Annotated in this window: 86 protein-coding genes (2 of these 86 cut by a window edge); 45 read left to right on the top strand and 41 right to left on the bottom strand. The window is 46.1% G+C overall.

The genetic code is table 11. The features are described 5' to 3' along the window. Positions 1-424: the 3' portion of a bifunctional phosphopantothenoylcysteine decarboxylase/phosphopantothenate--cysteine ligase CoaBC gene (gene coaBC, locus PPO43_RS09760; protein ID WP_272617294.1), read on the top strand. Its footprint begins 818 nt before the window's first position; 424 of the gene's 1,242 nt are visible here — the last part of the coding sequence; its start codon lies beyond the left edge, outside the window; it ends in the stop codon at positions 422-424. 6 nt (positions 425-430) lie between these two features. Continuing rightward, positions 431-1,336: a type IX secretion system protein PorD gene (gene porD, locus PPO43_RS09755; RefSeq protein WP_272617292.1), complete on the top strand. Its 906-nt coding sequence runs from the start codon at positions 431-433 to the stop codon at positions 1,334-1,336. Between the two features lie 55 nt (positions 1,337-1,391). Here porD and PPO43_RS09750 read toward each other — a convergent pair whose 3' ends face one another. The 3 genes from PPO43_RS09750 to PPO43_RS09740 form a co-directional block, all read right to left on the bottom strand. Further along, complete coding sequence (locus PPO43_RS09750; protein WP_272617291.1) at positions 1,392-1,781, bottom strand: hypothetical protein; 390 nt, start codon at positions 1,779-1,781, stop codon at positions 1,392-1,394. 113 nt (positions 1,782-1,894) lie between these two features. Continuing rightward, positions 1,895-2,881: a pyruvate dehydrogenase complex E1 component subunit beta gene (locus tag PPO43_RS09745; RefSeq protein WP_272617290.1), complete on the bottom strand. Its 987-nt coding sequence runs from the start codon at positions 2,879-2,881 to the stop codon at positions 1,895-1,897. Between the two features lie 354 nt (positions 2,882-3,235). After that, positions 3,236-3,601 carry a DUF3127 domain-containing protein gene (locus PPO43_RS09740; protein WP_272617288.1) on the bottom strand — a complete coding sequence of 122 codons (366 nt, stop codon included), beginning with the start codon at positions 3,599-3,601 and terminating at the stop codon, positions 3,236-3,238. 110 nt (positions 3,602-3,711) lie between these two features. Between PPO43_RS09740 and PPO43_RS09735 the strand changes: the two genes are divergently transcribed. Further along, entirely contained in the window at positions 3,712-5,652 is a 1,941-nt protein-coding gene (locus PPO43_RS09735) for a hypothetical protein (RefSeq protein ID WP_272617286.1), read from the top strand. A 1,240-nt stretch (positions 5,653-6,892) separates the two neighbouring features. On the opposite strand, the gene PPO43_RS09730 is transcribed toward PPO43_RS09735, so the two are convergent. Further along, on the bottom strand, positions 6,893-10,498 hold the full coding sequence (locus tag PPO43_RS09730) for a VPS10 domain-containing protein (RefSeq protein ID WP_272617284.1): 3,606 nt from the start codon (positions 10,496-10,498) through the stop codon (positions 6,893-6,895). A gap of 179 nt (positions 10,499-10,677) precedes the next feature. Here PPO43_RS09730 and PPO43_RS09725 point away from each other — a divergent pair, with 179 nt between their 5' ends. Beyond that, positions 10,678-11,133: an Hsp20/alpha crystallin family protein gene (locus PPO43_RS09725; protein ID WP_272617282.1), complete on the top strand. Its 456-nt coding sequence runs from the start codon at positions 10,678-10,680 to the stop codon at positions 11,131-11,133. A gap of 209 nt (positions 11,134-11,342) precedes the next feature. Here the strand turns inward: PPO43_RS09725 and PPO43_RS09720 are convergent, their stop codons facing one another. Continuing rightward, positions 11,343-13,397 (bottom strand): T9SS type A sorting domain-containing protein, encoded by a 2,055-nt coding sequence (locus tag PPO43_RS09720; protein ID WP_272617280.1) that lies wholly within the window; start codon positions 13,395-13,397, stop codon positions 11,343-11,345. Between the two features lie 305 nt (positions 13,398-13,702). On the opposite strand from PPO43_RS09720, the gene PPO43_RS09715 reads away from it, so the two are divergent. Then, positions 13,703-15,349 (top strand): M1 family metallopeptidase, encoded by a 1,647-nt coding sequence (locus PPO43_RS09715; protein WP_272617278.1) that lies wholly within the window; start codon positions 13,703-13,705, stop codon positions 15,347-15,349. Positions 15,350-15,582: 233 nt separating this feature from the next. Here the strand turns inward: PPO43_RS09715 and pnp are convergent, their stop codons facing one another. Together pnp and rpsO are read right to left on the bottom strand one after the other, a co-directional pair. After that, positions 15,583-17,826 (bottom strand): polyribonucleotide nucleotidyltransferase, encoded by a 2,244-nt coding sequence (gene pnp / locus PPO43_RS09710; RefSeq protein WP_272617276.1) that lies wholly within the window; start codon positions 17,824-17,826, stop codon positions 15,583-15,585. A 324-nt stretch (positions 17,827-18,150) separates the two neighbouring features. Then, a complete protein-coding gene (gene rpsO, locus PPO43_RS09705) occupies positions 18,151-18,444 on the bottom strand; it encodes a 30S ribosomal protein S15 (protein WP_272617274.1) in 294 nt (97 codons plus the stop codon). Positions 18,445-18,654: 210 nt separating this feature from the next. On the opposite strand from rpsO, the gene PPO43_RS09700 reads away from it, so the two are divergent. Both PPO43_RS09700 and PPO43_RS09695 read left to right on the top strand, forming a co-directional pair. Further along, the gene (locus PPO43_RS09700; RefSeq protein ID WP_272617272.1) at positions 18,655-20,124 is read left to right on the top strand and encodes a hypothetical protein; all 1,470 of its coding nucleotides are present in this window, start codon (positions 18,655-18,657) and stop codon (positions 20,122-20,124) included. A 56-nt stretch (positions 20,125-20,180) separates the two neighbouring features. Then, entirely contained in the window at positions 20,181-21,140 is a 960-nt protein-coding gene (locus PPO43_RS09695; RefSeq protein WP_272617271.1) for a flagellar motor protein MotB, read from the top strand. A gap of 189 nt (positions 21,141-21,329) precedes the next feature. Here PPO43_RS09695 and PPO43_RS09690 read toward each other — a convergent pair whose 3' ends face one another. Then, positions 21,330-22,121, bottom strand: a complete 792-nt coding sequence (locus tag PPO43_RS09690; protein ID WP_272617269.1) for an SMI1/KNR4 family protein — start codon at positions 22,119-22,121, stop codon at positions 21,330-21,332. A 93-nt stretch (positions 22,122-22,214) separates the two neighbouring features. Between PPO43_RS09690 and upp the strand changes: the two genes are divergently transcribed. Together upp and pyk are read left to right on the top strand one after the other, a co-directional pair. Continuing rightward, positions 22,215-22,874 carry a uracil phosphoribosyltransferase gene (gene upp, locus PPO43_RS09685; protein ID WP_272617267.1) on the top strand — a complete coding sequence of 220 codons (660 nt, stop codon included), beginning with the start codon at positions 22,215-22,217 and terminating at the stop codon, positions 22,872-22,874. A gap of 192 nt (positions 22,875-23,066) precedes the next feature. Continuing rightward, entirely contained in the window at positions 23,067-24,500 is a 1,434-nt protein-coding gene (gene pyk / locus PPO43_RS09680; RefSeq protein WP_272617265.1) for a pyruvate kinase, read from the top strand. Positions 24,501-24,583: 83 nt separating this feature from the next. Here the strand turns inward: pyk and PPO43_RS09675 are convergent, their stop codons facing one another. From PPO43_RS09675 to trhO, 3 genes are all read right to left on the bottom strand, one after another. Further along, positions 24,584-25,033: an FKBP-type peptidyl-prolyl cis-trans isomerase gene (locus PPO43_RS09675; protein WP_272617263.1), complete on the bottom strand. Its 450-nt coding sequence runs from the start codon at positions 25,031-25,033 to the stop codon at positions 24,584-24,586. Between the two features lie 31 nt (positions 25,034-25,064). Continuing rightward, positions 25,065-25,565 carry a hypothetical protein gene (locus PPO43_RS09670; protein WP_272617261.1) on the bottom strand — a complete coding sequence of 167 codons (501 nt, stop codon included), beginning with the start codon at positions 25,563-25,565 and terminating at the stop codon, positions 25,065-25,067. Between the two features lie 88 nt (positions 25,566-25,653). Beyond that, positions 25,654-26,565 carry an oxygen-dependent tRNA uridine(34) hydroxylase TrhO gene (gene trhO, locus PPO43_RS09665; protein WP_272617259.1) on the bottom strand — a complete coding sequence of 304 codons (912 nt, stop codon included), beginning with the start codon at positions 26,563-26,565 and terminating at the stop codon, positions 25,654-25,656. Positions 26,566-27,036: 471 nt separating this feature from the next. Here trhO and PPO43_RS09660 point away from each other — a divergent pair, with 471 nt between their 5' ends. From PPO43_RS09660 to PPO43_RS09585, 16 genes are all read left to right on the top strand, one after another. Next, the gene (locus PPO43_RS09660; RefSeq protein ID WP_272617257.1) at positions 27,037-27,354 is read left to right on the top strand and encodes a WYL domain-containing protein; all 318 of its coding nucleotides are present in this window, start codon (positions 27,037-27,039) and stop codon (positions 27,352-27,354) included. 299 nt (positions 27,355-27,653) lie between these two features. After that, complete coding sequence (locus PPO43_RS09655) at positions 27,654-29,768, top strand: 3-hydroxyacyl-CoA dehydrogenase NAD-binding domain-containing protein (protein WP_272617255.1); 2,115 nt, start codon at positions 27,654-27,656, stop codon at positions 29,766-29,768. Between the two features lie 18 nt (positions 29,769-29,786). Then, complete coding sequence (locus tag PPO43_RS09650) at positions 29,787-31,886, top strand: ABC transporter permease subunit (protein ID WP_272617253.1); 2,100 nt, start codon at positions 29,787-29,789, stop codon at positions 31,884-31,886. Positions 31,887-32,459: 573 nt separating this feature from the next. Continuing rightward, positions 32,460-33,002 carry a TlpA family protein disulfide reductase gene (locus PPO43_RS09645; protein WP_272617251.1) on the top strand — a complete coding sequence of 181 codons (543 nt, stop codon included), beginning with the start codon at positions 32,460-32,462 and terminating at the stop codon, positions 33,000-33,002. Positions 33,003-33,065: 63 nt separating this feature from the next. Continuing rightward, positions 33,066-34,139 (top strand): DUF3078 domain-containing protein, encoded by a 1,074-nt coding sequence (locus PPO43_RS09640; RefSeq protein ID WP_272617249.1) that lies wholly within the window; start codon positions 33,066-33,068, stop codon positions 34,137-34,139. A 191-nt stretch (positions 34,140-34,330) separates the two neighbouring features. Then, the gene (locus PPO43_RS09635; RefSeq protein WP_272617248.1) at positions 34,331-35,311 is read left to right on the top strand and encodes a GSCFA domain-containing protein; all 981 of its coding nucleotides are present in this window, start codon (positions 34,331-34,333) and stop codon (positions 35,309-35,311) included. Between the two features lie 12 nt (positions 35,312-35,323). Next, positions 35,324-36,712, top strand: a complete 1,389-nt coding sequence (locus PPO43_RS09630; protein ID WP_272617246.1) for an AI-2E family transporter — start codon at positions 35,324-35,326, stop codon at positions 36,710-36,712. A gap of 412 nt (positions 36,713-37,124) precedes the next feature. After that, positions 37,125-37,730, top strand: a complete 606-nt coding sequence (locus PPO43_RS09625; RefSeq protein WP_272617244.1) for a rhomboid family intramembrane serine protease — start codon at positions 37,125-37,127, stop codon at positions 37,728-37,730. Between the two features lie 153 nt (positions 37,731-37,883). Further along, positions 37,884-38,123 (top strand): acyl carrier protein, encoded by a 240-nt coding sequence (locus tag PPO43_RS09620; protein ID WP_272617242.1) that lies wholly within the window; start codon positions 37,884-37,886, stop codon positions 38,121-38,123. A gap of 148 nt (positions 38,124-38,271) precedes the next feature. Continuing rightward, the gene (fabF, locus tag PPO43_RS09615) at positions 38,272-39,522 is read left to right on the top strand and encodes a beta-ketoacyl-ACP synthase II (RefSeq protein WP_272617240.1); all 1,251 of its coding nucleotides are present in this window, start codon (positions 38,272-38,274) and stop codon (positions 39,520-39,522) included. Positions 39,523-39,612: 90 nt separating this feature from the next. Continuing rightward, positions 39,613-40,374 (top strand): ribonuclease III, encoded by a 762-nt coding sequence (gene rnc / locus PPO43_RS09610; protein ID WP_272617238.1) that lies wholly within the window; start codon positions 39,613-39,615, stop codon positions 40,372-40,374. Between the two features lie 262 nt (positions 40,375-40,636). Then, positions 40,637-41,317 (top strand): acireductone synthase, encoded by a 681-nt coding sequence (mtnC, locus tag PPO43_RS09605; RefSeq protein ID WP_272617236.1) that lies wholly within the window; start codon positions 40,637-40,639, stop codon positions 41,315-41,317. 3 nt (positions 41,318-41,320) lie between these two features. After that, positions 41,321-42,424 carry an S-methyl-5-thioribose-1-phosphate isomerase gene (gene mtnA / locus PPO43_RS09600; protein ID WP_272617234.1) on the top strand — a complete coding sequence of 368 codons (1,104 nt, stop codon included), beginning with the start codon at positions 41,321-41,323 and terminating at the stop codon, positions 42,422-42,424. Positions 42,425-42,492: 68 nt separating this feature from the next. Beyond that, positions 42,493-42,852, top strand: coding sequence for a hypothetical protein (locus PPO43_RS09595; protein WP_272617232.1), 360 nt, complete (start codon positions 42,493-42,495; stop codon positions 42,850-42,852). A gap of 83 nt (positions 42,853-42,935) precedes the next feature. Continuing rightward, entirely contained in the window at positions 42,936-43,820 is an 885-nt protein-coding gene (locus PPO43_RS09590) for a helix-turn-helix domain-containing protein (protein WP_442985452.1), read from the top strand. 253 nt (positions 43,821-44,073) lie between these two features. Beyond that, entirely contained in the window at positions 44,074-45,267 is a 1,194-nt protein-coding gene (locus PPO43_RS09585) for an NAD(P)-dependent alcohol dehydrogenase (RefSeq protein ID WP_272617228.1), read from the top strand. Positions 45,268-45,328: 61 nt separating this feature from the next. Here PPO43_RS09585 and PPO43_RS09580 read toward each other — a convergent pair whose 3' ends face one another. Next, on the bottom strand, positions 45,329-45,958 hold the full coding sequence (locus PPO43_RS09580; RefSeq protein ID WP_272617226.1) for a TetR/AcrR family transcriptional regulator: 630 nt from the start codon (positions 45,956-45,958) through the stop codon (positions 45,329-45,331). Positions 45,959-46,275: 317 nt separating this feature from the next. Between PPO43_RS09580 and PPO43_RS09575 the strand changes: the two genes are divergently transcribed. After that, positions 46,276-47,418, top strand: coding sequence for an FAD-dependent monooxygenase (locus tag PPO43_RS09575; RefSeq protein WP_272617224.1), 1,143 nt, complete (start codon positions 46,276-46,278; stop codon positions 47,416-47,418). A 3-nt stretch (positions 47,419-47,421) separates the two neighbouring features. Then, positions 47,422-47,823 (top strand): DUF3995 domain-containing protein, encoded by a 402-nt coding sequence (locus PPO43_RS09570; RefSeq protein WP_272617222.1) that lies wholly within the window; start codon positions 47,422-47,424, stop codon positions 47,821-47,823. A gap of 229 nt (positions 47,824-48,052) precedes the next feature. Here the strand turns inward: PPO43_RS09570 and PPO43_RS09565 are convergent, their stop codons facing one another. Then, complete coding sequence (locus PPO43_RS09565; protein WP_272617220.1) at positions 48,053-52,009, bottom strand: choice-of-anchor Q domain-containing protein; 3,957 nt, start codon at positions 52,007-52,009, stop codon at positions 48,053-48,055. An 879-nt stretch (positions 52,010-52,888) separates the two neighbouring features. Here PPO43_RS09565 and PPO43_RS09560 point away from each other — a divergent pair. Then, the gene (locus tag PPO43_RS09560) at positions 52,889-53,785 is read left to right on the top strand and encodes a hypothetical protein (protein ID WP_272617218.1); all 897 of its coding nucleotides are present in this window, start codon (positions 52,889-52,891) and stop codon (positions 53,783-53,785) included. 448 nt (positions 53,786-54,233) lie between these two features. Here the strand turns inward: PPO43_RS09560 and PPO43_RS09555 are convergent, their stop codons facing one another. Further along, positions 54,234-57,398: a T9SS C-terminal target domain-containing protein gene (locus PPO43_RS09555; RefSeq protein ID WP_272617216.1), complete on the bottom strand. Its 3,165-nt coding sequence runs from the start codon at positions 57,396-57,398 to the stop codon at positions 54,234-54,236. A gap of 450 nt (positions 57,399-57,848) precedes the next feature. Between PPO43_RS09555 and PPO43_RS09550 the strand changes: the two genes are divergently transcribed. Then, positions 57,849-58,727 (top strand): T9SS type A sorting domain-containing protein, encoded by an 879-nt coding sequence (locus tag PPO43_RS09550; protein WP_272617214.1) that lies wholly within the window; start codon positions 57,849-57,851, stop codon positions 58,725-58,727. A 195-nt stretch (positions 58,728-58,922) separates the two neighbouring features. Here the strand turns inward: PPO43_RS09550 and PPO43_RS09545 are convergent, their stop codons facing one another. From PPO43_RS09545 to PPO43_RS09520, 6 genes are all read right to left on the bottom strand, one after another. Beyond that, positions 58,923-60,224: a sigma-54 interaction domain-containing protein gene (locus PPO43_RS09545; RefSeq protein WP_272617212.1), complete on the bottom strand. Its 1,302-nt coding sequence runs from the start codon at positions 60,222-60,224 to the stop codon at positions 58,923-58,925. A gap of 15 nt (positions 60,225-60,239) precedes the next feature. Further along, the gene (locus PPO43_RS09540) at positions 60,240-61,874 is read right to left on the bottom strand and encodes a hypothetical protein (RefSeq protein WP_272617210.1); all 1,635 of its coding nucleotides are present in this window, start codon (positions 61,872-61,874) and stop codon (positions 60,240-60,242) included. 106 nt (positions 61,875-61,980) lie between these two features. Further along, positions 61,981-63,432, bottom strand: a complete 1,452-nt coding sequence (gene miaB / locus PPO43_RS09535; protein WP_272617208.1) for a tRNA (N6-isopentenyl adenosine(37)-C2)-methylthiotransferase MiaB — start codon at positions 63,430-63,432, stop codon at positions 61,981-61,983. 459 nt (positions 63,433-63,891) lie between these two features. Next, complete coding sequence (locus PPO43_RS09530) at positions 63,892-65,220, bottom strand: hypothetical protein (protein ID WP_272617206.1); 1,329 nt, start codon at positions 65,218-65,220, stop codon at positions 63,892-63,894. 123 nt (positions 65,221-65,343) lie between these two features. Continuing rightward, a complete protein-coding gene (locus tag PPO43_RS09525; protein WP_272617204.1) occupies positions 65,344-66,003 on the bottom strand; it encodes a protein-L-isoaspartate O-methyltransferase family protein in 660 nt (219 codons plus the stop codon). 201 nt (positions 66,004-66,204) lie between these two features. After that, a complete protein-coding gene (locus PPO43_RS09520; protein WP_272617202.1) occupies positions 66,205-66,606 on the bottom strand; it encodes a hypothetical protein in 402 nt (133 codons plus the stop codon). 594 nt (positions 66,607-67,200) lie between these two features. Between PPO43_RS09520 and PPO43_RS09515 the strand changes: the two genes are divergently transcribed. Beyond that, positions 67,201-68,616, top strand: coding sequence for a DUF2779 domain-containing protein (locus PPO43_RS09515; protein WP_272617200.1), 1,416 nt, complete (start codon positions 67,201-67,203; stop codon positions 68,614-68,616). Between the two features lie 498 nt (positions 68,617-69,114). Here PPO43_RS09515 and PPO43_RS09510 read toward each other — a convergent pair whose 3' ends face one another. Both PPO43_RS09510 and PPO43_RS09505 read right to left on the bottom strand, forming a co-directional pair. Then, a complete protein-coding gene (locus PPO43_RS09510; RefSeq protein ID WP_272617198.1) occupies positions 69,115-70,233 on the bottom strand; it encodes a glycosyltransferase in 1,119 nt (372 codons plus the stop codon). A gap of 1 nt (position 70,234) precedes the next feature. After that, positions 70,235-71,866, bottom strand: coding sequence for a M48 family metalloprotease (locus PPO43_RS09505; protein ID WP_272617196.1), 1,632 nt, complete (start codon positions 71,864-71,866; stop codon positions 70,235-70,237). A 590-nt stretch (positions 71,867-72,456) separates the two neighbouring features. Here PPO43_RS09505 and PPO43_RS09500 point away from each other — a divergent pair. From PPO43_RS09500 to PPO43_RS09480, 5 genes are all read left to right on the top strand, one after another. Continuing rightward, the gene (locus tag PPO43_RS09500; RefSeq protein ID WP_272617194.1) at positions 72,457-73,356 is read left to right on the top strand and encodes a hypothetical protein; all 900 of its coding nucleotides are present in this window, start codon (positions 72,457-72,459) and stop codon (positions 73,354-73,356) included. Beyond that, positions 73,340-74,032, top strand: coding sequence for a hypothetical protein (locus tag PPO43_RS09495; RefSeq protein ID WP_272617192.1), 693 nt, complete (start codon positions 73,340-73,342; stop codon positions 74,030-74,032). The genes PPO43_RS09500 and PPO43_RS09495 overlap by 17 nt, the downstream gene beginning before the upstream one ends. 24 nt (positions 74,033-74,056) lie before the next feature. After that, positions 74,057-75,973: a hypothetical protein gene (locus PPO43_RS09490; RefSeq protein WP_272617190.1), complete on the top strand. Its 1,917-nt coding sequence runs from the start codon at positions 74,057-74,059 to the stop codon at positions 75,971-75,973. Between the two features lie 91 nt (positions 75,974-76,064). Beyond that, complete coding sequence (locus tag PPO43_RS09485) at positions 76,065-76,784, top strand: hypothetical protein (RefSeq protein ID WP_272617188.1); 720 nt, start codon at positions 76,065-76,067, stop codon at positions 76,782-76,784. 36 nt (positions 76,785-76,820) lie between these two features. After that, the gene (locus PPO43_RS09480; protein ID WP_272617185.1) at positions 76,821-77,567 is read left to right on the top strand and encodes a hypothetical protein; all 747 of its coding nucleotides are present in this window, start codon (positions 76,821-76,823) and stop codon (positions 77,565-77,567) included. 415 nt (positions 77,568-77,982) lie between these two features. Here the strand turns inward: PPO43_RS09480 and PPO43_RS09475 are convergent, their stop codons facing one another. Genes PPO43_RS09475 through PPO43_RS09465 form a run of 3 tightly spaced genes read right to left on the bottom strand, consistent with a single transcriptional unit; the run spans position 77,983 to position 82,225 of the window. After that, on the bottom strand, positions 77,983-79,152 hold the full coding sequence (locus PPO43_RS09475) for a thiolase family protein (RefSeq protein ID WP_272617183.1): 1,170 nt from the start codon (positions 79,150-79,152) through the stop codon (positions 77,983-77,985). 49 nt (positions 79,153-79,201) lie between these two features. After that, positions 79,202-81,610: a 3-hydroxyacyl-CoA dehydrogenase/enoyl-CoA hydratase family protein gene (locus PPO43_RS09470; protein WP_272617181.1), complete on the bottom strand. Its 2,409-nt coding sequence runs from the start codon at positions 81,608-81,610 to the stop codon at positions 79,202-79,204. Between the two features lie 30 nt (positions 81,611-81,640). After that, positions 81,641-82,225 (bottom strand): TetR/AcrR family transcriptional regulator, encoded by a 585-nt coding sequence (locus PPO43_RS09465; RefSeq protein ID WP_272617179.1) that lies wholly within the window; start codon positions 82,223-82,225, stop codon positions 81,641-81,643. A gap of 768 nt (positions 82,226-82,993) precedes the next feature. Between PPO43_RS09465 and PPO43_RS09460 the strand changes: the two genes are divergently transcribed. Continuing rightward, positions 82,994-83,383, top strand: coding sequence for a hypothetical protein (locus PPO43_RS09460; RefSeq protein ID WP_272617177.1), 390 nt, complete (start codon positions 82,994-82,996; stop codon positions 83,381-83,383). A gap of 63 nt (positions 83,384-83,446) precedes the next feature. Here PPO43_RS09460 and serC read toward each other — a convergent pair whose 3' ends face one another. Both serC and PPO43_RS09450 read right to left on the bottom strand, forming a co-directional pair. Beyond that, positions 83,447-84,514, bottom strand: coding sequence for a 3-phosphoserine/phosphohydroxythreonine transaminase (gene serC / locus PPO43_RS09455; protein ID WP_272617175.1), 1,068 nt, complete (start codon positions 84,512-84,514; stop codon positions 83,447-83,449). A gap of 28 nt (positions 84,515-84,542) precedes the next feature. Further along, positions 84,543-84,884 (bottom strand): nucleotide pyrophosphohydrolase, encoded by a 342-nt coding sequence (locus PPO43_RS09450; RefSeq protein ID WP_272617173.1) that lies wholly within the window; start codon positions 84,882-84,884, stop codon positions 84,543-84,545. Positions 84,885-84,937: 53 nt separating this feature from the next. On the opposite strand from PPO43_RS09450, the gene PPO43_RS09445 reads away from it, so the two are divergent. Both PPO43_RS09445 and PPO43_RS09440 read left to right on the top strand, forming a co-directional pair. Continuing rightward, the gene (locus tag PPO43_RS09445; RefSeq protein ID WP_272617171.1) at positions 84,938-85,498 is read left to right on the top strand and encodes a DUF1415 domain-containing protein; all 561 of its coding nucleotides are present in this window, start codon (positions 84,938-84,940) and stop codon (positions 85,496-85,498) included. Positions 85,499-85,661: 163 nt separating this feature from the next. Further along, positions 85,662-85,982 carry a hypothetical protein gene (locus PPO43_RS09440; RefSeq protein WP_272617169.1) on the top strand — a complete coding sequence of 107 codons (321 nt, stop codon included), beginning with the start codon at positions 85,662-85,664 and terminating at the stop codon, positions 85,980-85,982. A gap of 209 nt (positions 85,983-86,191) precedes the next feature. Here the strand turns inward: PPO43_RS09440 and PPO43_RS09435 are convergent, their stop codons facing one another. From PPO43_RS09435 to PPO43_RS09415, 5 genes are all read right to left on the bottom strand, one after another. Then, positions 86,192-86,731 (bottom strand): hypothetical protein, encoded by a 540-nt coding sequence (locus PPO43_RS09435; protein ID WP_272617167.1) that lies wholly within the window; start codon positions 86,729-86,731, stop codon positions 86,192-86,194. A 51-nt stretch (positions 86,732-86,782) separates the two neighbouring features. After that, positions 86,783-87,448, bottom strand: a complete 666-nt coding sequence (locus tag PPO43_RS09430; protein ID WP_272617165.1) for a hypothetical protein — start codon at positions 87,446-87,448, stop codon at positions 86,783-86,785. Further along, positions 87,423-88,001, bottom strand: a complete 579-nt coding sequence (locus tag PPO43_RS09425; RefSeq protein WP_272617163.1) for an RNA polymerase sigma factor — start codon at positions 87,999-88,001, stop codon at positions 87,423-87,425. Before PPO43_RS09425 ends, PPO43_RS09430 begins: the two co-directional genes overlap by 26 nt. A gap of 136 nt (positions 88,002-88,137) precedes the next feature. Then, the gene (amaB, locus tag PPO43_RS09420; RefSeq protein ID WP_272617161.1) at positions 88,138-89,691 is read right to left on the bottom strand and encodes an L-piperidine-6-carboxylate dehydrogenase; all 1,554 of its coding nucleotides are present in this window, start codon (positions 89,689-89,691) and stop codon (positions 88,138-88,140) included. Between the two features lie 1,165 nt (positions 89,692-90,856). Continuing rightward, complete coding sequence (locus PPO43_RS09415; RefSeq protein ID WP_272617159.1) at positions 90,857-92,077, bottom strand: MFS transporter; 1,221 nt, start codon at positions 92,075-92,077, stop codon at positions 90,857-90,859. A gap of 263 nt (positions 92,078-92,340) precedes the next feature. Here PPO43_RS09415 and rfbA point away from each other — a divergent pair, with 263 nt between their 5' ends. Continuing rightward, complete coding sequence (gene rfbA / locus PPO43_RS09410; protein WP_272621332.1) at positions 92,341-93,210, top strand: glucose-1-phosphate thymidylyltransferase RfbA; 870 nt, start codon at positions 92,341-92,343, stop codon at positions 93,208-93,210. A 137-nt stretch (positions 93,211-93,347) separates the two neighbouring features. Continuing rightward, the gene (locus PPO43_RS09405) at positions 93,348-94,670 is read left to right on the top strand and encodes a citrate (Si)-synthase (protein ID WP_272617157.1); all 1,323 of its coding nucleotides are present in this window, start codon (positions 93,348-93,350) and stop codon (positions 94,668-94,670) included. A gap of 306 nt (positions 94,671-94,976) precedes the next feature. On the opposite strand, the gene PPO43_RS09400 is transcribed toward PPO43_RS09405, so the two are convergent. Beyond that, the gene (locus PPO43_RS09400) at positions 94,977-95,426 is read right to left on the bottom strand and encodes a T9SS type A sorting domain-containing protein (RefSeq protein WP_015692802.1); all 450 of its coding nucleotides are present in this window, start codon (positions 95,424-95,426) and stop codon (positions 94,977-94,979) included. 212 nt (positions 95,427-95,638) lie between these two features. Continuing rightward, on the bottom strand, positions 95,639-97,225 hold the full coding sequence (locus PPO43_RS09395) for a membrane dipeptidase (protein ID WP_272617154.1): 1,587 nt from the start codon (positions 97,223-97,225) through the stop codon (positions 95,639-95,641). A gap of 497 nt (positions 97,226-97,722) precedes the next feature. Here PPO43_RS09395 and PPO43_RS09390 point away from each other — a divergent pair, with 497 nt between their 5' ends. Beyond that, the gene (locus PPO43_RS09390; protein WP_272617152.1) at positions 97,723-98,349 is read left to right on the top strand and encodes a hypothetical protein; all 627 of its coding nucleotides are present in this window, start codon (positions 97,723-97,725) and stop codon (positions 98,347-98,349) included. Here the strand turns inward: PPO43_RS09390 and PPO43_RS09385 are convergent. Continuing rightward, positions 98,346-99,632 (bottom strand): 1-acyl-sn-glycerol-3-phosphate acyltransferase, encoded by a 1,287-nt coding sequence (locus tag PPO43_RS09385; RefSeq protein ID WP_272617150.1) that lies wholly within the window; start codon positions 99,630-99,632, stop codon positions 98,346-98,348. The genes PPO43_RS09390 and PPO43_RS09385 overlap by 4 nt on opposite strands. 89 nt (positions 99,633-99,721) lie before the next feature. On the opposite strand from PPO43_RS09385, the gene PPO43_RS09380 reads away from it, so the two are divergent. From PPO43_RS09380 to PPO43_RS09365, 4 genes are all read left to right on the top strand, one after another. Further along, complete coding sequence (locus tag PPO43_RS09380; protein ID WP_272617149.1) at positions 99,722-100,747, top strand: zinc-dependent peptidase; 1,026 nt, start codon at positions 99,722-99,724, stop codon at positions 100,745-100,747. Positions 100,748-101,292: 545 nt separating this feature from the next. Beyond that, the gene (rbfA, locus tag PPO43_RS09375) at positions 101,293-101,700 is read left to right on the top strand and encodes a 30S ribosome-binding factor RbfA (protein ID WP_272617147.1); all 408 of its coding nucleotides are present in this window, start codon (positions 101,293-101,295) and stop codon (positions 101,698-101,700) included. 15 nt (positions 101,701-101,715) lie between these two features. After that, on the top strand, positions 101,716-102,966 hold the full coding sequence (locus PPO43_RS09370; RefSeq protein WP_272617145.1) for an ABC transporter permease: 1,251 nt from the start codon (positions 101,716-101,718) through the stop codon (positions 102,964-102,966). Between the two features lies 1 nt (position 102,967). After that, positions 102,968-103,354: an SET domain-containing protein gene (locus tag PPO43_RS09365; RefSeq protein ID WP_272617143.1), complete on the top strand. Its 387-nt coding sequence runs from the start codon at positions 102,968-102,970 to the stop codon at positions 103,352-103,354. Positions 103,355-103,543: 189 nt separating this feature from the next. Here the strand turns inward: PPO43_RS09365 and PPO43_RS09360 are convergent, their stop codons facing one another. From PPO43_RS09360 to PPO43_RS09335, 6 genes are all read right to left on the bottom strand, one after another. Further along, complete coding sequence (locus PPO43_RS09360; RefSeq protein ID WP_272617141.1) at positions 103,544-104,491, bottom strand: hypothetical protein; 948 nt, start codon at positions 104,489-104,491, stop codon at positions 103,544-103,546. 201 nt (positions 104,492-104,692) lie between these two features. Beyond that, positions 104,693-105,307 (bottom strand): hypothetical protein, encoded by a 615-nt coding sequence (locus PPO43_RS09355; RefSeq protein ID WP_272617139.1) that lies wholly within the window; start codon positions 105,305-105,307, stop codon positions 104,693-104,695. Beyond that, positions 105,307-106,059, bottom strand: a complete 753-nt coding sequence (locus PPO43_RS09350) for a redoxin (protein ID WP_272617137.1) — start codon at positions 106,057-106,059, stop codon at positions 105,307-105,309. Before PPO43_RS09350 ends, PPO43_RS09355 begins: the two co-directional genes overlap by 1 nt. Before the next feature lie 314 nt (positions 106,060-106,373). Then, on the bottom strand, positions 106,374-108,383 hold the full coding sequence (locus tag PPO43_RS09345) for a hypothetical protein (RefSeq protein WP_272617135.1): 2,010 nt from the start codon (positions 108,381-108,383) through the stop codon (positions 106,374-106,376). A 223-nt stretch (positions 108,384-108,606) separates the two neighbouring features. Further along, the gene (locus PPO43_RS09340; protein ID WP_272617133.1) at positions 108,607-113,079 is read right to left on the bottom strand and encodes a CHAT domain-containing protein; all 4,473 of its coding nucleotides are present in this window, start codon (positions 113,077-113,079) and stop codon (positions 108,607-108,609) included. A 246-nt stretch (positions 113,080-113,325) separates the two neighbouring features. Continuing rightward, on the bottom strand, positions 113,326-115,343 hold the 3' portion of the coding sequence (locus PPO43_RS09335) for a carboxypeptidase regulatory-like domain-containing protein (RefSeq protein ID WP_272617131.1). The gene runs 859 nt beyond the window's last position; 2,018 of the gene's 2,877 nt are visible here — the last part of the coding sequence; the start codon falls outside the window, past its right edge; its stop codon occupies positions 113,326-113,328.

Below are 115,343 nucleotides of genomic sequence, written 5' to 3'. Positions count from 1 at the left end.
GGCTGCGGCAGTGGCCGATTATACTCCAGAACATGTAGCTTGTGAAAAGATCAAGAAAAAAGATGGAGATCCCATGCGCATTGATCTTTGTCGAACCAAAGACATTGCCCAAGAATTGGGAAAAATCAAAACCGATCAGCAATGTATGGTAGGTTTTGCTTTAGAAACACAGAACTTTAGAAAAAATGCCAGCAAAAAGCTGGAGAAAAAGAACTTTGACTTTATCGTCCTCAATAGCCTCCGTGATCAAGGTGCTGGTTTTGGCCATGACACCAACAAGGTCACTTTTATTGATCGACAGCTAGAGATTGAAGAGCATGAGCTAAAATCTAAGCTGGAAGTCGCGGAGGATATTGCGGCAAAAATCTGCAAGTTGCTCCAAAAAAAAGCCGAAAATGCTAAGGAGCTAACTGCCCAATTTTAGTCTAATATGATGCGAAAATTATTGCTTTCTTTGGCCTTAGTTTTTGGGCTAACACAGGCCTGGAGCCAAGAGATCCGTAGCTCGGTAACCATTAACACCCCCAAGCTGCAAACAGCCGACCCCAAGGTGTTTAAAAGTTTGAAAACGGCCCTAGAGGAGTTTGTCAATAACCGAAAATGGACGGATCAGGAATACGAGCCCGAAGAGCGAATTGAGATGAACATCATCTTGACAGTAGATGAGGAAATTTCGCAAACTAGTTTTAAGGCGCAGTTGACGGTACAGGCTAGCCGGCCGATTTATAAGAGTGGTTATAATTCGGTCCTTTTTCAGTACCTAGATAAAGACTTCTACTTCAATTATGGAGAATTTGAAGTACTTGACTTTGCTGAGGGGAGCTTCACCTCTAATCTGACCTCTACAATTGCCTTTTATGCTTATATTACTTTGGGGCTAGATCATGACTCTTTTGAGGAATTGGGCGGAGAGAAGTACCTCAACAAGGCCCAAGATATTCTAAATGCCGTGCCGAGAGGAACCGCTAAAGGATGGACTGTTAATGACGGAAATCAAAGTCGTTATTGGCTGATTGAAAACCTACTCAATGTACGGGTTAAGCCTATGCGCCGTGCCATGTATAAATATTATCTTCTGGGCCTAGACCGCCTGAGCCAAGAAGATAGCCGAGCGGATGGGATTAAAGCCATGGAAGAGGCCTTAGTCAGCATCAAAGCGGTAAATGCCGCTTATCCCAGTATGTTGCTGATGCAAATTTTCACTAATAGCAAAAGGGAGGAAATTCTCAATGTGTTTGAGGTGGCTGATTTTAGGACCAAGCGAAAAATCTACGACTGTATGGTCAAATTAGATGGTACGCATGCCTCCGATTATCAAGTGCTGACCCAACCCTAGGGCCCAAATGCAAAAAGGGCTGCCGAAGATTCGGCAGCCCTTTTTTTTGCTTGCATTAGTTCAACTTTTTAAACTGATACTCTTTACCATTATTATAGATAAAAATGCTGCGCTCATTTTCGAAGCGAAGCTTTAGTTTATCATCAAAGGGGAGGCTATCGGCTTTGAGTTGGATAGAGCGGCCATCTTGGGCCACTTCCCAATAGCCCTTATTTTCGAGCTGATCGATTTTGCTCTCGTAGCGGCCATCTGCATTAAACTTGAGATAGGCCGCATTGAGGGCTTCAAAATCATAATTCCCGCCATATCCCGCTTTGAGAATAGCACTCACATTGCTCAATTCCCATTTGCCTTCTAGTTTTTCTGCATAATTGATGCTATTGCCACTACAGGCCACAAAAAGCGAAAGGGCCAACAACAATAGACTTGATTTGAGGTAGTTCATAGCTAGTGTATTTTCTAGAAAGTTAGGGAAGCTTTTGATGAAAGCGAAAACTTCGGCTAAAAAAAAGGCTCCCTAGGGAGCCTTTATAGTTCATCTACAAATTGTAGTCTTGTTTAGAGCTTGTACAGAACGGCTTTTACCGCTTTCACTACGCGCTCGGGATTGGGCATGTACTCATCTACATAAACAGAAGAATAGCCCAAAGAAGTATCTGCAGAGTTGACCCGCATAACGGGAGCATCTAGATAGTCAAAAGCATGGCGCTGGATGACATAAGCAATTTCTGAAGATACAGAAGCATAAGGCCAAGACTCATCGACCACAACGAGGCGGTTGGTCTTTTTCACAGAGGCTACAATAGTATCAATATCCAAAGGACGAATAGTTCTCAAATCGATTACCTCCGCAGAGATGCCCTCTTTGGCCAATTCATCGGCAGCGGCTTGAGCCACCAGCATCATTTTGTTATAAGAAACGATGGTTACATCGGTTCCTTCTCGCTTGACAGCCGCCTTACCGATAGGAAGAATATACTCCTCCTCGGGAACTTCGCCCATATTCGAGTAGGCCAATTCCGACTCCATAAAACAAACTGGATCTTCATCGCGAATAGCGGCTTTTAGAAGGCCTTTGGCATCATAGGGATCTACGGTAGAGATCACTTTGAGGCCGGGAACCTGGCCCATCCAGCTCTCAAAGGTTTGAGAGTGCTGCTGCGCCAATTGTCCAGCAGCACCAGAAGGGCCACGGAAAACGATGGGGCATTTAATCTGCCCGCCAGACATATGCAAAATCTTTGCTGCATGGTTGACGATTTGGTCAAAAGCCAAAACCGCAAAGTTCCAAGTCATAAATTCTACGATTGGACGCAAACCCGCCATAGCGGCCCCAGTACCAATAGCCGCAAAGCCTAACTCTGCAATAGGCGTATCAATTACTCGTTTTGCGCCAAATTCGTCGAGCATGCCCTGGCTGACCTTATATGCTCCATTATATTGAGCGACTTCCTCGCCCATCAAGAATACATTTTCATCTCGGCGCATCTCTTCTACCATTGCTTCACGCAAGGCATCGCGCAAACGAATCTGTCTTGTTGCCATAGTTGCTGTTTCTGTTTATAGCCTAACTCCGTTGGGCTGCGTTAAAAACTGGGCTCAAAATACAATGCTCTGCTTGATTATACAATTTTTTTATCGCTACTATTCATCTTTTTGTAGTTTTTGGCCCTTCTGCATCTAGCAGGCGGCGAAGCCGCCGCAGGCTGAGGGATGGACAGCAGTGGCGCGAAGCGCCAGACCTAGCCAGCTTGCTGGCGCAGGGCCGAGCGATCAGCGAGCTGCGACAACCAGCCCCAAAGGGGCGCCAGTTCGACGAAGTAAACAGCCCGACCCGCCTGAAAGGCGGGGCAGCCCCAAAAAAAAGACCCAGCCAATCTAGCTAGGTCTCTTTCTATATTAAAAGGGCAAATCATCTTCGTAATCATCGCCTACTGTGTCCTCTTCGGGAGGAGGAGGAAGATCGCCAACGGGGGCGTTATTGGCAGCAGGAGCGCCCAAACGCTCTAGGCGCCAAGCGTTGAGGTTGGTAAAATAACGACCATTCCACTCGCGACCACGGATGTTAAAATGTACACGCACCTCATCGCCAACTTTATAGTCGTCAATCAAGCTGCATTTCTCCTGTGTAAGTTCTGCTTGAATGAGCTGTGAGTAGTTTTCGTCTGTTTCTACAACAAAGGCACGCTTCTTAAAGCGGTCTGTGACTTGTTGAGTATCTTCAATTTTAATGATCTTTCCTTCATAGATCAGATTGGCATCCATAGTATTTCGATTCAATTGTTACGCTAAAAAGTAAGTGCTCAAATAACGGCATTTTCCGTAATTTTGACAAGCCGCTTGCCCAAAGATACGCCCATAAAAACGATTAATCTATGCGTTATTTATTTTTGTCCTCTTTTTTTCTACTTTTTTTATCGCTACAGGCCCAAAAAGTAGATCAGTTTCCGACTGATGACCCTAAAGTTTTAAGTCTAAGCGCCGAAGCCCAGCCTTTGCAGTCTGTTCGCCTGGGGCAAAGTTCCGTTTATTGCAGTGAAGTAGATTGGGAAGCCCTGATTCATGCGGGGGCGTCGATGTTGGAGCTTGAGCGGCTCGGATTATCCAATGTTCAGCTTTTGAGTTCGGCTGCTTTGTCGATTCGACTGCTTTCTGACTTTGAATCTTCGGTCTGTTATCATCGCCCAAAGACCTATGCCAACTACCTTAAACAGTGGCTAAGTCCTGCCGAACAAGATTATTTGGATGCGGAACTCCTGCGCATGCTGCAATGGGATAAAAAAACGCTTTTATGGCATTGGGAGGCCTATCTACAGCGCTTTCCCAGCATCCAAAACTTTAATGCTTATGGCGATAGCCTGCTTGTTTGGGCCAAGGAAACCCCTGAACTAGATGCCCTAGATTATGAGGCTAGCATTCGAGCGCATTGGGGGATGGCCCTTTTTGATGAAGATTATTTGGAGGAGGCCGTACATCATTTTGAAGGCTGTTTTGAGATCAGAATGCAGCGCAATGATCCCCTTTATTATGTAGAGTGGCGACTGGCCCAAACCTATGAGGACCTAGAAGAATATCAACAGCTTTCTCAGTTTTATAAACGCATTTTAGCCGTAGGTAGAAGCGATTTGAACCGCCTGCGGCCCGTGCAACTTTGGCGCGCCATGGAAACGCTCATCCAACTCGAGGAGCCGGAGCCCGCTATCGCTTTTTATGAGGATATTTACCTGCCCAATGCCGATTTACCCCAACTTTGGGAGGATGCCAGCCGCTCGCCCTACCGCTGGGCCATGATGGAGTCGCATTCTTGGGCCGAGGCCAAGCCCTATGCCGAAAGCTGGTACAAAAACCTCAAAAAGTATTGCCCCAAACCCCGCTGGAGAGAGGCCAGCAGCTATCTGCTCCGCACTTGCCGCCTCTACCAACAAGAGGCCGATGCCCGCGACTTTATGCAGACTTGCTTTGAAGAGCTGGTTTTTACGCATCTAGAAAGCTGGGGCCAAGATGAGTTTTACTTCCAATGGGAGCACTATCTGCCCTATGCCTACCAACTAAAATATGCCCCTAGCCAGACGGATTCTCTGCTGATTTTGGAGCATTGGACCGAGCAAGCCCTACGCACAAAAGATACCGCCACCATCAAAAGTATGGGCCTCAGCCTTTCGGCCAAATACCGCAATATGGGCCAATGGGAAAAAGCCGATCAGTATTTTGAGGACTATTTTTGCCGCTACCTCCGCCCCTATCTCCAAAATCCCCCCAATGAAGCCCTCTACCCAGAGTATATTCTCTGGTACAACAAAGCCCCTTATTATCCCGCTTTGGTCCAAAATGAAGACTACAACCGCTGGGCCGATCGCTGGGTGGCTTTAGCCGATCAATACGGCTTTCAAGATCTTCGCCATTGGTGCCGCCTGAGCCGTGCGGGACTGGCCTGCCGAGCAGGCAATTTTGCTCAGGGACTGGCCTACTATGAACAAAATATCGAGGAGTTGGCCGCCCTAGGCGATAGCCTTTCCGTTATCAGACAATGCTATTATTGGCTGAGCCAAAGCCGAGAAAGTCAAGATGTTTTGGCCATTTGGAAGGCCGCTAGCCGCAGCTATGCCCTAGATTGGCAATACCGACAACAAGCCCATAGCGAGTATCTCGAGGCCGCCATCTCAACGATTGTCCAACTCCCCTATCAGCGGAAAATTAAACGCAAACTACTGCGCAATATGAATAAATGGCGCAAACAACAACAAAAAAACAAGCAGCCAGCCGCCGCCGAACAATGCAAACGATTACGGCTTTTTATTAAGAAAAATTGGCGCTAAATCTTGCTGTTTTGGGGCCTCCGCCTCGCTACGCTCGTCGGCGCTACGCTTCAGGGCTCGCTATTCGCTCGGCCCTGCGGCCTGACGGCCTTGGTCTGCGGCTCCGCCGCCCCCTTTCGCATCGCTAGGCCGATACTGTGGGTTGAAACCCACAGCAAGGATGCTATTGCTTCGCAATGTTTTTATAGAATGAGGGTTAAAACCCTCATTGATTTAAATCTTTTGGCCTTAGAACTGGCTATTTTCCTCTACGTATATGGGCTGAAGGTTTTAACCTTCGGCCCATTTTATTAGGGCTAGCATGGCCTCCCTTTTTGCTGTGGGTTTCAACCCACAGGCCGATATGATATAAATTCCCCCCTAGGGCCAAGGCCCTAGGCTATAGAATCTATCATCCCCTCCTTCGAGGGGATTCGCCTTTCCTCCTGATCTTGAACAGTTAAGCAAAAAAAATCTTTAACTACCAATTATTCGCTTGCTCTTCAAACATAAACTTAGTACCTAAGGGCCAATACAGAAAATTACGTCTGGGCCCAATTAACCAATAGAGCCAAACAAAAAGCCCCCTCGAAGGAGGGGGCGACTATGACTATTAGCCTAGGGGCTTGCCCCTAGGGTAAAACGACAAGAGCTTAAATACAACCCTATCCAATATTTCGCTGCTAAGCGAGCCTAGCTGATTTGTAGTAGGGTCGGTCCAGGAAAAAAAGATAGGGCCTTATGCACCCTCCCCAAGCTAATTGTAATTTGCAGATTAGCTCTGGGAAATTCCCAACGCCAATTGTAATCTGCAGATTAGCTCTGGGAAATTCCCAACGCCAATTGTAATTCGCAGATTAGCTCTGGGAAATTCCCAACGCCAATTGTAATCTGCAGATTAGCTCTGGGAAATTCCCAACGCCAATTGTAATCTGCAGATTAGCTCTGGGAAATTCCCAACGCCAATTGTAATCTGCAGATTAGCTCTGGGAAATTCCCAACGCCAATTGTAATCTGCAGATTAGCTCTGGGAAATTCCCAACGCCAATTGTAATCTGCAGATTAGCTCTGGGGGTCCAGTAGCTAGGCGGCTGCAAACAGCTGTTTAGGGCAAGGGAAAAAGATGAGCGGCCTAGCGATGCGGCGGGGTGGCCCGAAGGGCCAGACCAAGGCGCCGAAGGCGCCGCAGGGCCGAGCAGACCTGCGAGCCCCAAAGCGTAGCGCCCGCCGCAGGCGGGAGGCCCCAAAAAACAGTCTCTTTTTAAGGAGTGGCTTTAATAAAGGGTTTAGAATAGCTAAAGTCATTCGTTTTGAGGCTTAGTATATAAGCTCCATTGGCTTGATTGCCGAGATGAATTTGGCGTTGGAGTTGGGGTTGAGCTTGTTCGATTTCCTCCCAGTAGATGAGTTGGCCCAAAGCATTATGGATAAAGATTTCCATTTTGTTTTGATTTTTGGGGAGCTCGAGAGAAAAGTCTAGAGTTGTTTTGATGGGATTGGGAAAAAGTTCGAGTTTAAAATCCTCTGATGCGGTGCTTCTTAGGGCATTGCTTAGGTCGACCGTAAGCAAGAGGCTATCTTGATCGCTACAGTTATCGCGGAGAGCAGTAAGGACCACCCAAAACTGGCCTGTTTGGGTATAGCTATGGCTCAGGCTAGCTTGTCCGCTGCTGTTGCCATCGCCTAAGTCCCATTGGAAATGGGTAGCATTAGTAGAGAGGACCGACTGTAATTGGATGCTAGCGCCTTGGTCTAGGTAGAGTGTTGTATTGCTGCTACTAATTTGGGCGTTGGGGGCTGCTCGTTCTGTAATTTGGGCAGTGGTGCTACTTTGTTGGCCTTGGCCATCTTGGATATAAACCGTATAGTTTCCGGCAGCCAAGTTGTTAAAAACGGCATTGGCTTGAAAATTCACGCCATCTAGGCTGTAGCTATAATTACCATCTCCGCCAGAGGCCGAGGCGGTGAGGCTAGCAGTACTTTGTCCACAGCCAGCGATTGTTGTTTGGGCTGTACCGGCCACTAGCGGGCTAGTTTGATTCAGGCAAAAGGCATTCGTCTCTTGGCTAGTAAACTGTCCATTACTATTGACGAGAATATTACCTTGGTCATCGATCAATTGATAACTTCCACTGCCATAATCGCAGCATATACCGTCTCCATAGCTATCATAGACATGTAGGCTAAAGCAGCCATTATTGAGGCAGACTGCTTCAATTTGGCTAGGCATGCCATCGGTATAGCTGCCTCCGCTAGTTAATATTTGTCCATTTTGGTCTACAATCTCCCAAGAGGTTTCTGAGGCATAATTATCAAAATCAAGGACCAAGTCGAGTTGATGTGTGGCATAGTTGACCTGTACTTGTTGTTGTATCGTATCGGCTCCATGTTGATTTTGGACAATCAGGCTAGCGGTATAGGTACCAGAGGTGGGATAATGCACCTTGGGGTTGGCCAAAGTAGAGTTAGAGGGGCTTCCTCCTGGGAAGCTCCATTGCCAGTTGGGGCTAGCATTGCTAGAGAGGTCGGTAAACTGTAGTGAATCGGAGGCACAGAGCAATTCATTGGTGTACATAAAGCTAGCGGTAGGTGGCATAGGAACGATGGCAAATAAATCAGACTCCCAAACGCCTCGGCCATAGGTTGCGGCTCTAATTTTATTTATCCCGTAATGGATTTCCAGTTCATAAACGGGCACATTGGGGAGTCCTGTCATATAAGACTGCCAGTTGCTGAGGGTACTGTCTGTATAATAGATCCCGACATCTGTTCCTACATAGAGCCCGTTATTTGAGTTATTTTGGTAGGTAATGCAATTGATGGGGAGATTGGGTAGGTTGGCGGAGGCATTGGACCAAGTTTGGCCGCCATCATTTGTTGTATACACCTTTTCGCCTGCATTATAGCCAGAGAGGGCTAGCCAAATTTGGTTAGGATTATTGGGGTGGATAGCGACATACTTAATGGCGGAATTATTGGGCAGGTTGGGGGTAATTGTTGTCCAAGTTTGGCCACCATCTATTGTGCGGTATAACGTCCCATAGGTTCCCGTATAGATATAATCTGCATTGGAAGGGGCAATATGTAGGTAGCGGAGATTGGCACCTGTACCAAAATTAGAGATTTGGGTCCAGCTATTTCCGCGATTAGTTGTTTTCCAGACCTCCTCATAGCCAGCAAAAAGCTCATTGGGGGCAAGAGCGTTAATTTGGTAGGGAGTAATCCAAGCGCCTCCATTTGCATTAGCGGGTTTGATGCTTGACCAGTTTTGGCCCCCATCAATAGTTTTTCTTAAAGCGCCATTTTGGATACAGCCATACATAATTTGGCTGTTAGAGGGATCGATAGCGGCCTCCATGCCATCGCCGCCTAGGGCGTGCAGCCAAGTTCCATTTTCTAGGTAATTAGTTCCATTATCTTGGGCACCGCCAATTATGCGGTAGGCACTTTGGGCTGAGGCGCCGATGCGGTAAAACTGAGTAATTTCCATTCCGGTAGATCGAAAGGTCCAGCTAGCGCCAGTATCAGCGGAGGTAGAAAAGCCGCCATCGCTGCCACAGTGCAAAACAGAGCCGAAGAAATCTAGGGTATGGATATCGGCATGTACATAGCCGAGGTTATTGGGGTGGACCCAATGCGTTTGGCAGCGCCAATTGGCTCCGCCATCATTAGACTTCCAGACATTGATTCCGCCGGCGTAGACCTCATTCGCATCGCTAGGAGAAACGGCTAGGGCCATATCGTACCAGCTTTGGCCACCAGTTCCGCTGCCATCGGTTTCGTAGGTGAAAATATTTGGCGAATTAGACTGTAGGCTAAAACTTTGGCCACTATTTGTTGAGCGATAGATCCCGTAATAGCCGGCATCGCTGCTAGCTCCAAAAAGGATATAAATATAATTGGGATTGGCGGGAGAAACGGCAATAGACGCTCTATTTACATCGGCGGCGGCGGGCAGGCCCACTGTAATTTTATTAAACGTTTGGCCGCCATCTGTAGACTTATAAAACTCATCGGTGCAGGCATAAACGGTGTTAGGGTCTCCGGGTTTAAACTCTACATCTCGCATGCTGCCTGTTTGGGTTCTGCTCCAGTTGGTCCCAGCATCTGTTGTGCGGTAGATACCATTATTTGTTGCGGCAAAAATAATCTGATTATTTGTGGGGTGCATAATCATTCTGCGGATGAGGCGATTGCGGCCTGTAAAGCTCAGGCCTGTAGTGGACCAGTTGAGGCCACCATCTACAGATTCGAGTACACCGATGCTATAAGTGTCTGAACCATCGCCATCGCCTGTACCGATATAGATATGGTTAGTGTTATTGGGATCTATAAGGATAGCGGAAACACCCAGTACGGGTAGATGGTCGGTTAGACAGCTCCAAGTTTGGCCGCCATTTGTGCTTTTCCAGAGACCACCAGAAGGGGCCCCTGCGTAAAGGACATTCGCATTATTTGGATCGGTGGCGGTGCAATTGATACGGCCATTGCCGGGGTTCCAGCCCGTTTGGTTGGTCCAGTTATTAGGGCCTAAGGCTTGCCAGTTGGCGGAGCGGCTGCCCCAGTTTTGGCTTTGGCGATATTTATTTTTAAAGGCGAGATGTTCCTCCCAGGCCTTATTGGGGCGGGGGCGTTTACCGTGTGGATAAGAGCGGTCCTCCATAAAGAACTCCCAACGTTTGTATTGTTTCCAGCCCTTTCCTCTTTCGTAGGGGCGGTTGCCCCATTCATTTTCAAAGGCTTGTTGGACCTGATTAAAGTTAATTTCGGGATTTTCTAGTAAGTCGACCCAATTTTGGGCGTAGAGGCTGCTGCTCCAGTAGCCTAAGCAAAGTAGGACTAAGGTTGTTTTGATCGTTTGATTCATAAGCATTGTTTTGGCGGAAAGAATGCTCTAAAATACGTTAAACAGCCTACTATCTGTTTAAATAGCAAAAAGAAAGCTGTCAAAAAGACATATAAATTTAATCATAAACCGACAGATCGTCAGCTTTTTAGGCTTGGTATTTTTTTGGTCCAGCGAGGGGCAGACAAAAGTAAAATACTATGCAACTACCATCACCTTTAGGGGGTAAGCAGCCGGCCTTCCCCATGTACTTTGATGATCCATATACTCGTAAATTATTTGAGTGGTCTGTTTTTCAGGCCAAGCAGGCGCAGGCGGTGCCTGCGGTCAACTTCTTGGTCCAATCGGATCAGTATATTTTAGAATTGGCGGCTCCGGGTTTTGCTCAAGAAGACTTTGTCATTGAGTGGAAATCGGGAGCTTTGCGGGTAGCAGCGCGGCAGTCGGCCCAACGGGCCTTAGGTTCTCGGGAAGTGCAGTTTTTGCATCGAGAATTTGCCTACGATCAATTTGAGCGGGTATTTGCCTTGCCGATGCAGGATATTGTTCCGAGTCAGCTATCGGCTAGTTATGAAGCTGGGGTTTTGCGTATTTACTTGCCCAAGCAAAATCCAAGTCCGCCCGAGCTCCCCCAATCGGTAGATTGGAAAGAGTAGGCGGACACAGCCAAAGCGCAGGAAGGCCAAACGGCCTAGCGATGCGAAAGGGGGCGGCGCAGCCGCAGACCAAGGCCGTCAGGCCGCAGGGCCGAGCAGACCTGCGAGCCCTGAAGCGTAGCGCCCGCCGCAGGCGGGAGGCCCCAAAATCAAAAGAAAAAGCCCTAATTGCAGCTTAGCAGTTAGGGCTTTTCCATTATTGTTATCTTTTATTTTTGGACCACAAAACGTTTCATGGCGGTATTTTGGCCGGCGGAGAAGCGCAGCACATAAATGCCATTGGCGAGATCGGAAATATCTACTTGTTCGAGATGGTAGCCAGCATCAAACTGTTGGCTTTGCATCACCTCTTTGAGTAGGCGGCCATTCATATCATAAATTTGGATTGTAATTTCGTCGGAATTTATGGTATGAAAGGGAATATTGATTGCATCTCTAGTCGGGTTGGGGTAGAGTTCTTGGACTAAAGAGACGCCAGATTCTTGGATCGGCGTAATCGATTTGATGTTCGTATGGCGGTAGCTGCCGTCGGTCATTTCTTGGCGGAGGCGGTAATAAAGTACCTGTGCATTGGGAAGGTCTTGGTCTACATACTCGTATTGACTAGCGGCATCCTCTTGGCCGTAGGCGGGCACAAAATCAAGATCTTCAAAGTCAATGGCATTGAAAGAGCGTTGGATGAGGAAGCCCTCTTGATTCTCTTCGAACTCTAGTTCCCAGGCCAGTTCGGCGCTATTATTTGCCTCTTGATATTGGGCATCAAACTCTTTGAGGCGGATAGGAAGTAGGGGCCCATTGATAGTTTCGCGGAAGACCCAATCGCATTGGGCGCCGGCATTGCCATCTACCACCAAAACGAAATTGCCGGGAGGCAAAGAGGCGATACTCAATTGAACGGCGCCAACACCTACCGAGCAGCCGTAGCCTGTTTCGCTAGCGAGGTCACAGCTAGGCGAGGCGGCGGTACCCGAATTGGAGAAAACGCCAAGTTGAGCGGCGGCGGCGCCACCGGTACAGAGCATATTATCTACGGCAATATTGAAGGGGCCACCGCTATGGTCGAAGGTATACCAGACCATATTTTCATTAGAAGACCAAACCGTATTAGTGAGAGGGTCGCTATCGCCATCTTGGCAAAGGCCGCCGGGGTGAGCTCCTGCGGTCCAAGAGCTAATATCGGGTTCGGCATAGGCACCAGAGCTCTCAGAAGTAGCTTGATAATTACAGCCCAGAGACGATAAAGGCATGGCGGTGTAGCAGCGATCTGCGGGAGCGATAGGGCGAATTTGATTGATTGTGATATCGAAACCTTGGTCATCTTCTTCCCAGATGCGGACCCAGACATCTTCATTGGCTCGGCCATCTACTCGGATTTCGCCATCATTACAGCCAAAGAAGCAAGAAACAGCATCGCAGCCGCGGTATTCTAGGCCAGAGCAGCTTCCGTTAGAGCTAGTGTACCAGGCATAAGTAATATTGGTAAAGCAAGCAAAGCCCGAACAGCCGCCATTATTTTCGAATTGAATGACTACACCTCCAGAAGAATCGGGAATAGTCGTGCGCACCCAAACATCTTCGGGAGAGCTACCATCAATATCGCAAGAGATACCTGCTGTGCTATAGCTATTTTGAGAAGCATCAGCGGGTTCTCGGGCACGGATAGGAACATTTAAAGACATTGTAGATTGTGTTGCTGCGCATTCATATTCGGGAGCCGTAGGCAACACATAAGGATCGCTACATTCATCATGGCAAAGACTGCCTCCAGTAATTCGGTATTGGAGCGTAATGCGCCATGTCACTGTACTTCCACTGCCACAAGGGTCCCCACTAGCCGTGGCGGTATAGGTATTAAGGGTAGTAAAAGTAGTTTGATTCAGATTTAGGCTAGCAGCGGGAATGTTAATTGTTCTATAGCCCGTATTGGCATCAGAGCCAGCTCCATCGTCTTCAAAGCCTCGCCAAATGAAGGTAAAAGAGGGAATTTCACAATCATAAGCTTGAGAAAAGAACGTATTATTGATGGTTCGCCAGCCGGGGCAGTTTGTTCCGCCAAACTCTCGGCTATCATCATCGCTAGTTCCAAAGGCATCAGTAATTTCAAAATCCCATTGTGGGTCAGAGTCGCCGGCACCCCAGCCATCCATATCATCTACATTGGAATAAACTTGCGAGATGCGAAATTCTACTGTTTTCTGGCCCATTAGGGGCATAAAAAAGAGGCAAAACGCCCCGATTAAAGACAATGTATTTGTCCAATTCATAAGCTTGCTTATTTTTAAGTTCAAGCCACACAATAAGTGGGAGGAAATGCTGAACTTGGTAAATAATAGGGTAATCTTCAAAGGGCTTATCTTTGCCCAAAGCTTATTAAGATTACTTAAACTAGAACAGCAAATTTAGTCTTTTCTTAGAGAGTTCGTTTATTTTTTAACAGAAACTTAGACATAGAAAACGCTATATACAACTGAACATCAATATTCTGGCGTAAATTTTACCCGCTTTTAAATGGCAAAAATGACGCTATTCTTTATGAAAATTCTGTAAAAACCGCCAATTTCCAAAAGGTATGAAAAACATACTCCCGCTACTTCTTTTATTTGTGACAGCTTTTTATGCAAAAGGGCAATTTTCTTCAGCCGATAGTCTGCGGGGGGGATTAAGTCCTCTACGCTCTTGTTATGATGTCAAATTCTATGATCTTTACCTCAAAATTGATTTTGATAATAAGTCCATCCAAGGGATGAACAGTATTCACTACAAGGTGCTACAAGGCTTCAATATGATTCAACTCGATCTTTTTGAAAATATGAAGATTGACAGCATTTTACATGGGAGTCAAAAACTGGATTTCCATCGTAAAGGCAATGCTTTTTTTGTCGATTTTGGAAGTATGCAAGCCGAAGGCAGTACAGATGCCATTACCATTTACTATCATGGCAGCCCGATTCAAGCCCAGAATCCCCCTTGGGATGGTGGTTTTATCTGGCGAAAAGATGAAGCGGGCAATCCCTGGCTAACTGTCTCTTGCGAGGGCATTGGCGCTAGCCTTTGGTGGCCGAATAAAGACCACCTCTCCGATGAACCCGATAGTATGCGGATTCGTACTATCGTCCCCCCCAATCTTATGTCGGTCTCTAACGGACAACTCCGCTCGGTCTTCAAAAATCAATATGTAGCCAATTATACTTGGGTAGTCACTTACCCCATCAATAATTATAATGTTACGCTCAATGTGGGTAATTACACCCATTTCGAGGATCGCTATATCTCCCCCACCGACAGCAGCCAACTCGCTATGGATTATTATGTTTTACCTGAGCATCTGGAGCAAGCCAAAACCCAATTCAAACAGGCCCATGAGGTCCTCCGTACTTTTGAAAAGTATTTGGGCAAATATCCGTTCTGGAACGATGGCTATGCCCTGGTCGAAACGCCCTATTTGGGTATGGAACATCAATCGGCTATCGCTTATGGCAATCAGTTTAAAGCGGGCTACTTCGGCCGTCATCCCGAAGGCATGCCCGAGGATTTTATTATCCTTCACGAAACTGGACACGAATGGTGGGGCAATAGCGTCAGCTGCCGAGATCATGGCGAAATGTGGCTGCACGAAAGCTTTTGTACTTATATGGAAGCCGTTTTTATGGAGGAGAAATATGGGCCCGAAGCCGCCGAACGCTACCTAAAGTTCCAATACAATTATATCGATAACAAACAACCCATGCTCGGCCCCCTAAATGTCAATTTCCTAAATAATGATTCCGACATTTATTATAAAGGCGCTCACATGCTCCACAGCCTCCGCCAATGCTTCCAAAACGATAGCCTTTGGTGGGCCGGCCTCAAAGGCTTTTACCAGAAGTACAAAATCAATTCGGTCAATACCCAAGATTATATTCAGTTTGTCCAAGAACTCACCGGCCAAGATTATGGCTATTTTTTCAAACAATATCTAGAGGAAAGCCAAATCCCCCAACTCGAATATGAGGTCTACAAAAAAGGCCGAAAACGCTTTATCCGCTACCGCTGGACCAATTGCCGCCAAGATTTTAAAATGCCCGTTTTCCTTATCAATGAACAAAATGAACGCCTAGCCCTGCAGCCCAATACCCAAGAATGGCAAAGCCAAGTCATCAGCAAAAAGATGGCTAAAAATATCCAATTTGCCTATGCCCTTTTCTTGGTCAAAGAACTTAGAGATCAAGATAAATAAGGTATTTTGGGGCCTCCTGCCTGCGGCAGGCGCTACGCTTCAGGGCTCGCAGGTCTGCTCGGCCCTTCGTCGCTTCGCTCCTTGGTCTGCGGCTGCGCCGCCCCCTTTCGCATCGCTAGGCCGTTTGGCCTTCGGCCATTCTGGACCAGCTTCTTTGCTTTTATACAATGCCCCATAAAAAAGCGCCCTGTTTCTATAGAAACAGGGCGCTAACTTTATCGGCTATCTACAACCTAGCGGCGATTATTTCGGCCACCGCGGTCTCCACCACGTCCGCCACGATCACCTCCACGGCCTCCGCCACGACGATCATCATTGCGATCTCTGTTTTCGCGAGGAGGACGCTCTACATACCCCTCAGGCTTTTCGAGCAATACCTTGCGAGACAAACGGAATTTTCCAGTACGAGGATCGATTTCCAACAATTTCACTTGGATCTCTTCCCCTTCTGTCAATACCTCTTCTACATTCTCAATGCGCTCCCAAGCCAATTCTGAAACGTGAAGGAGGCCCTCACGACCAGGCAAAAACTCGATAAAGGCACCATAAGGCATCAACTTAACGATTTTTGCATCATAGATTTCTCCTACTTCAGGCTCGGTAGTAATTCCGTTAATGAAGGCAGCAGCTTTGTCTACATTGGGCTTATCACCAGAAATGTGTACATAACCTTTACCATCTTCTTCATTCACAGTCACTACAGTGTTGGTCTCTTTTTGTAGTCCTTGGATCACCTTACCACCAGAACCAATCACGGCACCAATATAATCGGCATCGATGATGATCAATTCCATACGAGGCGTTTGAGGTTTGAGATCTTCACGAGCTTCAGACATCGTCTCATTCATGACGCCCAAGATGTGTAGTCTTCCCTCACGAGCTTGTAGCAAAGCCGTGCGGAGCAACTCATAATCCAAACCGTCAATTTTGATATCCATTTGTACCGCACAGATACCATCTTGTGTACCCGTTACTTTAAAGTCCATATCTCCTAAATGGTCCTCATCACCAAGGATATCGGTAAGAACAACAGAACGGCCTTTACCATCGGTAATCAATCCCATAGCAATACCAGAAACGGGCTTGCGGATAGGTACACCAGCATCCATAAGGCCCAAAGAACCTGCACAAACGGTCGCCATAGAAGAAGAACCGTTAGACTCTAGAATATCTGATACAATACGTACAGTATAAGGATAGTCTTGTGGCATTACACGGGCCAAAGAGCGGCGAGCCAAGTTACCATGCCCCACTTCGCGGCGGCTAGTTCCTCTTGGACGTCCCACCTCGTTTACAGAGAAAGGAGGAAAGTTATAGTGCAACAAGAAGTTGTCATTATGCAATGAAAGTGCATTGTCAATCAATGCCTCATCCATTTTAGAACCCAAAGTCACAGTGGTCAATGATTGAGTTTCTCCACGAGTGAAAAGCGCAGAACCATGAGGAGCAGGTAGATAATCTACTTCACACCAGATGTTACGCACCTCTGTGGGGGTACGACCATCCAAACGCTGTTGCTTGCTCAAAACTACCTCACGGGCGCACTCTTTCTTGAGGGCATCGAAATAGCCACTGAAGAGATGAGACATTTCGCCCCAAGCCTCTTCGCCAAACTGCTCAGTGAGGGTGGCTTTGGTCTCGTCTTTTAGTACTTTGAAAGCATCTTTGCGTGCTTTTTTATCAGAAGGAGTACTGGCAATATCCATGAGTTTTTCACGGCAAGCGCTATCTACAGCGGCTTTGAGTGCTTCGTTCTCTTCTTTTTCTACTACGGGGCGGTTTTCTGTTACGCCTTTTAATTGGCGAAGCTCGAGCTGCATTTGGCATTGCTCTTTGATGGCTTCGTGAGCCACTTTAATGGCTTCGATGAGGTCCTCTTCTTGGCATTCATCGGCTTCCCCTTCTACCATCACGATATTGTCCATGCTACCCGCAATCACAAACTCCATATCGGCAGTTTCTAGCTCTGTGCGAGAAGGGTTAATCATGAATTCGCCATTGATGCGAGCTACGCGCACCTCTGAGATAGGTCCAGCAAAGGGAATATCAGAAACCATAAGAGCAGCAGAAGCAGCAAAGGCGGCAAAAGCGTCGGGTAGGGTTTCTCCATCGGCAGAGATAAGGAAGATAAATACTTGCGTCTCGTTAAGGAAGTTATCGGGGAAGAGCGGGCGGATAGCACGGTCTACCAAACGAGAAGTAAGGATTTCATATTCTGAAGGGCGGCCCTCTCTACGGAAGAAGTTGCCAGGAATACGACCAGCAGAAGCAAATTTCTCACGATAATCTACTGAAAGAGGAAAAAAGCTCTGATCGGGCTTTGCTTCTTCGGCGGCTACGGCTGTAGCCAAAAGCATAGTGTCACCGTAGCGCAGTACAACTGAACCATCGGTAAGGGCGGCAAGTTTGCCAGTTTCTAGTGTGAACTCCTTGCCTGCAATAACTGCAGAGGTGCTCAAAGGGATTTGTTTACCCATTTCTAATAATTGTTTAAGATAACGTCTGACAGCAGACCTCCTTAGCCTGCTGCTAAAAATGCAATTTGTTGTATTGCGGACAAGAAGTGTGGCTAAAACAGAAAGGCTTGCGGGCTTTCTGTTTTATTTATTTGCGTGTAGAAGGCGCGAAGCGCCTGGCCTAGCGATGCGAAAGGGGGCGGCAAAGCCGCAGACCAAGGAGCGAAGCGACGAAGGGCCGAGCAGACCTGCGAGCCCTGAAGCGTAGCGCCCGCAGCTTGCTGCGGGAGGCCCCTAAAAAACAAAAGGGCCTCTACTAAAAATAGCAGAAGCCCCAATGGTTTCTTATTGATTGCGGCCCAAAGTATCGCGGATACCTAGTTTAGCGATCAACTCACGATATTTGAGAATATCTTTCTTTGCCAAGTATTTGAGCAAAGACTTACGGTGACCAACCATTTTGAGCAAAGAACGACGAGTTGCGTGATCTTTGTGGTTGATTTTGAGGTGCTCAGACAAGTTTTTGATGCGGAAAGATAGCAATGCTACCTGGCCTTCTACAGAACCTGTGTTGCTGGCGCTGCCTGCGTAAGTTTCAAAAATTTCGTTTTTGGTCTCTTTAGAGAGGTAAGTTGCCATTGTTTAAAATTTTAAATGGTTTACTAATCAAGATTGCTGAGAATCATATCTTAGCTGCGGCAAAAATACGATAAATAGGGGGATAAGGAATTTTTTTTCAGGCCTTTTTCAAAATTTAAGTCATTTTCGACTATCTTCCTTTGTCTTTGGGTTCTTATTGGGCCCAAATGGCCCTATCCCTGCACCAAAAAACGAAAATATAAGCCAGTCATGGGCAAAAAAAAGCATCAAAATTCCGTAGATAAGACCTTGCTCGAATGCGAAGCGATGATTGATCACGCTTTGGCAGAAGGTAAGAAGCTTCCCCCTGGTCTATTGGCCAGTCTCAAGAAATTTAAGCTCTACCAAGATTATGTAGAAAATGGGACCGTTTCAGATGGCAGCCGAAATGCCAATGGAACCCACCCATTTTTGGAGTATAGCCGCCGCCAAACCCTAGGCGGGATGGCCCATCGCTCGGTTCAGGCCGAGGAGGTACACATTCCCTCTCAAGAGGATATGATTAACCAATTGAGTATGGTGCATGAGGATTTGACCGCTGCGGTCTATCCCGCTCAACCTAGCTCTATTGTTTTACTGGAAGAGCAAAAGAAGAGCGCTTTCCGCTTTTTGGGCCCCATTCCCCTTATTCAGCGCATGACTTTTATTGCGATTATTTCGCTGCTGACTTTTTTGGGGTTATTCATGTTTGAAGAGGTTGACGCTCGCTCTGTCAATGGGAATATCCTAGATTATCAGGATCCCATGAAGTTTATGCTCAACCAAGTCTTCATTTTGGCCATTGCTGCTGCTGGAGCTTCTTTCTACGCCCTTTTTGAGGCTTATAAGTATATCTCTAATGCCTCTTTTGATACCAAGTACGAATCGATGTATTGGATTCGCTTTATTCTAGGTATCGTTTCTGGGGTAATTTTGGCCCAATTTATCTTTATTGATCCCGCTGTTTATGGTGGCGATGCCTCAGAGGTGGCTAATCCCGCCCAAAGCCTAGGCGGCTTTATTACCTATAAGCCTATTTTGGCCTTTTTGGGAGGTTTCTCGGCTAGAGTGGTCCACAAAATCCTTACTTCTTTGATTGAGAGTTTGGAAACCTTTATTAGCGGCTCTGCCCGCGATATGGTCCGCGCCCGCGAAGAAGCCGCCAAATTGCAAATGGAAGAACGTTTGGCCAATGTCAAAAGAGAAAACTCGGTCAACCAAGCTAGCCAACGCTTTGAAGCCGCTCTCCGCTTGCTCGAGCTACAACGCAAACTAGAAAAAACTGGCGATGCCCAGCAGGTTAATAGCCAACTACAAGCCATGATCAATGACGAATTGGCTAATGTGCAATCGGCTACTGGCGCAACAATTCCCACTAGCTTTACGACCACAGAAAATGAATTCGTAAATACGACCACAACTAATGAAGAGTATAGCTTCAATCCCGAAGATATGCCCGCAGATTTAGATGTGATGCCTGGCGATATTCCCGTTCCCGTGGCGACGGAGGAAACTAGAGATGAGTTTCCTGCTATCCCCGAAGAACTACCCGAAATTCCAGAATATCCCGAAAACTTTGGCGAGGAACTCCCGCCTCTAGATTTAGATAATGATGAGGAGTTTAAGGATTTGGATAATCCAGAAGGATTAAACGATATCGATAAAGATATTCCTCTCGATCCACCTCCTTTTAAAGATTAAATTCATACCCAAAAGGCTGTTAGTTGCGCTAACAGCCTTTTTTCTTTTACGATTCTATGAGCCGAAAAAATATACTCATTCTCCTTCTTGCCCTACTCGTCTTTAGTATCTGGCTCTCTATGGCCCAGAAATATTATTATTGCGTGATTCTCGACCAATGTGGCCCGCCCCCGCCCCCTATCGATAGCAGCCAACTGGCCCATATTCCCAACGACCTAACGATAAGCGCTGAAGGCATTCCCCTCTGGGAAAATTATCCCGAATTTGAGTTTGATTATGGCAGTACCGCCCCGCTCTACCTCCCCAAACAATTGGCCCTGCTCGAAGAAATGGCTCTGCTACTCAAAAGCCAGCCCCAAGCCAAACTCAAAATTATTGGCCGCTATAAGAAGGAAGAAACCCTGCCCGAACAAGCCAAACGCTACGGAAATCTAGGCCGTGCCAGAGCCCTTAGTATCGCCGATAAACTGATGGCCGAATACGAACTCCCCAGCCAACAAATCTATATTCTAGGCGATACTATCCCTCAAGACAAAAAGGCCTTTTATATCGAACTCGAAATTATCGGTTATCTGCCCAGCGGACCCGAACAAGAAAAAAAAGAGGCCGAACGCTTCCGCCAAGCCTATCTCCAAGATGTTAAGCGACTAACTTATGACGCCCGCATGGCCCTTTTCCGATCCCCCAATCAACGATTTAAGCTGGCTCCACCCGTTTTTGGCGAATATCTCGATAGCCTGCAAAATTATTTGGCCCAAAATCCCAATGCCCAACTGATTGTCATCGGACATACCGATTCTAAACTAAAAGGGCAGGCCGCCCAAGAAGAAGCCCTCAGTTTTGCCCTACAAACCAAGGCCTATCTAGAACGAAAGGGCATTAGCTGCCCCATCCAAACCCAAAGCCGCTCCAATCAAGAGCTCCTCCAAATAGATACCCTAGCCGATGGCAGCCGCGCCCTATATAAGGCCGCCCAAAACCGCCGTGTAGAAATTTTAGTGGAAGAGGTTCCTTAGTAGGAGGATGTTTTGGGGCCTCCGCTGCGGCTTCGCCTTGCGGCGCTACGCTACAGGGCTCGCTACTCGCTCGGCCCTTCGCCGCTTTCAGCGGCTCGGTCTGGCCTTCGGCCCCCCTTTCGCATCGCTAGGCCAACCAATCCACTGATGAATAATAGAATAATAGCGCCTAGATCCAGTTGGGCCCCACTACTTTCTAAACTCCATCCCTTTGCGCTCATACATCTGTTGCCAAAGCTTTATCCCATAGCGGTCGGTCTCTAGCCAATACTGAAACCAATTGAGTAAGGAGGGGCTATGCCACCAGCAAGCCGCCTCCCAATCTTCATCTGGCCCTAATAATTCGGGATCAAAAGCCCAGACAGGCGCCTCGGGGTTTCGGCTATCAAAGAGGGAGTAGACCCCCGTGCCCCAATGCAAAAAGGGAATTAAATGCGGATAGTGCCGCCAAAAGGCCGCCTGTTCTGGCTCGGCCTCCAAACTTTTGCGGGCTGCCAACAAAGAGGGGCGCCCGAGGTTGGGCAATAAGGCCAAAAGCCCACTATCTGGTCCCCACCCCCCAGCCAAGCCATTATATAGATAGAGCTGTTGAAGCAAAGGCGGCAAAGAAAAGGGCAATTCCCGTTCTGCCGCCTGAATATCCTGCCAATGCTGCTGCAATTCCCAAACCCCAAAGTTCGGACGATGTGGAAGCAATTGGGCCAAATTGCGCCAATCGCTCCAAAGCTCGGTTTGAGGCCGCCAAGCTCCCCTTTGCCAAGCCAAACGAAACTGGGGGTAAAGCTGCCGCCAACCCGATTTCAAGGCTAGGTTAAGGCAGTCAGTTAACCCCTTAGGCGTTAGCTTTTCCATCCCCTTGGCCTGCTCTATCCGTAGCTGCTGATCGGGCAGAAGGAGGGGCCAAATTCGCCATTCTAAACGATCTGGTCGAAAAGCTTCCTGAAGTTCATAAGCATAGTTTTCGCCAAGGGCCCAAAGCATAATATAAAGGGATTTAAGTGGTCAAAGTCTTGGGTTGAAGATACAAAATTCCTATTTTGCCAATGCTTCTTCCACCTAAAAAAGCCTTAATTTATGCCTGCTCCTATTCATAATTTATCTTTAGAAAATTCTATTGCCAATCAATATGTGGCCGAATTGCGTTCCGTTGATATTCAACAAGATCCGATGCGCTTCCGCCAAAATTTACAGCGGTTGGGCGAGGTCATGGCCTATGAAATTAGTAAAACCCTAGCCTATCAGGCGCAAACCGTAGAAACGCCCTTGGGGGAAGCCGAAGTGGCCCTGCCTATCGAGCAACCTGTTTTGGCCACCATTCTGCGGGCGGGCTTGCCCATGCATCAGGGCTTGCTACATATCTTTGACCGAGCCGATAATGCCTTTGTGTCGGCCTATCGCCGTCATCATAAAGATGGTAGCTTTGAGATTCATCTAGAATATGTTTCTTGTCCAGAGCTAGAAGACCGCACCCTCATTATTGCCGACCCCATGCTGGCCACTGGTGCCTCTATGGCCATGACTATCGATGCCCTTTCGGTTTATGGGCAAGCTAGAGATATTCATATTGTGGTGGCCATTGCCGCTGCCGATGGTATTGAACACATCCAACGCATGCACCCCAGAGTTCATATCTGGACCGGTGCTATTGATGATGAATTAACCGCCAAATCCTATATTGTTCCTGGCTTGGGCGATGCGGGAGACCTAGCCTATGGCTCTAAGATTCAAGATTAGAAGAAAGATTTTTTGCGTCTAGAAGCTGGCGAAGCCAGCTGGCCTAGCGATGTGCAGGGGTGGCCGAAGGCCAGACCGAGGCGGCAAAGCTGCCGAAGGGCCGAGCGAACAGCGAGCCCCGAAACGTAGCGCCGACGAGCGCAGCGAGGCGGAGGCCCCAAATCAAACAGCAGAACAACAAAAAACCATTTTATGGAAATTTCTAAGTTTCAGAAGACCAAGATTTTGGCCACAATTGGCCCCGCATCCAATGACTATCAAAGCCTATTGAGCTTGGTCAAAGCGGGTGTAGATGGCATTCGGCTCAACTTTTCGCATGGGCAACATGAGGACCACAAAAAGGTCTTTGACTATGTGCAATATATCAATAAAAAATACGGGACCAACATTAGCCTTTTGGCGGATTTGCAGGGGCCCAAACTTCGGGTGGGCCAGATTGAAAACGGTAAAATTCCGCTGACTAAAGGACAAATCTTGACCTTTACTGCTGAGGAATGCCTGGGCACAGCCGAGAAAGTCTATATGAGCTATACGGACTTTGCCAAGGATGTGAAAGTGGGGGAAAAGGTACTAGTAGATGATGGAAAAGTAGAGTTGCTGGTTAAGAGTAGCAATGGTAAAGATGAGGTGCAATTAGAGGTTTTATATGGCGACTTTCTTTCTTCTCGCAAGGGCGTAAATTTGCCTGACACCAATATTTCGCAGCCTTCTTTGACCGAAAAAGACCTGCGTGATTTAGACTTTATCTTGAGCCTACCTTTTAATTGGATTGCCCTTTCTTTTGTCCGCAAAGCCCAAGATATTGAGGATTTGCGCAAGCGCCTAAAGAAAGCCAAGCATCCTGCCCGCATTATTGCCAAGATTGAGAAGCCCGAAGCCATTACCAATATTGATGAAATTATTGCTGCTTCGGATGGGGTTATGGTAGCTCGAGGCGACTTAGGCGTAGAAGTGCCCATGGAGCGCCTGCCTATGTTGCAAAAAATGATTATTCGCAAATGTATTGAGCAGGCTTGTCCCGTTATTGTGGCCACACAGATGATGGACAGCATGATTAAAAACCCCACGCCCACCCGTGCCGAGATTATTGATGTAGCCAATGCCGTTTTGGATGGCGCCGATACGGTTATGCTCAGTAATGAAACGGCTATGGGCTTGCATCCAACCAAGGTGGTAGAATCTATGAATAGCATTATTGCTCAGGCGGAGGAAATGCCCACAGTCTATAATCGCGAACTCACTCCTTCTGATGATTCTGAATCCTTTTTGTCTGATGCAATTTGCTATAATGCCTGCCGAATTGCCAAGCAGGTAAAAGCCAAGATGATTATTGGGATGACCAAATCGGGTTATACGGGCTTTATGGTCTCTAGTTACCGCCCAGAAGCTGATGTGGTGGTTTTCTCTTCGGATGAGCATTTGATTAAGACCCTCAACTTGGTTTGGGGCACTCGTTGCTACTATTATGATAAGTTTACGAGCACCGATGATACCATCCGAGATGTAGTGAATATCCTCAAGGAAAAAGGCTTGCTCGAAGCCGGAGATGTGATTATCAATACGGGCTCTATGCCGCTGCATGAGCGGAAAAAGACCAATATGTTGAAAGTGACTTTGGTGCAGTAGTTTCGCCTCCAAACAGCTAATCAACACCAACGGCCAGCACGCAATTTGCGTGCTGGCCGTTTTTTTTCCTTCTCTAGGCTTTCTTATAACACCTCAATCACTTCCACATCAAAGATGAGGACGCTATTGGCGGGAATGCTTCCGCTGCCCGTGGATCCATAGCCTAGAGCAGAGGGAATCAGCAATTTGCCGCTACCGCCTTCCTTAAATTTGGGAATTCCTATCTGCCAGCCCTTAATCACATTGGCTAGGGGAAAAGTAGCGGGGGTTCCCCGATCAACAGAAGAGTCAAATTTATCTCCATTGAGGAGATAGCCCTCATAATGCACCTTAACATTATCGGCAATGGTAGCCGTATCTCCTGTTCCCTCGACCTCAATGACATAAAAGAGGCCATCTTCGCCTTCTTGGGCATTCAGATTATTATCCTCAATGTAATTGAGGATCTTCTCTCGGTCTTTTTCCGATTGCTTTTCGCAGGAAGTTAAAAAGGGAAGGGCCAAAAGGCAGAGGATAAAAAATTTGTAGTTCATAAGTCGTTCTATTTTTTAAATAAGATGCATTTTACTGCCAAGTGGTGGGCAAAATATAGCGGATGGTCAAGGCGCCACGCAACAAAGAACTGCGGGGACTCCCCAAAATGGGTTTCCAATCCAAGCCAATATTAACGGGCGTAAAATTAAAGGTGTATTCGGCCCCCAAAGCAATGGCCAAGCCCGCCCCAAAGCGTCTTTTTTCTCCCACAGGGGTATAGATGCCCATATGTAGGCCTGCGGCTCCATAAGCCGAGAAGTTGGTGTTAAAGCCAATATCCTGATGATAATACCACATCCCTTCCACCACATAACCATTGGTAAAAGAGCGGCGACGCTCATCTATATGGACCCCGACCAATACCTCCCAAGCCATCTGGGGCGAGGGATAATAAGAAAAGAATTCTTTATAACTAAGCTGAAAAGAGGTCCCTCCACGCAAACCAATAGCCTGATCATAATGCTGGGCAGATAAACTAGAAAAGCCCATAAATAGACAAAAACAGATAGATAGAAATCGAGCAACTGACATAACTAGAGTTTGATGATGTTTCCCAAAAAAAGCAATAGTCGCAAAACGACAAAACGCTTGCGACTATTTTATACGGACTGCTTTTCTACTAATCCTCACAAAGTTGCTTTCTATAAAAGCCCTTTTCGTTGTAGGGACGAGCATAGTCAGATTCTTTACATTGGACCGAACAGGCTCCTGCCATTTCTTGGCTACAACGCTCACACTGTACAAAGTGATCGTTGCAATGCGCATTGCAGCAGTTGACCATTCTCGTGGTCTTTTCACCACAGTTGTAGCAGCGGCTAATGACCGAAGGATTTACCGTGTTTACAGGCACATGTACCCGACCATCAAAAACGTAGCAATCGCCCTCAAAATCTTCTCCACCAACCTCTTTGCCATAGTTAATGATGCCCCCATGCAACTGGTAAACATCCTGAAAACCCTGCTGGATCAAATAAGCCGAGGCTTTCTCGCATTTGATGCCGCCCGTGCAATAGGTCAATACTTTTTTATCTTTCAGATGGTCCATTTCCTTGATCTTCTCTGGAAACTCCCGAAAGTTATCAATGTCCATCGTAATGGCCCCTTTAAAGCGGCCTAGCTTGTGCTCATAATTAGATCGCATATCAATCACTACCACATCTTCTTGGTCCTTTAGGGCCTTAAATTCGGCAGGCTGTAGGTGCTTTCCCGTCTCTTTTGTAGGATCTACGCTATCAAAAAGGCCAGAGTTTACAATTTCTGCCTTGTAGCGAACGTGCATCTTAACAAAAGAAAGCTCCTCCACATCGTCAATTTTCCAATGAATGCCTTGCAGGCGGGGATCAGATTCTACATAATCCATATAAGCCTGGCATTGCTCTGGCGTTCCCGAGATCGTTCCATTCAACCCCTCATTGGCAATAATAATGCGGCCCAAAATGCCTAAATCCTTACAAAATTGGAGGTGTTTAGGCGCCATTTCTTCCGCATCTTCTAGATGGGCGTACTTGTAGTACAACAAAGTTTGATACATGATTGTCAGTGTTATATTATGCAAAAATATAAGGCTGCAAAGATAAAAGATTTTTTTGTCTTTTTTTATAGTCGCTGCATTTGTTCTGCTGTTTTTGGGGCTGCCCCTCCCTTTGGTCGGGTCGGGCTGTCTCGCAGCTCGCTGTTCGCTCGGCCCTGCGCGGGCTTTGCCCGCTTGGTCTGGCCTTCGGCCACTGCTGTCCATCCCTCAGCCGAGGCTGCGGCCTGGCTGTAGTGCAAAGCCTATTGCTCTTCTCGAGAAAGGGCTGAACTGCCACAAAAAGCGGTATAAATACAGCAAAAACAGGCGCTAAAATGGTCCAAAAAACAGCTACAAAAAAACTCGAAAATAATTTACAAAACACTGTTTATCAGGCAAATAAAACGCCTGAAATTTAAGCAAAAAAGTAACAAAATGCAATTCTATACGTATAATAATTATACATTGTTCACAACAAAACAGGCTAATCTTATGAAATCGAACAGCGCATTGCATCTCAACCTACACCATGCTATTTCTCAGCAACTTCTAGTGGCTTTTCGTTACAACGATCAGGACGATTGGCGGGTGGTCGAACCTTTTTGTTTGGGCCTTAGCTCGGCTAATAATTGGAGCCTAAGAGCATTTCAGCGCTCTGGCCCTTCTGGCTCCAAAACCGACTGGAAACTTTTCAATTTGGATAAGGCACAAGACCTGCGGGTACTTAGCCAGCAGTTCTCTGCCGATTTGCGCAAAAAATACCGCATTGGCGATAAGCAGATGCAAACGATTTTCCGACAACTTTACTAAGATTTTCTCTCGATTCTCCATATTGGCCAGCCGCAGTTTCTGCGCGCTGGCCTTTTTCGCGGCCTTTGGCCGCCTTTTCTGGCTGAGGGATAGTAGCGGGTGGCCCGCAGGGCCAGACCGAGCTTTTGAGCCTAGCGAAAAAGCGAAGGGCCGAGCGAATAGCGAGCCCGCGCATAGCCCGACCCGAGCGAAGCGAGGGGCAGCCCCAAAAAAGAGAAGCCCATCAAGAAAATACAGGAAGATTCAGGCATTAAAGGCTTTTTTTTGCTAGTTTGCCTATTCAACTGAGAAACTAGGCTATGATATATTACAAGAAAGATAGTGAGGGGATTGTTAGCCTCACCTTAGATAAAAGCGGCGAGCGAGTCAATACCATTAACCCACAGATTGCCAAGGCTTTTTTGCCTGTATTGGACCATCTGGAAGCCGATAAAAGCTTGAAGGGCGTAATTATTTTGTCGGCCAAACGCTCTTTTTTGGCGGGTGGCGATCTAGATTTTTTGCATCGGGCCGAGGACCCTGCTAAAATCTTTGAGCATACGGACCTTTTAGGGGAGATTTACAGACGTTTTGAACGCTTAAAGGTGCCCGTAGTGGCTGCCATTAACGGAGCTGCCTTGGGCAGTGGATTCGAATTGGTCTTAGCTTGTCATTATCGCATAGCCTTGGATCATCCAAGGACCTTATTGGGTTTACCTGAGCTATCCCTGGGGATGATTCCAGGTGGCGGGGGCATCATTCGCCTGATGTGGATGTTGGGCCTAGAGGAAGCCTATAAATTTATTAGTAGCAGTCGACTCATACACGTTAAAGAGGCTCTACAAAGGGGCATTATTGATGAGGCCGTAGAGCGGCCCGAAGATTTGATTCGGCATGCTAAGCGCTGGATTCTCTCTTCGCCTTGCATTGAAAAGCCTTGGGATGCCGAAGACCGCATTGCCAAGGAAAGCAACCCCAAGCATCCTAAAACAGCCGAACGAATTGCTAAACTCAGTAGTGAGTTGATTGCCAAAACCCGCAACAACTACCCTGCGCTTTTGTCGCTGCTCAACTGTATGGCTGAAGGGGCCTCTGTTGACTTTGATGCGGCCACCCGAATCAATGCCCGTTACTTTACGGCTATGATTATGAGTAAAAATTGCCGCAATCAGACCAAGGCCTTTTGGTATGATCTAAATAAAATCAAGCAAGGGATGAGTCGCCCTAAGGGCTTTGGTCGCTTTAGGGCCCGAAAAATTGGCGTCATTGGGGCTGGACAAATGGGATCGGGCATTGCCTATGTGGCCGCTATGCAGGGTATAGAAGTTTTGCTTAGAGATGTGAGCAAACGCCTAGCTGAGCAAGGAAAGAACAATGCGAGAGAGAAACTTAGCCGCCTAGAGAAAAGTGGGAAGATGACAACAGAGCAGGCCCAGGAGATTCTGGACCGCATACAGACCACAAGTGATATGCGCGAGATGGAAGACTGTGATCTGGTCATTGAAGCCGTCTTTGAGAACAGGGCTTTGAAACAGCGGATCATTAAAGAGGTAGAGTTAGAGATGCAGCAGCATAGCTTCCTAGCCACCAATACTGCTTCTTTGCAGGTATCGGATTTGGCTGAGGCGAGCATACAGCCTGAAAACTATATTGGGATGCATTTCTTTTCGCCCTTGGCACGTATTCCCTTAGTAGAAATCATTGTGGGCAAAAAAACGGCAGATGAAACGGTAGCTAGGGCCTTCGACTTTGTATTGCAATTGCGCAAAACCCCCATCATTGTGCAAGATCGTCCCGCCTTTTTTGTTTCTCGGGTAGCCAGTACCTACTTTATGGAAGGCATTTTACTGCTAAAAGAAGGGCAAGGACCAGCAGCCATAGAAAATGCGGGTTTGCAGGCGGGGATGCCCATGGGGCCCTTAGCCTTTGCCGATAATTTGGGCTTTAAGTACATTATCTCTGCGGAGGAACAGGCCGCACAGCAGCTAGATGGCCGCTATCAGGCCTCTCCAGCAATTGCTGTTTTACAAGAGATGCTGGTCCAAGAGCGTTATGGGAAAGCCCGCAATGGTGGTTTTTATAACTACAAAGAAGAACCCGCCCGCTTGTGGCCTGCCCTCAAAGAGAACTTTCCCTTGGCCCAGGAACAGCTACAGCCTAAAGATTTGCAAGATCGTCTGCTCTTTATTCAGTGCTTAGAGGCGGTACGCTGCCTAGAAGAAGGCGTTATTCAGAATAGTTATGATGCAAACTTGGGCAGTATTTACGGTTGGGGCTTTGCTCCTTTTAAGGGAGGAGTCATCCAATTTATCAATGATTATGGTTTGCGGGAATTTGTTGCTCGAGCAGAGGTCTTGGCCCAGCGTTTTGGTCCCCGTTTTAAGCCATCGGCTACCTTATTGGAGATGGCTGAGCAGGATACCAATTTTCTCTAAGCATTAGTTCTTTCTAAGATGTTCTTATATACCATTAAACGGCTGTTGCTGTTTATTCCTAGCTTTTTTATGGTTTCACTGCTTGTCTTTGGCCTTAGTCGGTTAGTAGAAGGCGACCCTGTTGATATCATCCTGAATAAAGGAGGAGATGACAGTCCCTTTGCTTCTGAGCAAGCTTATCGACAAAAAAGTAGAGAGCTAGGATTAGACCGCCCTGCCTTTTATTTTCGGTTAAGCTCCAAGGCTTATCCTAAAGATTTATATCAATTGCAGCCGCAGCGGCATAGAGAATTACTTGCTCGCTTGATGAATCAGTATGGCGCAGCGGAATATTGTATGGCCTATTATCAACAGTTGAAAAATTGGGAGCATTTATACTATAAAGAGAAAGTTGCTTTTTCCTATGAAGAAAAAGGGCAACTAGATCAGCTCAAAGAGGAGCTTTGGCTACGTTATGAAGAGCAACCTTTAGATATTTTACTTGATAGCTTGGCCCTCAAAACAGCTAAAGTGGCTCCTTTATCTTTGGCCCTAGATAGTGTTCGGCAAGCTTTGCATCAGTTGCGGAGAGGGGCTAGGCCTAATGAAACCCTAATCCCTCAACTCTACGTTTATGGCTTCAATAATCAGTACCATGTTTGGATGTTTGGGGATTACCCCTACTTCTCGGCCCCTGATAGTAGCGTACATCATCGCCTAAATAGTTGTTATGCAGAATTGGGGCAGCTCAATTTGGTAATAGATAGCTTGAATAAGGCGGCAAGGCGGTTAAGTTTTCAGCTGGCGCAAGTAGACAGCAATGCCCAAGCACCTTTTTTGGCCCAATTGGCTGCATTGGAGGAAGAAAAACAAAGCTTAGATCAGCACTATCAGCAGTTGGCCCTAGAGCGAGATAGTTTGTTGCCCTTGCGCGAGGTTTATGCTAGCCGAGGTTTAATTCGAGGAGATTTGGGCATTTCTTATCAGGATCAACGACCTGTTTTGCTCAAGATTTGGGAGGCCTTGCGTTGGACCCTGCTCATGAATTTATTGGCCATTCTCATTTCTTATGGGGTTTCGGTCCCTTTGGGGGTAGAGATGGCCAGTTGGCGATATCGCCCCACGGCTTATTATTCCTTTTTATCGCCTTTGCAGCTTATTTTTGGGGCTTTGTTGGCGCTTTGCTTTTATTTGCAATTGATGGAGCTTGTTCCTGCTGCAGTTTGGGCCATTGTTCCCTTACAATTGGCTTTTATTGGCTTAAATTATCGAGCATTTTTAAAGAAATGGGGACGATCTTTTGGTCCAGAGCTTCGTCGCTTTGCCCAAGCCCTCATTCGAGGCCGCTTTTTGGATATTAGTGAATATAGTTTGCTCTTTTTACAGCTGGCCTATCTATGGTTTTGGGTCTTAATCTTTTTGAGCTGGGGCTTACAACCGCTTTGGTTAAAGTTTGGCGTATTGCTTTTGCCCCTCTTCTTCTTCTTGGGGCCTTGGCGCGGCAGTTGGCGGTTTTCCAGAAAGAACGGTTTAGAGTTGGTGGGCGATCAGCGGGATAAATTGAGTAGTAATTTTCTCTTTTTGCTTTATTCTTTGCCCTCCTTTTGGCTGGCGAGTTTGTTGGTCGTCTTTCTAACTACTGCCACCTATGGAGCCCATTACGATTGGTTTCCCACCCAAGGTTTGCCCGATAGTAATGTCTTTTCTTGGAGCCTATTGGGCCAATATCTCTATCATCTTTTCTTGCCCATTTTTGCGGTTACCTATGGTTCCTTTGCCTATCTCTCTCGGCAGATGCGTTCGGCCATGTTGCAGGTATTGGCTCAGGATTATATCCGTACGGCTCGGGCAAAAGGCTTGCGTCGGCAAGAGGTGTATTGGGGCCATGCTTTCCGCAATGCTTTATTTCCCTTGATTACCTTATTTAGCGCTGTATTTCCCAGAGCATTGGCGGGAGCTATAGCCATTGAGTTAATTTTTGACATCAATGGGATGGGGCTTTTGGTCATTGATGCCATTCGGGCCTATGATTGGCCTTTGGTTTTTGGGGTCACCTTAATGGCGGCCTTGCTGACCATCTTGGGCAACTTGGTGGCCGACCTTCTTTATGCTTGGGTAGATCCGCGGATCAAGTATTAATCTATTTTGGGGCTGCCCCTCGCTGCGCTCGGGTCGGGCTGTGTCGTGGCTCGCTGTTCGCTCGGCCCTGCGGCGCAAAGCGCCTTGGTCTGCGGCTGCGCCGCACCACTTTCCATCCCTCAGCCGATGCTGTGGGGGAATCCCCACAGCAAAAAGCGGTTTCGCTTTGCGAACATGCCCCTAGAAGGGCTTTTGCCCTCCTAGGATTTAGGCCCTGCGGGCCTATTGGGCCAAAACAGCCGCCTTCTTTGGATCTAGAAGCGAGCGCAGCGACTGGCTGAGGGATGGTAGGGGGTGGCCGCAGGCCAGACCGAGCTTTTTTGAGCGTAGCGAAAAAAAGCGAAGGGCCGAGCGAGCAGCGAGCCCCCGCACAGCCCGACCCGCCCGATAATTCATGAGGGTTTTAACCCTCATTTTGTATAGCTTCGCAAAGCGATACCGCTTTGCGCTGGGTTTTAACCCAGCGGAAGGGGCAGCCCCAAAAAAGCAATCAGAAAGGGAAAGAGAACAACCTAAATCACGCTTTATTCAGTTGGGAAAGCTTAATTTTGCCCCTCATCAAAATAGATTGCCATGAATATTAAACTATCAGAGCTCATTATCATTCCCATTGTTATTACCCTAGTCTGGGTAGGATTTCGTTGGTATCGTCAGCCTGGAGTAACATCGGGTACGCCTGCGCCAGAGTTTGCGGGCCAATTGGCTAGTGGAGATAGCCTGCGTTTATCGGATTTGCGGGGACAATGGGTTTTATTGGACTTTTGGGGGAGTTGGTGTGCGCCTTGTCGGCAGTCTAATCCTCAACTTCGTCGTCTTTACGACAAATATCATGGGGCCAAATTCTCGAAAGGGGAAAACTTTACCATTTTGAGTGTAGGCATTGAGACCAGCAAAGAGGCTTGGTTGGCCGCCATCGAAAAAGATGGCTTGATTTGGCCACATCATGTATCGGACCTCAGTCGCTTTAATGACCATGTGGCCGCTCTTTATGGAATAAAAGAAGTGCCCACCACCATTTTGGTCAATCCCGACGGTAACATCTTGGGCATCAACATGGATTACGACAATGTGAATGCGCAATTATCCCGTTTTTTGGCAAAAGAAGAGGTTCAATAGTGACCCAAAGGGAAAAAAGTCCTCTTTAGGACAATACATATTACTTCATCAATGAAAACCAACATGAAAACTAAACTTTTGCTACTCCTTGGGCTATTGGCCCTTGGGACCACTGTTTTTGCCCAAGAAGAAGAAAAAAAGAAAGAAGAGGAGCCAGAGGGCTGGAAATATGATGCGGGTATAGGTCTAGACTTTGCCCAGCTTTTGTTGATTAACCCCAAGGTTGGGGCTGGAGAAAACAAAGTAGCATTTGGGGGAAGTACCACAATGGGGGCCGATTATAAGAAGGGGCGCTTCCAATGGGAAAACACCTTTAGTTTAAACTTTGGGGTGCAGCGGCTAGGGGTTAGCTCCAACCCCTTTCAGAAGGCTATTGATGAATTGCGGCTTAGTTCTTTTGCCGATTATAAAATTGTAAAAGATGAGCCTTGGGGTTATGCCTTAGATTTCACCTTTTTGAGTCAGCTAACACCTACTTATGAGGGCAATATACTGTCTTATCGAGAAGGGATGGGGAGTAAAATTCCGCGTTCTAAATTTTTCTCGCCAGCGACGATCACCATTTCGCCCAGTATTTCTTACAAGCCCGACGACCATCTATCGGTATTGATCTCTCCAGCTTCATTGAAAAGCATTATTGTAGCGGATGACTCCATTGCCGCCATTGCCAATGCGGATGCTAGTGCGGGGGTACATGGTACACCTTATGGGGGAAAAGATCGGGCTGCTTTTATTGACCGTTGGGGAGTTCGGCCAACGGGCATGACAGCAGATAGTGTCCTTTACGCCAATCATAGTATGCAATTGGGGGCCACCATTAAGGTCTTATATAAAAATAAGTTTTTCCTCAATGCGGATAAAAAGCCTCGTTTGGGCTTAAAGACCTCCTTGACCTTATTCTCCGACTACCTACACAATCCACAGAATATAGATGTAGAATGGTTAACCACCACGGATCTCTATATTTTTAAGGGATTGTCTATCAGCTTAAACACCATTGTCTTTTATGACCATGATGTGCAGGTACAATTAGATCGCGATAATGATCCCGATACTGGAGTGAATGGATATGAGAGCACAGGCCGTCGAGTTTCTGTGACAGAAAGTTTGCTGATCAAGTATAACTTTTTATTCTAAATGTTTGCATCTTCTTAAAAAGCTATATATATTTGAGCTTTAATTGGGGTGACTTTAAGGTCGCATTGCAACAGCAATGTGGCCTTTTTTTATGCGTAAAAAACACTAAACCAATACACTAATAGCGTATAAGGTCAGAGTAATCATATTAAAGCCCTAGTTTACTAAAAAACAGTTTTTTAACTAAAAAGATGAAGCGACCAACTCCTTGGCCTCAGGCCTTGCCCCTCCCCCACTGGCCTTTTTCCTTAGCTTATCGTCATCGGTTAATGGCATTGGGATCTTGTTTTGCGCAAGAGATGGGGATTCGTTTGGCTCGTTTAGCTTATAATATCGACTTACAGCCATTTGGGCAGATCTACAATCCACTTTCCTTGGCGGACAGTCTAGATCGTTTATTAGCGGGGCGAGGGCCAGAAGAGGAAGAGCTATTTTTACATCAGGGTTTATATCGCCATTTTGCTTATCATACGGATTTTGCCCATCCTGAAAAAGAGGTAGCCCTAAAGCTGATGCAGCAGCGTTTTGAGGGGGCCAAAGCGCAACTTTTACAAGCAGATTATCTGCTATTGACCTTAGGTACGGCCTACTACTATACTTATGAGGGGCAGCTTGTCAACAACTGTCATAAATTGCCCAAAAAGCAGTTTGAGCGGCAGCAGATGAGTATCACCGAAGGTTTGGCTGCATTGAAGCGGGTATTTAGGGCTTTATGGGAGCTCAATCCTAGTTGTCAAATCATCTTAACGGTAAGTCCAATTCGGCATTTAAAGGATGGGGCCCAGGGCAACCAAAGAAGCAAGGCCCGTTTATTATTATTGGCGGAGGCCTTAGAAGAAGAATTTGCTCAATTGCATTATTTTCCCGCCTATGAGATCTTATTGGATGAGTTGCGGGACTATCGTTTTTATGCTCTTGATCGGGCGCATCCAACGAATGAGGCCGTAGATTATATCTACCAGGGCTTTGGGCAAAGTCTTTTGGCCCAAGAAGAGCAGGGCCTAAGAGAAAAAATTACTAAATTGTACAAGGCTTTCAGCCATCGGCCCAACTGGCCTGATAGTCAAGCCCATCAAGATTTTTTGCAGCGACAGAATGATCAGTTAGCTGCCTTGAAACAGGCTCATCCAGCAATTTCATGGACAAAATGGGAGATGCTATTGGGCCGCTAATGCTCCTCTTTTATGGCGAAAATACGCTCCTATATTGGTTTTGGCCTTGGCATTTTGGCCGTGGCCGCCATCTTCTATTATTTTAGCGATATCATCAGTTGGCTGGTGATTGCTTGGATTATTTCCTTATTAGGCTCTCCTATCATGGACCTTTTAGGCCGTTTGCGGATAGGCAAGTTTCGTTTGCCTGCTGCGGCTAGAGCTTTAATTACACTTTCTGTCTTTTTGACGGCCTTAGCACTTTTTGTAGCACTATTTGTCCCTGTTATTGTGCAACAAGGGCGCAATTTGGCCAGTGTTGACTATCAAGAGCTTTTAGAAAGCTTAGAAGATCCCATTAACCACAGTTTTGAGCAGTTGGAAGAATGGGGTTTGGTGGCCGAAAATGATTTCTTTGTTGAAGATAGCACGCAGCTAGTTCCCCAAAAACAGCTTCCCGTCCCTATTGTATCTGTGGATTCTATGGTCCAAAAGCTAAGCGATAGTTTGGGCGGGCCCAATATTGAGCTACATATTACAGTGCAAGGCGAAGGCTTAAAAGCACCAATTGTTGGAGCGGATACGGTAGTTACCGCAGCGCCTAGCAGCCGATTGCTGCAGTTGGAACAGCAAGCTTTGCAGTATATCAATCCCGCCTCCTTGCTCAAAACCACCTTTTCGACCATGTTGGCTTGGCTGGGCAATCTCTTTGTCTTGATTACTTCGGTTAGTTTTATTGCCTTCTTCTTTTTACAAGAAGAGGGATTATTTGCCAATTTAATCAAAGGTCCATTTCCCGAAAAGTATGATGCTCAGCTAGATAAGACCTTGCAACTCACTAAGAAAATGCTAATTCGCTATTTCGAGGGAATTTTGGGGCAGGTCACTGCGGTTTCGGTCTACGTCTGGCTTTTACTCTGGATTGTCGGGGCCCCCAATGCCTTTTTGATTGCCTTTTTTGCGGCCATCATCAATGTGGTTCCCTATTTAGGGCCCTTTTTGGGGCTCATCTTTGGCCTGTTGGTTTGCATTTGCTCTAGCCTCAATGCCGACTTTTATGCGGAGACCGTACCTCTGCTCATTAAAGTAGCCTTAGTTTTTGCCTCTATGCAAGCTTTAGATAATATGCTTTTGCAGCCTCTAATTTTCTCGAAAAGCGTGAAGGCACACCCGCTAGAGATTTTCTTGGTCATTATTGTAGGTTCCAAATTGGGGGGCATTATGGGCATGGTCATCGCAATTCCGGCCTATACCGTAATCCGAGTTATTGCCTCGATTTTCTTATCGGAATTTCGCTTGGTTCAGGGCCTTACCCAGCAATTGGGCATTCGCAATACTTGGGGGGGCGAGCAAGATGTAGAACGTCCAGAAGAAGATGATCGGGAGCGGCATGACGATAGTATGGATGCCGATTGGCATTAGGGTTTGGGGCTGCCCCGCCCTGCGGGCGGGTCGGGCTGTGCGGGGGCTCGCTGCTCGCTCGGCCCTTCGGCGCTAGGCGCTTCGGTCTGGCCTGCGGCCACTGCTTTCCATCCCTCAGCCAAATCGAATAGCGCTGCTTTGGTCCTAATGAGCTAGAAAACCTGCTTGGCTAGTTATTTTGAGTGGTATAGCCTATAATCAGTTGCTTTGCTCGCCTCTGGACTCGAAGCGGAAAACATTGGCCCAAAGCGCGTTTGGCCTAGCGATGTGGAGGGGTGGCCGTAGGCCAGACCAAGCTGTTGAGCGGAGCGAAAGAGCGCAGGGCCGAGCGAGTAGCGAGCCCTGAAACGTAGCGCCCGCCGAAGGCGGGAGGCCCCAAAATATTCAATCAGTTTAATAAACAACAAATAAAATGAAAGGACTTAAGATTCAATACAATGCTCCTGTGGTAGTTACTTTTGCCATTTTGTGTACAGCCGTTTATATGATCAACTATATTACGGGCGGTGATGCCATGGGTCGGTCTGGGGGCTTAATTAACAACTACTTTGTACTTCGGGGCTTTGATTTTGCCAATCCCATGGATTATTTTCGGCTCTTCAGTTACACTATTGGGCATGCAAACAGAGGTCATTTGGCGGGGAATATGTCGATATTTCTACTGATTGCGCCAATCATGGAAGAAAAATACGGCAGTCGGAATATCTTAATTATGATGTTGCTCACGGCTTTCATTACGGCTATCTTTCAGGTCTTTTTAATTGGTGGTGGTTTATTGGGAGCTAGTGGTATTGTCTTTATGTTTATCATCTTGGTTTCTTTTGCCAATACGGGTGGAAAAGGGATTCCGCTTACCTTTATATTGGTCCTTATTTTCTTTTTGGGCAAAGAGGTCCTCAATAGTTTAGACAACAATAATATCTCAGAATATGCTCACATTGCAGGAGGGCTCATGGGGGCTTTTTTTGGTTTCAACCTTAATAGAAAGCAGACAGTAAGCAAAGAGCTACTCCCCTAAAAAGAATAACTTGGAGTCCATTTATTCAGTAGTCGTATAAACAAAAAAGCCAATTAAAAACTTTGTGAATCTGGATTAAATGAACATCTTTGCAGCGATCAAAGCCCTTTGTGCTATAAGGGACCCTTTTATTCAAATGCAAAATTGACCATTATGGCCACTGAAATCAAAGAGCGTGTATTCGCAATCATCGCAGATAAGTTAGTTGTTGATACATCTGATATTACACTGGAATCAAGCTTTCAGAAAGATCTAGGTGCTGACTCTATTGACCTTGTAGAGTTGATTATGGAACTAGAGCGTGAGTTTGATCTCTCTATTCCTGATGAGAAAGCAGAAGAAATCAAAACTGTAGGTGATGCGATCTCTTTCTTGAGTGAGAACCTAGGTTAGACCTATTTGTTTCGATCTATTTTCGGAGCAGCCAAAAGGGCGTCGAGCTAATTTTATTGGGCTTCGGCGCCATCTTTTTAATACGAACCATGGAAAATGCTTGGGGGCTTGAACTCCATTAAGCATCTTTCTCTAAAAGATATTAGTTATGAGTCAAAGACGTGTTGTAGTTACTGGTCTTGGAACCTTAAACCCCATGGGGCATAACACAGAAGAAAGTTGGGCCAACCTACTTGCAGGAAAAAGCGGTGCAGCTCCCATCAAACAATTTGATGCTAGCTTATTTAAGACCCAGTTTGCCTGTGAAATAAAAGATTTTAGCGGTGCCGACGTATTTGGTCGGAAAGATGTCCGTCGCTTAGATCCCGTTATGCAATATGCTCTTGTGGCAAGCGATGAAGCTATTGCTGATGCTAAATTAGAGGAAGTAGAAAACAAAAAACGCATTGGTGTTTTTTGGGCTTCCGGGATTGGGGGCATCACGACCCTTCAGCATGAAGTCCAAAGCTTTGAAAAAGGTAGTGGAACTCCTCGTTTCAACCCTTTTTTGGTTCCCAAAATGATTGTAGACGCCTCTGCAGGTAATATTTCTATCCGCCACGGTTTCCGTGGTCCTACTGGCGCCTTTGTTACGGCCTGTGCATCTTCAACACACTGTATTGGCCTAGCCTACGACCAAATTCGCCTCAATAGAGCCGATATTATGGTGGTTGGCGGTGCCGAAGCAGCCATTAACGAAGTAGGAGTAGGTGCATTTAATGCCCTCAAAGCCCTCTCTACTCGCAATGAAGATCCTGCTGTAGCTTCTCGCCCCTTTGATAAAGATCGCGATGGCTTTGTTATTGGTGAAGGCGCAGCCTCCCTCATCCTAGAGGATTATGAGCATGCTAAAGCCCGTGGCGCAAAAATTTATGCCGAGATTATTGGTGTAGCCCAAAACGCCGATGCTTACCATATTACAGCCCCCGACCCCGATGGTCACGGAGTAATTGATGTCATCAAATTGGCCCTAGAAGATGCCAATATTCAAGCAGAAGATCTCGATTATCTCAACCCACATAGCACCTCTACAGACCTTGGCGATATTGCAGAATCTAATGCCATTATCAAGGCCTTAGGAGATGCCGCCTTTAAAGTGAAAATGAGCGCCACCAAATCAATGACTGGCCACATGATCTCTGCCGCTGGCGCCATGGAGTCATTGATCTGTATCAAAACCATTGAAACTGGAGAAATTGCGCCAACTATCAACTTTCAGGAATTCGATCCACAAATTGATAGCCGCCTACAAATTACGCCCAATGTCAAACAATCTGCCGATGTGCAAATTGCCATGAACATGAACTACGGCTTTGGCGGTCATAATTCTGCCGTGATTTTCAAGAAAATAACAGAATAGTTAGTATATTTGAGCAGCAAAGGGCCTTCATTGGCCCTTTTTTTTTAGCTCATTTTTCAATCGAATTCAGGCCCTTATACCATAACTATTGTGTTGAAGTCCTATTATAATCTCTACTTCTCAAAGCAAAAAGCCTTTGCCCGCGAACTGAAAACCATCCTCGGTTTTGCCCCTAGGCATTTACCTTTTTATGATAGAGCCTTTACGCATAAATCTACCACAAACAAACAAGAAGACGATCAACATAGCTTCGATAACGAACGCCTAGAATATCTAGGAGACGCCATCCTCGATGCCGTCATTGCCGAATATCTCTTCCGCAAATATCCCACAGAAGACGAAGGCTTCCTCACCCAAATGAGATCCAAAATCGTTAGCCGAAAAACACTCAACCGAGTCGGCGCCGAAATGGGCCTAGACGATTTTCTCAAAGCCCGCGGCCTCCAACGAATCAGCCCCACCGTTATGGGCAACTGCTTCGAGGCTTTTGTCGGTGCTATCTATCTCGATAAAGGCTATAAGGCCTCCCGCAAGTTTATTATCTATAAAATGCTCCAAAATCATGTGGATGTCCACCTGCTCGAACGTATCGATAATAACTTTAAAAGTATTCTGCTCGAGTTTTGCCAAAAGGACCAAAAAACCCTTAGCTACGAACTACTCGAACAACAAAAAACCGATGGCAAAAGCAATCACAACCGACAACATCGCTTCAAAGTTGCTGTCATCATCAATGATAAATCTATAGCCGAAGCTACAGGCCCCAACAAAAAAACAGCCGAACAAAATGCCTCTAAACAGGCCCTGATTAAACTGGGTGTGGTCGATAAAAATGGCCACAAAAAAGACTAATTATTTGGGGCTGCCCCGCCCTTCAGGCGGGTCGGGCTGTTCCGGGCTCGCTACTCGCTCGGCCCTGCAGCGCTAAAGCGCTTCGGTCTGGCCCTAAGGGCCACCCTCTCCATCCCTCAGCCGCGTCGCTTCGCTCCTTTGCGGCGGCTTCGCCCCCTGCCAAACGCAAAATTCAAGACCAAAGGAAGATGTCCATATAGCTTATATATGGACTTTTTTCTGTACTTTTGCCGACTTATCCTTCCGCTATAAACTTTTGATTTTGATTAAATATATTCTCTCCGATATCGAAGGGACTACTACTTCTATTTCTTTTGTAGTCGATACACTCTTTCCCTATTTTTTAGAGCAACTCCCCCTTTGGCGCCAAAAAATGGATCAACCAGAGGTTAAAGCACAGCTCGAAGCCACCCAAGCACTCGTCCTAGCCGAAGAAAATAAAAATATTAGCCTTGAACAAGCTTTCGATTACCTAGAAACTTGGTGCAAGGCCGACCGCAAAGCTGGACCACTCAAAGCCCTACAAGGAATCGTCTGGAAAGCCGCTTATCTCAATGGCCAAATCAAAGGCCACCTCTATCCCGAAGTAGCTGACTGCCTCAAAACCTGGAAAGCAAAAGGCCTCCAACTAGGCATCTATTCTTCTGGCTCCGTTGCCGCCCAAAAACTCCTTTTTGGCTACTCTGAAGCTGGAGACTTAACCCCTCTGTTCAGCCACTACTTTGATACCAAAGTGGGCCACAAAAGAGAAGCCCAATCTTACCAAAACATTCAAGAAGCTATTGGCCTTCCCGCCAATGAAATTCTCTTCCTTTCCGATGTTCCCCAAGAACTAGCCGCCGCCCAAGCCGCAGGCCTAGAAGTGGCGCATTTATTGCGCCCCGGCACTGCCCCCAGCAAGTTTAAGGGCTATGCTAATTTTAACCAGATACAAATCGACTAAACTATGTCTGTTTTACCTCAGCCCTTGCGCACACTTTGGCTCAATGCAGAAGAGGAACTGCAAGTCATTAACCAAATCGTTCTGCCCCATAAGATCCAAGTGGAGACCCTCAAAACAACAGAAGAGGTTTTTTGGGCCATCAAAAATATGCTGGTCCGTGGCGCTCCCCTTATCGGAGCTACCGCAGCCTACGGCATTTGGCTAGCCGCCAAAGCCGCCCCCGCAGCTGACTGGAAAAATAGCCTAGCCCAAGCCGATGCCTATTTGCGAGACTCTAGACCTACTGCCGTTAATCTTTTTATCTGCCTAGATCGTATGAAAACCACTTGGGAACAAGCTAATAACCTAGCCGAAGCCCAAAGCGCCTGCCGCCAAGAGGCCGACGCTATTGTAGAAGAAGATATCGAAATCTGCTTTCAGATTGGCCAGCATGGATTGAAAATTATAGAGGAAATCGCCGCCCGCAAAAATGGAGAACCAGTCCAAATCCTAACGCATTGTAATGCAGGCATGATGGGCTGCATCCGCTGGGGCACCATTAGCTCACCAATTTATCAAGCACTAGCAAAAGGCATCAAACTACATGTTTGGGTAGATGAAACCCGCCCCCGCAACCAAGGCTCTAAACTTACCGCCTGGGAATTTGACCAGCATGGCGTTCCCCATAGCCTTATTGTAGATAATGCTGGCGGCCACCTTATGCAACACCAAGCCGTAGATATGGTCCTTGTCGGAACCGATCGCACTACAAGACAAGGAGATGTTGCTAATAAGATTGGAACCTACCTTAAGGCCCTAGCCGCCAAAGACAATAATATCCCCTTTTATGTGGCCCTCCCCTCTACTACTATTGATTGGGAAATTATGGACGGCCTAAAAGAAATTCCCATAGAAGAAAGAGATGCAGAAGAAGTACGCTTTGTCGATGGTCTCACGCCTAGCGGAGCTTATGAAAAGGTGCGTATCTGTCCAGAAAATACTCCCGCCCGAAACTATGGCTTCGATGTGACTCCCGCTCGCCTAGTCACTGGGCTCATTACAGAAAGAGGATATTGCTCAGCTAGCCAAGAAGGCCTAGAAGCCCTCTTTCCTGAATATAAATCTTAGACATTTCCCCGTCCCCGAAAATAGTAAAATTACACCACTGGGCCTTGGCCCTACAAAGCACTGACATTATGATTTTTGAATTGAGCCACAAGGGCCCTTTTGAATTTAATCCGGAGACGGTGAAAAATGAGGTAGAGGCTGGGCAAATGGGCAACTTCGCCCTTGGGAAACTAGATGCCGCAGATCGTTTTCACCCTCTCAAAATTGGACGTTCAGATACGGATGTTCAAGCAGAACTGCTTCGCTGGGCACACTTCCCACAGTACACTCACTTTTCTTATCAATACGCCTATACCCTACAACAGGCTTACGAACTAGAGTGTAAAAACTTCCATACAGTAGTGAGCCAACTCAACAAACGGGCAGTACATCCAGAGCCCCCCGCTGGTCACGATTTCCGTTGCCCCAACCCTTGGTGCAACCGCTAAATATTAGCCCAACCTTTTTAGGTTGGGCTTTTTTTGGTCCCTTAATCAAAAAGTAAGATCTTAGGTTTGATTTTTATACAAAAATATTGGCTGTGCAAAAAAGTATCCGAACATTATCCCCCTTTAATAATGAACTGAAGTTGAAGGGCTTTAAGGTTTTTCCCATTGAGGGAGATAGCGGGGCAACCCGACAATATAGTCGCAAAGACTTTTATAAAATTTGCCTGAGTAACGGCAGAAGCAAAATTCATTATGCCAACCGCAGCTATGAGGTAGAAGGTAGCATCCTCTTTTTTGGCAACCCCCATATTCCCTACGCTTGGGAAACTCTATCCCAAAGTTATACGGGGTACACCTGCCTATTTTCTGAGGAGTTTTTGCGGCCAAGTATGCAGGCAGAAAGCCTTCTACAATCCCCTTTGTTTAAGATTGAGGGAACCCCCATTTTCCAAATCAATGAGGAACAACGCCTATTTCTAAGCCGCATCTTTGACAAAATGATTGCGGAACAAGCAGAAAGCTACTCCTATAAGGATGAGCTCATTAGAAACTATATTCAGCTGATTGTACATGAGGCCCTCAAACTAGAACCCAGCAAAAACTTTGACCGCCAAAGCAACGCCTTGGCCCGCTTAACAACCGTTTTTCTAGAACTCCTAGAACGACAATTTCCCATAGAAGGTGTAGAGTCACCTTTGGTCCTCAAAAAGCCGCAAGATTATGCGCAAGCGCTTTCTGTTCACGTCAATTACCTGAATAGAGCCGTGAAAGAGGTGACCCAAAAATCAACCTCTACCCATATTAAAGAGCGCATCTTATTAGAGGCCAAAGCGCTCTTAGAACACACCAACTGGAACATTAGCGAGCTAGCTTATGCCTTGGGCTTTTCTTATCCTAGCTACTTTAATAATTACTTTAAAAAGGAGCTAGGCCTTACCCCTTCAGCCTACCGACAATCTAGAGTTTGATTTTTTTAAGTTTTGATTTGATTCTTCTTCTTGACCGCCAAGGATGTAGACTAACTTTGTTCCTGTGAGTTAGCGGAGGCTGCCAAACTCCTCAAAAGGCCCGAAGGGCCGTCGGCTGAGGGATGGACAGCAGTGGCCGAAGGCCAGAGCCAGCGGGCGAAGCCCGCGCAGGGCCGAGCGAATAGCGAGCTGCGAAACAGCCCGACCCGACCAAAGGGAGGGGCAGCCCCAAACCTTCTTAATTATAGCGACTATGAAAGAAGAGAAAAACATCCATTCAAGAAGAACTTTTATGCAGCAAATGGCCATTGGAGGCGGAAGCTTAATGCTTTTTAATCCCATTTCCCTTTTTGCTGCCGAGCCATTATCTAAAACAACAATTGATATGAGCAAGAACATCAAATCAAAAGGTTATGCCGCCAAGGATGCCTCTGGAAAATTGAGCCCTTGGGAATTTGAACGCCGTGCAGTAGGCGATGACGATATTCTAATCGAAACGAAATACGCCAGTATCTGTCACTCCGATATTCACCAAATGAAAGGCGATTGGGGCCCCCAACAGTATCCTCAAGTACCTGGTCACGAGATCGTAGGTATCGTAAAAGCAGTTGGAAAAAATGTAACTAAATTTAAAGTGGGCGACCGTGCCGGCGTTGGCTGTATGGTAGATAGCTGTATGGAGTGCCATAGCTGTAAGCATGGCGAAGAGCAATTCTGCGAGCAAGGGAAAACCGTCTTTACTTATGGTTATCCCCACCCTCAATCACCTACCGGAATTACCCAAGGTGGTTACTCTGATAATATCGTTGTAAAAGAGCATTTTGCCGTGCATATTCCCGAGCATATCTCTTTGGAAGAAGCGGCCCCCCTACTTTGCGCCGGAATTACCACTTACTCTCCCCTTATGCAGGCCAACTTCAAGTTGGGCGATAAGGTAGCTGTTGCTGGTATTGGCGGTTTGGGCCACTTGGCCGTGAAAATTGCCGTAGCCAAAGGCGCCGAGGTCTATGCCTTTACGACTTCTCCCGAGAAAAAAGAGGATATCCTTTCTTGGGGCGCTAAAGAAGTCATTGTGGTAGATAACCCACAAAAACTATTTGCCTATAAAGGACAAATGGACTACATGATCAGCACCATCCCTACTCATTATGATGTAGCAGCCTATAGCGTTGTCGTAAAGCCCCATGGCACCTTCACCCAGGTCGGTATGCCTGAAGGCTTTACGCTTCAACTTAACGCTATTTTCTTGGCCAATACCCGCGTGAAGTTTAACGCTTCATTGATCGGTGGTATTCCAGAAACTCAAGAGGTGGTTCACTTCTGTGCCGATAACAAGGTCCTTCCCGCTATTGAAATTATTGATGCTAAGCAAATTAACGAAGCTTGGCAGAAGGTAGTCGACAAAAAAGCTCGCTACCGCTACGTCATTGATGCCGCAACCTTCTAATTTAGAAGGGGTTTTAGTAGAGCCGAGCGCCAAGCTATATAGCTTGGCGCTTTTTTTTGCCCTATCCGAGCCCTTCCAAAATTTCCCTGGCCTGCCCCCGACTCTCCCCCAACAAATAGGGATAAAGCGCAAAAACCTGATCCCGAACAAACTCTTTTTGCCCCTCTGCTACGGTATAGTTCTCAATCTCTAAGGCCGCCAAAAAGAAATCACTCAAACGCTGCAAACGCCGATAAAGCGAAGCATATTCCCCCGCCAATTCTTCTTTTTTGAGCTGCCCTGCCGCATCCAATTGCTCTAAAAAGGCAAAAAATTGCTGCCTACGCTGCTGCATTAACTCCTGATAATGCGCCTTTAACTTGCTCTCGGCCTGCAGAATTTGCCGAAAATCCAGCAAAAAGAAGCGATACTTCCAAAACAACTGATACATCTGCTCCAACAAGCTTTTAAAGGCCAACACCCCTTCGGCCTCTTGCATAGCTGGCGCAAAAGCCATCGCATTCAACTCCTCGACCAAAGCATAATAAAGCGCCTGCACCAACTGCTCCCGCTTCGGAAAATGATAGGTCAAATTTCCCAAACTTATCCCCATCTCCTCCGCAATCTGCCGCAAACTAATTACCGCCAACCCCCGATCATTAAACAATGCTAAGGCCTTCGCCAAGATCAATTCTTTTCTTTTCTTTTTCATCTGTTCTTTTTTATTTGGGGCTGCCCCGCCCTGTGGGCGGGTCGGGCTGTTTCGCAGCTCGCTATTCGCTCGGCCCTGCGCCGCCAAAGGCGGCTGGGTCTGGCCCTTCGGGCCACTGCTGTCCATCCCTCAGCCAGATTTAATCGCGCTGCGCTCCGCGCGCTATCCCCCTCCAAAATGCTTGTTGGTCCAGACAAAGGTAATAGTTTAATTGCCTTTTTGACCCAATTCGCTCCCTTTAGCTGTTAAAATTAGGTCTTTTGTACTAGAGTTGTATAAAATTAGTACATTTGTACTATAATTAATAACTAAAGTAAATGAAAAGGATGAAGCAGCAAACATTTGATATTGTGGGCGGGGGCATTGCTGGCCTAAGCACCGCCTTGGCCCTAAGCCAAAAAGGAATAGATTTTCGCCTCTTTGAGCAGGCCCAAAGCTACCGCCCCATAGGCGCAGGAATTATTTTGGCCAATAATGCCCTAGAGGTCTATCAGCGTTTAGGGATTTATGAGGCCATTAAGACCAAGAGTTCTCCTATTCAGGCCATGCACATTTGTGATGAACAACTTCGGCCCCTATCTACGGTAGAGATTGCCCAATTGGGGACCAAACTGGGTAGCCTGGCCCTCCACCGAGCCGATTTGCAAGATATTCTGCTCGAACAGCTCGACCTCAATAAGATTAAGATGGGCCATCAACTACAAAGCTTTCAGCAAGAGGGGAAAGAGCTGCTCCTAGATTTTGCCGATGCAGGCCAATATCGAGCAGAGCAACTCTTGGCCGCAGATGGCCTTTATTCTAAGCTAAGAACCTTTGTGGAACCGCAGGCTCTCATCCGAGGCAGCAAACAACTTTGCTGGAGAGGCCTCTGCCAGCTAGAGCTCCCGCCCAAATACCAAAACCAATTGTTTGAGGCTTGGGGCAAGGCCCGCCGCTTTGGCTTTGTGCCAATTGGCCAAGGTTGGCTCTATTACTATGCGTTGCTTTCTTATGAGGAATCTCCCGAAGAGCTGGACCAAAGCCAACTGCTTGACTATTTCCAAGATTTTCATCCTTTGGTCCAACAAATCATTGCCGCAGAAGCTAAACTACATGAAGATGAAATTAGAGACTTATCGCCTATTAAAAGCTGGCATAAAGGGCCAGTTTGCCTACTAGGCGATGCCGCCCATGCCCTAACGCCCAATATGGGCCAAGGCGCTTGCCAATCTATAGAAGATGCCTATGTATTGGCCCACTACCTTGCAGAGAAAAGTCCAGAAGCCGCCTATGCCGCCTACCAAGCTAGCCGACAAAAAAAGGCCCTGAAAGTGGTCCAAAATAGCTGGAAAATTGGCCAAATGGCCCATTGGAAATCAGGCTGGGCAGGCCGCCTACGCAATGGACTCATGCGCCTAACCCCAAACAGCCTAACGGCTAAATCCTCTGCCCATATTTTTTCTTTCCAAGCCCCTCATTAGCCTATGTGGATTCCCCTAATCTTAAACCTGATTTTCCTGCCCATTGCAGCCCTTCATTTTTATTGGGCCTTGGGCGGGAGCTGGGGCTTGCGCTATGTATTGCCCCAACTGCCCAATCAACAATTTTCGCCACCGCCTTGGGCTAGCTTTGCAGTGGGGCTCTGCTTTTTGGGTTTGGGACTGCTTTATGCCTTGCCTAGCCATTATTTTGGTCCCCAGTTTTTACGCTATAGCTCTTGGGGGTTGGCCCTTGTTTTTGCGCTTCGTGCCCTAGGCGATTTTAGATATGTTGGCTGGAGCAAAACGCATAGAGAGGGAGATTTTGCCCTTTGGGATGACTTCTGCTTTTCGCCTTTGGTGGCTGGCACTGCCCTGCTTTTGGTCCTTTATGCGACTGGATGTTAAAAGGAGCGAAGCGACTGGCCTAGCGATGCGGCGGGGTGGCCCGCAGGGCCAGACCGAGCAAAAATGCGCAGCAAATTTTGCGAAGGGCCGAGCAGACCTGCGAGCCCCGAAACGTAGCGCCGACGAGCGAAGCGAGGCGGAGGCCCCAAAACAGCACAAAAAAAGCCCCCTCTCTCCGAAGAGAGAAGAAGCTCAATCATCAAAAGTGTTTGTTAGCTATACGATCTATTTATTCTTTGATTAGGGCTAGGCGTTGCCCTTCTTCTAGTTGTAGGAAATAGGTACCTGCAGGGAAATCGCTCAGATTGATGCGTTCTATGCGGTCATTCAATTGGCCAGTTTGCAAAAGGCGGCCCTCTAGGCTATACAGTTGGTAAGTACTTTGGCTGGACGCCTCCCGCTCTAATTGAACGATATCTAGAGTCGGGTTGGGATAAGCCTTAATGTTTGTTAGTTGGGCCAAGGAATGATTACTCAACAGCTCGGCAGATTCAAAGGCGCCAATATCTCTGCGGCCGTTAATGCTCATTCCTCTTTGGTCCAACATATTGCTCATTGGATCGCCTGCATCTACAGCGGGAGAGCTTGTCCCCACCAAAATTGCATGCGTCATTGTTGGGCCGCCATTATTGGCTAAGGTTTGGAGGAAAGGATCGAGGCCTAGAAGATCGCCCATGCCTGCCATCCAGCTCATGCCGCTAGTATCTTGGACCAGATTATAGCCCATAGAATTTAGCATACCCATTTCTAGGTAAATATCTTGGCCCATCATGCTAGCCGTATTATTAGAGACAATTGTTGATTTTAGGCCCAAGGGGCGCATACTATTTTGTGCGATTCCGCCCGCATTTCCGCTAGCCATATTGAAGGCAATGGTTAGGGCCTCGGCCGTGAGGGAATCGGCATTATAGATCCCTGCACCATCCATAGCGGCCATATTGCCCGAAATGGTTGAGCGGCTGATGGCCGTCATGCCCGTTTGGTTTTGGATAGCGCCACCATTGGCATTAGCGGCATTATTTCCAGAGAAGGTCGAGCCTTCAATCCAAGTATCTCCACCATTATTGAAGAACCCTCCCCCACCATCATCGGCAGCAGTACCAAAGGCGCTATTATTCATAATTGTGGAGTTGTAGATATACATCTGGCTATTGCTTTGGTTCCAGAGGGCCCCGCCTTCGCGAGCGGCTTCATTATCTATAAACTCTGACTCATCAATATAGAGCATGGTAGCCCCACTGATATGGATGGCGCCCCCATTACCTGGGGCGGCTGTTCCAGCAGTACCGTTTACATCATTGGCCTCAAAGACGCTATTGACAATCCAACAATTGCCATCAATCAATTCAATGGCGCCCCCTGCTCGATTAGCGGCATTATTGTCAAAGTCAGTATTTTGAATATCAACATCTCCAGCCACAGAGAGTAGTCCACCGCCACTAGCAGCGGCGCCTGTGGCCATATTCATATTAACGGTACAACCATCAAGGATTAGGTCTCCCCCATTGTTGAAAATTCCTGCCCCACCATTATCGGCTGCAGCGCCCAAAGCTTCATTATTGACAATGCTGACATATTGCAAGTACATCATTCCGCTGCCGTTCCAAAGGCCACCGCCTTCACTAGCGGCTTCATTATTAATTACGGATCCATTGATTAGGGTCGCATTTCCAGGGCCTGTTATATGTAGACCGCCTCCATTGCCAGGAGCGGACCCAACAACATTACCCGATAGTTGGAAGTCTCGCAGTTCTAGCTCACCTCTAATCCCTGCGGTAGAGTTATCTTCAATGCCACCACCTGCACGCATAGCGCTATTATTGGCAATAAGGACATTCGTTATGCGGATACGCCCCCCTAAAACATTGAGGATTCCACCACCGCTACCTGCAGCACCATCGGCCACATTATTCGTAATTTCGGCCATATTAGTAATTTCTAAAATGCCATCTTGGTTGTAGATTCCTCCGCCCCCATTATCGGCAGCAGCACCACTAGCGGTATTCCCATCGATGATGGTTCCATTGACCAACATATAGCCGCCACCATTCCAAAGTCCACCACCTTCTGAGGCAGCTAGATTACCTGAAACCAGACCGCCAATAATGTAGGTATTCCCTAAGCCTGAAATATGTAGTCCGCCCCCATTACCAGGAGCTGTGCCCGCATCATTATTCAGGAGTTGGACCATATTCAGGTTGAGGGTCCCACTAGCGCCCATAGAGTTATCTTCAATGCCACCACCAGCACGCATAGAACTATTGCCCATAATGGTCGAATGGCTCACATTTAAGGTACCCCCCATATCGTTGAGGATACCCCCACCGCTACCCGCTGTACCTGTGGCGCTATTGTTTGTTATCTGTGTATTGTTGATGATGTCGATAATTCCGCCTTGGTTGTAAATCCCCCCACCGCCTTCAGTAAAAGTATTGCCCGCAGCGCTATTGCCATCAATGTTTGTTCCGCTGATGCTCATAGCACCTGTACCATTCCAGAGCCCACCACCTTCTGAGGCGGCCATGTTGTTGCTTACGGTTCCGCCACTAAGGCTGACCATACCGTAGCCCGTAACATGTAGTCCCCCTCCATTGCCTGGAGCCGAACCTGTGCTATTATTATTGAGCATAGTATTGACCAAAAGCACCCCACTAGAGTCTGTGCATTCAATGCCTCCACCTGCGCGCATAGCCATATTCCCCATAATCATGGAGTTGCTGATGTTAATCATGCCGCCCATATCGTTGAGGATACCCCCACCGCTACCCGCTGCACCTGCTGCTTGGTTGTTATTGATTTGGGTTCCGTTGAGGATATCAATTTGGCCCCCTAAGTTATAGAGTCCACCTCCACCATTATCGGCTAAGGGACCATTGGCTACATTATTACTGATATTAACATTAGAGAGGGTCATCTGCGCCGTTCCATTCCAAAGGCCTCCCCCTTCTGCGGCAGCGGTATTGCCCGAAACGGTCCCCCCATCAAAAAGAAGGTTACCTGCTCCTGTAATATGCAATCCGCCTCCATTGCCTGGAGCTGTGCCTGTACTATTATTGGATAAGGTTACATTTTGAAAGCGCATAGAAGAGGGCGCTGAAGAAGAATTATCTTCAACTCCCCCACCAGCCCGCATGGCCATATTGCCCGTAATGCTGGTATTTTGGATCTCTAGCATACCGCCCAAATCATTGAGCACAGCCCCACCAGAACCCGCACTTCCATTAGCTATATTGTTGGATAAAATAGAGTTCATAATCGTCAGATCGCCACCCAAATTGTAAATGGCTCCTCCTCCACTATCGCCTGCGGCCCCACTAGCAATATTGCCATCGGCCAGAATGTTATTGAGGCTCATGCTGCCGCTACCATTCCAAAGAGCACCGCCCTCATTGCCTGCACTATTGCTATTAAAACTGCTATTGCTTATCATCATTTGGCCAGCCCCTGTAATATGGATAGCCCCACCATTGCCTGGAGCTGTACCTGTGCTATTACCTGTAAAACTAGCATCCGTAATCTGGACCATACTATTGGCCCCCGAATTATCCTCAATCGCCCCTCCTGCTCGATTAGAGCTATTGGCCGAAAAGCTCGTACCCATCGAAATCGTCAGTACACTACTCCCATCATTAAGAATGGCCCCACCAGAACCCGAAGCCCCTGAAGCCTGATTATTACTAAAGCTAGTATTCATAATGTGCAGCTCGGAGCCAGCGGTATTCCAAATCGCTCCGCCGCCCATCACAGCCATAGCCCCCTGCGCCTCATTGTTGCTCAGACTACAATCGCTAATCCAAAGCTCGGCCCCTTGGACCACAATCGCGCCTCCACTCATCGTGCTCAAACCATTCATGATCGAGAGCCCTTCAAACTGGACCATAGCGCCAGAAATTACTTCAAAAATTTGGCTGCTGCCGCCACCACTAAGCATACTATTGCTGCTCCCATTGCCCATAATGACCAGATCTTTATCTAAGGTCAAAATACTCGAAAGAACAATCGTCTGCCCATTTGTCCCTGTGGCAAAACTAATAGTATCCCCAGCCGAAGCATTTAATAACTGCTGCCGAAGGCTTCCCGCTCCACTATCGGAGCTGTTCGAGACCACTAGATTGGCCCCCCAGGCACTGTTGAAGCTAAACAGGGCAGCAAATACTGCTGCGGAGATAGATAAGGTTTTTTTCATAATTCACTTTTTTATGATTTGTTGTTCTCCTTATTTACGAGCGAACATTTTTATCAGATTTCACATAAAGTTTGTAAAAGGCATTTTTTATAAACTTTTATTCTAACAGGACTTATTGTGAATATTAATTATTTGGGGCTGCCCCGCCCTGCGGGCGGGTCGGGCTGTGTCGTGGCTCGCAAGTCTGCTCGGCCCTGCGGGGGCTTTGCCCGCTTGGTCTGCGGCTGCGCCGCACCACTTTCCATCCCTCAGCCAGCTAGCCTCTGGCCCTAGGGCCTAAACCCCTAATTTCATTTTGATACAGAACATCCTGAACAGCCCCAACAAGTATCTCGGATAACTATTCCCTGCACAGATATATACCTTCCTAAAGTTCAGATTGCTGCTTCCAGCACAGATATATACCTTCCCAAAGTTCAGATTGCTGTTTTCTACACAGATATACAGCTACCTAAAGTTTTGATTGCCGTTTTCTGCACAGATATACAGCTTACCAAAGTTCCGATTGCTGTTTCTTGCACAGATATATGCTTTCCTAAAGTTTTGATCGCTGTTTCCTGCACAGATATATACCTTCCTAAAGTTTTGATCGCTGTTTCCTACACAGATATATGCCTTCCTAAAATCCTGACTGCTAATTGGTCTACCCAAAACACAACCTAAAACCAAAACAAACAGGCTAAAACTATAATTACATGTACATCAAATGTTAAAAGTTATACTTTTTCAAACCCTACCCTTGATATCACGAAAGTATATGCCTATGTTTATAACTCAAACAATTATTGTACACAAAAAATTATGCTTATGTTTTCAAAATTGGGATGGTACCCACTGATTAACTTCTTTCACAGTAATACTGCTGGGTCCTTTAAAAAAATGTATCAGCTAGCGACTGATCACTTGAGCAAGCTTCGTTTAATGGCTGCTAGTGATCCTGCGCTTCAAGACATCTTGAGCTTTTTCGAGCCTTTTTATTTGGCCTTTTTGCAGCAGTACGAGCAGTCTATTGATGGTCGCCGCGCCTATCATGCTAAAACGGCTGAATTTAAAGAGCTTTTAGAAGAGGTAACTGGTCCGATGCTTCGCCGCTGGCATGCTGAGGTGCAGATGAACTATGATTTGGATAGTCGACAGTACAAGCAGCTATTTCCGCAGGGACGATCCATCTTTAAAAATGCGGTCTATGAGGTTCGCATTCAAGAGGTAAAAAGCTTGGGACGGGCCTTATTGCTTGATCCACAACTGGCGGCTTTGGGAGCTACAGTTGCGGCTTATGGGCAGCAATTGGAGGCTCTTCGAGATGAGCAGCAGGGGCTAGAGTATCGCTTTCATAGCAATTCTAATTTACTCGAACAACAGAGAGAGGAGTTGTCTTTGGGGCTTTTTGCCACCTTTGCTCGCCTAAAGTTTCATTATTATCGAGATGTGGACCGAGTGGTGGATTTTTATGAGCTCAAGTATTTCCGTCAGACTAGTTCGCCTAGCCATAGCGATGAGGTGGAGGTGAATACTTTAGAAGTGGAGTTGGCCCCTAATAGTCAGGAACAACAGTTGGAGGGCTTGCTGCAGGAGGGCTCAAGGGTTCGTTTGACGCATTTGCGAGGGGAGGCGGTCCGCTATACGACTTTGGCGAATGCTACGGCTAGTGCGGGCCAATGGCAGGAGCTGCTCCCGAATCAAACGCTAGATTTGCTGGTTCCTGCTGGGCAACGCATTTTGCTGCTGGATAATCCCACTGCAATAGAGGCTGTTTTGCTGCTGGAATTGCTTTAGGCCTATTGGAGGTTTTTTAATTGTAGGATTACTATAAGGTAAGGGCTATCGGAGGGTTCCGATAGCCCTTTTTTATATCAGCCGAAGGCTGATGATCTATGAGGAGGAGGCCCGAAGGGCCGATGGCCATGCTGGGCGCTTTGGCCTCCAAGGCCAAAGGAGCCCAGCCCCCAGGCGAGGGCGGCGCAGAAGATGATTTAGCCTGAAATGCAATATACTGAGGGCCAGATAAAGTTAAAAGTAGAGATTGCTGTGGCCGCCGCCCCTCGCCGGCCGGGACAAAAAATGGCTAAGTTTGACGCCGCGGTCGCGGCTTGTCGCTGCGCTTTGGCCTAGCGGCCTGTAGTGGTGCGGCGCAGCCGCAGACCCAGCGGGCAAAGCCCGCGCAGGGCCGAGCAGACTTGCGAGCCGCGAAAGGGCGCGGCCGCCGCAGGCGGCAGGCCCCAAATCATTGAGCAATAACAAATTGCTCCTGCCCAAGCAATTCCTGATTGGCAGAAAAAAGCTGTAGAATGAATACTCCATTGGACCAATCCCCTAAGGGAATCTGACCATTGGGAGCCAAAAGTTGATGACGGGCCAGCTCTTGGCCTAAAATGCTATAGATGCGTACTTCTTGGCCCGATTCCCAGCCCCTAGCCGATGAGTAATTCAAGACATCTTGGGCAGGTATAGGCCAAAAATCATAAGCCAATCCCCTTGAACTTTCGCTTCTGTCTTGAGCCAATACGCTGAAGAAGTTTTGCCCAACAACACGCTGATGAACAGCCGTAAAGGCCCAAGGCAAACTATCTTTCTGATAACTCCATTGCTGTGGAATTACTATATTGGGCCGATTATTTTCCTTTTGGTCAATCCGATAACTAAACAATAGCTCCTCTTCAGCAGCCAAGTCAATAAAGCCAAAATCAGCAGTTAACAGCCCTTGGCCCTTTAAGGACCAATTCGCAGGATGACTACTTACCCCTAAGGCTAAGCTACTAGGGTCCAAATAGCTAGACAGGCTATCCCTTAGCTGAAGATGCCCCTTAAATGGCCCCTGCAAGACAAACTGAGCATGCAAAGGATCTGAGGGAAAAATATAAGCTGGCACATCATAGCCCAAAGGGAGGACCTGCGCCTTCACATTCAATAGCGATTTAAAAGAATCTTGTAAAATCAAACAATGCTCTGCCCCAAAAACCGTAGCAGGCAAATTAGCCAGTTGTTGAACATAGCCCAGATGCATTTGGCCCAAACTATCCAGACCACAACCTTCCACCACATCAGAAATCACTGGAGCCGACCAAATACTTCCAGTCTGCTCTAAGAGCGCCCGATAGGTCAATCCTGCTTCTACAGGAATACGAACTGCAGTTACTCCACTGCCATAAATCGTCACAGGCAAAGGCGGCTGCATCAGGTCATCTTCAATGACGATTAATTGGGTCCGCAAAGGCGTCAAGCTAATCAAACCTATATTTCTCAAATAGAAAACAATAGAATCTCCCTCGCATTCGGCAGAAACAGCCAAGACAGTTTCTTGATAAATAGGCCGACAAAGACTATCGGGATATACATGCGCTTCTAAGCAAAAAGATTGGCCGGCCAAAACAGAGTCACAGCTCAATGAACTCCAAAGGTCCAGTTGCCCAACAGCCTGAGGGGCTAAATTGCCCAAATCTATCCGATAAGTTTGGCTATCGACTTGACTAAAAGGCAAACTAGCTGAATCTAAATGCAGGTATTTGGGCCAAGATAAGTCCACATAAGCCTGATAGGCGGTATCGGTTCCTCGATTTTCATAGCTCAACCATTGTTGTTGTGCTGTGCAAGCGTCCAAATTTGGCCCATCCAACTGAATTTGGACAAAGGGGCAATTATCTAGTGCCTGCAAGCCAATGTTTTGCTGTATGCCCTGCGGATGCTGCAAGTTGACTACATATTGTCCCTGTAATTGACAGCCATCCTGCCAATAATGGCTGGGCCGTACAGCCCAAAGCGTATATTCTCCAAAAGGCAAATTATCAAACTGATAAAAACCACTGCTGTCAGTTGTAGCATAATAGCGCTGGCCTTGTCTCTCCACACAAACAAAGCGCTGAGCAAATGGTATTTCTTGAGCCTCTTTCTGGCAATTAGCATTTTGGTCCTCATATAAATAACCTGAAATCTGGCTGCTAAAATCTTGAGACTGATAGCAACTGTTCTGCCCAATGCCCTGAGCCCAAGCCTGCTGCAAGTTGGGTATATTTTGGGGCAACAACTGCAACATCTGATAAAGCCCTGTCAAGCTATCAGCATAATGATAACTCAGCATAAGGTCTATATCCATGCTTTCCCCAGCCAATAAATCCCCCTTAAAATGAGAAGCCATCACTCTAAAATCTTGTCCTTGAGCCCAGCTATAACCATCTCCAGCCCACCAAGAGGATGCAGTACTATCAAAGGGATAATTGGGAAAAACATAATGCGCTTGCCCTGTTCCCAAACTATCATAGCCATTGCCATAAGGGCGCAAAGGCTGCCCATCGGTCCATTTCCCCTCCAATAAATGATAGAACCCCTGATCTAGATTAGGCTGAGCAGGATGCCCCAAAGGCGGTAAGGTAGTATTTAGGTTATAAATGCTTCGGTCCAAAGAGCGATTGAGAAAAGTCAAAGCCACTACAGGCGGTTGACTCCCATAGTTATTTGTTTGACAAAGGCTTGTATGGTCCTGATAATCAGCATTATAAGCATAAACCGTTTGCAAACTACTATCTGTACCAATATAATCATCAGCAGGACAACCCAAATCAAAATCAGTATAAAAACCCGCCCAAAATTGCTGATAATCTTGAGCCGAACGGTTAATAATTTTATAATTTAAAAAGATGCTTTCTCGCAGACTTTGCTCTAAAGCCAAACAACCAAAAGCATAGGCCGTTAGCTGCACTTCTACCCCCAGAGCATCTCCCTGCGTAAACTGATGCCCAGCCGAAACATCATTAAAAACAGTCCAAATAACCTGATCGGCCAAAGCCGTAGAATCGCCCATTCGATAAGTGGGATAATCCCCCTGATAGGGATTATAAATCCCATCTCCATCCCGATCAAAGAAAGGAGCTAAGCCCTGATCGGGTAAGGCAAAACCTAAACTTTGAGCATAGTAAGCATTTCCCTGAGCGGGCCAAATCAACAAACTTGCAGGCATTGGACCATCTACCTGCCCATTGTCTCGATAATCTTCTAAGACCACCCAAATATCCAACAACTCTACCGACCAAATGTAATTAAATCGGCGAGAAGAAATGGAATCTGCTCTTTGGCTAACACTATCAATCGGTCCAGGCCAAAAATCAAACCCTCCCTGACGATAGGTCTGGGCCGCCAAATGCAAATCACCACCAGCATCTAGCCCCCCCAAACTTAACCCAAGGAGATGCATAGCTGCACGACTTTCTGTACTATCCGCCTTATTCGGCGTCAAAAATGCCGCATTTTGCCCATCGTTAAACAAATCTCCTCCGTTTCTAAACAAAGCAGACAAGCGATTGGCCTCCAACCAAGTTTGCGCAGAAGGCGGATCTTGCGCCCATAAAACAAGGGGCAATATCAAAAAAATAGCAATTAAGGGACTAATATATTTCATATTCGGGGCGGTTTTATGTCTCAAGAATAGATAGGCTATAGTTTATAATTATTTTGGGGCCCGCGGCCGGCTAGCCTTTGGCTAGATCGGCCGCCGCTATGCTGCGCGGCTCGCAAGCCTGCTCGGCCCTGCGGCGGCAAGCCGCCTAGGTCTGGCCCTTCGGGCCACCGCTGCGCAGCGCTGGGCCAAATGGCGCTTAGCTTAACTACAAACACGGAAAGGTCGATCCTGCACCTTGCCTGATCAACTTTTCCGAACCGAACCTTGAAGATTTTCTTCACTTAACTTAAGAACGTTTTCTGCACTTGCTTTAAGCACATTACAAAGATGCAAATTGATTCGGTTCGGTTGAAGTACAAAAATCTTTTTTCCTCCACAAGCATTTTTAAAAGAATGCTTATATATAGGGCATTAGCGCCCAATTTCCTCATTATTTAAAATTTAAATCTCATGCAAACAAAGAAGTTTTTCCTACCTTTTTTATGTTTTTTGCTCTCTTTTTCAGCCCTACAAGCACAGTATGCCTCTGTTTTTGGCCAAGATTCTACCCAATGGATTTTTGAATGGAGTAATTTACCTGGTACACAACAAGATACCCTTTATAGCCGCTACGATAGCAGCTTTGCTGGCCGCCAATGGACCAAAGTGGAAATCCCCAATAGCTTTAACTACAGTGGTGGTTGGCTATCCGAAGATACAACTACTGGGCAGCTTTGGTACCGCCCTCAACCTAGCCTTCAATCACCTGCCGATAGCAATATCGTTTTACTGATGGACCTCCGTTTGCAAGTTGGCGATACTTTTAATATTTCTCCTGCTTGGGGCGCTATTCCTGATAGCCTACAGATTGTTGATAGTGTCTATACGGAACAGGGCCGCAAACACATCCGCTTTAAGGCTGATGCTACTGGCATCGAAAACTTTACTTTTATAGAAGGCGTTGGTCCCAATCTGGGCATTCTCTATAAACAAGCGGGTATGATGATGAGCCAATACTTGCTTTGTGCCTATCAAGATGGCCAACAGCATTACCTCAATAAGAGCCATGGCTATTGCAATGTTTATAATGGGGGGCCGCATGCTGTGGCCAACTTGGCCCAGCAACAGTTTCGGATTTATCCCAATCCCGTCCAAAGTCAATTGCAAATTGAAAAAGCCACAGCACTATCTGTTGATCGGATTCAGCTATATAATAGCTTGGGCCAGCTTATTTGGCAAAAGGAGTTTAGTGCTAGCCTATGCTTAGACTCACTTCCTGCAGGCCTTTATATTTTACAGTTTTGGCAAGGCCCAAGCCTAATCGAAAGCCAAGAGCTAATTAAACAATAGGCCCAGAGGGCCTATCGGCTGAGGGATGGAAAGCGGTGGCCCGAAGGGCCAGACCTAGGCGGCTTGCCGCCGCAGGGCCGAGCAGGCTTGCGAGCCGCGACACAGCCCGACCCGCCCGCAGGGCGGGGCAGCCCCAAAAAAGACTCCTACAAACAGCAAAAAGGGCGAGACCAACCATGGCCTCGCCCTTCTCTTTTAGGATTGAATATCGTGTAATTTGATTTTGCGGTAAAGTGTCCGCTCGGAAATTCCTAGTTCTTGAGCCGCATCCTTGCGTTTCCCTCTGTGTTTTTTGAGTGCTCTTTCGATCAGCTCTCTTTCCATTTGTTCCATAGAAAGTGATTCTTCTAGTTCCTCCACCTCATTAAAGCGCTCTCGTTGTTGCTCTGCATTATGATAGTCTTTATGCAAAATAATGGGCCCTTCTTGAGGTTGAGCATCCTCTTCTAGTGAATTTGGAGTATAGTGAGCGTTGTAATCCTCATTTTCGGGCCGGGGCAAAGGCAAATAGCCTTGCATACTGTGCCCCTTAGGCATGGGGCGGGGCATTTGGAGGTTATTGGTTTGGACCAATTCGGCAATAAGTTGCTTCACATCATTGAGGTCCTGTTTCATTTCGTAGAGAAACTTAAACAGAATCTCTCTTTCGTAAAAGCCTTGGCTGCTATCATTGGCCTCTTTATGCGGCAAGGGCAAGTGTCGGGGGCCTTGGCCCAATTGGGGCAAAAACTCTAGCAACTGCTCTGCACTAATCGTTTTATCCTCTGAAAAAAGGGCGGCTCTTTTGGCCACATTGCGCAGCTCTCGGATATTTCCGGGCCAGGGGTAGCGCAACAAAATATCCTCGGCCTCCTCGCTAAGGCGGACCATAGGCGTATGGTATTGATCAGCAAAATCAGAGACAAACTTGCGGAAGAGCAAGAGCACATCATCGCCTCTTTTGCTCAGCTCAGGAACCTGAATAACCACCGTGCTCAAGCGATAATAGAGGTCCTCTCTAAATTTGCCCTGCTCAATGCGCTCCAATAAATTGACATTAGTCGCAGCGACAATGCGCACATCGGTTTTTTCTACCTGCGAAGAACCCACTTTAACAAATTCGCCCTGCTCGAGTACCCGCAGAAGGTAAGTTTGGGTATCCAAAGGCATTTCCCCAATTTCATCGAGGAAAATAGTGCCGCCATTTACGGTTTCAAAGTAACCTTTTCGTTCATTGACAGCTCCCGTAAAAGCGCCTTTGGTATGGCCAAACAGCTCGGAGTTAATCGTACTTTCGGGCAGGGCGCCACAGTTAATCGCAATAAAATTATTGTGCTTGCGGTTAGACAGTTGATGGATAATTTTGGAAAAAGACTCCTTTCCCACCCCACTTTGGCCCAGGACCAAAACAGATAAATCTGTAGGCGCCACCTGAATGGCTGTTTTCAGGGCGTGTTGCAATTGGGGGGAGTGGCCAATGATTCCGAAACGTTGTTTTATCGCTTGAATATTATCCATACTGTTCTTTAACATTTAATAATGGCTGAGGTAGACCTTGTAGGTGTAAGTGATCTTCTTTTGTTCCCCTTTTTTGATCTTCATTTCCCAGCAAACATCGGTATAGGGATTATAAGTGGTATAGCCCATATTGGGTTGTAGGCGGGGAGATTTTAGCCAATCTTCTGAGCTTTCCATCAACTCGCCAAAAATAGCCCGTTTGATATCTAGGCGAATATCCTTGCCCTTAAAGTTCTGAATTTCAATTTCGGCTTCTACGGTCACTAGATCGTAGTAGCGTATGCGGTTAGTGTTGGTTTCGCGGATTTGCTTGGTATTATTGGTACGCTTGATTTCTTTTTCTGAAAACTTGAGAGCCACATCTGGCGCCTCCGTCAATTTTACGCTTACCTCATCTTGCTTAGAGGTGTAGTAAAGTACATCTTGGCTGATGGGCAAAATCTTATTGTCTTTATTTTGGACCACCATCACAGGGGCAGCCGTCCAAACATAATCCGTCTTATTTTCTAGCTTAATGGTATGCAAAACGGGAATCGTCTGCTTTTCAAAGCTATAAGCCGTGCTATAAGAATAAGAATTGGCCCCAATGATTGATTCATAAATATGTTCTACGGGAACCTTAGCCGAGAATACATCAAGTAGGGCGCGTTCCCCCTTCTTAATTTCTACATCTTTGAGCGTGTAATAGAAAAGGTCCTCCACGCTTTCGCCTAGAGCAGGAGCAGGACCAGGCATTCCATTACCTCCACGAGTGGGGGCCGAAGGCATAGGCATTGCATCGTAGCTAGCCACATTTTCTACCATAGCATTGCTCAAGGTATGCACATAATGTTGTGGTTGGACGGGCTGCACATAGCCAAAGCTCAACAGGTCCGAAATGCGATTGGCATACTTAAAATTAGGCACGCCAGCCACCAAATTAAGGGCCTTCGTTTTTACATCCTCGGCCTCATTGACCACAGTAGTGCGCAAAGAAATGCGGGCTTCCTTATCATTGAGCAGCTCAACCAAATAGTCGGGTTTCCAGCTCAGGTTTTGACGCAAATACATCATTTGTAGCTTTTGGCTAGCTGTAGTATTGGCCCCAAAATCAGCTTGCAAAACGGGTAGTTTTTGGATGCTGCTATTGGTAAAATTGGGCGAATCTAAGATCTCAAACTTTCGCAATGATTCGATTTGCGCTTGCTTGAGGATCAGGCTGCGGCCCGTTTTCATTTGAATAGCGAAAAGCGCCCCCGTTTTAATATTGGGTTTGCTAGGATCGGGATTAGGCACTTGTAAAACCTTAATTTTTCCTTCGGTCCAAGTGGTATCACCAGATAATAAAAGGCGTACATTTTTGCCATCATTGGCCAAAAACATACTACTATAATTATTGGCCAATCCCTCAATTTCTTTCTCTTGCTGAAAAGAACGAACAATTTGCAAACTAGGCGAGCTAAACCAAAGCGTACCATTGAGCGCCTGCGGAATCGTATCTCCAACTAGCTCCCATTTGCCTTTTTTGGTCTTTACCTGCCCCTCTTTAACAAAGAATGCCGTTTGGTTCTTAAAAATAGAAACGGCCTCGGTCTCCAAACCTTTTTGGGCCCAACTACTGGCCGAAAAGCATAGCAAAAGGGCCAAAGCGAAATAGCGATAAGTAAACATAAATAAGTGATGTTAAGTGAGAAAGTTGTTATCGCTCTATTAGATGTGTGGAGCTGCCAAATTGGTGGGCCCTGCGGCAGGCCAAGACCTGCCGCAGAGTAACCTCCTAAGCTTGTTCGGGAGCAGGCACCAAATGCCCACGAAGCGTAGCCTGCGTACATTCAGTGACTTTTACATAGACATATTGTCCAATTTCAGTATTTTCTCTAGGGAAAACAATCATCTTATTCTGTGAATTTCGCCCCGCAAAATCCTCTTCGCTGCGCTTAGAGACCTTCTCAATCAAGACCTTAAAGGTTTTGCCTATATCTTTTTTGTTATGCGCAAAAGAGATTTGATTTTGCAAGCGGATGATCTCTTGCAAACGACGTTTTTTCACTTCCAAAGGCACATCATCCTCATATTTCCGAGCAGCCAAAGTACCTGGGCGCTCCGAATAGAAGAACATATAAGACATGCTGTATTGGCTGTGCTCGATAATCGAAAGAGTATCCTGATGGTCCTCTTCGGTCTCTGTACAAAAACCAGCAATCACATCTGAAGAAATCGCACAATTGGGCAAAAGCTCATAAATGCGGTCAATCTTCCCCATGTACCACTCTCGGTCATAAGTGCGGTTCATTTTCTTGAGAATGCGGCTGCTACCCGATTGTACCGGAAAGTGAATATACTCGCAGATATTTTCATATTTACCCATATTGATAAGCACCTTATCCGTAATATCTTTTGGATGAGAGGTAGAAAAACGAATGCGCAAATCGGGATGAATGAGGGCCGTTTTCTCCAATAAATCAGCAAAATCAACCTGCTCATCGCCATCGGGATGCTCCCAATGATAACTATCTACATTCTGGCCCAAAAGGGTCACTTCCTTAAATCCACGATCAAATAAATCTTGACATTCCGCCAAAATGCTATAAGGATCACGGCTGCGCTCTCGACCACGGGTAAAAGGCACCACGCAGAAAGAACACATATTATCACAACCACGCATAATAGTCACAAAAGCCGTTACCCCACTATCGCTGAGGCGAACAGGACTAATATCCGCATAGGTTTCTTCTCTAGACAAAAAGACGTTGATCCCCTTATCGCCATCTTCTGCAGTGGCAATGAGGTTGGGCAAATCGCGATAAGCATCGGGACCTAAAACCAAATCAACTAATTTCTCCTCATCCAAAAGCTTGGCCTTGAGGCGCTCGGCCATACAGCCCAAAACCCCAACCAATAGGCCCGGACGCTCTTTTTTGAGCTTGTCAAAAATGCGCAAACGCTTACGAACCGTATCCTCGGCCTTTTCGCGAATAGAACAAGTATTAACCAAAATCAAATCGGCCGCATCCATGTATTTAGTCGATGCATATCCCGCCTCTTGCAAAATAGAGGCGACAATCTCGCTATCGCTAAAATTCATCTGGCAACCATAGCTCTCAATATAAAAGCGCTTTTGGCCATCTTGCTGTTGAGCTTGCAATTGCTCCTTGAAAAAGACATCGCCCTGCTTATCTTCAGGCAACATTTTTTTGTCCAAAGTTGGATTATCGTTGTACAGTTTCATATCAGTATCGGTGCTATTCTTTTTTTTGGGGCTTCCCCTCCCTGCGGGCGGGTCGCTATGCTGCGCGGCTCGCAAGCCTGCTCGGCCCTGCACAAAACATCGCCAAGGCTCGTTTTGTTTGGTCTGGCCCTTCGGGCCACCCGCTCCGCAGCGCTAGGCCGAAAACGCCCGGCCCAAAAGCTTAATTTTGGCCCTTTTGCAAAGGTAATTCATATTTTGGACAAAGGTGACAAAATGTCAGTCTTCTTTTTTATGCTGGGCGCCCCAAAGGGGCGCTTTTCTTGGCCTAGCGATGGTAGGCAGTGCGGCAAAGCCGCAGACCAAGGCCGTAAGGCCGCAGGGCCGAGCGATCAGCGAGCTGCCGAACGACAACAAGCCCTTTAGGGCGCAGTTCGACGACCGAAGGGAGGGAGTAACCGCCCGCCGAAGGCGGGAGGCCCCAAAACATCCTCCAATTGACTAATCTTGCAGTTCGGCTCTACGGCTAGCTGCTGGCCGTTCCGTTTTTGGACCAAGGGGCTTTTTGCGGCTTTCTTTAGACTGAAAATATTCGTTGAGGAAGTGAAAACTTTGGAGCAACAAAATAACTAAGAAGTGCAGGGCAATGCTTCGGTAGCGGACAATAGTGCCCAAATTGACCACCAATAGACCAATTAACAAGAGGTTGCTCAGGGCATAAAAAAACATAAAATAAAAGAGCGGCGAACGCTTTTGGGGATTGCGCCCCTTGTTTAGGCCCAAGAAAAAAAGCAACCAAAAGGAAAGAATTTCGAGGGCCGCAGCTAGCTGCAAACTATCCTTGACGTTCCAAATGAGCGGACGAAAACAGACATTAAAAAGGGCATTGGGCAGATAGGAAAAAAAGCTATAAAAATTAGGCTCCCAAGCCGTTGCATTAGCGATAACAGAGCCGCCTTTTTCGGCCAAAAAAGCGCCTTGGCGGTTGGCCAATACTTCCAAAGGAGAAAAATAGCCCGTCATTTCGAGGATAAAAAGCCCAAGGGCCAAAACGGCATAAACGGAAAGATAGGCCCGAATTGGGCGATTTTTAAATAAAAAAGGCAACAGACTTGCAGCCGTAAGCGCTGGAAAAACCAGCCCCAATAAATAGGTCCGAAAAACGGCCAAGCCCAAAAGCCCAAGGCCCAAAAAGCCCAAAGCTCGTTTCCAAGCCTGCCGATAATAGGCATCTAGGCCCAAAAGCAGCCCACTAATAGAGAGGTAAACCCAAACATCCTTATGCAAACCTGCGGTCCAAAACAACATAGAAGGCATAAAAAAGCAAGCAATCTGCAGCAAGCGAGCGGGCAACTGAAGATGCCGATTGAGCACCCAATAAAAATTAAGGCTAGCAAAAAGGCCTAAAAAAGCCACAAAAAAGCCATGCAAAAGATAGGATCCAGCCGAAAAAAACTGCGGAATAGCGTGAATATGCACCAAGGCATAAGTACCAAAATCTCGTTTGATAAATGCCCAATCCGGATACAAATAGACATCTGCCTCGGCTGGGGGAATAGGCGCTTGGCCCGTCCAAGTTCCCCAATAATAATCCCAATACGGCCAAAGGGTTTGGGCAATGCGCTGGCTCTCCTCAAAATAAAGGTAGGTATCCCCCGCATCAAAATATTCTAAATGCAACTGCCCATAAATTGCCCCCAACCCTAAGCGCAAAAAAAAGAGCAGAAGAATAAACTTGGGAGTCAATCCCCAGACCTTGAAGCTTTTTCCCTTCAAAATCCAGAGGGCCGCTAAAAAGGCATAAGCAATAAATAAGAGGGCTAAGGGCATAGCCATTTTGTTTAGGGATGATAAAGTTGCCCGAAGACAACCTCAATACAAATTAGGTTTTTGCTGGGGGCTAATTTTGTATCTCTTTTTTTACGAAAAAAGAGCTAAAACAGATCTTCTCTTTTACTTTTGATTAGCGCGCACAGTACCTTTCAAGAAAGGAACAAAACGGCAGGGCCCCTGATCCTCATACTCAAAAGTTTTGGCCGCCTTCCGCTCTACCACAAACATCCGTTGCTGCCCATCTAAAAGCAGGGGCAAGACTAAACGACCTGAAATTTTTAATTGGGCCAATAAGTTTTTTGGAATCTGCTCGGCCGCACAACTCATCAATATGCCATCATAAGGCTGCTCTAAAGGAGCAAGTTTTGTGCTATCGCCAAAATAAGAACGCAGATTCTCTAGCTTTAGCGCATCAAAGCGCTTTTTCGCCTGTAAATACAAGGCCTCTTGCCGCTCGTAAGTATCCACTATAGCCCCCAACTGCTGCAAAAGTACTGCCTGATAACCCGAACCCGTCCCTATTTCTAAAATGCGCTGCCCCCCTAATGGGCCCAGTAAACTGCACTGCCAAGCTACCGTAGAAGGCTGCGAAAGCGTTTGCCCCCAACCTATCGGCAATGCCTGATCTTTATACACTAATTCCTCAAAAGCAGAATCCACAAAAAAATGCCTAGGCAAACTCCCTATAGCCGCCAAAACAACAGCGCAAAAACGATTGTCTTTCTGCAACTGCTGCACTAATTTCCGCCTCATCCCCTTATGTCTATATGTATCTCGCATAGAGGGTCTCGCTTTTGAAAAAAAGGATATTATATCTTGACCTTCTGTATTTTATCCAGTCACTTTTGTTATTGAAGAGGCCAAATTTAGACCTTTTTTCAAGCTTGGCCAAGCAATAGCCCACAAAAAAAGCCGAGGCTCCTTACTGCCTCGGCTTTCACCCTTGTTCATACACTATATAAATCTGACTTTCTGTTGCGTCTAAAGCGCCGATTTATCTACTGTTTGTAGTTTCATCCCCTTGGGGAGTTGTACTTTTATCTTCAATTGCTCGTCCAGAATTTGTCCGCGCAAAATTACTTGATGCTCCATCTTGGGCATGTACAAAACCAAACCCTTGGGCGTCTCTTTTTGTACAATATTATAGCGGCCAATCATGACCAATTTCTTCAAAATAGCCTCGCTCACATTCTCCGCAATCACCTCGGTCGTAATCCGAACCTGCGCCTCTTCCCAATACTCAATCTCTACTTCTGCCGCAATTTCCAAACTAGCCGTAGCCGCTGCCAATGGCAAGGTCTGTACTAAGGTCTTTGATGACTGCGCCCAAGAAACCTGTAGGGCGAAAAAACAACAGCAGAGGAGGGTAATAATATGTTTCATTTTATATATCGTCTTGAACTCTCTTTAAATCAATGGGGTATATTCCGTTTTTGCTGATGCAAAGCTAAGCGCATTTTCTTAGTTAGACAAACTTTAAACAAAATAAAATTTTACAACACCCCCAAAATAAAGCTTTTTTATCTTTTTTAATTTTGAATTATTCATATAATCTAAAACTTTATTTTGAGCGTTATATTTTTAGTAGAATTTAGCAGCCGCCCTTTTTCGGCCCTCAAAAAGAAATATTTTCTTTAAAAAAATACTGCCTAAACATTGGGTTTACAAACAGTTGCCCTTTTCTGCCGTTTTTTTGGGGCTGCCCCACCCTACGGGCGGGTCGGGCCATTGCGCAGCTCGCTGTTACTTGCTTCGCTGCGTCGGCTCCCGTTGGTCGGGTCGCTCGGCCCTGCAGCGCTAAAGCGCTTCGGTCTGCCGCCTTCGGCGGCCCTGCTACAGCCCCTCAGCCACGTCGCTGCGCTCCTTTGCGGCGGCTTCGCCGCCTGTTGGACCAAAAAAGGCGGGAAATATCCTAACTTCTGTATCTTGTGGCCCAAGAGCGCCCATTTTGCGCCCATTTACCGAAGTTGTTTTCTTATGAGTAGTTTGCATTTCCCAGATTTACAGCAGTTTACAGATTGCCCCAAAGAGTTTTGGCTGGCCCAACAAGAAGAATCGCCCCGCCCCCGCCTGCCTTATCCCCTCGCTCCCGAACTCCGCCAACTGGCCGCTCAACGTATAGAACTAAGCGATCAAGATCCTCTTTGGGCCAGCTTTGGCCCCTGGCGAGCTTCCGTAGATTTTATTAAAGCCAGCCCCGATGCTCCCGATAAAGTACGCCTCTATTTTGTGCGCGCCTCCGGCTCGGTCTATTCTCCCAAACATGGCTTTAAGGAAAAATACCTGAGGGAATGGGCCTTTAGTTATCATCTCTTTTGCCTTGCAGGCTATGAGATCGAACAATGCTATGCCATCTGGATCGATAAGGATTATCGCTATCCCGGCGGAGAAATTCCCCCAAAACGCCTGCTTAAAATCCACCCCCTAGGCCAAGAACTTGCCGAACTTAGAGCCGAAACCGCTCTGCTCATGCAAAAGGCCGAGGCGCTCCGCCTCCAAAAAACAGCCCCCAAATGGGATGGCCAAAGCTTTTGCAAAAAGAAGCTGGCCTGCCCCTTTATTCAAAAATATCACGGCCAAGAGATTCCAACCTTTAGCATTTTCCAATTGCCTCGACATCGACTAGATCGGCCGCCTTTGGACCAAGCCCTGGCCCAAAAAAAATGGGATCTCAAAGACTTGGATCCCGAACTTCTGCCCGAACGCTGGCTGCTCCAACAACAATCGGCCAAAACGGGCCAAGCTCAAGTAGATGTTCCCGCCCTAAAAGAATGGTTGGCCCAACTCGAGTTTCCCTTGCAGGCCCTAGATTATGAGGCGGTCAATCCAGCCGTTCCCTTTATTCCCAATAGCCGCCCTTTCCAACATATTCCCTTTCAGTTTAGCTGGCAAGTTTGGGCCGATAAAGAAACAGAGGATATTGTTTCGACTAATTTTTTGGCCCAAGACAAAAAAGACCCTACCCCCGCCCTGATGCAAGCCCTCTTAGAAAATGCCCAGCCCCAAGGCAGTATTTTGGTCTGGCACAAAACCTTTGAAAGAGACCGCAACCGAGAACTAGCCAAACGCTTTCCCGAACATCGAGATTTTTTATACAGCCTTAATCAACGCTTAGTCGACCTAGAAGAAATTGTGACCAAAGGGCTTTATATAGACGCTAAATTTGAGGGCCGCAGCTCCCTCAAAAAGGTCTTGCCTGTCCTGCTTCCCCAAATGAGCTATGATGAACTCCCCATTGCAGAGGGCCTAGCCGCTGCCGATGCTTGGTGGCAAATGGACCAACAATCGCCCCAAGAGCAAGCCCAAACCCGCCAAGCCCTACTCGACTATTGCCAACTCGATACCTTCTCTTTGATTAAGATGGTCCAGCTCCTTATGCAGAAATTTGGGTAGTAGTTATGTCCCAGACATAGCTAGTTATGTTTTTTACCAAGCCAGTTATGTTCTAGACATAACTTTTACCCTTTTTGATTTTGTTACATTATTTTCATTTTTAACAGCCCCTTAACAACTGGGGGGGCCAAAAATCCTGTTTCTGCAGCCTAAAGGCCGCAGCCAATCTTGTTGGGCCGTCATTTTGTTCGCCGCAGCGGCTTAAAAGCCCCGGCTTCATCGGAGATAGGCGAAGGCATTCGGTTTTCAGGTCTTGCGGCTTTTAAGCTGCAAGCCATGGGAGCGCTAAAAGCTTGCTAATTGGGACCTAATCTGGCTGCGGGTTTCAACCCGCAGGTCTATATATCCATCCTACAGGCCCGAAGGGCCGCAGGCCTAGCGATGTGCAGCAGTGGCCCGCAGGGCCAGACCAAGCCGGCAAAGCCGCCGAAGGGCCGAGCGAACAGCGAGCTGCGAAACGTAGCGCCTGCCGCAGGCAGGAGGCCCCAAAACTTCATCTTATCGCCATGAACGGCCTTTCCATTGATAATTTTGTGGGAAAAGCGAGGCCGTGCCAACCAGCACAATATAAATCAGGTGAGCCAGCAGGGCGGGCCAGAAAATGCGGAGGAGTTGGCGGCGCTGAAAAAAGCGGCTAGCGCTAGACAGCAGGCAGTAATCGGCTAGGGCTTTGAGGGCCCATTGGCCGAGGACCCAATAGGGCGAAAAGCCGAAAAACAGGGCAATACTGCTCATAAAAAGGGAGCAGGAGAAGGCCCAAACGAGGCCCAATTGCAGTTCGGTTCGGCGGTCTTTGTAGGCGCCAGATTTGGAGGACCAGCGGAGGCGTTGTCGCCAAAAGGCGGCATAAGTTTGCACGGCGGGAGTCTGCACGGCAGCCTCAAGGCTTTTGACAAAAGCGATTTGTTCGGGGTATTTTTCGGCTACTTTTTGCAAAAAGAGCATATCGTCGCCAGAGGCGAGCTGATCCATGCCGGCAAAGCCGTTGAGTTCGATATATCGGGCTTTGGGGTAGGCCATATTGGCCCCATTGCACATCCGCATATATTGGCCATTAATGCCTGCGCCCGTGATGGCCATCATGCCCATAAAATCGAGTGCCTGAGCTTTTTCCAGAAAGCGATTGCGATAGGTAAAGAGGACGGGAGCGGCCACAAACTGCATATTTTCTTGCTCCATCGGGAAGCAAAGTTGTTTGGCCCAAAGGGGGGGCAATTGGCAATCGGCATCGGTAAAAAGCAGGTATTCGCCTTGGGCGGCGGCAATAGCTTGGGCCAGGGCGGCTTTTTTGCCTAGGCCCTTTTGCAGAGCGATAATATGCAGGCGTTCGTCTTGGAAACTTTGGGCAATGCTGCGGGTGGCGTCTTCAGAATGGTCATCCACCAGAACAATCTCCATTAATTCGGGCGGATAATCCTGAGCCAAGAGAGAGCGGAGGCAGCTTTCGATATGCTCCGCCTCATTTCTGGCGGCCAAGACAATACTGATTTTTTTTTTCGGCTGATAATTGGGGGCTAAAAAAGAAGGGGCCAGCCTTGCCCAAAAGAAGCAATAGCTGGCCATTAATGCGCCGTAGCCGAGGCTAAGGAAAAGAATTAAGCCGTAGATATAGAGCATTTTATTGCAATTTAGAAAACTGCAACCAACTGCCTAGCTGCCCATTTTGGTCCAAACTAAAAATGAGTCCAGCCAAAGGATAATAGAGCAACTTCCCCTTGCCCGTGCTTAGGCTATTGGCGGCAAAGCCGTATAATTTTTCGATTTCGCTTTGGCGGCTACCGATTTTAATTCCGCGGGCGGTTTCTCCTTGATAGTCGGCATTAAACTGCAAAAAGCCCCAGATTTCCTCTTCATTGGCTTGGCCGTAGCTAGCCAAAAGCAGGGCCTCTTTTTGCTCCAATCGGCTAGCGATTAATAGCAACTCGGGGCTATCCTCTTGTTGGCGTTCCATCATTTGGATGATGTCGGGTTGATTATTTTCAAAATAGCTAGGAAGTTCGGCCAAGGGAAGTTCGGCATAGCTCTCGGTTTCTCCGCTAATTTCTTGTTGTTTAGTGGCTTGTCGGGCTTGCCAGCGTTTAGATTTGAGGGCATTGAGGTTGGCCTCGGCCAAATCGGGCAGAGATTTCCGCAATTGTTTAAACTGTTTTTTGGCGGCTTTTTCGTCTCCGTTTTGGGCCCAAATAATCCCGATTAGGAGCTCGGCCTTATGTTGAATATGAGCGGGCATTTCCTCATTTTTAGCCAAGCGTTTTGCCTTAAAGAGGGCTAAATCTCGATCTTCTTTGAGCAGGGCCCAGATAATTTCATTGAGTAAAGCGGGCCCGTAATTAGGCGAAACCTGTAGCGATTTATCTAGCATTTGCTGGGCTTGAGCCAGAAAGCGTTCCTTTTTGGGTTGGCTATTGCCCTTGCTATTTTGCTCCAATCGGCTTTGGAGTTCTAGCTGCAAAGGCAATTGAAAGGGTAATTCTTCGGCCTTATATTCTTTGAGGGCGGCCAGCAGAAAATTCACGGCTGCATTATTATAAATAGCTCGGCCTGGAAACTGTTGGGCCAGTTGGGCGTAGGCTCTGGCGGCCCGTTCTTCTTGTCCCATTAATGCTAGATAATTGGCCATTTGAAAAAGGGGCAAAAGGTCTTGCAGCATCTTTTGAGAGTTATCGCAAATCGCGATGCGGTCAGTTCGGCTAGGATAGCCTTTGGTAGAGTCGGGCAAACCGATTGTCTCATACAAGCGGCTATAAAACTCCCCCCCTACCTCTAGGGTATTATAGCCGGCCAGATAGCCAAAAAGGCCACCAAAATAATCGGCTTCGGCTTCCATGCGGGCGCGTTGGGTTTCATCCAGCTCCATTTCATAAATCTTATCGGCAATCTCGCTGTCTTCATTGGCGATGCCGAAAGACATCCCCCAGCCGTGGTCCTTATAATAATGGGCTAGTTCATGGCCCAGCACCATAGCTAGGGCGTTTAGAGAATCAGTGCCAAATTCTAGGGCCAGATCATAAATCCCTTCTCCAAAATTAATAGAGTTGTTTTGCGGGTTGTAGTAGGCATTATGATAAGGCTTACTGCCTTTTTGATAAATAAAATTAAAGGCCGGCAACGGGCGGGGGTCATTAATGGCCTGGGCAATTTCCTGATAGACCTTTTCACAAGTCTTGGCCTTAGCCTGTTGGGCCTTGCTTTGCGCATAGCTATTTGTATAGCCCAGAAGGAAGAGGGCAAAAAGTAAATAATACTGCATAAGTTATTGAAATGATGAGTAGGGCAAAATTGCAGAATTTAGGCCAAAGCTGCAACTGATTTATTTTTTTGGGGCCTCCCGCCACCGGCGGGCGGTTACTCCCTTTGGTCGTCGAACTGCGGCCTAAAGGCCTTGTTGTCATTTACTTCGTCGAACTGGCGCCTCTTTGAGGCTGGTTGTCGCAGCTCGCTGTTGTTTTGGGGCCTCCCGCCTGCGGCGGGCGCTACGTTTCGCAGCTCGCTATTCGCTCGGCCCTTCGCCGCTTTCAGCGGCTTGGTCTGGCCCTGCGGGCCACTGCTGCACATCGCTAGGCCAAATAGGAATTCTGCGCTTGGGCCTTTTCAGTTATTCCAATTCATCATTTCATTCAATTAAGAACTTATTAGTAGATCAAAAGCTCTTTTTTCGTTGTCACAAATCTACAGAAGTTGAAATAAACAACCTAAACAAACACTTGCCGCCTTCAAACATAAAACCCTATATTTAAAAATTCAAAAAATAAAAAATGAATTAAATTTAAAATATAACTTGCGTTTGCGAAAAAAAGCCTCTACCTTAGTCGTATCCGATAACCGTAAAAACTTTAGCGTATGGCTTTTAAATCTAAAATCAAGTTAGAAGAGCTAAAAGACTTGACGGAAGTACAGTATATCAAGTTGACTGAGCGAGAGGTAAAACGGGCTGCTGCTTTTGGGCAAACTGGCGTAGTTGTTTTATCTGATTATACTTTTAGTTGTGGTTCGGTAGGGACATTAATCTTGCTGGGCAAGTTATCTGGCCCCCTAATGAAATATTATAAGGGACTAAAAACTGATCGAAAGGCAGAAAAAGACTTTGCCAAGGGGATCTGTTATTTTCAGGAAGTAGAGGGACAGCCTCCCACTATGCGCATTGCCTTAAATGATGGCAAGGGTAAGCCTGCAAAGATGAAGAAAAACGGCAAAAAGCTATTTAAGAAATTGGGCTTTGCGATAGACATCTTCAAGGGAGATTTAGGGCTGCAAGAAGTAGGTCTAGAAGCAGAAGAAATAGACCAAATAGAGGCCGAAGTGGACCAAGAAAATGATGATCAGAAGATGATTAGCATTATCCGGGCCTACAAGAAAACCTTTGCCTTGGTCGCCAACAATGTCATTCCCATACTTAAGGCCAAAACGCCAGAAAAAATTGAAGAGCGACATTATCAGTTATCGCTTCGCCTACTAAAACTCTCTAAATCTCTACAAGACAAATTGGCGGAAATTAGTGAGCAAAAACAGGAGAAATACAGCGCTTTTGTAGCAGAGGTAAAGGCCAAAGAGCCTCGGCTAATTAAGATTGTGGCCAACCTAAAACAGCATTTAAAAAACCGAACGGTAGAGGGGAATTTGGATGAGGTGCGGGGGGAGCTCCACACTTTATTAAATGACTTAAACCAAAGTTCGAATAAATTACAATCACTTAAAAATGAACTTAAAACTAAATTTAAAGACTATGGAATATCGATCTAAAATGAGCTTGCTTCTACTAAGTATGAGTTGCCTTTTATTTGTCAGCAGCTGTGAAGAGGAAACCCCTCAAAAAACTACAGCTAAGGATAGTCAACCTGAACCTATTGTTAAGCGCGACACCAGTTGGACTGATGGGAAGATTACAAGGCTATCTAGCAGCAAAAGGGAAGATAGTATAACAGTAGTAGAGTTGATAGAATATACTCCTGATGGGGATTCTAGTAGTACGACTATAGTAAGGACTATTGACAAATTTATGCCCTCTGGACAAATAATATCTACGAATGCAGAATATTATACAGTAGCTATAGCAATTGATTCCTTTAGAGGACTAGACCTTTTTGATGAAAACAATACTCCTACACAGAAATACCACTTAGTAAAAATTAAGAGAGGTCATACTATATCACTAGCTGTAAGAAGCAATAGAAAAGGCGATAGAGAATTTAGCTTTGATCCTAAAGTCATACCTGTCATAGTGGAAAAAGAGCTTAATAAAAAACTAGACAATATGTCAGTACATACAACTAGAAAGTCATTTTTTCATATGAATGGTGATTGTTTTTTTTCATATGAAATAAGCGATATATCAACTTATAAGCTAGCTGATAGTATAGAAAAAAAAATAGAGCCATTGCCAGAGCAATTCATAATGTCTTATTATAAAGAATATTAAGTATTAAAGTCACCAAAATAAGTTATGGATAAAGAAAAAATATTAGCGGAAATAAGTAAAATTTTGCTTGCCTTCAAGGAGGAACAAGAAAATTACAAAAAACTTGTATACAAACTTCGCAAACAAGAAATAAGCAATCCTTTAGATAAAGAGTTAAGTACGCAACGAGAATTTTATGAACAGCAATTAAGAGAAATTGAAGCCTTTATTTCTGTTAATGAAGAGATTGTAAATCTCCTTCAGAATGAAGATCTTAGTGAGATAACAGCCAGCAGAGCACATGATGCATACGAGCGCGCCAGAAATGCTACTAATACATACACTAATTCTTTGAGACATGTTTTCAACAATATTTTTAAATTTAGTGAAAGCTCCTTTGATAATGCAAAATGCATTCTAGATAGTCTAAATTTATCCGAAAGTATTCCTTCAGAAGGAGGAATAAAAGGCTATATTATTGAAAAAATAGCTAATAAGGCAACAAAATTAACTCAAGCTTATTTACCTCTATTTGATGAGGTTATCGAAATATTGACGGCACTAGCCCCCTCTTCTCCAGCAGCAATTACTAAAGCGAGTCTCAGTGCATCCTTAGAATTAGATATTAGAGAGAACCTAATAGATAAAGAAGTAGAAAATCAAGTAGGTGCCAGTAATGTTAACCAGAAATTTCTGGGATTTTTAGAAAGTATACTTAAAGATGATAACTTAAGTCCAAGTAGTAAATATATCAAATTTAAGGTTTTTATAAGTTCTGTTCAGAATGCCTCAGAGAATTTGGAAAAATCAAATCTAAAGTTGGGCGATCAGGTCGACCGTTTGATCAAAGCCTCATTACAAGAACTTTTTGAAAAATCTAATACCTCTGTTGTTCAAATTTGCGAATATACAGCTTTTCCACTCGATGGAGATATGGTAGATCCATCAAAAGTCATTAAAACAATGTTTACAAATGATGATGATGAAATGAATGCTAAGATTTTTAGCATAGCATTCCCTGAGAAAACGAGTCAAGTTGCATCTCTTCTTGAGTTAAAAAAAGTATTTCCCAATACAACTATTAGCTACAAAGGTCAAGGCGCAGCAAGTACGGGGATAGACCAATATGATGTGTCCAAGAATTATGAATCATTGGCGACTGAATTATTCAAAGAGAAAAAAAAGGAAGAAGTAGTTGATCTTAATCAAACTAAAGATGGTTGCCCCTCTACAGGTTCTCAATATGCTAACTCCTTAGCCAAAAGACGGAGACAAGAGGCCCAAGATCGGGAAGATCAAAAAGAAAAAATAGCTCTTCAAGCCAAAGCCAGAACTTTTGGAATTGACCCGACAACAGTAAAATATGGCTCTCTTAACGAGTTAAAAGAAATTATTGCGGAGCATGAGCTATTAGGAAAAATAAAGGGCTATGCCAATAATGCTAGACGGTATGGAGTGGATGAAGAGATAGTTCTTAAGCTCATTGCAGCTAGAGCGGAGGCTTCTAAATTTCATGAGGAAATTGCCAAGACCGATAAGTACAAGAAAGAAATTCAGACAAAAAAAGAGTTGAGTGATAAAAATGTTGCTTTTGGCCAAGACCTTCAACTGAATAAGACCTATCTACTCAGTAATACCTTTGGTATTTATAGTAAAGAGGAGACAAGATATGAAAAGGAGTTTGGTGGAATTTTACTCGATAACTTTCAGGCTAAAATCAAGGAGATGGCAGCGCGAATAGCAACTACCAACACTACACAATTGATTTTCAGAGCTACTTTTAGACATTCATACAATGAGGGTACAGTTAATGATGTCTGCCAAAAATTGACAGAACGCTTAAATGAACACATCAAAGAACTGAAAGGCAAAGACTTTCATCCTCTCAGCTATAAGCTGAACGAAGTTAAACGCACACAATCAAAAGATATGGCAGGCTACTTTGTTTTGCTTAAAGAGTAAAATCAACTTTCTCATACAACCTATGTCGAAGCCCAAAATCTTGGTTTTGGGCTTTATTTAACTCCCAATTACCACAAAAAAATTTAACCCAATGACAGCCTCCAAACACCTGATCCCCCTTTTGCTATCGATAATTGGCCTTTTATTTTTCAGCAGCTGTGCAGAGGACCCCCCTCAAAAAACTACAGCTAAGGATAGTCAACCTGAACCTATTATTGAGGGCGATACCACTTGGACCGATGGGAAGATTACAAGGCTATCTAGCAGCAAAAGGGGAAATGATGTAATAGAAGTGGAGCTAATACAATATAGCCCAAATAAAGACTCTAGTAGTGCGACTATCAAATTAAATCGAAGCAGTTCTACTGCTAATAGTAAAAAAAAATCCTACAACTCTACTCATATCACAGCATTTTACCCTATTGCAATAGACTCCTTTCAAGGACTTCATTCTTTTGATGCAGAAAGCAGCCTTTTAAAAAGATATCACATAATGCATCATTCTATTGACACTAAACATCAAGAAACAACAAAAACAATAGCCCTCTATGGAAATAGAAAAAATTTCAAAGATTTCATCAATTTTAGTTCTAAAGTCATATCCAAAATATTAGAGCATGAATTAGCTCACCCTCTAGTGACGAGTTCTTCAGATATACAAAGAAGATCTTTTTTTGACATGAATGGGAATTACCTTTTATCATTTAAGCATGATATAACAATAAACTTTGGATTAGATATAACAGACAGCCTAAATGCTAAAAAATCATTATTACCAGATTTTTTTATCCAATCGATCTACAATGAATAACATATAAAACTAGTTCTACGAATAAAATTTAACCCAATGACAGCCTCCAAACACCTGATCCCCCTTTTGCTATCGATAATTGGCCTTTTATTTTTCAGCAGCTGTGGAGAGGCCCCCCCTCAAAAAACTACAGCTAAGGATAGTCAACCTGAACCTATTATTGAGGGCGATACCACTTGGACTGATGGGAAGATTACAGAGTTATCTAGTAGCAAAAGTGGAAATGATACAATAGAAGTAGGGCTAATGGTATATTCCCCAAATAAGGACTCTAGTAGTGCGCGTATAAGTATCTATAAAGAAACTTCGACCTACAGTTCTAGTGGATTTGAATTTTTAAAATCCGTTACTACTTCCAAAGATTACTCTATAGCAATTGATTCTTTCCGAGGATTAGATCTTTTTAATCCAAAAAATATTCCTATACAAGGATACGACTTAACAGAGTACGTTCCTAAAGATAATTATGCTTATACTAAATCAATCCTTATGATAAGCAATACAAAGGATGATAGAGGGCTTAGCTTTGACCCTAAAGTCATCCCTACTATAATAGAAAATGAATTCAATAAAAAACTAGATAGCGAGTCAGCTCATATAATCAGAAGGTCATATTTCCATATGAATGGCGATTACATATTTTCATATATTCAAAACGATACAGGATCTTATATATTGGCTGATAGTATATCAAAAAAAATGGATTCATTACCAAAGCAATTCATAGAATCTTCTTATCGAACCCGAATTACTAAAATAACTTGTGGACAGAAAAGACAGTAAGCCTTCCCGCAGAAAGACAAAGCCGTAAGTCATCATATATATCCAGAAGTTCATTCATGAACATGAATGGAGATTACCTTTTTTCATATATAGAAGATCGCCAAAAATTTAACCTATTAGCTGATAGTACAGTAAAAAAATTAGAATCATTGCCAGAGCATTTTACAACATCTTATTATACTGAGTTCTAAATACCAACTACAGAAAAAGGGCCGAAGGCCAAACGGCCTAGCGATGTGCAGGGGTGGCCCTAGGCCAGACCAAGCGGGCGCAGCCCGCGCAGGGCCGAGCGAGTAGCGAGCTGCGAAACAGCCCGGCCGCCGAAGGCGGCAGGCCCCAAAACATCCTAAATTAAAAAGAAAAAGACCTACTCTCGAGCAGGAGCAGGTCTTTTATTTATTGAGGACTGGGGCTTCTAGAGTAGCTCGTAGATACCCGCAATACCTTGTCCACCACCAACACAAGCAGTCACCATACCGTATTTTTGGTTACGGCGACGCATTTCGTTGAGGAGTTGGATCGACAACTTAGCACCAGTACATCCCAAGGGGTGGCCCAATGCGATAGCGCCTCCATTGACGTTCACGATATTGGGATCTAGGCCCGCCTCGCGGATAACGGCCAAAGATTGAGCGGCAAAAGCCTCATTCAATTCAATTTGGTCGATATCGCCCAACTGCAAACCAGCTTGCTTGAGCGCTTTGGGAATCGCCACGCAGGGACCAATACCCATATACAAAGGCTCTACACCACCTACAGCGCAAGCGGCTAGGCGAGCGATAGGTTGTAGATTGAGTTGTTTGACCATTTCTTCAGAAACCACCAAAACGAAGGCAGCGCCATCAGAAGTTTGAGAAGAGTTACCTGCGGTAACGCTACCTCCTTGGGCAAAAACGGGACGCAATTTAGCCAAAGCCTCAGTAGTTGTGCTGCGGCGCACTCCTTCATCCTGGGCAACGGTCCAATTGCGCTCTTTGCGCTGGCCATTTTCTACATAAACTTCCTGAACATCTACAGGGACAATCTGATCATTAAAGTAGCCTTGATCCAAAGCATTGGCGGCTTTCACATGAGATAGATAAGCGAACTCATCTTGGTCCTCTCTAGAAATATTGTATTTATTGCTCACGGCCTCGGCAGTAAGTCCCATACCCACCAAATAATCGGGAGTCGTGGAAGCTACATTATAGTTGGGGGCCAACTTATAGCCTGTCATGGGAATCATGCTCATGCTCTCGGCACCTCCGGCAACAAAGATATGGCCCATACCAGCCTTAATCTTAGCTGTAGCCATAGCAATTGTTTCGAGGCCAGAAGCACAATAGCGGTTTACGGTTACCCCAGCTACTGATTTGCTTAAGGCGCGCATAGAGATTTGGCGACCGATTTGGAGGCCCTGCTCCCCTTCGGGATTTGCACAACCCACCAAAACATCATCTACCATATCGGCTTCTACGCCTTCTACTTTTTTGAGGAGGTGTTGGATTACCTCTACTGCCAAATCATCAGAGCGCATAAAGCGAAAACCTCCTTTCTTGGCACGTCCTACAGCGGTACGATAGCCCGCTACGATATATGCATCCATATTTTATATTAGCATCTTTAAAGTCTGAAATAATAATGAGTAGCTCGGCTTAGTTACGCAAAGGTTTGCCGGTCGTGAGCATCGCTTGGATACGCTCGAGGGTCTTTTGCTCGCCACAAAGCTGCAAGAAGGCCTCTCTTTCGATATCGAGTAGATATTGCTCCGATACTTTTTGCTGAGCAGAAAGATCTCCACCGCAAAGCACATAAGCTACTTTTTTAGCAATCTTGATATCGTGATCACTAGCATAGCGACCTAGGCGAAGGCTTTCGGCAGCTACATAAAGTGCGCCTAGACCACCACGGCCCAATACTTCGATATCATTGCGGCTAGCCGGCTGTACATAACCAGCATTGGCCAAAGCGATGACCTTTTGCTTCGCTTTTTGTAGCGTGAGGCTAGCATTTACAGATACTTGATCGATTCCATGACGGAGGTATCCTTCATTGAAGGCTTTGGGGGCAGAGGTAGCCACTGAAGCCATAGCGATCGTTTTGAAACGGTCGATCAATTTGGGAACATATACATCCTCTTTGTGGAAGCTATCTGAGGCACGAAGAGCAAATTCTTTAGTTCCAGCACCACCAGGGATCAAACCAACACCTACCTCAACCAAACCAATATAAGATTCAGCAGAAGCAATGACAGCATCGGCATGCATAGCCATTTCGCAACCCCCACCAAAGGTGAATCCTTGAGTAGCAACCACAACGGGAATGCTAGAGTAACGCACGCGCATATTCATTTGCTGGAAAGCGTGAATAGCCATATTGAGCTCATCAAAATCTTGCTCATAAGCCATCTGGGCAATCAACATCAAGTTGGCCCCAACAGAGAAGTTCGTGGCATTGTTGCCAATCACCAAACCTCTCCAGTCTCCTTGCTCAGCAATTTCAATAGCTTGCATTACACCACGAACGACACCCTCACCCAAAGTGTTTTGGTAAGAACGGAACTCCAAGCAAAGTACTTGGTCTCCAATATCGTGTAGCTGAACATCGCTGTTTTCCCAAACTACAGACTTATCACGGATGTTGTCCAAGATAATTGACTGCTCCGCACCAGGTACAGGCTGATAAGATTTGCTGTCTACATTATAGTAGTTAGTTACGCCATTCACTACCTTATAGAAGCTAGTATGACCTGCAGCAATCATTTCTTTTACCCAAGCAGCTACTGTTTGTCCATCGGCCTCAGCCAATTCAACAGCTTTTTCTAGGCCAATCATATCCCAGTATTGGAAAGGACCAACTTTCCATGCAAAACCAGCACGCAAAGCATCATCAATGCTATACAACTGATCAGAGATTTCAGGAATGCGGTTAGACACATAAGCAAAAAGACCCAACAATGAGCGGCGAACCAACTCAGCTCCTTTGTCCTCTTGATATTTATCTTTGAAGAAGGTTTTTACCTTGCCCGCTAGACCAGAAACATTTTTGAGATCACCCAAAAGTGCTGTTTTCACGCGCTGAGCAGGAGCATACTCCTGTGTCGCTAGATTGAGCGCCAACTTGATATTGCGGCCATTCTCATCTTTTTGTCTAGTACGCTCATAAAAACCTTTTTTGGTCTTGTTACCAAAAAATTTGTTCTCTAGCAAAAACTGTAGATAAGCAGGTACCTCAAAAGCGGCAGCTTGCTCATCAGTTGGGCAGTTATCTTTGATCCCCTTGATTACTTTTTCGGCAGTATCTAGACCTACCAAATCAGCCAAGGCAAAAGTCCCCGTTTTAGGACGTCCAAGAGCTGGACCAGTCAACTGATCTACCTCTTCAATAGAAAGACCAAGCTCTTCCGTCAATTGGAAAATCTTGGCCATAGCATATACCCCTACGCGGTTAGCAATAAAGGCGGGAGTATCTTTACAAAGTACCGTTTGCTTCCCAAGGAAACGGCTACCATAATCCATAAAAAAGTCGATCAATGCTGGATCGGTCTTTTTTGTGGGAATAATCTCGAGAAGTTGGAGGTAACGAGGGGGATTGAAAAAGTGCGTTCCACAGAAGTTCTTCTGAAAATCTTCGCTACGTCCTTCTAGCATCATAGAAATTGGAATACCCGAGGTGTTTGAGCTAACAATAGCCCCAGCCTTACGATATTTTTCTACTTGTGCAAATACCTTTTGCTTGATATCAAGGCGCTCTACAACTACCTCAATAATCCAATCGCAATCAGCAATTTTATGGAAATCATCCTCAAAGTTGCCTGTGCTTACACGACTAGCAAAAGCAGGATCATAAAAGGGCTCAATTTTCTTGGCCTTAACCGCGGCTTTAAGGGCCTGATCGGCCAATCGATTGCGCGCTGCAGGGTTTTGCTTTTCCTCTTCAGAAAGGTCAAAAGGAACAATGTCCAATAGCAATACCTCTAGTCCAATGTTCGCACAATGGGCAGCAATACCCATTCCCATAACACCAGATCCGAGTACAGCGACTTTACTAATCCGTCTGCTCATCTTGTGATTCTAATTAATTTAATGAAGGAATTATTTTTTTTCAGCTTTTGGCCAACGCCTGAGCCGCTCTAAGGCCCAATTGCAGGCCGAGCCTAACAATTTAATATCTTGAAAAACACGCATCATCATTAATGCGCCTTCTATCTGCATAACCGTCTGCCGAGCCGCCTTGAGCGCCTCCTCTTCAGAAGCCCCAGCCCGCAGAAATAAATGGGCAAAAGCAACTATCCAATCTTCAAAAAAAGCTTGCAATACCCGCCTAAATTCAGGCTCTACCGAAATGGTCTCTAAGGTAATGTTGCCAAACAGACAACCCGCCAAATCTTGCGTGAATATAGGCGCCTGCTGATCAAAAAAAGCTTGTAAACGCGCCAAGGGGGTCATCTCCTCCTCATAAGCAATGGCAAAAATCTTCTTGCGATAATACTCCAATAAGGTGGTCAAGACCTCTAACATTAAGGCCTCTTTAGAAGAAAAATAATGATAAAAACTCCCCTTCTGCAAGCCGCAAGCCTGAGCCAAATCACGCATAGAGGTTTTGTTGTACCCTTGCTTCCGAAAAACAATAATCGCTTTTCGCACAATTTCCTCTTTCGTAATCTTTTGTACGGGCATTTTTATTTGGTTTGTTGCTTTGGCAAATTTACCAAACGTTTGTTCGATTCCAAATTTTTTTAGCCTTTTTCTTTGGGGCCTCCGCAGCAAAGCTGCGGCGCTACGCTTTGGGGCTCGCTGTTACTTGCTTCGCTGCGTCGGCTCCCGTTGGTCGGGTCGCTCGGCCCTGCAGCCGCCTTTGGCGGCTTGGGTCTGGCCTGACGGCCACCCCTACACATCGGTTACTCCCTTTGGTCGTCGAAGACGCCCTAAAGGGCTTGTTGTGGCCGTTTGGCCTTCGGCCATGGCGGCTTCGCCGCCTGCAATTCATCGCCTAGGGACAAGAATGGAGTCAGCCCTAAAGGGCCTCCACTGTCCATATAGCTGGCCTTGCTCTCTAATGGATGGCGTTAACTTCATGAGGGTTTTAACTCTCATTTATAAGCATTGCGGAGCAATACCATTGTTGCTGTGGGTTTTCACCCAGAGCTCTATATATCCATCCTACAGGCGGCAAAGCCGCCGCAGGCTGAGGGATGGACAGCAGTGGCCCGAAGGGCCAGACCAAAGCGCTTTAGCGCTGCAGGGCCGAGCGAATAGCGAGCTGCGACAACCAGCCCCTATAGGGGCGCCAGTTCGATGACCAACGGGAATAAACAGCCCGGCCCGCCCATCGGGCGGGCAAGCCCCAGAAAACGACCTAATTCCATAAAAAAGACCATCTCAACTACTACTTGTAAACAAAAAACAACTATCTTAAAGTATTCTATAATCTTACAAGCAAATACAATGAAGCACTTACTTTTATTCCTCTGCCTATTCTGCAGCTCTTTTCTTTTTGCTCAGCATTATGAGGTAGGCAAAACCTATAACTTTGATGGTAAAAAAGTACAGCTTTCGGTCCGTTACGACGACAAAGGACAAGCTCATGTTAGCCAGAAAGCACAAACCAAAGAAGTAGAGGACCAAGCCTACTTTTTTACGGACCAAAACTACTGGACCAATATTTCTGCCGATGAAAATGTTGTGGAGATGGATCTAGTAGAAGATGCTCCCGTTCATCACTTCTGGGTTATCGACCTCAATGGCGAGCCCACAAAAGCAATTCCCTATACCGAATATAAAGGCGGGGAAGGATCTCAGCTCGTTTTAGAAGCCAATTGCGTCATTTTTGAATAAACACGTGCTATTCTAATAAAGAAAGCCCTCACCTGAATTCAGGCGAGGGCTTTTGCTTTTTCCCTATGGCTTAAAGTTGTTCAGCAAATCAACGAGATGTTGCACAGATGCCAAATCCATGGCATTGTACATAGACGCCCGAAAGCCCCCCACCGATCGGTGGCCCTTCAAACCACTAATGCCATTGGCCTCGCAATAAGCCAAAAAGGCCGCCTCATGCTCTGCCGTATCCGCTACAAAACAGGCGTTCATGATAGAACGATCCGCCTTGGCTACAGTGGGACGGAAATTAGGATGCGCCTCTACTGCCTGATACAACAAATCCGCCTTTTCTTTATTCCGACGCTGCATAGCCTTTAAGCCCCCCTGCCCCTGAATCCAACGCAAGGTCAACATAGATACATAAATGGGATATACCGGCGGCGTATTAAACATCGAGCCCTTTTTGATATGCGTCTGATAATCGAGCATAGTCGGAATCTGACGCTGGATTTTGCCCAAAATAGATTTGCGCACAATCACTAAAGTCACTCCCGCTGGTCCCAAGTTCTTCTGCGCCCCAGCATAAATCAAATCATATTGGTTGGCCTCTATCGGACGGCTAAAAATGTCTGATGACATATCCGCAACCAATAAACAACCCTCGGGACGCTCTGGCAAATGATGAAACTGACTCCCACGAACCGTATTATTGGTCGTAATATGTAAGTATTTGCAATGGGCCGGAATCTGACAAGCTTTGGGAATATAAGTAAATTCCTTATCCGCAGAACTGCCCACAACCACTACCTCACCAAAGTTTTTGGCCTCTTTGATGGCTTTGGTCGCCCATGTTCCTGTATCTATATAAGCAGCCGTTTCACCTTCTCCCAACAAGTTCATCGGGACCATAAAAAACTGCGTCGAAGCCCCTCCCGTCAAGAAGAGTACCTCAAAATCATCTTCTAGCTCCAAGAGCTCCCGCACCAAATCCCGAGCCTCATCCACTACGGCCGTAATCGGCTTAGAACGATGCGACATCTCTAAAATAGAAAGCCCTTCTTGTCCAAATTCTTTTACCGCCTCGGCCGCTTCGGCCAAAACTGTGGCAGGTAAAATGGCTGGTCCAGCCGAAAAATTATGCTTCTTCATAAGGTTCTTTTTGTCCGCCAGTAGCGGCCTATGATTTCAATTTGGGGTTGTTGGCATGCCGCTCGGCATCCCGAATTTTGCGTTTTTCCATGATATCCTCCAAAGCTTGACCCAAATCTACCCCAGTCTGATTGGCCAAACAGAGCAATACAAATAAAATATCGCCCATCTCACTGCCCAAGTTTTCCTGGGCATTCGCCTCATCTTCAATCCGTTTGAAGGATTGCTCTCCATAAATTCGAGCCATCAAACGAGCTAACTCACCCACCTCTTCCATTAAGATGGCCGTATTGGTCAACTCATTATAATAACGAACGCCTACCGTCTTGATCCAATGGTCTACGGCGGCCTGTGCTTCTTTTATTTCCATATTCTACTTTGCATTCTTTATCTTCGTCCAGAACTTGTTCAAAATAAGCTTTTATGCAAGAAAATAAAAATTCCAAGGCGATTCCAGCTACCCAGGCCTGGCTAAAAGCCGTAGTACTCGACCTACAACTTTGCCCTTTTGCCTATGCCCCTCATCGCCAAAATCGCATTGCCTACCACAGCTCTAGCGCCCAAACCGTAGAAGCGGCCCTGTTGGACCTTGAACAGGCTTTGCAGGAACTGCAAGATCAACCGCAAATTAGCACGAGCTTGCTCATTTTTGAAAGCGGCTTTGCCAACTTTTTTGATTATCTAGACCTGCTCGATCTGGCCGATCTCCTCATTGACCAACTCGATTTGCGCGGCCATTATCAACTCGCCAGTTTTCACCCCCAATACCTTTTTGCTGGCGAAGATGAACAAGCAAGCAGCCATTATAGTAACCGATCGCCCTTTCCCATGCTCCACCTCATCCGAGAGGCGGAAATGGAACTGGCCCTAGCCCATTATCCCCAACCCGAAAATATTCCCATCCGCAATCAAGCCCTACTCAATGAACAGCCCCCTAGCTATTGGGCCGAAAAGCTACAAGCTTGCTATCTCACTGAAGACTAGTTTTTTTTGGGGCTGCCCCGCCCGTAGGGCGGGTCGGGCTGTCTCGCAGCTCGCTATTCGCTCGGCCCTGCAGCGCTAAAGCGCTTTGGTCTGGCCCTTCGGGCCACTGCTGTCCATCCCTCAGCCAGTCGCTTCGCTCCTCTACATCCTAAAAAATACGCTTATGTCTACTCCTGCCCTACTGAGTATTTTGGCCAAAGACTTTCCTTTTTTGCAGGCCCAAGAAGAGGCCCAACTAGAAGAAGCCTTGGCCCAAGCGCTCCTCTCCTACCTGGATCCTTTGCAAGAGGCTTTCTTTCAGCTTTGTTACCGTTGGGACATTGCTGAGCATAAGGTTCGACAGATTTTGGAGCAGCCCCAAAATGAACCCATCAATATTTTACTGGCCCAATTGTTTATTGCTCGGGCCAAAGAGAAATGGGCCTACCGCCAAGCCTATCCCCAAAAAGAAGCCGATGAAGAAGACGGGGTTGCTCCTTGGTAAGGACAAAGGCCCAACAAAAGCCCTTCGCTTTGGCCTAGGGGCCTGTAACTGGTGCGGCGCAGCCGCAGACCCAAGCCGCCGAAGGCGGCTGCAGGGCCGAGCAGACCTGCGAGCCAGTGCACAGCCCGGCCGCCGAAGGCGGCAGGCCCCAAATAAAAAAGGCCTGCCAAAGCAGACCTTTTCCTTCCAAAAAATGAGTGAGATTGACCTTAATCTCTGGGGGGAGGGGGAGGACCATCTTCGCCATGTCCGCGATGAGGTTTCCCGCCTCTATGGTGCTTACCGCCATGGTGTTTACCTCCTTTATGGCGGCCTTTCATAGCTTTGAGCATCTCTCTTTTAAAGCCTCTTTCGGCCTTTTGGAGCATAAGAACTTTGCGCAAAGGCAAAACACTCTTAAACTCCTTATGGTATTTGCGCTCTAGAGCGATATGCTTTTCTTTCAGCTTCATTTGCTCTTCAAAGATGCCCTCAGCTTCCTTGTCTGACATCAAGGCCAGATCTTTTTGATGTAGGGCTTTTCCATCCTTGCGCAAAGCTTCTTTCTCCTTTTTAAAGGCCTCATATACAGGCCAAAATTTTTTAGCTTCATCGCTAGACAATTCTAGCTCTTTTGTCAAATACGCAACGCGAAGGGCTTCCATACGCTCACGGCGGGGGCTGTCTTCTTTGGGGCCATCTGCAGGGGGTTGTGCATTTAGGCCGAGGCTACCCAACAAGAGTAGCATCATAAATGATAGATACTTCATAGTCATCAGAATTTAGATTGTTGTTGTTTAGGAACTGCTTTTTCAAGCGTTCTAGTTGAGAATATCATCCTCAAGTTGATCTAGTTCGTCCATTTCTAGATATTCTTGAAGATCGTCATTGTTTGTTTCTTCTAGTAGTTCAGCTTCTATAGCCGCGCCAGTTGTAGAGAGGAGCAAATTGGCTTCTAGTTGATCTAAGGTATAGTCATCTACATAAGCCATAAGTTCATCCATAGGCAAATCATCGAGCTCAGCCAATAGGTAAGTTTCGGCCATTTCGCTATTTATTGCCATGGCATTGCTATTGAGGCGAGGGTTGTCGAGTAGCCAAAAGCTTGCCGTTCCAGCAAATAGGGCCACAGAGGCGGCCAGGCCTATTTTTGGCCAAAGGCGCTTTCTTTTTCGAGCTCTATTCTTTTTGAGATCCAAGAGGTTTTGCTCAAAGTAGCCAATTGGAGGAGCAGTGCGCTCTTCGGCTAAGGGCTTTTTATGTTGAGCCAAAAATGGGCTAATGCTAGCCAGTTCTTCTTCGGCCTCTAGGCGCTCTTCTAGGCGTTGGGGCAGGTTTCGGAAATAATCCTTGGGGGGAGCAGTTTGACTTTGGGGTAAGGGTTGCCGATGCTTTGCCAAAAGCGGGCTTAAGTCCGCTAGCTCGGCCCAAACTTCTGCTCCTTTTTTGGGGTCCTTCATCTTATTGCTGTTTAATATAGTTTTCAATTTTTTTCACTGCATGATGATAGCTAGCCTTTAGGCTACCCACCGAAAGTTCTAAAACCTCGGCCATATCTTGATAAGGCATTTCATCATAATAGCGAAGCAAAAATACTTGTCGCTGTCTGTCGGGCAAAAGAGCAATTGCTTCTTGCAATAGGTTTTGGATATCTTCTGCAGGTAGATAGCTATCCGCTTGAGCGGGTGCCTGATGGTCCAAAAGCTCCAGACTCTCTGTCCGATGCCGCTTACGCTTGCGCAAATGGCTAAGGGCCTCATTGGTAGCAATTCGGTAAAGCCAGGTATAGAGTTTAGATTGTCCTCTAAATTTATCAATACCTTTATATACCTTAATAAAGGTATTTTGCAGCACCTCATCGGCTTCTTCATGGGGGCCAAGCATTCCTCTCAAATGCCAATATAGGCGCTCTTGGTATTGTTGCACCAACTGACTAAAGGCACGCTCAAAGCTTAGCGGCATTTGCAGTTGCTGGAGCAATTCCTGCTCTTCTGGCTGTAGGTAACTACTTTCTTCTAGGGCCATTGTTATTTTATTCATAGCGCATCTTCCTTGTTTCGCTTCTAGGATGCCAAGGAAGGCCCGAGGTTTAAAATTTTTTTATTTATTCCCCTCATTTTACAAAAAAAGGGCTGCGAAACATATTCCGCAGCCCCTTAATTCTTAACTATTTAGCTTAGAAATCAAATTTGATTCCCTGAGCCAAAGGTACATCTGCACCATAGTTAATGGTATTGGTCTGGCGACGCATATAGGCCTTCCAAGCGTCAGAACCTGACTCACGTCCTCCACCAGTTTCTTTTTCTCCACCAAAAGCACCTCCAATTTCAGCTCCAGAAGTACCAATATTTACGTTGGCAATTCCACAGTCAGAGCCTTGAGCAGAAAGGAAAAGCTCTGCTTCGCGGATAGAATCGGTCATGATGGCCGAAGACAATCCCTGAGGAACATCATTTTGCATAGCAATAGCCTCTTCCAATTCACTGTACTTGAGCAAGTATAGAATAGGAGCAAAAGTTTCTGTTTTTACGATATCAAATTGCTCGCTCACCTCAATCAAACAAGGCTTCACATAGCAACCGCTTTCATAACCTTCACCTTCCAATACACCACCTTCTACCAAGATATTTCCGCCAGCAGCTTTAGCGGCTTCAATAGCCGCTAAATAAGTGTTTACAGAATCTTGGTCGATCAATGGCCCTACGTGATTGTTTTGGTCCAAAGGATTACCAATGCGAAGTTGAGGATAAGCATTGACCAACAACTCTTTTACTTTATCATAAACAGAGTCATGGACGATAAGGCGACGAGTAGAAGTACAACGCTGTCCGCAAGTACCTACAGCGCCAAAGATCGTAGCAGTTAGCGTCACTTTTAGGTCAGCCTGAGGCGTAACGATAATCGCATTGTTCCCCCCTAATTCCAAAAGGGTTTTACCAAATCGGCCAGCTACAGTTTGGCCCACGATGCGGCCCATACGGCTAGAACCTGTAGCAGAGATCAATGGAATGCGCTCGTCATTGGTCATCCACTCTCCTACATGGTAGTCACCTGTTACGATAGCCGAAAGGCCTTCGGGCAATTTATTCTCTTGCAAAACTTGCTTCAAGATGTTTTGGCAAGCAATAGCACAAAGAGGAGCCTTTTCAGAGCCTTTCCAGATACAAACATCCCCACAAACGAGGGCAATCATAGCATTCCAAGACCAAACGGCTACGGGGAAGTTAAAGGCAGAGATAATCCCTACAATCCCTAATGGATGCCATTGCTCATACATTCTGTGGTTAGGGCGCTCCGATTTCATGCTGAGGCCATAGAGTTGGCGCGAAAGTCCAACAGCAAAATCACAGATATCAATCATTTCCTGTACTTCGCCCCAGCCTTCTTGCAGGCTTTTTCCCATTTCATAAGAAACGAGGCGGCCCAAAGCGTCTTTATGGCGACGCAAAGCCTCTCCATATTGGCGCACAATTTCACCACGTTGAGGAGCAGGCGTGGTTCTCCAGCTCTTAAAAGCAGCTTGTCCAGCCGAAACAATGCGCTCATATTCGGCCTGGCTAGTCGCATAAACCTTAGCGATCAAGGCCCCATCTACGGGAGAATAAGAAGAAATCAAGGGCGCATTGGCCTCGTGAAAATCCTCTAAACCAGTGCTACTACCTGCATTGACATCGGCCAATCCTAGTTCTTTGAGCACTTGGCTCATATCAATTTGCTCTGCTGTTTGCATCTTGCTGTAATTTTGTGTTCAAAAATCTTTTCAAAGATAACAGAAACCGAAAGTTCTGCCAAATAGGGAGGGACTAAAGGCTTGTTTTTATTCTGTTTGTTTTGGGGCTGCCCCTTCCGCCGGGTTGAAACCCAGCGCAAAGCGGTATCGCTTTGCGAAGCGATACAAAATGAGGGTGGAAACCCTCATGAATTATCGGGCGGGTCGGGCTGTGCCGTGGCTCGCAGGTCTGCTCGGCCCTGCGGGGCTTCCGCTGCGCTTCAGCCCCTGGGTCTGCGGCTGCGCCGCACCACTTTCCATCCCTCAGCCGAAGGCGGCTTTGCCGCCTTGGGGACCTAGCCCAATATCGCTTTTTGCTGCCTGTTCTTTAGTGCTTCAGTATACAGAAGGAGAATTTATTTTTTGTCTCTGCCAAGCAGAAAACTAAAACCCAAAAGGCTAGAAATCTATACTATACGTCCTCTAAGTCCATCAGATACGTCTCTAAACTCCATTGGGTACGTTCTGAACTGCATGAGATAGGTCCCTAAACTCCATTGGGTACGTCCCGAGCTGCATGAGATACGTCCCTAAACCCCGTGAGATACGTCTAGGGACCTCTAAATAGAGGTCCTGAGACGTCTATTTGGGGTCCTACAACCTATATTATGGACTTCCATAACCTACATAATCGACTTCCACAACCTATATTATAGACTTTGACCACCTCTAGCATACAGTAAAGGACTCCATACAAGCAGTACAACTACTGCAGCCGAACAGTCAATTACTACATCAGAGCAGTACAACCACTGCATAGCAACAGTAAAAGAGTAGAACCATAGACTAAAGAAGAGGAATAGAAGATAAAAAGAGGACAAGCAAGGGCTAGAACAACTGCTAACCAGGAGAAAGGAAACAAATTCAGCCAATCGACAAGCCCCTAGGCGATGAGAAGGGCAGACACAAAGTTTTAAACAGTCCAAAAAAAACTGCCCAGCCGCCGAAGAAAACCGCCCAAAAAAAGACAAAAGATGAGCGGCCCAGCGCTGCGGAGCGGTGGCCGTCAGGCCAGACCTAGGCGGCGCAGCCGCCGCAGGGCCGAGCGAATAGTGAGCCCCGCAGCATAGCGGCGGCCGCCAAGGCGAAGGGCGGCCGCGGGCCCCAAAATAAAAGGAGAAAAAGATTATTCAGCTTCTTTTAGCGGGACAATCTTTCGGCCCAAGAAAATGGCCAAAAAGGTAAAGCCCACTGCTAGGTAGCCTAAATAATTATAATTACCGATAGCGACGACATCGGTATTTTTTTGGGCAATTTCCACCACAATATTTCCACTAAGCAGGGCGGCCATACCCGCGGCTAGTTGTTGCATAGCGGTATTTAGGCTCATAAATCCAGCTCGGTACTTTCGTTCTACGCTAGAGACCACCATCGTAGTAGAGGGAATAATTCGGCCACTAATGAGGATAAAAAAGAGCGAGCTCACGAGCAGGGCGAAAGGGATACCGTAATCGGGTAAATGCGTGATTAACAGTAGAGGTAAAATGGATAAGATGGCAAAAGTGACAAAAATATTTTTGTGGCCTTTTTGGTCGGCTAAACGGCCGATAGCGGGACCAGTAAATAGTGTGAGAATACCGCCACAGAGGTAAATATAGACTAATTGCATCTCGCTAAAGCCAATATTTCCGACCATAAATGGGCTCACATAGGGAATAATCATAAACTGGCCGAGGATAAGCAAGAGCGTCATGCCCAAGGCTCGGAGTTGGTTGGGATTGCTAAAAGTGCGTTGGATAATGCTAAAGGGAGGCGCTTTGGGTCCCTCTTCCTTATATTCCAGATTTGGAATAAAGTACCAGAGGCCGACCAAAACGGGCAAAGAAGCCACGGCCAAAATCAGGAAAGGCCAGCGCCAGTTGCCCATACTGGCCATATAGATACCAAAGGGTACCCCGAAGGCAGCGGCGGCAGAAAAAGCGGCCATGACTACGCCCATAGCAGAGGCGCGTTTTTCTAAGCTAAACACATCACCAATTAGGGAAAGGACGAGTGCGTTGAGCAGGCCACCAAAGAGGCCTGTTAGGATACGGGCGAGGACCAGCGTTTCGTAGCTATTGACCAAACCACAGGCTAGGGTTCCCAACCAAAAGCCAGCATAGGTCCATAGCAGCGCCTTTTTCCGGTCTAATCGGTCAATAAAAAAAGCACTAGCCAAAACGGTAGCGCCTGCACTGAAGGTGTAAGAAGAAACGAGGACCCCAAACTCCTTGGCCGAGATATCGAGTACTCGCATAAGTTGTGGGCCTAGAGGCATAAGGACCATAAAGTCCATAATGTGCGTAAACTTTGCCCCTGCCAAACTAAAAAGTAAGAGTTTTTCGCTAGGGCTAAATTTTATTTTCATGATATTGAGATTTGAATACAGTAAGCAAAACAAAATAAGGGGCTAAAGGTTGCCCACTTTTTTTTTGCTTTTGTTTTCGGAATGTCGCAAATATGGCTATTTTTAGGCGTAAACAAAGGCCCTTAACAGACTTTAGGAGTCTGTTTCAAGGAAGCCTTAAATCTCTTAGGCTAGCTTAAAAAGGCTGGCTTTTTTTGGGATAAATATTGTATTATCTATATATTGACTTTTGTGTGAAAGTCAGAGAGCAAATCCATAAAATCATGAAGGGAATTATTCTAGCCGGTGGGCAGGGAACGCGTTTGTATCCATTGACATTAGCTGTTAGCAAGCAGCTCATGCCGGTTTACGATAAGCCTATGATTTACTATCCTTTATCGACCTTGATGTCGGCGGGGATTAGAGATATTTTAATTATTTCTACGCCTCATGACTTGCCTAATTTCCAGAAGTTATTGGGTGATGGCAGTCAGATTGGCTGCAATTTCAGCTACATCGAGCAGCCCGAACCAGAGGGAATTGCGCAAGCGTTTATTTTGGCGGAGGATTTCATTGGGGAGGATTCAGTTGCGCTTATTTTGGGCGATAACATTTTTTATGGCGATCGTTTAGATGAGCAGCTTCAAGCGGCCACCCAGGTAGAGGGCGGGTTAGTCTTTGCTTATCCCGTTTCTGATCCAGAGCGTTATGGTGTGGTAGAGTTTGATAAAAATCGCCAAGCGATTTCTATTGAAGAAAAGCCCAAAACGCCCAAGTCTAATTATGCGGTACCGGGCATTTACTTCTATGACAATGATGTTATTGAAATTGCTCGCAACTTGGAGCCATCTGCTAGAGGGGAGTTAGAGATCACGGATGTGAACTTGCACTATCTCAAGGCGGGTCGTCTCAAGGTAAGCCCTATGGGCCGTGGAATTGCTTGGTTGGATACGGGCACACATGCCTCCTTAATGCAGGCGGGGCAATTTATTGAGGTGATTGAGCAACGCCAAGGCCTCAAAATTGGATGTATCGAAGAAGTAGCCTATCAGATGGGCTTTATTGATGCGGAACAACTAGCCCAATTGGGCGAAAAATATAAAAAGAGTGGGTATGGCGAGTACTTGTTGCACCTACTCAAAATGGGACTGTAAACTTAGGGAGGAAACTAGCTAGCACAAACAACTTTTTCATCATATACTTGTTGCTACATCGGTTTTATTCCCCTTCCATATTATCACCAAAGTTATCAAGCTCATCGCTGATAATGACATTTAAATATAAAATTCAAATGGACGCCTTAAAACAAAAATTTGCGGAGAAAGCCGCTGCGCTCTTTCAAGAAAACCGAGCAATGCTCAAAGAACATGGAGATAAAATTATCGACCAAGTTGCTATTAGCCAGTTGTATGGCGGTATGCGCGGCATGAAAAGTATGATTTGGGAGACTTCTGAGCTTGATGCCTATGAAGGGATCCGCTTCCGGGGCTACTCGATCCGTGAGCTACGCAAGTTGTTGCCCAAGGCGCCCAACTGCAAGGAGCCTCTACCCGAGGGATTGTTCTGGCTCATGCTAGTCGGTGAAATTCCTAGCCAAGAAGAGGTGAACTGGCTAACTGAAGAATGGAAAAAAAGAGGTGAACTTCCTGCTCGCACCACAGCTATGCTAGATGCTATGCCTGCAGATACTCACCCTATGACTCAATTGAGCATGGGGATCCTCTCGCTACAAAATGATAGTATTTTCGCTCAGCGCTACGAAGAAGGTATGCCCAAAAACGAATATTGGGATGCTTACTATGAGGATAGCATGAACCTAATTGCTAAACTTCCTCGTCTAGCTGCTTATATCTACCGCCGTACCTTCCACAACAATGAGCACATTGCTGCTGATCCTAGCCTAGACTGGGGAGCAAACTTTGCTCATATGCTTGGAATTTCTGAGCATGAGGACTTTAAGTCACTTATGCGTCTTTATCTTACCATCCATGCAGATCATGAAGGTGGAAATGCCTCTGCACACAGCACGCACTTGGTAGGCTCTACACTTAGCGATCCTTACTACTCGCTATCTGGTGGTATGAACGCCTTGGCTGGTCCCCTTCACGGTTTGGCTAACCAAGAAGTTATCAAATGGATCTTGGAAATGGTGGATGATCTAGGTACAGACACCCCCACTAATGAGCAAATCACAGAATATATCAACCAAACTTTGGAAGCCGGTAAGGTAATTCCTGGCTACGGTCATGCCGTTCTTCGCCAGCCCGACCCCCGCTATATTGCTCAACGCCACTTTGCTGAAGAGTACATCAAGGATGACGCAATTGTAAGCATCGTTTGGAAACTCTTCACTATTGTTCCTCCAATCCTTCAGGATTTGGGCAAAGTGAAAAACCCTTGGCCCAATGTAGATGCTCACTCTGGTGCACTACTCATGCACTACGGCCTCAAAGAATTTAGCTTCTACACTGTACTTTTTGGTGTTTCTCGCGCCATGGGTGTATTGGCTGCAGGTGTTTGGTCTCGCGCCCTAGGTATGCCTCTAGAGCGTCCTAAGTCAATGACGACCAAAGCCATCAAAGAGTTTTTGAAGAAAAGCACTGTAGAAGGATAATCTTCTGCTTGACTGAATAAACTAAAGCCCATAGCAACGCAAGTTGTTATGGGCTTTTTTATAATTCTTCTTTTTTAATGGGGCCTCCGCTGCGGCTTCGCCTTGCGGCGCTACGCTTCGGGGCTCGCAAGTCTGCTCGGCCCTGCGGCGGCTGCGCCGCCTAGGTCTGGCCCTTTGGGCCACCCCTCCGCAGCGCTAGGCCTGCGGCCCTTCGGGCCTGCAAAACCGTAAAAGGGCCAAGTATAGGCACAAAAAAAGGGCAGCAGAACAAACTGCTACCCTCTATACATTTCAGACGACAGGAAATTACTGACGTTTGATAGTTACTTTGCGGTTAAGCTCAGCACCAGACTCATCAGTGATTTGGAACATGTAAGTTCCGTCATCAAGAGTTTCTACGTTAAGTGCATTGTAGTTGCTACCTTCGTTAACTTCCATCACACGGTGGGCAGCCAACTCATAACCTTCTTCATCGAACATTTTCATGGTTACGTCTTTCTGCTCTTCAGATTTTAGAGAGAAAACGAAAACATCATTTTCAACGGGATCATCAGAAGCGATCATCTCGATGTTCATTACTTTGGCTACTTTTTCAGCGGCCATAAGGCTAGTGTAGATAGTAGCTACAACTTCTTTGTCGTCACCGTTGTCCATAAGAAGAACAACAGCTACCATTTTGTCCTCATTCTGAGGCGCAGCAAATGCGAAGCTATTGAAAGCGAGCACAAATGCAAGTACAGCGGTTAGGATTCTCATAATGCATTAGTTTTAAGAATGATAAAAATAGAATTCTACAATAAATGTAGGGGTCAAAACTCAGATTTCCAAATATTTAGAGCACCTTAACCCATAATTAATTTCTATTTGTCTATCAATAACGGTATTTGGCCTAGTATATTGGCCTTTCTGACGTAATTCTACTCAAAAAAATGTAATTACAAGCATTTTTCTATATAAAATTTTGATTTTTAACCTTCAGACTGACTTTTAGGCAAATTACGTAGCGCGAAGTTTCTTCCATTCTCGTACATAAATTTGCGCAAAATTTCTTCTGGGCTCAAATCAAACATTAAGGCCTCCACTTCTTCTTTTGTAAACAAATCAAAGATAGCTTCTGGTTCACTTAAAAAGGCATAAATATCTTGGGCCAAAACAGGCATATCTGCAGAGCTAGCATAGCATTCAAAAGGCGCAATCATGCCGTCAAAATCAGAGCCTAGAGCTAGAATATCCCAAGCAGAGGGCTCATTTACGGCTTTTACTGTAGCAAAAACATTGGCCATAATGACCTGTACATAAAGTTTTCTTCTTTGGGCCGAGCCTTCTACGGTCTCACCCACAGCTTTTTTGGCCTTATTGCCCATTAGGCGGTACTTATCGAGCATAATGCCCACAATGCCTTTAGATTGATGTATTTGGCGAATATCTTCATCGGCCAAACTGATGGTCCAGCGATTGAGGTAAGCATTTTTATTTTTGGCCTTATTATCCTTTCGGCTATACGCCTTATCATAAATAGAGCAGCCGGCCACTGTAGAATGAGAACTAATAATGCCAACGGTATCTCCTTGGGCTCTTAGCTCCTCTAAGTAATTGTAATACCAAAGGCGGGCATCCAAACTCATGTGTTTAACATCCACTAAAATGCGGCGGCCATTTTCTTGGTCCAGCATCTTTTTGATGACCTTTTCTCCCAAGGGGGTCAGCCCCTCTCCTACTCCTTTTTTTCCTCCAAAGACAAAATTTTGTAGCCCGCTAAAAGTCCGAGCATGTCCCCCAAGGCCATTCCAAAAAAAGTGATTGATATTCATACTCAAAACAGGATGTTCCAAATAATCGTCTCCGCCCTCAGTCAAAGGCAAAACGCCCTTCATTCGGTCCACATTTTTCAGATACAACTCGGCATATTCTTCTGTTTGAGAGATATCATTTTCTTCTAGAGAAAGGCCCAAGCTATGTCCTCCTTCAATATTCAAGACAATAGCCAACTTGTGTTCATCGGCTAAAAGGGATTGCAGATGTTCGCTGCTTTGAGCGACCTCATACTGTTTGGGTTCTCCATACATATAATAGTTTTGCCCTTCTCCCTCTAATACATAAGCAATATTGGCTCGTAAATCCTCATAATAGTTAATCTGTTCTTTTCGGCAGGGCATATCGTCAAACTCTACTCCAGAGACACAGGCCATGGTCCCTTTCCCCTTCTTTTTTTCATTTAATAGACGTACATGCATCATTCCCTTCTCCAAAGGCGTAAGTGATAAAAAGCCAAGGCCAACATTTCCTCGCATCAGGCCCTCAAAATGGCATTGCGAGTAGCGAGGTACTTCCTTTGAGCTGCTCACAAACAATTTAGATAGTTTACCCTCACAATTATGATTGATCGGTTCCCAAATACTATAACTACAAACATCTAAGGAATTAAATGGCTTGAGCGCAGAATGCAAATGCACATCTGTATAAGGAAAATCCGTTACATTAAATTGATAGGATTCTTGGGCCGATAAAGACAGTCCCAAAAGAAAAAATAGGGAGAAGAAGGAGACTTTTTTCATTTTTGATTGTACGTTTATTTAATTTAAATTAGCTAATAAAAAATAGCAGATCTTTTGGACCTACTCGGTTTTTCTAAGATAAGAATTTAAACGGGCTAAACAACTAATTATCAAAATTTTGTTCTCGTGTACCTATTATTTTGCGTCCTACAGGCGGCGAAGCCGCCGCAGGCCCAGCGCTGCGGAGCGGGTGGCCCGAAGGGCCAGACCAAAGGCAGGCTTTAGCCTGCCTGCAGGGCCGAGCAGACCTGCGAGCCCCGAAAAGGCAGGACCCGAAGCGCAGCGGAGGGGCAGCCCCAAATAAAAAACAGTAGTTGGCCCTTTTTACTCGAACCAAAAGCCCCCTATTTTCGTCTATAATAAAAGACTTTGTACAATCGTTGAATTTACTAAAGAAAACTTAATTCTTGGTAAGATATTTGGTCTAAATAAAGACTAATTTGGCCTTTTATTGGGCCTTATTTTTTAGCTAACAAGCAGTTTTACGCCCTAATTTTATGTTTAACCTCAACTATCAAGCGCCCAGGCCCATCCAAGTTCCGCTAACGGTCAACCGGCAGCGGGCAGTTTTGGAGCATTATATTCAGCCAGAAACCAAGCTAGAGCGGATTCTTTTGATGGATCCAGCTTGGCTGCGTGGTGCCTTTTGGGGTCGACCTCGACCAGGTCATCCCGAGGGACAAATTCTTTTTCATATCCAAGATGTTTTAGCGAACATTGATGCCGTGAATTTTTCGGCCAATGTGCGCCAAGATCTTCGTTTGGTCGCCATTATTCACGATACCTTTAAGTATTTGGAGGAAAGCCAGCGCCCTAGAAGAGATTGGTCGAAGCATCATGCGGCAATTGCCAAGCGCTTTGCCAAAAATTACTTGAGTGATGAGCGGCTTTTGCAACTGATTGCGCTGCATGATGAAGCCTATTATGCTTGGAAATTTTGGCAAAAAGGCCGCGAGGAGGAGGCTGAAAATAAACTGGCCCAAACGTTTAAGCAGCTTGGACCAGAAAATAAACAGTTGTTCTACAACTTTTTTAAATGCGATACTTGGACAGGCAACAAGACACAACAGCCCATTGCCTGGTTCGAAAATAAAGTGAAGGATATTGATACTTTTCAGTTCTAAAGATCAAAATCTTGACGCAAGGCCTGCAATAGCGATTTTCCTCGCTCTTGCAGGCTTTCTTTTTCGCTAGCTCCCAATTTCATCCAGCGCAATTTGGCCAAAAATAAAAGGGCCGCATCTCGCATCCGAACATAAAATAAGCTAAGACAAAGGACCAAGACAGGCAAAAGTAAGCCTAGGGCACCAAAGTAAAACAGCCCAAAAATGCTCCAAATTAAACCATAAGGAATCCAACAAACTAAGGCTAAGGCAATGGCCATAGGTCCCCAAAAATGTTGACTTTTAGGCGAGCGAATAAAATGCGCTCTCAAGGCCCGAATAGCCGTAAACAAAGGCCAAGAAAGTAGCCAACCCGCCAAATAGAGCGGCAAAAACAAAATAAATAAAACAGGCGAAATTGGGTTTTGCTGAAAAATGGCCAAGGGCAATTTATGCTCGGCCAAAGCCCCAAAATAATCTCGACAAGCGGCCAAATGCTGCGCTTTTTTCTCTTCCTCCAAAGCATTGAGTTGCTCTGTCAAGCGCTGATCTTCGCCCAAGGCGCCCGCATCAGCCTGTAAAAAGCCTGTTGCTTGGCCCTGGCCCTGACGGGCAAAACTATATAAGTATTCGGCTAATTCTTCGTCCTCTTCTCGTTCAATCCAAATGACTTCTTTGGCCAAGGCTTCCCGCATGGCATAAGTTAATAACTTGGCCCCTCTTTGCGAATCTTTCTGGTAATCTTCCTCAAAATCTCGGACCGAAAAGCGCTCGCCAATGCTAATTTTGACCTCGGCCCGCCAATTTTTATGATGGCTAAAGTTGACCCCAATAGGCAAAACTTGCAAATCTTGGCCCGCGGGCAATTGCTCCAAAGTAGAAAGCGCCAAACGTGCTGTGCCCGTCCGAAAATGCCGCAAACGCTTTTCCATCACGCAATTTCCCTCTGGCGCAATGACCACCGCCAAGCCCTCTTTTAGATAAGCCTGCGATTGCTGCATGGTCGAGGCATTTTGGTCTAACTTCCGTAGCCCTTCTTCGGCCCGCATAATGGGCAAAATGTGAATTTGCCGATAAAACCAACGCGCCCAAGGATTAGTAAAAACCGACGCCCTGGCCCAATAATAAATAGAGCGGGGCAGAAATGCCCCCAAAATGAGCATTTCCGTAAAGGCAGTCGAATGATTGACAATAATCAATAAAGGCCCATTTTGGGGCAAGCTCTGCTTTTGTCGCCAATACAAACGGCGAAAAAAACCAAAGAGCAATAATCGAACAAGTTGGCGCAAGAAGCTGTACATCATAAACTAGAGATTGGAGGGCAAAACTAGCAGTTTTTAAGCTAAAAGCGGTATTTTCAAGCCAAACTCCAAGCTTCATCTTAGATTTGCCTATGCTACTCTCCGCCAAAAAAGTCCGCCTCAATCAACTGCTATCCCTAGCCATTGTGCTTATTATTAGTGCTACCTTTCATCTATTTACCTTTGTTAGCGCCGTTACTCCCGAGCTCTTAATTATACTTGTACTGACCAACTTTGTCGTCAGCTATAATATATATAGCATTCTGACCAAAAAATACAGAGAGCGGCAAAAGCTAGAAAACACGCCTTTTCCCGAAAAATGGCGGGAAATTTTAGAGGAATATGTGGCCTTTTATCGCGCCCTTTCTGAAACGGATAAAAGACGCTTTGAAACCGAAATCCAAATCTTTTTGCATGAAACCCGAGTAACGGGGGTCAAAACAGAGGTGGATGACCTCACTTTGGTCCTAGCCGCCGCCAGTGCCGAAATTCCCGTTTTTAGCTTTCCCGATTGGGAATATGAAAACCTAGGCGAAATCCTCATTTATCCAGGCGCTTTTGATAGAGATTTTCGCACCGAAGGCCATGGCCGCTCCGTTTGGGGCATGGTAGGCACGGGTGTGATGGAGGGCATGATGATTCTCTCTAAGCCGGCCTTAATTTCTGGCTTCCAAAATTCTGGCGATAAGCTCAATGTGGGCATTCATGAGTTTGCTCATTTGTTGGATGCCGCCGATGGCAACTACGATGGGGTGCCCGAGGTCTTTTTGCAAAATCAATATTTGGAGCCTTGGCTAGAGGTCATGCACAAAGAAATTGAGAACATCAAGGCGGGCAAATCGAATATGAATCCTTATGGGGCCACCAACAAGGTGGAATTTTTTGCTGTGGCCAGCGAATATTTCTTTGAGCGGCCCGAAGTTATGCAAAAAAGAGAGCCAGAGCTTTACGAACTGATGCAAAAGATTTTCCAACAAGATACCAAACAGCATTTTCGCCTAGCGGCCCAAGCCATGATTGGCTATAATGGGCGCAAACTGGGCCGCAATGCCCCTTGTCCCTGCGGCAGTGGCAAAAAGTATAAACAATGCTGCCTTAAAAATGCTCGTCAGTATTAAGGAAATTTGGGGCTGCCCCTTCCGCCGGGTTGAAACCCAGCGCAAAGCGGTATCGCTTTGCGAACTTATACAAAATGAGGGTTAAAACCCTCATGAGTTCTTGGGCGGGTCGCTATGCTGCGGGGCTCGCAGTTCTGCTCGGCCCTGCAGGCAGGCAAAGCCTGCCTTTGGTCTGGCCCTTCGGGCCACCCGCTCCGCAGCGCTCAGCCGATCTACGGCCTTTTTTCAGGTCCAATAAAGGGCTTCGGCCGCAAAACTAGGGGTTCAGAACAAGGCGTTTTGAACCTTTTTTAGGCTTTTGGGGCTTTAAGCTTCTGAAGGATAAAATTAAAAAAGCTGCTCGCTCTTTTTTACCTTTGCGTTTGGCCAATTGGCTAGGCGTTTATTGGCCTAGCGCTGTGCAGGGGTGGCCGATAGGCCAGACCAAGGCGCTTTAGCGCCGCAGGGCCGAGCGACTAGCGAGCTGCGCAACATAGCGGCGGCCAACTGAGGCCAAAGGCCGAACTGGCCGCAGGCCCCAAAACCAGAATAATTTAAGAATAGAAATGGAACAGCAAACGATAAAACAGCGGCAAGTAGCTGCTATGATTCAACGAGAATTTTCTGTGGTCCTCCAAAATGAAGGCCGCCTCATTTATGGCGATGCTTTGGTAACCGTTACCCGAGTGCGCATGAGCTCTGATATGGGCATTGCTTACGTTTATCTCAGCGTGTACAATAGCGTATACAAGCAGGAAGTCATTAAGGAAATGTGGGAAAATTTGGTGCGTTTGCGGACCGAATTGGGCAAGCGCATTCGCAAGCAGGTGCGCCGCATTCCTCGCCTCAAGTTTTTTATTGATGACACCTTGGACCAGGTGGAAGAGATCGATAAGCTCTTTCAGAAAATCAATGGAGAAAAGAATGTAATGCGCTCGATGAAAGATGCGCAGCAGGACCGTGAAGAGGACTAAATTCCCCAACTTATTATGCGTTTAGCCTTTTGGATTGCCCTGCGCTATATTTTTTCTAAGAAATCGACCAATGCCATTCATTTGATCTCTGCCATCTCGGTTTTCGGGATTGGCCTGGGGAGCATGGCCCTATTGGTCATTATGTCGGTCTTTAACGGCTTTGAAGAATTGCTTCAAAGCCTGATGAATAGCTTCAAACCCGAGCTGTTGGTTTCGCCCATAGAGGGCAAAGTCTTTCAGCCTGAAGAAGAGCAAATTTTGCGTTTGCAAGATCATCCCGACATTTTGGCCCTCAGTCAGACCTTAGAAGAAATTGCCCTTTTTGAGTATGAGGGCCGGCAAAATTTGGGCAGTCTAAAAGGGGTAGACCCTAGTTTTTGGGAGGTCTTGAGCTTGGACACCTGCATTGAGCGGGGCAAGCGGCCTTTGCCCAAAGACTTTGCCGATGATAGCCAGCCCGTGGGCTTGCTAGGCGCTACTTTGGAGCATACTTTAGGGGTTCGGGCACTGCGCGATCGGCCCGTAAAGATTTTCATGCCCAAAAGAGAGCTCAAAAAGTATACGGCCACAACGGGAGAGCCTTTTCGCAAGCGGAACTTTTATCCAGGGGCTATTTATGCGGTTCGGCAGATTGACTATGATAATATGGCCATTTTGCCCCTAGCTTTTGTCCAAGATTTATTGGCTTATAAGGCAGGAGAAATCTCGGCTTTGGAGCTGCGTTTGCGGCCTGGCGCCAATGAACAGGCCGTTCAAGCGGCCGTTCAGGAAATCATGGGGCCCAATTTTAAGGTCCAAAACCGCTACGAGCAAGACGAGGCCTTTTATAAAATTACCAATATGGAAAAATGGGTGGGCTTTCTGATTTTTGCCTTCACCCTGGTTTTGGTTGCCTTTAATATGGTGGGAGCGCTTTGGATGCTGGTCCTTGAAAAAAAGGCCGACATAGCCCACTTACAAGCCATGGGCGCCCAAAAATCGCTTTTGCGCAACATCTTTTTGGCCGAGGGATTTTTGCTCTCTGCCTTTGGCCTTGTTGGTGGCTGCCTAATGGCCGTTTTGCTTTGCATTTTGCAGCAAGAATTTGGCTTGGTGGCCCTAGAAGGGGCCGGCAGCAACTTTGTGGTGCAATCCTATCCCGTGAGCATGCGCCTAAGCGACTTTCTGATTGTCATTATTACTGTTTTAATTATAGGAACTGGAGCCGCTTATTTGCCAGCCTTGCGAGCTAGCCGCATTAGTTCTGGACCAAATCAAGCCGATTAAGATGCAACGATTAGACTTTATCTATTTTAAAGATAGCCCCAAGGGCGGCCGCGGCGTTTTTACCGCCGATTATATTCCCAAAGATACCCTTATTGAGATCTGCCCCGTGCTGGTCCTCTCCAATGAAGATCGAGAAAAGATTCATCAAACCTTTTTGCACGACTACTATTTCCTCTGGGACGATCAGGGCAAACAGGCTGCTATTGCCCTTGGTTACGGCTCTTTATACAATCATTCTTATCAGCCCAACGCCTATTATCAAATGAACAAAGATGGCCAATCTATTGATGTTTATGCGGGCGAGGATATTGAGCCAGGCCAAGAAATTTGCTTCAACTACAACGGCCAACGCTTTGATGAAAGTCCTCTTTGGTTCGAGGCAAAATAATTTATTAAAGATTTGGGGCCCCCGCAGCAAGCTGCGGCGCTATGTTGCGCAGCTCGCTAGTCGCTCGGCCCTGCGGCGCTAAAGCGCCTTGGTCTGCGGCTGCGCCGCCCTGCTCCACAGCGCTGGGCCACAAAAAAAGCGAGCTCAGCCAAATGGCTGAGCTCGCTTTGCGTTTAGTGCGCCTGGGGATTAAATTGGCCCCGCAGGCAATTCATGCGCTGGGCGCAATTGTAGGCGAATAAGTGTATTCACATTTTCGTCTAGCTTCATCTCTTCTTGATAAGGCTCAATAAGGGCTTGGGTGCGAATGCGGCCCAAGGGATAATTTTGTCCATCTTGGTGGTAATAGCCCACAATTTGTTGCAATAAATCTCCCATTAAAAGCGCCTGTTGGTGTGATTTCTCTCCTAGCAGTTCTGCGGCTTCTACTCCACGGTCCAAAGCTACTGCACTAAGATCCACACGCAAATCTCCTTGTTGAATTTTTAGCTGCAAGTCTTCGGGCAAAGACATCCACCATTGTTGCATACTCTGCAAATTAGTTTGACGAATATTGCTGCTCAACAAATGGATTTCATGGTCAAAGCTTTTCAAATCTGTAGCTACTTTCTTCAGAATATGAATGGAGGTCGAGCCTTCTGTGCTGGCCACTTCTGCTGTTTTATTGAGCAAAGTAGTATTTACTCGAAAGGTCATATCTGGACTGCTGCCAATAATTTCTTCTAGGGCCTCTCCTGTTTGCTCAATTTGCGGATCCGTTTGTTCGGGCTGCATCTTGGCCTCATCGGTAGAACTAAGTTGAGTGACCAGCTCTAATTCTACTTCTTTTCTTTGAATTTGCTGCTGTACATTTTCGGGCAATTGTTTCCACCAAGCACGCAAAGCGGCCAAACGTTCTGCCGATAATTTCTTTTGGCCCAACTCTTCTTCTTGCATAGCAATTTCAATAGAGTGTTCCTTCATTTCTAGGCGCAAGGAAATGCTATCGGCCATAGTAGTAACTGGCCTTGAAAGCTGCTCTTCTGGCGCTGCATGTTCAGCCGGAATTTGGCTGAGCGCCGCTGCATCATTCAATTCTGGCTGGCAGCTATACAGACAGAATAAGAGGAGGACTAAAGGTCCATATATATACTTCATAGATGTAATGAGTTGAGCAGCTAAGGTATAAAAAATAAGCGCTACAATTGTAGGTATATTGCTATAACGTAGAACTATTCTTAATTGCTTAGTCAGTGGGCAAATTTCTTAACATTTTCTTCAAAAATATTGCCATGGCCTTAAGCTTTCCTTCTGATCAACAGATAATTCCTTTTTATTCGACAAAAAGATAGATTTGGGCTATAACAAAGTCTTTTGGGCCAATAAAGTCATGAGTTTCAACATAGATTTAGCCCATTTCAGGTCATTGGCATCCAATAAAACGGCAGAGGCCTCAAAGCGAATCCTATTTTCCTCCCATTCAAAATGCCCCTTCCAATGGCGTTCTAAGCGCAGGAGTTGATGAATGAGTTCTTCATCTAGTAACTTATGGATAAAAGCCTCTTCTTCTGAGCGGAGCAAAAAATGCTCATCAAGTTTGGCTTCCCCAATTTGGATATCTATCCAGCCCATTTCCGATTGGATTTGGCTGAGTAAAGTTTCTTGGCCCAAATAGGTTTTAGGGAAGCTTTGGGGGAGCGTCAATTCTATACAAAACTGATAATTATCGGCTTTAATAGCGCTGCGGCTGTATTGTTCCATATAGAGCGGGAAGCCTGCGAGTTCGCCTTTTGCGGCCAGACGAAAAAAGGCCTCATCTTGTTCAGCTTCTATACTTTGGGCCTGATATTCATCTAAAAGAAATTGCCATTGAATTTGCATGGCCCGCTCTTGTCTTTTATTCCAGTAGGCCAATAAAAAATAGCTGCCCAATCCCACTAAAAGTAGGCTTCCGAGTAAGGCAAATAGCAACATTATTCCTTAATTTTTTTAGCTGAGCAAGCGTATTCAAACTGGTTGTAGCGAATTTTGGCCCGACCTAAGGTAGTCGCATCTCTCAAGTCGGCTGCGATATAGACTAACTCTTTACCAGTAAAAGCAGAGAGTCTAAGTTGATCCTTTTGGATAGTTCCTTCTAGGTAGATAGGCGTTTCGCTAATAGCCGATTTAAATTCGGCATAAACTGTATTTTGATCTGTTTTTAGGCGAAGCTGGCCAGGAATAAGGTTTTCATCTTTATCTAAAATATCTAGTGCCCAATTGCCATTAATATCATGATCTGGCGACATGTGTAAGTCTTTAAAGCGATGGGGGCGGCTAAACTTTGCATAGAGTTTAATGGGCAAATCGGCTCCTTTAGCGGCAGCTCCTTTGACCATATAATTGCCCTCCATCAAGTCTACTTCTCGAATGAGCTGCAAGTAGTTTTCGGTCCCCTGAAAGTACACAAAAAGCGTATCGCCCCAAAAACGAAGGCTATCCGAATAGACACTATCGTCGCCATTATAGAATAACAAACGAGGCTTTTCTACCTCCTTACTGCTAATTGAGTTAAAAAGCACAGGAATGCGTTCTGCATCTTCGCCTTCGCCAAACATGAAAACTGCTCGCCAGCCGCCAGGGGCAATTTGCTGAAAACCTTCGCCATGTTCAATGGCAAAGCAAGCTGTTAATAGTAAGGTTAATGAAAGGCTTGCTACAGCCCATATTTTAGACATCTTTTTCATCTGATCGGTTATTTTTTGATTTGAACATCAAATTGTCCGCAAAGTTAAAGAACTAGCCCATAGTTTAAGGCCTTTATTCGGCTATTTTATGTCCTTTTTGGTCCAAGAAGGCGGCGAAGCCGCCTGCGAGCGCAGCGAGCCATGGCCCAGCGCTGCGGAGTGGGTGGCCGAAGGCCAGACCGAGCCAGCTTGCTGGCGAAGGGCCGAGCGAATAGCGAGCCCCGCAGCATAGCGGCGGCCGCCCCGCTAATCAGGGCGGCCGCGGGCCCCAAAAAAAAGAGAAGCACTTGTTGAAGCACTTCTCTTTAATTTATCTACTGATTACAGCTTTTGCAGCATTTTTTGTAGTATTTGTTGGAGCTATAAAGGCTCACAATGGGAATATCGACTGCGATGAATGCGCCCCAGCGCCAACCGCTAGTTTTATCGATATTTAGGCTAGCATTGGTTACCTCTCTGAGGTTGGGCCCCAGTTGGGCGCCAACGCCAATGGCCAAGGGATATTTGGGCACACCATAAACCAAATAAGCGCCTGGTGCAAAAACATTCTCCATTTTCAGCTCGGGCAATTCGCTCACATTATCTTCTCCTTCGGCCTCAAAGCGGAAAGTGGTCAGGGCGCCTAGATCAATAGCAGAAGCCAAAATACTGATTGAGCCCGCACTTTTGAAGCCCCAGTTGAAGCTGACCCCAATAGGCGTGGCCAAAGAATAAAAACTGCTGCTACCGATGCCGTTTAAGTGCTCTTGTCCAGCCGAAAGCCCTACATAAGCATTGATAGAAACGCTAAAACGAGAGTATTTTTTGATGGCAGAGCCGCCGGGAGGCAAGGCAAAAGCCGAAATGGCCTGACTGACTTCTTTAGAGGATTTGGCTTGTACGGCCGTAGCGATAAAGCTGCCGTATTTCATCAAGTTTTTGCGCTCGCAAGCATAATCATCTTGGGGCAACAACTTTTCAATAATGACTAAAGTATTGATTACGGCAGAAGTATAATGCTTTTTGCGGATATTGAGGCCGAGCGTATTGAGGTCGCCCACAATGCCCAAATAACGGTCTACAATACTATCTTGCTCCGTCGTTGCGCCCACCAACTGCTTCTTAAAGTTATAGCCTTCGAGCAGCATATTCGAGACCCCTTGAGTAAAATGGTAATAGTCGTCAAACTCCAATTCCTTCTCGCTTTCGTCTAGGGTAGCGCCTCCTTTGGCTCGGCGGCGGGCATTTTTTCTGGCGCGGATGTCTTTGGCAATGCGTTGCACATTTTTGCCCTCATCGACAAAGCGTTTGAGGTTATTGACGAGGGCGCGCATCTTGAGATTATCGCCGCGCAGCTCTAGCAGGCTTTCGCCCAATGTTTTTTCCTCCTCCAATTGGTACGTTTTTCCTTTTTGGTAGAGCAAGCCAAAGAAAATATCATTAAAGGTAGTATCTCGAACGAGGTCCACCACCTCATTGGGCGTCACCCAATAGCCCGATTGGTCCTTTTGTTCTAAAGCCTTAGAAAACAAGCCCAACAATTTGAGGTTGCGCTGCATCACAGGCACAAAAGCGGCACTATCGTCTTCGGGCGTAAGCACATGCAGATAGGCATCTTCTGCCATATAGCTGACAATTTGAGCGGGTGGTGTCTGCTCTTGCAAGAGTTCCCCCACCTTAAAAAAGTCGCTCATCATGTGGCGTTGCATGGGGCTCTTGATGCGAGAAGAATTCTGTACAAAATCATCTAAATGATAGCCCAAATCATTGAGATCAGTCAAAAAGCTTTCTCTCAAAACCTCCCAAAAAGCATTGAAGCGATAAATATCCTTATCGATTTGGAGCAAAACGGCCGAAGTAGTGGGAAAGAGGTAGCGCATTTCCTCTGATTCCTCCACTTTTTTCTGAAAATCCTTAAAAAAGGCAATTGTCAATTCTTGTTTGGTGCGATTGACCAAGAAATCGGTCAAGCCCATAATAAAAGTAGAACCAGGCATGCCCAAACCACTAGCGGCCCCGGCCAAATCGCCAATAGCCCGCTGTCCATCGCCCTCTACGCCTCGGTCTTCCGCCATCACCAAATCCAAATAAGGCGCAATAAATGGATTATCTTCATAGGCTTCTAATACATCGGTTTGACTAGCCGATTTGGCCAAAGGGCGCTCCAAGTTATAAGCCAGCAATTTAATCAATTCCGATTGAGTTGATTTAGTCAGCAGCAAATTCCCATCTTCATCTACCATCTCCCGAATTTTTCGGGCATCGTGAATCATCTGGGCCTCTAGGGAAGGGCTTAGGGTAAAAATAAGCAGTAAAGCTGCAAAATAATGGAGATAAGTTTTCATACGAATACGATTAGATATAATGAATGTTTGTTTTGGAAATGGTTTTGGGGCCTGCGGCTGGCTAGCCTTTGGCTAGCTCGGCCGCCGCTATGCTGCGGGGCTCACAAGTCTGTTCGGCCCTGCGGCGGCTTTGCCGCCTGGGTCTGGCCCTTCGGGCCACCCGCTCCGCAGCGCTAGGCCAAATAGGCTGGGCCAAAGCATTGATTTTTGGCCCCAAAAGTAATTACTCGAGTAAAATGAAGGCGGCCCAATAATAGGGATTTCGATACTGCTTCCGCATTTCGTCTTGGGCCAAACGGAAGGCTTTATGGTAATCGCCCAAAGATAAATAATGACGATAAAAGCGCTGCATCAGCTCCGAGGTCTGCGCATCGGGCACCTTCCAAAGGCTAATGACAAGGCGTTGCGCCCCCGCCATCTTAAATGCTCGTTGAAGGCCCATAATCCCTTCATTATTATCAATATCGCCTCGGCCTGTTTCACAGGCCGAAAGGACCACCAATTCTGTTTGGAACAAGTTGAGGTTAGACACCTCATAGGCACTAAAAATACCATCGGCTAGGCCTTCGATAGGCGCTCGCCCTTTCCAGACATAATTGATATTGGTTAGGGCCAAACCAGAGCGAAAAAGTGGGTTTTCAATTTCGGCCAGCCGCTCTTCAAAAGTTTTTTCCTTTTGTTTTTGGGCCAAGGCTTTCCGCAAATCGGTTTCTAGCTTTTTGGCAGGGAAAAAATAGCCATGAGTCGCCAGATGCAAAATTTGAGGTTCCTCTTTATTGATATGTTCTACTACGGTCTCTTCTAGCGCATTTAGGCCCATAATTTTATTCACCTGCCAGCTTTCCTGTTGAAACTGTTGTGCAATTTCATTCACCTCTCTTTCGGTCCCTTTGAGGTAGAGAAAATCTTCTCCACGGCTGGCGCCAGCCTTGGGTTCGGGCAAATTAGCCGCTAATGCTTCTTCATTGAAAGCGCCAAAATCGGGAATATCTAAACGACCCATTCTAATTTTCTCAAAGGGCAGTTCTACGTCCTGGGCCTCCGCCACTATTTCAAGTTCGGCTTGGCTGAGGTCAAACTTCACTCCACCAATCAAAGAGATTTTAGCCTTTTGGCTAGCGGTCTGTTTTCGTAGGAGGTCACGCATGGCGCTATGATAAACAATATCGTGTCGGTCCATCAGGCGAAGGCGAGAGAAATCATCTACTCGCAAAGTGGCAAAAGCAATTTTAGCTAATAGTCCAGTGGGGCAAAGGTGGATAGTTTTTGCTCCCTCCAATTCTTTCTCCATTGGTTCCCAAAGCATAAAATAGAGATTGTTACTCTCCAAATCATCGGTGATATAGTTCAGCCCCGCAGGAGAAACCTCATTTTGTAGGCTCATCGCTAGTTCGCTCTCTAGGCAAAGAGGGATCATTTTGGGACTTTCCCATTCGGGCCGCATAAGCATTCCGTAATATTGAGCGCTGATATTTCCGTATTCATCGCTGCGCTCTAGGCGCAAGAAGTCAATGGCCACCTCATTTGGGCCTAAGCGTTGCTTGAGTTGAGCTAAATTAAGTTGTTGGTTTTGCTGTTCAAATACCGTTCTTAGGGCTTTAGAGTCTCGGCTAATGCGTTCTTCTAGGTCTTTAATCTCCTTTTCTAAAGTTGTCAGTTGTACCCCTTCGGCCTTGCGTTCTTTGGGGCTAAGGCTAAGCAAGCGCGCCAATTCCTTTTTGAGGTTTTGCATTTCCTCAAAATTATTTTGCAAAACCACATTATCAGAAGCATAAATGACTTGGCGGATGTTGCTACTAGTTTCAAGGGCCAAGCCTTTCACTCTAAAATGAGCATTGAGAGCTGTTTGGACCAAATCGGGCTGGGGGTTTTCGGCCACAAACAAGAAAAAGGCATTGAGTCGTTTGGCCAAAGGACGCAAAAACTCTAGGCGTTCCTCTTCGGGTAAATCATTGTAGCTATCTTCTAGGCGTTTTAGGTCAATATTAAGTGCTTGACGATAATGCTTTTCTGCTAGAGGCAATTGGTTTCTCTTTTGGTAAAAGCTAGCTATTTGGAGATGTAGATCGGCTAATTCGGTAGGGTCTTTTAAGCCTTTAAGGGCCATTTCTTGGTACTTTTTGGCCTTCTCATCCTCATACATGAGATCATAATAGTAAGCCAAGGCTTGTTGTAGTGAAGCATCATATTTAAAATCGAGCAGCTTAGAATTATCCTCATAAGTCATAATCCGTTTGAAAATGTCATAGGCTTGCTCATACTCTCCTTCTTCGAGCATAGCATTTGCTTGATGACGAAGAATTTTGATATAGTTCAGTGCGTCTTTAAATTTCTCCTTGCGATTGATGCGGCCTTGACTTTCTAGTTCGAGTAAGAGGACCAATGCTTGGTCAAAGTAGTCTTTAGCTTCTTGGTATTGAGCTAAGGCTTGTAGATTTTGCCCAAAATCATCTAGAATTTGGACCAAAAGGCCGTTAGGTTCTGCGACCTTTTGCCGAGCAGTTTGCAAGGCTTCATAGGCTGCGACATAGCGGCCCGTTTTGCGATAAATTCTCCCTAATCGATAATAGACCTCCGCTTCATCTACTAGTTGGCGATCAAATTGATCTGCATCGACTAAGCGAAGAAGTAATTTTTTATAGAGGCCTTCTGCTTTAACAAAGCGATCATTATTATAATGCCAATTAGCGAAATCTTGATGGGCCGAAAGATAACGCCCCATATAAACCTCTAAATCTTGTAGCTCAAAACCTTTGAGGCGGCGTTCAAAAAGTTGTTGACTACTGGCCATGTCCCAGCGATCATCTTTAAGGAGTTTATCGGTAATTTTTTCTAGTAGTTCCACATAAAAAATAGAGATGCCTTCTGTTTTTTCATAAATCGTAAGGGCTTGTTCATAGGTCGCCAATGCTTCTTGGGCCAATCCATTCTCTTTGCTATTTTCTTGAGCATAAAGGTAGCGCGCCTTCATGCCTAAAACATCGGCATAATCATCATCGTAAATGCTGCCTTCTTTTTTGCGAATAAATTCTAAGACTGCCGCTATAATTTTTCGATTGCTGGCTAAAGATAAATGAGTTGTAGCAGATTTATAGACCTCATCATAAAACATGAGTGGTCGTTCTTCTAAAATGGGAATTAGTTGTTGAACAAAAGCCTCTTCTTCTGCTAGGGGAATAGTCTCAATAGCTTCTTTGACATATTGAAAGCCGTTATCATAAACCAAAATGCCGGCTTTAATCATTTGCCCCCCCGCGGCTAGTTGATAAAAGGGAATTCTATCATCACCATCATAGTCGGCAATTAGCAACTTAGTTTCCTCTTCGACAATAGCCCTCCAAGGTGCTGGAATTTTGGCTAAATAGATCTCCTCATAAGAAGGCTTATTATCTGGTACATAATCATCCTCAAAAATGCGATCAAAGTCTGTTTCTGCAAGGTCTTTATTTGTTGCTGCGAACATCAAATCTTGAAAGGCTTTAAAAGCAACTTCATCATCTTGGTCCTTTACGGCTAGCAAGGCCATTTTTAGGCGAACATCTAGTTCCTCCTCACTAACATCTCCATTATTTTCTTCCTGAATAACTTTTAGCTCTTCGGCTAGGCTACGGCGTTCTAATTCCTCATCAGTATAGCGCTGGCTATCTTTGATATATTTTATTTGGTAATAAAAGGGGGCTTTTCTTCCGCCATGATACTTCCTAAGATTTTTTAGTACAAGATCTACCTCCTCCATAACATCTACATCGGTAAACTCATAAGCATAGCCTTGATCGCTATCCTCAATAAAAGTTTTAAACTTTTTATAGAAGCGTTCGCTATTCGTTTCATTCTTAGCGATCATAGCTCTAACCTCCATTTCTTGTGCAAAAAAGCGTTGCATTTCGGCAGGTAGTTTTTTCTTTATGCTCAGCGCCTCTTCTCCTTTGCCTTCTTCCTCTAGGGCGATCAGTTGTGCTCGGACTTGCATATAGCATTGATATTTACTCCCATTGAGTACTCCAGCATATTCATCTTCTTGCAGTGCTTTATAAAGTAGAAAGCTTATTTCTTGGAGGAGCAATCGCTCTGCTTTATTCTTAGCCTCTGTTTCTATCAGATCTGATATATCCGTAAAGTTTTCTCCTCTTTGTCGTTCAAAGGCTCGTTGGAGTAAAACCAACTTTCGGAGAGTTGGGGGGAGAAAAGCCATAAAGCTGGCTAAATCTTCTTGGGGGTATTTTTCCTCTAATTGTTGAGCGATAAGAACAGATTGATCATGTGCGTCATAATCTTCTTCCTTGAGATGACATTTAACCTGTTCGCGGCAGGCTTTTAGGTGGGCCAAACTATTTTCTCCCGCTGCATATTTAGCGGTTTCAATAAGGTAGTCGCTATAGAGGTAGCAAGCTGTAGCTTCCTCTAATTTGGTCAATTGACTTTGAAACTTATCTGATTCCGCCCCATATTCTCGGCCAAAGACCCGAAGAGACTGCGCCACTAAACTATCGGGTTCATCGCTAAGCCCTTGTTGATAGTAAAGCAAGGCCAAGTCCATGGCCTTTTCGGCATAATTGGGATGTTCTTTGGAATTGAGGAGTTCTACTTCTGCTAAGGCTTTGCGGGCTTGTAAGACAGAATCTCCAAGATTTTTTTGGCCCCAGGAAGAGAGCGCAGAGAGGATAAGAAAAAGGGTAAGAAGTAAACGTAGGTGCATAGTGGGGAGTTTTATCGAGGAAATGCTTGAGCTTGAAGTATCGTCCAGCTCGTTCTTAGCAATGTTTTGCGGTGGACAGGGTGCGAAGCGCCCGCAGGCTGAGCGATGCGGAGCGGGTGGCCCGAAGGGCCAGACCTAGGCGGCAAAGCCGCCGCAGGGCCGAGCAGAACTGCGAGCCCCGAAGCGTAGCGACCCGCCCGAAGGGCGGGGCTGCCCCTAAGATATAATTGTATTTTAAAAATTCTACTACTTATTCATGTTATAATAAAAACCGAGGTTGAAGCTACGGCCCCAGCGGAACTCTCGGTAGGCATATTCTCTAGCCTTGAAAGTTTGCGTTTGCAAAAAGGGGCTATCGAGAAGGTTTTGGACCGAAAAGCGGAGTTGAAAGTGGCGGCCTAGCGGTTTGTTGAAGTGGACATCAAGGTTGGGACGAGGTTGCTCGATAATATCGGGCGTATTGCCATAGAGCACATAAGCTAGGCGTTCTCCTTGAACTTGGAGGCCGACATTAGCCTCAAAATTCAACTTTTTGTTATGGTATTGCAGCAAAACGCTCATATTGTAGGGCGATTGGCCGAAGAGTTGGCGGAACTTAGCTGGATTATCCATTTCTAGGTGCATGAACTCATACTCGGCTGCGCCAACTTTGGCTCGGGCATGCACATAACTAAGATTGAGTTGCATCAGCCAAGCTTCTCCCCATTTGCCGAGCATACCCAACTCTTGGCGGAGCTCTAGCTCCATACCCAAAAGATAGCCCCAAGGTGCCGTTCTAAACTGCATTTCATCTCTAAAACCAGGTTCTAGAGTGGCCAATTCGATAGGGTTGATGAGATATTTGGCAAAAAAGCCCCCAGCCAAGAGGCTATGTTGGCCCTCATAGCGTTCCCAGCGAAGATCTAGGTGTTGCAGGTGAGTGGGACGCTTGGCTAGTTCGAGATTCCCCGTAATTTTATAGTCGCCCATATAATCAAAAGAGGTAAAGGCCGAAAGTTCGCGCAAAGAAGGGCGGGCAATGGTCCCCGAATAAGCGGCGCGGAACAACACATTTTTATCCAGTTCATGTCGAAGCGATACTGAAGGTAGAAGCACGGGGTACATGTGGAATCCATCTACAGAAATGCTATCTTGATCGAAGCCCGTATAGGCGTTAATAACCCCTTCTACTCGAAAACCAGCTTCTAGCTGTGTTTTGGGTCCGAGGGTCCATAAACTAGAGGCATAAGCCCCCAGAAGCAGCTCCAAGGCCACATAATTATTAGTTGAATCATAGGAGTTTTCGAGGAAAATACCTGGAATTAGTGCGTCGTCAGTATCGGACCAATTGATATAATTAGCTTCTTGAATGTAGCTGGCTGCGCCTCCTCCCGTATAGGGCAAATAGCTAGTATTATAGCGGATTTGTCGCTCATCAAAGAACTGATATTTGGCTGTAGAACGGAAGCCCCAACGGAGGTTTTGTAGGGCTTTATTTTTATACTTTCGATTGAAATTAAGCTGCCCCTCTCCACTAAAGGCTTGAATGCGACGATAGTATCGACGTGGTTCGCCACCCGCCTCTTCTACTATTCTGTGATTTTGCTCTTCTCCAGTAAAATTGTGGACCGTATAGAGCTCGCTAAAGTAGCGCAAATCGGGTTGGTTGCTATTCGACAAACTAGCCGAAACAATCCAGTCTATTTCTAGCTGTTCGTTTCTTCGCAAATGCCGACCCAGCAACTGCAAGGCGGCAATATTCTTTTGCTCAAAGTTCCAGCTCTGTGTGCGATAACGAGTATCGGTTAGGCCAGAAACATCCTCATAACGCCCCCCTAAACCCTCTAACTCTCTATAGCTTTTTTCTGTACCCAAATTGTCCATAATGACTAAGGAAATTCGGTTGCGGCGACTCTTATACGAGAGGGTAAAAAAGAGGTTGGCCCTAGTCTGCTCGGCATAAAAGCGATCACTTAACTCTAACTCATTGTCTAGCTCATAATTACTATCATAATCGCCAATAAGGTGATGAATAGAAGCATATCCATCCTCATACATCATAGAAGAACGCTTATAAAGCGCCACAAAAGCATAGCTCAAAGAGCGCCCTTTTTTAAGGTCTCTTCTTCGACTGATAGAGAAGTTAAAGCCCAAGTTAGGTCCAGGCATCTGGCTTTGGGTCTCAAAATTGGCAGGCACTTCTAAGGTTCTATTCCGTAGGGCTAAGGTCAAATCTCGTGTGGAAGAGCCTCCTCCTAAATTCAAGGCATCGGAGGGTAGACTAC

It is taken from the genome of Saprospira sp. CCB-QB6, from assembly GCF_028464065.1.
In the GTDB taxonomy this organism is placed as follows: Bacteria; Bacteroidota; Bacteroidia; order Chitinophagales; family Saprospiraceae; genus Saprospira.
Note: the sequence above shows the minus strand (reverse complement) of the source record. Positions and strands in the feature narration are given on the sequence as shown.

What these genes read in the sequence shown, in the direction of transcription:
- porD (WP_272617292.1), top strand. Translation starts at nt 431, where the DNA reads ATGATGCGAAAATTATTGCTTTCTTTGGCCTTAGTTTTTGGGCTAACA.
- PPO43_RS09750 (WP_272617291.1), bottom strand. Translation starts at nt 1,781, where the DNA reads ATGAACTACCTCAAATCAAGTCTATTGTTGTTGGCCCTTTCGCTTTTT.
- PPO43_RS09745 (WP_272617290.1), bottom strand. Translation starts at nt 2,881, where the DNA reads ATGGCAACAAGACAGATTCGTTTGCGCGATGCCTTGCGTGAAGCAATG.
- PPO43_RS09740 (WP_272617288.1), bottom strand. Translation starts at nt 3,601, where the DNA reads ATGGATGCCAATCTGATCTATGAAGGAAAGATCATTAAAATTGAAGAT.
- PPO43_RS09735 (WP_272617286.1), top strand. Translation starts at nt 3,712, where the DNA reads ATGCGTTATTTATTTTTGTCCTCTTTTTTTCTACTTTTTTTATCGCTA.
- PPO43_RS09730 (WP_272617284.1), bottom strand. Translation starts at nt 10,498, where the DNA reads ATGAATCAAACGATCAAAACAACCTTAGTCCTACTTTGCTTAGGCTAC.
- PPO43_RS09725 (WP_272617282.1), top strand. Translation starts at nt 10,678, where the DNA reads ATGCAACTACCATCACCTTTAGGGGGTAAGCAGCCGGCCTTCCCCATG.
- PPO43_RS09720 (WP_272617280.1), bottom strand. Translation starts at nt 13,397, where the DNA reads ATGAATTGGACAAATACATTGTCTTTAATCGGGGCGTTTTGCCTCTTT.
- PPO43_RS09715 (WP_272617278.1), top strand. Translation starts at nt 13,703, where the DNA reads ATGAAAAACATACTCCCGCTACTTCTTTTATTTGTGACAGCTTTTTAT.
- pnp (WP_272617276.1), bottom strand. Translation starts at nt 17,826, where the DNA reads ATGGGTAAACAAATCCCTTTGAGCACCTCTGCAGTTATTGCAGGCAAG.
- rpsO (WP_272617274.1), bottom strand. Translation starts at nt 18,444, where the DNA reads ATGGCAACTTACCTCTCTAAAGAGACCAAAAACGAAATTTTTGAAACT.
- PPO43_RS09700 (WP_272617272.1), top strand. Translation starts at nt 18,655, where the DNA reads ATGGGCAAAAAAAAGCATCAAAATTCCGTAGATAAGACCTTGCTCGAA.
- PPO43_RS09695 (WP_272617271.1), top strand. Translation starts at nt 20,181, where the DNA reads ATGAGCCGAAAAAATATACTCATTCTCCTTCTTGCCCTACTCGTCTTT.
- PPO43_RS09690 (WP_272617269.1), bottom strand. Translation starts at nt 22,121, where the DNA reads ATGCTTTGGGCCCTTGGCGAAAACTATGCTTATGAACTTCAGGAAGCT.
- upp (WP_272617267.1), top strand. Translation starts at nt 22,215, where the DNA reads ATGCCTGCTCCTATTCATAATTTATCTTTAGAAAATTCTATTGCCAAT.
- pyk (WP_272617265.1), top strand. Translation starts at nt 23,067, where the DNA reads ATGGAAATTTCTAAGTTTCAGAAGACCAAGATTTTGGCCACAATTGGC.
- PPO43_RS09675 (WP_272617263.1), bottom strand. Translation starts at nt 25,033, where the DNA reads ATGAACTACAAATTTTTTATCCTCTGCCTTTTGGCCCTTCCCTTTTTA.
- PPO43_RS09670 (WP_272617261.1), bottom strand. Translation starts at nt 25,565, where the DNA reads ATGTCAGTTGCTCGATTTCTATCTATCTGTTTTTGTCTATTTATGGGC.
- trhO (WP_272617259.1), bottom strand. Translation starts at nt 26,565, where the DNA reads ATGTATCAAACTTTGTTGTACTACAAGTACGCCCATCTAGAAGATGCG.
- PPO43_RS09660 (WP_272617257.1), top strand. Translation starts at nt 27,037, where the DNA reads ATGAAATCGAACAGCGCATTGCATCTCAACCTACACCATGCTATTTCT.
- PPO43_RS09655 (WP_272617255.1), top strand. Translation starts at nt 27,654, where the DNA reads ATGATATATTACAAGAAAGATAGTGAGGGGATTGTTAGCCTCACCTTA.
- PPO43_RS09650 (WP_272617253.1), top strand. Translation starts at nt 29,787, where the DNA reads ATGTTCTTATATACCATTAAACGGCTGTTGCTGTTTATTCCTAGCTTT.
- PPO43_RS09645 (WP_272617251.1), top strand. Translation starts at nt 32,460, where the DNA reads ATGAATATTAAACTATCAGAGCTCATTATCATTCCCATTGTTATTACC.
- PPO43_RS09640 (WP_272617249.1), top strand. Translation starts at nt 33,066, where the DNA reads ATGAAAACTAAACTTTTGCTACTCCTTGGGCTATTGGCCCTTGGGACC.
- PPO43_RS09635 (WP_272617248.1), top strand. Translation starts at nt 34,331, where the DNA reads ATGAAGCGACCAACTCCTTGGCCTCAGGCCTTGCCCCTCCCCCACTGG.
- PPO43_RS09630 (WP_272617246.1), top strand. Translation starts at nt 35,324, where the DNA reads ATGGCGAAAATACGCTCCTATATTGGTTTTGGCCTTGGCATTTTGGCC.
- PPO43_RS09625 (WP_272617244.1), top strand. Translation starts at nt 37,125, where the DNA reads ATGAAAGGACTTAAGATTCAATACAATGCTCCTGTGGTAGTTACTTTT.
- PPO43_RS09620 (WP_272617242.1), top strand. Translation starts at nt 37,884, where the DNA reads ATGGCCACTGAAATCAAAGAGCGTGTATTCGCAATCATCGCAGATAAG.
- fabF (WP_272617240.1), top strand. Translation starts at nt 38,272, where the DNA reads ATGAGTCAAAGACGTGTTGTAGTTACTGGTCTTGGAACCTTAAACCCC.
- mtnA (WP_272617234.1), top strand. Translation starts at nt 41,321, where the DNA reads ATGTCTGTTTTACCTCAGCCCTTGCGCACACTTTGGCTCAATGCAGAA.
- PPO43_RS09595 (WP_272617232.1), top strand. Translation starts at nt 42,493, where the DNA reads ATGATTTTTGAATTGAGCCACAAGGGCCCTTTTGAATTTAATCCGGAG.
- PPO43_RS09585 (WP_272617228.1), top strand. Translation starts at nt 44,074, where the DNA reads ATGAAAGAAGAGAAAAACATCCATTCAAGAAGAACTTTTATGCAGCAA.
- PPO43_RS09580 (WP_272617226.1), bottom strand. Translation starts at nt 45,958, where the DNA reads ATGAAAAAGAAAAGAAAAGAATTGATCTTGGCGAAGGCCTTAGCATTG.
- PPO43_RS09575 (WP_272617224.1), top strand. Translation starts at nt 46,276, where the DNA reads ATGAAAAGGATGAAGCAGCAAACATTTGATATTGTGGGCGGGGGCATT.
- PPO43_RS09570 (WP_272617222.1), top strand. Translation starts at nt 47,422, where the DNA reads ATGTGGATTCCCCTAATCTTAAACCTGATTTTCCTGCCCATTGCAGCC.
- PPO43_RS09565 (WP_272617220.1), bottom strand. Translation starts at nt 52,009, where the DNA reads ATGAAAAAAACCTTATCTATCTCCGCAGCAGTATTTGCTGCCCTGTTT.
- PPO43_RS09560 (WP_272617218.1), top strand. Translation starts at nt 52,889, where the DNA reads ATGTATCAGCTAGCGACTGATCACTTGAGCAAGCTTCGTTTAATGGCT.
- PPO43_RS09555 (WP_272617216.1), bottom strand. Translation starts at nt 57,398, where the DNA reads ATGAAATATATTAGTCCCTTAATTGCTATTTTTTTGATATTGCCCCTT.
- PPO43_RS09550 (WP_272617214.1), top strand. Translation starts at nt 57,849, where the DNA reads ATGCAAACAAAGAAGTTTTTCCTACCTTTTTTATGTTTTTTGCTCTCT.
- PPO43_RS09545 (WP_272617212.1), bottom strand. Translation starts at nt 60,224, where the DNA reads ATGGATAATATTCAAGCGATAAAACAACGTTTCGGAATCATTGGCCAC.
- PPO43_RS09540 (WP_272617210.1), bottom strand. Translation starts at nt 61,874, where the DNA reads ATGTTTACTTATCGCTATTTCGCTTTGGCCCTTTTGCTATGCTTTTCG.
- miaB (WP_272617208.1), bottom strand. Translation starts at nt 63,432, where the DNA reads ATGAAACTGTACAACGATAATCCAACTTTGGACAAAAAAATGTTGCCT.
- PPO43_RS09530 (WP_272617206.1), bottom strand. Translation starts at nt 65,220, where the DNA reads ATGCCCTTAGCCCTCTTATTTATTGCTTATGCCTTTTTAGCGGCCCTC.
- PPO43_RS09525 (WP_272617204.1), bottom strand. Translation starts at nt 66,003, where the DNA reads ATGCGAGATACATATAGACATAAGGGGATGAGGCGGAAATTAGTGCAG.
- PPO43_RS09520 (WP_272617202.1), bottom strand. Translation starts at nt 66,606, where the DNA reads ATGAAACATATTATTACCCTCCTCTGCTGTTGTTTTTTCGCCCTACAG.
- PPO43_RS09515 (WP_272617200.1), top strand. Translation starts at nt 67,201, where the DNA reads ATGAGTAGTTTGCATTTCCCAGATTTACAGCAGTTTACAGATTGCCCC.
- PPO43_RS09510 (WP_272617198.1), bottom strand. Translation starts at nt 70,233, where the DNA reads ATGCTCTATATCTACGGCTTAATTCTTTTCCTTAGCCTCGGCTACGGC.
- PPO43_RS09505 (WP_272617196.1), bottom strand. Translation starts at nt 71,866, where the DNA reads ATGCAGTATTATTTACTTTTTGCCCTCTTCCTTCTGGGCTATACAAAT.
- PPO43_RS09500 (WP_272617194.1), top strand. Translation starts at nt 72,457, where the DNA reads ATGGCTTTTAAATCTAAAATCAAGTTAGAAGAGCTAAAAGACTTGACG.
- PPO43_RS09495 (WP_272617192.1), top strand. Translation starts at nt 73,340, where the DNA reads ATGGAATATCGATCTAAAATGAGCTTGCTTCTACTAAGTATGAGTTGC.
- PPO43_RS09490 (WP_272617190.1), top strand. Translation starts at nt 74,057, where the DNA reads ATGGATAAAGAAAAAATATTAGCGGAAATAAGTAAAATTTTGCTTGCC.
- PPO43_RS09485 (WP_272617188.1), top strand. Translation starts at nt 76,065, where the DNA reads ATGACAGCCTCCAAACACCTGATCCCCCTTTTGCTATCGATAATTGGC.
- PPO43_RS09480 (WP_272617185.1), top strand. Translation starts at nt 76,821, where the DNA reads ATGACAGCCTCCAAACACCTGATCCCCCTTTTGCTATCGATAATTGGC.
- PPO43_RS09475 (WP_272617183.1), bottom strand. Translation starts at nt 79,152, where the DNA reads ATGGATGCATATATCGTAGCGGGCTATCGTACCGCTGTAGGACGTGCC.
- PPO43_RS09470 (WP_272617181.1), bottom strand. Translation starts at nt 81,610, where the DNA reads ATGAGCAGACGGATTAGTAAAGTCGCTGTACTCGGATCTGGTGTTATG.
- PPO43_RS09465 (WP_272617179.1), bottom strand. Translation starts at nt 82,225, where the DNA reads ATGCCCGTACAAAAGATTACGAAAGAGGAAATTGTGCGAAAAGCGATT.
- PPO43_RS09460 (WP_272617177.1), top strand. Translation starts at nt 82,994, where the DNA reads ATGAAGCACTTACTTTTATTCCTCTGCCTATTCTGCAGCTCTTTTCTT.
- serC (WP_272617175.1), bottom strand. Translation starts at nt 84,514, where the DNA reads ATGAAGAAGCATAATTTTTCGGCTGGACCAGCCATTTTACCTGCCACA.
- PPO43_RS09450 (WP_272617173.1), bottom strand. Translation starts at nt 84,884, where the DNA reads ATGGAAATAAAAGAAGCACAGGCCGCCGTAGACCATTGGATCAAGACG.
- PPO43_RS09445 (WP_272617171.1), top strand. Translation starts at nt 84,938, where the DNA reads ATGCAAGAAAATAAAAATTCCAAGGCGATTCCAGCTACCCAGGCCTGG.
- PPO43_RS09440 (WP_272617169.1), top strand. Translation starts at nt 85,662, where the DNA reads ATGTCTACTCCTGCCCTACTGAGTATTTTGGCCAAAGACTTTCCTTTT.
- PPO43_RS09435 (WP_272617167.1), bottom strand. Translation starts at nt 86,731, where the DNA reads ATGAAGTATCTATCATTTATGATGCTACTCTTGTTGGGTAGCCTCGGC.
- PPO43_RS09425 (WP_272617163.1), bottom strand. Translation starts at nt 88,001, where the DNA reads ATGAATAAAATAACAATGGCCCTAGAAGAAAGTAGTTACCTACAGCCA.
- amaB (WP_272617161.1), bottom strand. Translation starts at nt 89,691, where the DNA reads ATGCAAACAGCAGAGCAAATTGATATGAGCCAAGTGCTCAAAGAACTA.
- PPO43_RS09415 (WP_272617159.1), bottom strand. Translation starts at nt 92,077, where the DNA reads ATGAAAATAAAATTTAGCCCTAGCGAAAAACTCTTACTTTTTAGTTTG.
- rfbA (WP_272621332.1), top strand. Translation starts at nt 92,341, where the DNA reads ATGAAGGGAATTATTCTAGCCGGTGGGCAGGGAACGCGTTTGTATCCA.
- PPO43_RS09405 (WP_272617157.1), top strand. Translation starts at nt 93,348, where the DNA reads ATGGACGCCTTAAAACAAAAATTTGCGGAGAAAGCCGCTGCGCTCTTT.
- PPO43_RS09400 (WP_015692802.1), bottom strand. Translation starts at nt 95,426, where the DNA reads ATGAGAATCCTAACCGCTGTACTTGCATTTGTGCTCGCTTTCAATAGC.
- PPO43_RS09395 (WP_272617154.1), bottom strand. Translation starts at nt 97,225, where the DNA reads ATGAAAAAAGTCTCCTTCTTCTCCCTATTTTTTCTTTTGGGACTGTCT.
- PPO43_RS09390 (WP_272617152.1), top strand. Translation starts at nt 97,723, where the DNA reads ATGTTTAACCTCAACTATCAAGCGCCCAGGCCCATCCAAGTTCCGCTA.
- PPO43_RS09385 (WP_272617150.1), bottom strand. Translation starts at nt 99,632, where the DNA reads ATGATGTACAGCTTCTTGCGCCAACTTGTTCGATTATTGCTCTTTGGT.
- PPO43_RS09380 (WP_272617149.1), top strand. Translation starts at nt 99,722, where the DNA reads ATGCTACTCTCCGCCAAAAAAGTCCGCCTCAATCAACTGCTATCCCTA.
- rbfA (WP_272617147.1), top strand. Translation starts at nt 101,293, where the DNA reads ATGGAACAGCAAACGATAAAACAGCGGCAAGTAGCTGCTATGATTCAA.
- PPO43_RS09370 (WP_272617145.1), top strand. Translation starts at nt 101,716, where the DNA reads ATGCGTTTAGCCTTTTGGATTGCCCTGCGCTATATTTTTTCTAAGAAA.
- PPO43_RS09365 (WP_272617143.1), top strand. Translation starts at nt 102,968, where the DNA reads ATGCAACGATTAGACTTTATCTATTTTAAAGATAGCCCCAAGGGCGGC.
- PPO43_RS09360 (WP_272617141.1), bottom strand. Translation starts at nt 104,491, where the DNA reads ATGAAGTATATATATGGACCTTTAGTCCTCCTCTTATTCTGTCTGTAT.
- PPO43_RS09355 (WP_272617139.1), bottom strand. Translation starts at nt 105,307, where the DNA reads ATGTTGCTATTTGCCTTACTCGGAAGCCTACTTTTAGTGGGATTGGGC.
- PPO43_RS09350 (WP_272617137.1), bottom strand. Translation starts at nt 106,059, where the DNA reads ATGAAAAAGATGTCTAAAATATGGGCTGTAGCAAGCCTTTCATTAACC.
- PPO43_RS09345 (WP_272617135.1), bottom strand. Translation starts at nt 108,383, where the DNA reads ATGAAAACTTATCTCCATTATTTTGCAGCTTTACTGCTTATTTTTACC.
- PPO43_RS09340 (WP_272617133.1), bottom strand. Translation starts at nt 113,079, where the DNA reads ATGCACCTACGTTTACTTCTTACCCTTTTTCTTATCCTCTCTGCGCTC.